Source organism: Rhizobium etli 8C-3 (genome assembly GCF_001908375.1).
Taxonomy (GTDB): Bacteria; Pseudomonadota; Alphaproteobacteria; order Rhizobiales; family Rhizobiaceae; genus Rhizobium; species Rhizobium etli_B.
Genome location: NZ_CP017241.1, coordinates 3252501 through 3364672 on the forward strand (window position 1 = coordinate 3252501; position 112172 = coordinate 3364672).

General features: G+C 60.6%; 117 protein-coding genes, 1 tRNA gene, 3 pseudogenes and 1 riboswitch (2 of these 122 cut by a window edge). Of the genes and pseudogenes, 79 read left to right on the forward strand and 42 right to left on the reverse strand.

The genetic code is table 11. From position 1 onward, the window contains the following. The 14 genes from AM571_RS16190 to AM571_RS16255 form a co-directional block, all read left to right on the forward strand. Positions 1–423, forward strand: partial view of a phosphoribosyltransferase gene (locus AM571_RS16190; protein ID WP_074063294.1) — the 3' portion only. 264 nt of this gene lie to the left of the window's left edge; only the last 423 of its 687 coding nucleotides appear in the window; its start codon lies off the left edge, out of view; the stop codon is at positions 421–423. Between the two features lie 101 nt (positions 424–524). After that, positions 525–2270: an SLC13 family permease gene (locus tag AM571_RS16195; RefSeq protein WP_074062282.1), complete on the forward strand. Its 1746-nt coding sequence runs from the start codon at positions 525–527 to the stop codon at positions 2268–2270. Between the two features lie 74 nt (positions 2271–2344). After that, complete coding sequence (locus AM571_RS16200; RefSeq protein WP_074062283.1) at positions 2345–3289, forward strand: phosphoribosylaminoimidazolesuccinocarboxamide synthase; 945 nt, start codon at positions 2345–2347, stop codon at positions 3287–3289. 86 nt (positions 3290–3375) lie between these two features. Next, entirely contained in the window at positions 3376–3978 is a 603-nt protein-coding gene (locus AM571_RS16205) for a TetR family transcriptional regulator (protein WP_074062284.1), read from the forward strand. Between the two features lie 157 nt (positions 3979–4135). Continuing rightward, positions 4136–5356 (forward strand): efflux RND transporter periplasmic adaptor subunit, encoded by a 1221-nt coding sequence (locus AM571_RS16210; protein WP_074063295.1) that lies wholly within the window; start codon positions 4136–4138, stop codon positions 5354–5356. 47 nt (positions 5357–5403) lie between these two features. Next, on the forward strand, positions 5404–8508 hold the full coding sequence (locus AM571_RS16215; protein ID WP_074062285.1) for an efflux RND transporter permease subunit: 3105 nt from the start codon (positions 5404–5406) through the stop codon (positions 8506–8508). Positions 8509–8666: 158 nt separating this feature from the next. Then, on the forward strand, positions 8667–10109 hold the full coding sequence (locus AM571_RS16220) for an efflux transporter outer membrane subunit (RefSeq protein WP_074062286.1): 1443 nt from the start codon (positions 8667–8669) through the stop codon (positions 10107–10109). Positions 10110–10272: 163 nt separating this feature from the next. Then, a complete protein-coding gene (locus tag AM571_RS16225; RefSeq protein ID WP_074062287.1) occupies positions 10273–11316 on the forward strand; it encodes a LacI family DNA-binding transcriptional regulator in 1044 nt (347 codons plus the stop codon). 1 nt (position 11317) lies between these two features. Further along, a complete protein-coding gene (locus AM571_RS16230) occupies positions 11318–12340 on the forward strand; it encodes a polyamine ABC transporter substrate-binding protein (protein WP_074062288.1) in 1023 nt (340 codons plus the stop codon). Between the two features lie 68 nt (positions 12341–12408). Then, positions 12409–13236, forward strand: a complete 828-nt coding sequence (locus AM571_RS16235) for an ABC transporter permease (protein ID WP_074062289.1) — start codon at positions 12409–12411, stop codon at positions 13234–13236. After that, positions 13233–14012, forward strand: a complete 780-nt coding sequence (locus tag AM571_RS16240) for an ABC transporter permease (RefSeq protein WP_074062290.1) — start codon at positions 13233–13235, stop codon at positions 14010–14012. The genes AM571_RS16235 and AM571_RS16240 overlap by 4 nt, the downstream gene beginning before the upstream one ends. Next, on the forward strand, positions 14005–15027 hold the full coding sequence (locus AM571_RS16245; protein WP_074062291.1) for an ABC transporter ATP-binding protein: 1023 nt from the start codon (positions 14005–14007) through the stop codon (positions 15025–15027). Before AM571_RS16240 ends, AM571_RS16245 begins: the two co-directional genes overlap by 8 nt. A 4-nt stretch (positions 15028–15031) precedes the next feature. Then, positions 15032–15952 (forward strand): nucleoside hydrolase, encoded by a 921-nt coding sequence (locus AM571_RS16250; protein ID WP_074062292.1) that lies wholly within the window; start codon positions 15032–15034, stop codon positions 15950–15952. After that, positions 15949–17736 (forward strand): adenine deaminase, encoded by a 1788-nt coding sequence (locus AM571_RS16255; RefSeq protein ID WP_074062293.1) that lies wholly within the window; start codon positions 15949–15951, stop codon positions 17734–17736. The genes AM571_RS16250 and AM571_RS16255 overlap by 4 nt, the downstream gene beginning before the upstream one ends. A 133-nt stretch (positions 17737–17869) precedes the next feature. On the opposite strand, the gene AM571_RS16260 is transcribed toward AM571_RS16255, so the two are convergent. The 6 genes from AM571_RS16260 to AM571_RS16285 all read right to left on the reverse strand — a co-directional run bounded on the left by AM571_RS16260 (position 17870) and on the right by AM571_RS16285 (position 25543). After that, positions 17870–19045, reverse strand: coding sequence for a M20 aminoacylase family protein (locus AM571_RS16260; protein ID WP_074062294.1), 1176 nt, complete (start codon positions 19043–19045; stop codon positions 17870–17872). Positions 19046–19130: 85 nt separating this feature from the next. Further along, entirely contained in the window at positions 19131–20636 is a 1506-nt protein-coding gene (locus tag AM571_RS16265; RefSeq protein WP_074062295.1) for a tripartite tricarboxylate transporter permease, read from the reverse strand. A 9-nt stretch (positions 20637–20645) separates the two neighbouring features. Next, positions 20646–21107, reverse strand: coding sequence for a tripartite tricarboxylate transporter TctB family protein (locus tag AM571_RS16270; protein ID WP_074062296.1), 462 nt, complete (start codon positions 21105–21107; stop codon positions 20646–20648). A 149-nt stretch (positions 21108–21256) separates the two neighbouring features. Further along, positions 21257–22240 carry a tripartite tricarboxylate transporter substrate-binding protein gene (locus AM571_RS16275; RefSeq protein ID WP_074062297.1) on the reverse strand — a complete coding sequence of 328 codons (984 nt, stop codon included), beginning with the start codon at positions 22238–22240 and terminating at the stop codon, positions 21257–21259. A gap of 199 nt (positions 22241–22439) precedes the next feature. Next, a complete protein-coding gene (locus AM571_RS16280; protein ID WP_074062298.1) occupies positions 22440–23768 on the reverse strand; it encodes a sigma-54-dependent transcriptional regulator in 1329 nt (442 codons plus the stop codon). Beyond that, on the reverse strand, positions 23765–25543 hold the full coding sequence (locus AM571_RS16285) for a sensor histidine kinase (RefSeq protein WP_420493356.1): 1779 nt from the start codon (positions 25541–25543) through the stop codon (positions 23765–23767). Before AM571_RS16285 ends, AM571_RS16280 begins: the two co-directional genes overlap by 4 nt. Positions 25544–25748: 205 nt before the next feature. Here AM571_RS16285 and AM571_RS16290 point away from each other — a divergent pair, with 205 nt between their 5' ends. After that, entirely contained in the window at positions 25749–26411 is a 663-nt protein-coding gene (locus AM571_RS16290) for a sulfite oxidase-like oxidoreductase (protein WP_074062299.1), read from the forward strand. Here the strand turns inward: AM571_RS16290 and AM571_RS16295 are convergent. The 3 genes from AM571_RS16295 to AM571_RS16305 form a co-directional block, all read right to left on the reverse strand. Then, entirely contained in the window at positions 26396–27034 is a 639-nt protein-coding gene (locus AM571_RS16295) for a hypothetical protein (protein WP_132554487.1), read from the reverse strand. The two genes, AM571_RS16290 and AM571_RS16295, sit on opposite strands and share 16 nt — an antisense overlap. A gap of 87 nt (positions 27035–27121) precedes the next feature. Next, complete coding sequence (locus tag AM571_RS16300; RefSeq protein WP_074062300.1) at positions 27122–27838, reverse strand: CbtA family protein; 717 nt, start codon at positions 27836–27838, stop codon at positions 27122–27124. 12 nt (positions 27839–27850) lie between these two features. Continuing rightward, positions 27851–28060 (reverse strand): CbtB domain-containing protein, encoded by a 210-nt coding sequence (locus AM571_RS16305; protein ID WP_074062301.1) that lies wholly within the window; start codon positions 28058–28060, stop codon positions 27851–27853. Positions 28061–28109: 49 nt separating this feature from the next. Next, positions 28110–28179, reverse strand: a riboswitch (cobalamin riboswitch). A 92-nt stretch (positions 28180–28271) separates the two neighbouring features. Between AM571_RS16305 and AM571_RS16310 the strand changes: the two genes are divergently transcribed. After that, a complete protein-coding gene (locus AM571_RS16310; RefSeq protein ID WP_074062302.1) occupies positions 28272–28829 on the forward strand; it encodes a histidine phosphatase family protein in 558 nt (185 codons plus the stop codon). A 355-nt stretch (positions 28830–29184) separates the two neighbouring features. On the opposite strand, the gene AM571_RS16315 is transcribed toward AM571_RS16310, so the two are convergent. After that, positions 29185–29520, reverse strand: coding sequence for a hypothetical protein (locus AM571_RS16315; protein WP_074062303.1), 336 nt, complete (start codon positions 29518–29520; stop codon positions 29185–29187). Positions 29521–30361: 841 nt separating this feature from the next. Here AM571_RS16315 and ligD point away from each other — a divergent pair. The 4 genes from ligD (at position 30362) to AM571_RS16350 (ending at position 36706) form a co-directional block, all read left to right on the forward strand. After that, positions 30362–31405: a non-homologous end-joining DNA ligase gene (gene ligD, locus AM571_RS16325; RefSeq protein WP_074062305.1), complete on the forward strand. Its 1044-nt coding sequence runs from the start codon at positions 30362–30364 to the stop codon at positions 31403–31405. A gap of 2133 nt (positions 31406–33538) precedes the next feature. After that, positions 33539–34279: an NYN domain-containing protein gene (locus AM571_RS16335; protein ID WP_074062307.1), complete on the forward strand. Its 741-nt coding sequence runs from the start codon at positions 33539–33541 to the stop codon at positions 34277–34279. Between the two features lie 556 nt (positions 34280–34835). Next, positions 34836–35828, forward strand: coding sequence for a magnesium transporter CorA family protein (locus tag AM571_RS16340; protein WP_081377107.1), 993 nt, complete (start codon positions 34836–34838; stop codon positions 35826–35828). 566 nt (positions 35829–36394) lie between these two features. Next, positions 36395–36706, forward strand: coding sequence for a hypothetical protein (locus AM571_RS16350; RefSeq protein WP_074062309.1), 312 nt, complete (start codon positions 36395–36397; stop codon positions 36704–36706). 17 nt (positions 36707–36723) lie between these two features. Here the strand turns inward: AM571_RS16350 and AM571_RS16355 are convergent, their stop codons facing one another. The 4 genes from AM571_RS16355 to istA form a co-directional block, all read right to left on the reverse strand. Then, the gene (locus AM571_RS16355) at positions 36724–36879 is read right to left on the reverse strand and encodes a hypothetical protein (protein ID WP_155774465.1); all 156 of its coding nucleotides are present in this window, start codon (positions 36877–36879) and stop codon (positions 36724–36726) included. Positions 36880–37171: 292 nt separating this feature from the next. Beyond that, positions 37172–37474, reverse strand: a complete 303-nt coding sequence (locus AM571_RS16360; RefSeq protein WP_074062311.1) for a hypothetical protein — start codon at positions 37472–37474, stop codon at positions 37172–37174. Between the two features lie 66 nt (positions 37475–37540). Further along, the gene (gene istB / locus AM571_RS16365; RefSeq protein WP_074061218.1) at positions 37541–38461 is read right to left on the reverse strand and encodes an IS21-like element helper ATPase IstB; all 921 of its coding nucleotides are present in this window, start codon (positions 38459–38461) and stop codon (positions 37541–37543) included. Beyond that, positions 38458–39972 carry an IS21 family transposase gene (istA, locus tag AM571_RS16370; protein ID WP_074061219.1) on the reverse strand — a complete coding sequence of 505 codons (1515 nt, stop codon included), beginning with the start codon at positions 39970–39972 and terminating at the stop codon, positions 38458–38460. Before istA ends, istB begins: the two co-directional genes overlap by 4 nt. Before the next feature lie 266 nt (positions 39973–40238). Here istA and AM571_RS16375 point away from each other — a divergent pair, with 266 nt between their 5' ends. Together AM571_RS16375 and AM571_RS16380 are read left to right on the forward strand one after the other, a co-directional pair. Next, positions 40239–40454, forward strand: coding sequence for a hypothetical protein (locus AM571_RS16375; protein WP_074062312.1), 216 nt, complete (start codon positions 40239–40241; stop codon positions 40452–40454). 195 nt (positions 40455–40649) lie between these two features. Next, positions 40650–41672 (forward strand): annotated as a pseudogene (locus AM571_RS16380) (IS481 family transposase); the annotation flags it as partial. A gap of 811 nt (positions 41673–42483) precedes the next feature. Here the strand turns inward: AM571_RS16380 and AM571_RS16385 are convergent. Further along, the gene (locus AM571_RS16385) at positions 42484–42981 is read right to left on the reverse strand and encodes a helix-turn-helix domain-containing protein (protein WP_074062313.1); all 498 of its coding nucleotides are present in this window, start codon (positions 42979–42981) and stop codon (positions 42484–42486) included. A gap of 159 nt (positions 42982–43140) precedes the next feature. Between AM571_RS16385 and AM571_RS16390 the strand changes: the two genes are divergently transcribed. From AM571_RS16390 to AM571_RS16435, 11 genes are all read left to right on the forward strand, one after another. Further along, entirely contained in the window at positions 43141–43446 is a 306-nt protein-coding gene (locus AM571_RS16390) for a helix-turn-helix domain-containing protein (RefSeq protein ID WP_074062314.1), read from the forward strand. Positions 43447–43589: 143 nt separating this feature from the next. After that, a complete protein-coding gene (locus AM571_RS36960) occupies positions 43590–43748 on the forward strand; it encodes a hypothetical protein (protein WP_196776288.1) in 159 nt (52 codons plus the stop codon). Further along, a complete protein-coding gene (locus tag AM571_RS16395; protein ID WP_074062315.1) occupies positions 43748–44104 on the forward strand; it encodes a hypothetical protein in 357 nt (118 codons plus the stop codon). The genes AM571_RS36960 and AM571_RS16395 overlap by 1 nt, the downstream gene beginning before the upstream one ends. Further along, on the forward strand, positions 44104–44970 hold the full coding sequence (locus AM571_RS16400) for a ParB N-terminal domain-containing protein (RefSeq protein WP_074062316.1): 867 nt from the start codon (positions 44104–44106) through the stop codon (positions 44968–44970). Before AM571_RS16395 ends, AM571_RS16400 begins: the two co-directional genes overlap by 1 nt. Then, the gene (locus tag AM571_RS16405; RefSeq protein WP_074062317.1) at positions 44960–45421 is read left to right on the forward strand and encodes a hypothetical protein; all 462 of its coding nucleotides are present in this window, start codon (positions 44960–44962) and stop codon (positions 45419–45421) included. The genes AM571_RS16400 and AM571_RS16405 overlap by 11 nt, the downstream gene beginning before the upstream one ends. Continuing rightward, positions 45418–47496 carry a transposase domain-containing protein gene (locus AM571_RS16410; RefSeq protein ID WP_074062318.1) on the forward strand — a complete coding sequence of 693 codons (2079 nt, stop codon included), beginning with the start codon at positions 45418–45420 and terminating at the stop codon, positions 47494–47496. Before AM571_RS16405 ends, AM571_RS16410 begins: the two co-directional genes overlap by 4 nt. A gap of 24 nt (positions 47497–47520) precedes the next feature. Beyond that, on the forward strand, positions 47521–48546 hold the full coding sequence (locus tag AM571_RS16415) for an AAA family ATPase (RefSeq protein ID WP_074062319.1): 1026 nt from the start codon (positions 47521–47523) through the stop codon (positions 48544–48546). Further along, positions 48546–48827, forward strand: a complete 282-nt coding sequence (locus tag AM571_RS16420; protein ID WP_196776289.1) for a hypothetical protein — start codon at positions 48546–48548, stop codon at positions 48825–48827. Before AM571_RS16415 ends, AM571_RS16420 begins: the two co-directional genes overlap by 1 nt. After that, positions 48824–49123: a hypothetical protein gene (locus tag AM571_RS16425; protein ID WP_074062321.1), complete on the forward strand. Its 300-nt coding sequence runs from the start codon at positions 48824–48826 to the stop codon at positions 49121–49123. The genes AM571_RS16420 and AM571_RS16425 overlap by 4 nt, the downstream gene beginning before the upstream one ends. Further along, entirely contained in the window at positions 49120–49410 is a 291-nt protein-coding gene (locus AM571_RS16430) for a hypothetical protein (RefSeq protein WP_074062322.1), read from the forward strand. The genes AM571_RS16425 and AM571_RS16430 overlap by 4 nt, the downstream gene beginning before the upstream one ends. 7 nt (positions 49411–49417) lie before the next feature. Then, entirely contained in the window at positions 49418–50071 is a 654-nt protein-coding gene (locus AM571_RS16435; protein ID WP_074062323.1) for a DUF3164 family protein, read from the forward strand. A gap of 46 nt (positions 50072–50117) precedes the next feature. Here the strand turns inward: AM571_RS16435 and AM571_RS16440 are convergent, their stop codons facing one another. Further along, positions 50118–50882 carry a hypothetical protein gene (locus AM571_RS16440; RefSeq protein WP_155774466.1) on the reverse strand — a complete coding sequence of 255 codons (765 nt, stop codon included), beginning with the start codon at positions 50880–50882 and terminating at the stop codon, positions 50118–50120. A gap of 21 nt (positions 50883–50903) precedes the next feature. On the opposite strand from AM571_RS16440, the gene AM571_RS16445 reads away from it, so the two are divergent. From AM571_RS16445 to AM571_RS16515, 15 genes are all read left to right on the forward strand, one after another. Beyond that, a complete protein-coding gene (locus AM571_RS16445) occupies positions 50904–51554 on the forward strand; it encodes a gp16 family protein (protein ID WP_074062325.1) in 651 nt (216 codons plus the stop codon). Next, the gene (locus AM571_RS16450) at positions 51551–51787 is read left to right on the forward strand and encodes a hypothetical protein (RefSeq protein WP_074062326.1); all 237 of its coding nucleotides are present in this window, start codon (positions 51551–51553) and stop codon (positions 51785–51787) included. The genes AM571_RS16445 and AM571_RS16450 overlap by 4 nt, the downstream gene beginning before the upstream one ends. Continuing rightward, positions 51780–51974, forward strand: coding sequence for a hypothetical protein (locus tag AM571_RS16455; RefSeq protein ID WP_074062327.1), 195 nt, complete (start codon positions 51780–51782; stop codon positions 51972–51974). The genes AM571_RS16450 and AM571_RS16455 overlap by 8 nt, the downstream gene beginning before the upstream one ends. After that, positions 51971–52369 (forward strand): hypothetical protein, encoded by a 399-nt coding sequence (locus AM571_RS16460; RefSeq protein WP_074062328.1) that lies wholly within the window; start codon positions 51971–51973, stop codon positions 52367–52369. The genes AM571_RS16455 and AM571_RS16460 overlap by 4 nt, the downstream gene beginning before the upstream one ends. A 105-nt stretch (positions 52370–52474) precedes the next feature. After that, the gene (locus AM571_RS16465; protein WP_074062329.1) at positions 52475–53191 is read left to right on the forward strand and encodes a TIGR02594 family protein; all 717 of its coding nucleotides are present in this window, start codon (positions 52475–52477) and stop codon (positions 53189–53191) included. Then, positions 53181–53453, forward strand: coding sequence for a hypothetical protein (locus AM571_RS16470; RefSeq protein ID WP_074062330.1), 273 nt, complete (start codon positions 53181–53183; stop codon positions 53451–53453). Before AM571_RS16465 ends, AM571_RS16470 begins: the two co-directional genes overlap by 11 nt. Then, positions 53453–53812: a hypothetical protein gene (locus tag AM571_RS16475; protein WP_074062331.1), complete on the forward strand. Its 360-nt coding sequence runs from the start codon at positions 53453–53455 to the stop codon at positions 53810–53812. Before AM571_RS16470 ends, AM571_RS16475 begins: the two co-directional genes overlap by 1 nt. A gap of 13 nt (positions 53813–53825) precedes the next feature. After that, positions 53826–54026 (forward strand): hypothetical protein, encoded by a 201-nt coding sequence (locus tag AM571_RS16480; protein ID WP_081377109.1) that lies wholly within the window; start codon positions 53826–53828, stop codon positions 54024–54026. Next, positions 54023–54244, forward strand: coding sequence for a TraR/DksA C4-type zinc finger protein (locus AM571_RS16485; protein ID WP_074062332.1), 222 nt, complete (start codon positions 54023–54025; stop codon positions 54242–54244). Before AM571_RS16480 ends, AM571_RS16485 begins: the two co-directional genes overlap by 4 nt. Beyond that, positions 54244–54606, forward strand: coding sequence for a DUF2730 family protein (locus AM571_RS16490; protein ID WP_074062333.1), 363 nt, complete (start codon positions 54244–54246; stop codon positions 54604–54606). The genes AM571_RS16485 and AM571_RS16490 overlap by 1 nt, the downstream gene beginning before the upstream one ends. Next, positions 54603–54902: a hypothetical protein gene (locus tag AM571_RS16495; RefSeq protein WP_074062334.1), complete on the forward strand. Its 300-nt coding sequence runs from the start codon at positions 54603–54605 to the stop codon at positions 54900–54902. Before AM571_RS16490 ends, AM571_RS16495 begins: the two co-directional genes overlap by 4 nt. Position 54903: 1 nt before the next feature. Next, positions 54904–55494 (forward strand): DUF3486 family protein, encoded by a 591-nt coding sequence (locus AM571_RS16500; RefSeq protein ID WP_074062335.1) that lies wholly within the window; start codon positions 54904–54906, stop codon positions 55492–55494. Beyond that, the gene (locus tag AM571_RS16505) at positions 55491–57104 is read left to right on the forward strand and encodes a hypothetical protein (protein ID WP_074062336.1); all 1614 of its coding nucleotides are present in this window, start codon (positions 55491–55493) and stop codon (positions 57102–57104) included. The genes AM571_RS16500 and AM571_RS16505 overlap by 4 nt, the downstream gene beginning before the upstream one ends. Next, positions 57098–58732: a DUF935 domain-containing protein gene (locus AM571_RS16510; RefSeq protein WP_081377110.1), complete on the forward strand. Its 1635-nt coding sequence runs from the start codon at positions 57098–57100 to the stop codon at positions 58730–58732. Before AM571_RS16505 ends, AM571_RS16510 begins: the two co-directional genes overlap by 7 nt. Positions 58733–58735: 3 nt before the next feature. Beyond that, entirely contained in the window at positions 58736–59959 is a 1224-nt protein-coding gene (locus AM571_RS16515; protein WP_074062337.1) for a phage minor head protein, read from the forward strand. A gap of 188 nt (positions 59960–60147) precedes the next feature. Here AM571_RS16515 and AM571_RS16520 read toward each other — a convergent pair whose 3' ends face one another. The 3 genes from AM571_RS16520 to AM571_RS16530 are packed head-to-tail and all read right to left on the reverse strand — an operon-like array spanning position 60148 to position 62308. Continuing rightward, positions 60148–60774, reverse strand: a complete 627-nt coding sequence (locus AM571_RS16520) for a hypothetical protein (protein WP_074062338.1) — start codon at positions 60772–60774, stop codon at positions 60148–60150. Between the two features lie 4 nt (positions 60775–60778). After that, on the reverse strand, positions 60779–61825 hold the full coding sequence (locus tag AM571_RS16525; protein ID WP_074062339.1) for a GmrSD restriction endonuclease domain-containing protein: 1047 nt from the start codon (positions 61823–61825) through the stop codon (positions 60779–60781). 51 nt (positions 61826–61876) lie between these two features. After that, a complete protein-coding gene (locus tag AM571_RS16530; protein ID WP_074062340.1) occupies positions 61877–62308 on the reverse strand; it encodes a hypothetical protein in 432 nt (143 codons plus the stop codon). A gap of 323 nt (positions 62309–62631) precedes the next feature. Between AM571_RS16530 and AM571_RS16535 the strand changes: the two genes are divergently transcribed. From AM571_RS16535 to AM571_RS16645, 23 genes are all read left to right on the forward strand, one after another. Then, complete coding sequence (locus AM571_RS16535; RefSeq protein ID WP_196776290.1) at positions 62632–63573, forward strand: phage protease; 942 nt, start codon at positions 62632–62634, stop codon at positions 63571–63573. A 27-nt stretch (positions 63574–63600) separates the two neighbouring features. Beyond that, positions 63601–64002 carry a hypothetical protein gene (locus tag AM571_RS16540; RefSeq protein WP_074062342.1) on the forward strand — a complete coding sequence of 134 codons (402 nt, stop codon included), beginning with the start codon at positions 63601–63603 and terminating at the stop codon, positions 64000–64002. A gap of 27 nt (positions 64003–64029) precedes the next feature. Beyond that, entirely contained in the window at positions 64030–64926 is an 897-nt protein-coding gene (locus AM571_RS16545) for a Mu-like prophage major head subunit gpT family protein (protein WP_074062343.1), read from the forward strand. A 110-nt stretch (positions 64927–65036) separates the two neighbouring features. Continuing rightward, complete coding sequence (locus tag AM571_RS16550; protein ID WP_074062344.1) at positions 65037–65288, forward strand: hypothetical protein; 252 nt, start codon at positions 65037–65039, stop codon at positions 65286–65288. Positions 65289–65352: 64 nt separating this feature from the next. Then, entirely contained in the window at positions 65353–65811 is a 459-nt protein-coding gene (locus AM571_RS16555; RefSeq protein WP_074062345.1) for a gp436 family protein, read from the forward strand. Next, positions 65808–66287: a phage virion morphogenesis protein gene (locus tag AM571_RS16560; protein WP_074062346.1), complete on the forward strand. Its 480-nt coding sequence runs from the start codon at positions 65808–65810 to the stop codon at positions 66285–66287. Before AM571_RS16555 ends, AM571_RS16560 begins: the two co-directional genes overlap by 4 nt. After that, positions 66284–66913, forward strand: a complete 630-nt coding sequence (locus AM571_RS16565) for a hypothetical protein (protein ID WP_074062347.1) — start codon at positions 66284–66286, stop codon at positions 66911–66913. Before AM571_RS16560 ends, AM571_RS16565 begins: the two co-directional genes overlap by 4 nt. Further along, the gene (locus tag AM571_RS16570; protein ID WP_074062348.1) at positions 66906–67445 is read left to right on the forward strand and encodes a phage baseplate assembly protein V; all 540 of its coding nucleotides are present in this window, start codon (positions 66906–66908) and stop codon (positions 67443–67445) included. The genes AM571_RS16565 and AM571_RS16570 overlap by 8 nt, the downstream gene beginning before the upstream one ends. Before the next feature lie 9 nt (positions 67446–67454). After that, positions 67455–67664 carry a hypothetical protein gene (locus tag AM571_RS16575; protein WP_074062349.1) on the forward strand — a complete coding sequence of 70 codons (210 nt, stop codon included), beginning with the start codon at positions 67455–67457 and terminating at the stop codon, positions 67662–67664. Positions 67665–67683: 19 nt separating this feature from the next. Continuing rightward, positions 67684–68079, forward strand: a complete 396-nt coding sequence (locus tag AM571_RS16580; protein ID WP_074062350.1) for a GPW/gp25 family protein — start codon at positions 67684–67686, stop codon at positions 68077–68079. Beyond that, positions 68076–68951 carry a baseplate J/gp47 family protein gene (locus AM571_RS16585; protein ID WP_081377111.1) on the forward strand — a complete coding sequence of 292 codons (876 nt, stop codon included), beginning with the start codon at positions 68076–68078 and terminating at the stop codon, positions 68949–68951. The genes AM571_RS16580 and AM571_RS16585 overlap by 4 nt, the downstream gene beginning before the upstream one ends. Then, positions 68951–70075, forward strand: coding sequence for a phage tail protein (locus AM571_RS16590; protein WP_074062351.1), 1125 nt, complete (start codon positions 68951–68953; stop codon positions 70073–70075). The genes AM571_RS16585 and AM571_RS16590 overlap by 1 nt, the downstream gene beginning before the upstream one ends. Further along, the gene (locus tag AM571_RS16595; protein WP_074062352.1) at positions 70075–73290 is read left to right on the forward strand and encodes a DUF4815 domain-containing protein; all 3216 of its coding nucleotides are present in this window, start codon (positions 70075–70077) and stop codon (positions 73288–73290) included. The genes AM571_RS16590 and AM571_RS16595 overlap by 1 nt, the downstream gene beginning before the upstream one ends. A 9-nt stretch (positions 73291–73299) precedes the next feature. Next, positions 73300–74235 carry a hypothetical protein gene (locus tag AM571_RS36355; protein WP_074062353.1) on the forward strand — a complete coding sequence of 312 codons (936 nt, stop codon included), beginning with the start codon at positions 73300–73302 and terminating at the stop codon, positions 74233–74235. Next, a complete protein-coding gene (locus AM571_RS16605; RefSeq protein WP_074062354.1) occupies positions 74235–74798 on the forward strand; it encodes a DUF4376 domain-containing protein in 564 nt (187 codons plus the stop codon). Before AM571_RS36355 ends, AM571_RS16605 begins: the two co-directional genes overlap by 1 nt. A gap of 148 nt (positions 74799–74946) precedes the next feature. Next, a complete protein-coding gene (locus AM571_RS16610) occupies positions 74947–76203 on the forward strand; it encodes a phage tail protein (protein WP_074062355.1) in 1257 nt (418 codons plus the stop codon). Between the two features lie 10 nt (positions 76204–76213). Beyond that, on the forward strand, positions 76214–76759 hold the full coding sequence (locus tag AM571_RS16615) for a phage major tail tube protein (protein ID WP_074062356.1): 546 nt from the start codon (positions 76214–76216) through the stop codon (positions 76757–76759). A gap of 94 nt (positions 76760–76853) precedes the next feature. Further along, entirely contained in the window at positions 76854–77345 is a 492-nt protein-coding gene (locus AM571_RS16620) for a phage tail assembly protein (RefSeq protein ID WP_074062357.1), read from the forward strand. Between the two features lie 159 nt (positions 77346–77504). Then, positions 77505–79628 carry a phage tail tape measure protein gene (locus AM571_RS16625; protein WP_074062358.1) on the forward strand — a complete coding sequence of 708 codons (2124 nt, stop codon included), beginning with the start codon at positions 77505–77507 and terminating at the stop codon, positions 79626–79628. Next, positions 79625–80089, forward strand: coding sequence for a phage tail protein (locus AM571_RS16630; RefSeq protein ID WP_074062359.1), 465 nt, complete (start codon positions 79625–79627; stop codon positions 80087–80089). Before AM571_RS16625 ends, AM571_RS16630 begins: the two co-directional genes overlap by 4 nt. Next, positions 80086–80304, forward strand: coding sequence for a tail protein X (locus tag AM571_RS16635; protein WP_074062360.1), 219 nt, complete (start codon positions 80086–80088; stop codon positions 80302–80304). The genes AM571_RS16630 and AM571_RS16635 overlap by 4 nt, the downstream gene beginning before the upstream one ends. Before the next feature lie 2 nt (positions 80305–80306). Next, complete coding sequence (locus AM571_RS16640; protein WP_081377114.1) at positions 80307–81323, forward strand: phage late control D family protein; 1017 nt, start codon at positions 80307–80309, stop codon at positions 81321–81323. Positions 81324–81472: 149 nt separating this feature from the next. After that, a complete protein-coding gene (locus tag AM571_RS16645) occupies positions 81473–82285 on the forward strand; it encodes a DNA adenine methylase (protein ID WP_074062362.1) in 813 nt (270 codons plus the stop codon). Between the two features lie 29 nt (positions 82286–82314). Here AM571_RS16645 and AM571_RS16650 read toward each other — a convergent pair whose 3' ends face one another. Next, positions 82315–82506, reverse strand: a complete 192-nt coding sequence (locus AM571_RS16650; protein WP_074062363.1) for a hypothetical protein — start codon at positions 82504–82506, stop codon at positions 82315–82317. A gap of 139 nt (positions 82507–82645) precedes the next feature. Beyond that, entirely contained in the window at positions 82646–82891 is a 246-nt protein-coding gene (locus AM571_RS16655) for a hypothetical protein (RefSeq protein ID WP_074062364.1), read from the reverse strand. Positions 82892–83442: 551 nt separating this feature from the next. On the opposite strand from AM571_RS16655, the gene AM571_RS16660 reads away from it, so the two are divergent. Both AM571_RS16660 and AM571_RS37425 read left to right on the forward strand, forming a co-directional pair. Next, on the forward strand, positions 83443–83673 hold the full coding sequence (locus AM571_RS16660; RefSeq protein ID WP_074062365.1) for a hypothetical protein: 231 nt from the start codon (positions 83443–83445) through the stop codon (positions 83671–83673). A gap of 48 nt (positions 83674–83721) precedes the next feature. Continuing rightward, positions 83722–83925 (forward strand): annotated as a pseudogene (locus AM571_RS37425) (ATP-dependent DNA ligase); the annotation flags it as partial. 29 nt (positions 83926–83954) lie between these two features. On the opposite strand, the gene AM571_RS16665 reads toward AM571_RS37425, so the two are convergent. Continuing rightward, positions 83955–84461: a ferritin-like domain-containing protein gene (locus AM571_RS16665; protein ID WP_074062366.1), complete on the reverse strand. Its 507-nt coding sequence runs from the start codon at positions 84459–84461 to the stop codon at positions 83955–83957. Positions 84462–84789: 328 nt separating this feature from the next. Between AM571_RS16665 and AM571_RS16670 the strand changes: the two genes are divergently transcribed. Further along, complete coding sequence (locus AM571_RS16670) at positions 84790–85590, forward strand: Crp/Fnr family transcriptional regulator (protein ID WP_074062367.1); 801 nt, start codon at positions 84790–84792, stop codon at positions 85588–85590. 69 nt (positions 85591–85659) lie between these two features. Next, positions 85660–85833 (forward strand): annotated as a pseudogene (locus tag AM571_RS38385) (IS481 family transposase); the annotation flags it as partial. A 43-nt stretch (positions 85834–85876) separates the two neighbouring features. On the opposite strand, the gene AM571_RS16680 reads toward AM571_RS38385, so the two are convergent. The 4 genes from AM571_RS16680 to AM571_RS16695 all read right to left on the reverse strand — a co-directional run bounded on the left by AM571_RS16680 (position 85877) and on the right by AM571_RS16695 (position 88959). Beyond that, positions 85877–85953, reverse strand: a tRNA-Met gene (locus AM571_RS16680). Between the two features lie 132 nt (positions 85954–86085). Next, positions 86086–87285 (reverse strand): tRNA 2-thiouridine(34) synthase MnmA, encoded by a 1200-nt coding sequence (gene mnmA, locus AM571_RS16685; protein WP_074062369.1) that lies wholly within the window; start codon positions 87283–87285, stop codon positions 86086–86088. Between the two features lie 161 nt (positions 87286–87446). Then, the gene (locus AM571_RS16690) at positions 87447–88547 is read right to left on the reverse strand and encodes a mechanosensitive ion channel family protein (RefSeq protein WP_074063302.1); all 1101 of its coding nucleotides are present in this window, start codon (positions 88545–88547) and stop codon (positions 87447–87449) included. Between the two features lie 226 nt (positions 88548–88773). Then, complete coding sequence (locus tag AM571_RS16695; RefSeq protein ID WP_155774467.1) at positions 88774–88959, reverse strand: hypothetical protein; 186 nt, start codon at positions 88957–88959, stop codon at positions 88774–88776. 190 nt (positions 88960–89149) lie between these two features. Between AM571_RS16695 and AM571_RS16700 the strand changes: the two genes are divergently transcribed. Both AM571_RS16700 and AM571_RS16705 read left to right on the forward strand, forming a co-directional pair. Then, positions 89150–90481: an erythromycin esterase family protein gene (locus AM571_RS16700; RefSeq protein WP_074062371.1), complete on the forward strand. Its 1332-nt coding sequence runs from the start codon at positions 89150–89152 to the stop codon at positions 90479–90481. A gap of 2 nt (positions 90482–90483) precedes the next feature. Then, complete coding sequence (locus tag AM571_RS16705; protein WP_074062372.1) at positions 90484–91152, forward strand: phosphoribosyltransferase; 669 nt, start codon at positions 90484–90486, stop codon at positions 91150–91152. Positions 91153–91227: 75 nt separating this feature from the next. On the opposite strand, the gene AM571_RS16710 is transcribed toward AM571_RS16705, so the two are convergent. Further along, the gene (locus AM571_RS16710; protein WP_074062373.1) at positions 91228–91650 is read right to left on the reverse strand and encodes a MerR family transcriptional regulator; all 423 of its coding nucleotides are present in this window, start codon (positions 91648–91650) and stop codon (positions 91228–91230) included. Between the two features lie 71 nt (positions 91651–91721). Here AM571_RS16710 and AM571_RS16715 point away from each other — a divergent pair, with 71 nt between their 5' ends. Together AM571_RS16715 and AM571_RS16720 are read left to right on the forward strand one after the other, a co-directional pair. Then, positions 91722–93932, forward strand: coding sequence for a heavy metal translocating P-type ATPase (locus tag AM571_RS16715; RefSeq protein WP_074062374.1), 2211 nt, complete (start codon positions 91722–91724; stop codon positions 93930–93932). A 143-nt stretch (positions 93933–94075) separates the two neighbouring features. Continuing rightward, complete coding sequence (locus AM571_RS16720; protein WP_074063303.1) at positions 94076–94591, forward strand: YidB family protein; 516 nt, start codon at positions 94076–94078, stop codon at positions 94589–94591. Positions 94592–94655: 64 nt separating this feature from the next. Here AM571_RS16720 and serA read toward each other — a convergent pair whose 3' ends face one another. From serA to tolB, 15 genes are all read right to left on the reverse strand, one after another. Continuing rightward, complete coding sequence (serA, locus tag AM571_RS16725) at positions 94656–96251, reverse strand: phosphoglycerate dehydrogenase (protein WP_074062375.1); 1596 nt, start codon at positions 96249–96251, stop codon at positions 94656–94658. Positions 96252–96335: 84 nt separating this feature from the next. Continuing rightward, the gene (locus AM571_RS16730; RefSeq protein ID WP_074062376.1) at positions 96336–97514 is read right to left on the reverse strand and encodes a phosphoserine transaminase; all 1179 of its coding nucleotides are present in this window, start codon (positions 97512–97514) and stop codon (positions 96336–96338) included. 337 nt (positions 97515–97851) lie between these two features. After that, positions 97852–98685 (reverse strand): outer membrane protein, encoded by an 834-nt coding sequence (locus AM571_RS16735; protein WP_074062377.1) that lies wholly within the window; start codon positions 98683–98685, stop codon positions 97852–97854. A gap of 220 nt (positions 98686–98905) precedes the next feature. Further along, the gene (locus AM571_RS16740; RefSeq protein WP_074062378.1) at positions 98906–99238 is read right to left on the reverse strand and encodes a cytochrome C oxidase subunit IV family protein; all 333 of its coding nucleotides are present in this window, start codon (positions 99236–99238) and stop codon (positions 98906–98908) included. An 8-nt stretch (positions 99239–99246) separates the two neighbouring features. Further along, a complete protein-coding gene (locus AM571_RS16745; RefSeq protein ID WP_074062379.1) occupies positions 99247–99969 on the reverse strand; it encodes a heme-copper oxidase subunit III family protein in 723 nt (240 codons plus the stop codon). Positions 99970–99978: 9 nt separating this feature from the next. Further along, entirely contained in the window at positions 99979–100686 is a 708-nt protein-coding gene (locus tag AM571_RS16750) for a cytochrome c oxidase subunit 3 (protein WP_074062380.1), read from the reverse strand. Continuing rightward, positions 100683–102461, reverse strand: a complete 1779-nt coding sequence (gene ctaD, locus AM571_RS16755; protein ID WP_074062381.1) for a cytochrome c oxidase subunit I — start codon at positions 102459–102461, stop codon at positions 100683–100685. The genes AM571_RS16750 and ctaD overlap by 4 nt, the downstream gene beginning before the upstream one ends. A 32-nt stretch (positions 102462–102493) precedes the next feature. Then, positions 102494–103318 (reverse strand): cytochrome c oxidase subunit II, encoded by an 825-nt coding sequence (locus AM571_RS16760; RefSeq protein ID WP_074062382.1) that lies wholly within the window; start codon positions 103316–103318, stop codon positions 102494–102496. Between the two features lie 144 nt (positions 103319–103462). After that, complete coding sequence (locus tag AM571_RS16765) at positions 103463–103849, reverse strand: c-type cytochrome (RefSeq protein ID WP_074062383.1); 387 nt, start codon at positions 103847–103849, stop codon at positions 103463–103465. Between the two features lie 236 nt (positions 103850–104085). Next, positions 104086–105438 carry a phosphoglucosamine mutase gene (gene glmM, locus AM571_RS16770; protein WP_074062384.1) on the reverse strand — a complete coding sequence of 451 codons (1353 nt, stop codon included), beginning with the start codon at positions 105436–105438 and terminating at the stop codon, positions 104086–104088. A gap of 220 nt (positions 105439–105658) precedes the next feature. Further along, positions 105659–107590 carry an ATP-dependent zinc metalloprotease FtsH gene (gene ftsH, locus AM571_RS16775; RefSeq protein WP_022715750.1) on the reverse strand — a complete coding sequence of 644 codons (1932 nt, stop codon included), beginning with the start codon at positions 107588–107590 and terminating at the stop codon, positions 105659–105661. 98 nt (positions 107591–107688) lie between these two features. Next, on the reverse strand, positions 107689–109146 hold the full coding sequence (tilS, locus tag AM571_RS16780) for a tRNA lysidine(34) synthetase TilS (protein ID WP_237358505.1): 1458 nt from the start codon (positions 109144–109146) through the stop codon (positions 107689–107691). A gap of 11 nt (positions 109147–109157) precedes the next feature. Beyond that, positions 109158–110174 carry a tol-pal system protein YbgF gene (ybgF, locus tag AM571_RS16785; RefSeq protein WP_074062385.1) on the reverse strand — a complete coding sequence of 339 codons (1017 nt, stop codon included), beginning with the start codon at positions 110172–110174 and terminating at the stop codon, positions 109158–109160. Between the two features lie 162 nt (positions 110175–110336). Continuing rightward, complete coding sequence (gene pal / locus AM571_RS16790) at positions 110337–110864, reverse strand: peptidoglycan-associated lipoprotein Pal (protein WP_074062386.1); 528 nt, start codon at positions 110862–110864, stop codon at positions 110337–110339. 155 nt (positions 110865–111019) lie between these two features. Then, on the reverse strand, positions 111020–112172 hold the 3' portion of the coding sequence (tolB, locus tag AM571_RS16795) for a Tol-Pal system beta propeller repeat protein TolB (protein ID WP_074063305.1). The gene runs 158 nt beyond the window's last position; 1153 of the gene's 1311 nt are visible here — the last part of the coding sequence; the start codon falls outside the window, past its right edge; the stop codon is at positions 111020–111022.

A 112172-nucleotide genomic window follows, 5' to 3' on the forward strand; every position in this document is an offset into this window, starting at 1 on the left:
GGGTTGACGCTTGCTGCGGCGGTCGCCCAGAAGCTCGGACACACGCGCTACGTGCCCTTGGGCACCTCCCGGAAATTCTGGTACCGCAACGACCTTTCCGTGGCCCTGTCGTCGATTACCACGCCGGAACCGCACAAGCGTCTATATATAGACCCGCGCATGCTGCCGTTGCTTCGGGGACGCCGTGTCGCGCTGATCGACGATGTCATCTCGAGCGGCAGTTCCATCGTCGCGGGCCTGCAATTGATGACCGCCTGCGACATCGAACCTGTCGTCATCGCAGCGGCGATGCTGCAATCAGAACGCTGGAGGGAAAAGCTCGCAGCTGAAGGCGCCCGGTGGCCCGACCGCACCGTCGGGGTTTTCGTGACGCCGATACTCGAAAGAACGGCACAAGGCCGCTGGCGCGCGCCCACTGCCTGACCTCGCACAACATGAGGATTGATCGATCTTACCGCGCACTCTCCCTATACAGTCCTGTCGGATGGCTACATTTTGCTGACGGTTGAAACGCGAGCCCGCCCATGACGTTCGAGCAAGCATCCCTGCTGATCCTTCTCTCGGCGATGCTCGTTCTGTTCTGCCTGAACCGTATCCGCATCGAGGTTGTAGCCATCGGCGGCCTGCTTGCCGGGTATGTGCTCCGACTTTATCCGGCCGATCAGGTCTTTGCCGGTTTCGCCAGTCCGGTCGTCATCACGGTGGTCGAAATTCTACTGATCGTCCAGGTGCTCGCGCGCGCAAAGCTCTTTGACAGCCTCGCCGAACGTTTTGCAGCCGCCGGACTGTCCGGCTTCACGGTCATCGCCAGTCTTTCGGCCGTCACCGGGCTCATCTCGATCTTCATGAACAATATCGGCGCCTTCGCGATCATGCTGCCTGCAACGCTGCGCATCAGCAGCGTCATGAATATCCCGCGGCGCCAGCTCGTCATGCCGATTTCCTTCGCGGCGCTTCTCGGCGGCCTCGTCTCGCTGATCGGAACGCCGGCCAATCTGCTTGTCAGCGATGCATTGGCCAAGGCAACAGGTTCCGGCTTCCGTTTTTTCGATTTCGCCTATGTCGGCCTTCCTGTCGCCATCACCGGAATTCTGCTGATGGCCGCTCTCGTGCCGCAACTTTTTCCGGAAACCGACGACCAACCTGCCACAGCCGCGCCGGCCCGACGGCGCATCGTGGCGGAACGGCGCGTTCCTGAGGGTTCGCCGCTCGCCGGCCGTCGCCTTCTCGATTGCTCCAGCCTCTTTGACATCCAGCCGCACGCATTGATCCGCAACGGCCAGTTCGTCTTTGGTCCGTTCGATCAGTCGACCATCAAGGCAGGCGATATCTTGCTTGCAGAAGGCGCCGATGCGGTGTTTGCCGGCCTCGCCGCCTCGGCTGCGCTCGTTCCGGAAGCCCATCCGAATGGCATGCAGGCGGATTTCACCCACATTGAAGCCGTCGTCATGCCCGAGAGCACGCTGGTCGGCTCGCGAATCCGCTCGTTGGAGGTCTTTAAAAGCCGCAGCGTTCGGGTTGGCGCTCTCTCCATGCGGTCGCCGCGGATCGAAGGCCGCTTTGAGGATCTGCAGCTCTCGATCGGCGATATCCTTCTGCTCGAGGGCCCGCGCCAGGCAGTCGCCGAAGCGCTTGAGGAATGCGAATGCCTGCCGCTCGCCTCCCAACCTGCAGACGAGGCGACCTCGAATGCGTGGCAGCCCTTCCTGGTCTTTGCTGCTGGAGTGACGCTTTCGGCTGTCGGGCCGGCCCGCGCGGAAATCGCATTTGCGGCTGTCGTCTTCGCTCTTGCGCTGATGGGTTATCTCAACATCCGCCAGGCCATGGCGGACATCAACTGGCCGATCATCATCATGCTGGCCGCGATGATCCCGATCGGCTCGGCTGTTGCCGCAACAGGCACGGCCCAGTTGGTGGCCGACTGGCTGAGCCTGCTCGTGCCGATATCCATGCCGCTTGCCGGCATCGCACTCCTGCTCTTCATCGCCATGGCGCTCACGCCTTTCGTCAACAACGCCACGGTGGCCATTGTGCTCAGTCCTGTTGCGCTGGAATTCGCAGAGGCAGCGCACCAGCCTCCGGCCGCCTACCTGATTGCCGTTGCCGCGGGCGCATCGCTCGATTTCCTGACGCCGTTCGGCCACCACAACAACACGCTGGCGATGAGCATCGGCAGCTATCGCGTCTCAGACTTCATGCGCGCCGGCAGTCCGCTGGCGTTTGCTTGCTATTTTCTGACCGTTCTTCTGGTTGCCCTGCTCTGGCTTTGAACGCCATTTGCTTGACTTCCCCTGCAATGGAACTAGAGCAGGGTGAAACCGAGCGACAAAGGACTATCGAGCCCGTGCGAATTCTCTCCGAAGCCCATTTCCCCGAACTGCCGAACTATTACCGCGGCAAGGTGCGCGAGAATTATGACCTTCCGGATGGCAGCCGCATCATCATCAGCACCGACCGCCTCAGCGCTTTCGACCGCATTCTCACCTGCATCCCATATAAGGGCCAGGTGCTGACGCAAACGGCGCGCTACTGGTTCGAAGAGACCAAGGACATCTGCCCGAACCATGTCATTGACTATCCGGACCCGAACGTGGTCATCGGCAAGCGGCTCGACATTCTGCCCGTCGAGGTCGTCGTCCGCGGCTATCTCGCCGGCACCACGGGCACGTCCATCCTCACTCTTTATAAGAAGGGCGAGCGCGACATGTACGGCATGCACCTGCCGGACGGCATGCGTGACAACCAGCGACTGCCCGAGCCGGTGATCACCCCGACCAGCAAGGAATTCGACGGCGGCCATGACGAGCCGCTGACGCCTGACGAGATCGTCGGCCGCGGTCTGCTGACCGCGGAACAGTGGGCAACGCTTTCGAGATACGCGCTCGCGCTTTTCGCGCGCGGCCAGGAAATGGCCGCGAAACGCGGCCTCATCCTCGTCGACACCAAATACGAATTCGGAACCGACAAGGACGGCAATATTATTCTCGCCGACGAAATCCACACGCCCGACAGCAGCCGTTACTGGATCGCGGACAGCTATCAGCAGGCCTTTGAAGACGGCACGCGCCCCGCAAGCTTCGACAAGGACTTCGTCCGGGCCTGGGTGGCCGAGCGTTGCGATCCCTACAAGGACGAGATCCCCGAGATCCCGGTCGAACTGGTCGAGGAGACATCGAAGGTCTACATCAAGGCCTATGAGGCGATTACCGCCCAGTCTTTCGTTGCCGATGACAGCGGCGAAACCCCGGCTGCCCGTGTGCGAAGCAACCTTGCGCGCTATTTCCCTTAAAAACCCGGAACGAACCGCCCGAAGGCCGCCTCGGCGCTTGCGGGTTTTCGTCGGGAGGCATTAGCATGTGCAGGGCGGGGGAACGAATGGCACGAAGGCCGCGGCGCAAAGCCGAGGAGACGCGGGAAGACATTCTGTCGACGGCCGAGTTGCTGTTTCGCCAGCGTGGTTTCGTCGCCGTATCGATCGCCGACATCGCCTCGTCCCTCGGCATGTCGCCGGCCAATGTCTTCAAGCATTTTCATTCGAAAGTGGCGCTTGTCGATGCCATCGCCGAACGGCATCTCGGCAACGCCACCGAGCGCTTTGGCTCTTTCGACGGAAGCCTGCCGCCCAAAGAACAACTGCTGCGTTTCGTGCTTCGGCTTCTCGATAGCCACCTCAAGGACATTCAAGACAATCCCTACATCTTCGAAATGGTGCTGACGACAGTTCAGGCGAAGCTCGAAGCAGGTATTCGCTACCGCGAGCGAATCGAGCAGAATCTCGAGGAAATCATCCGCGAGGGGGTGAGCGCAGATCATTATAAATGTTCCGATCCGCGCCGCGCCGCCCATACCGTTGCCGATGTTCTTGCATCGGTGCTCCATCCCGTGCTGATCGCTCGTGACGATAAGGATACGCTTGTGCGCAGGGCCGAGGAGATCGTCTGTTTTGTCGATACCGCATTGCAAAATAGCGCTTGCTAAGTGACGATCATTGAATTACGTCACTTCGTGAATCTTTTCGCAAGTTCGGATCGAAGGGTATTTGAATCCCGCTAATCACGCTCCTTATTGGAATGCAGCGCTCCGTCGCCGGAGCCGGTGATCCGATCCGCAAATGCCAATCGCAAGGGAATTCAGCATGAAACGGCGTGGCTTCATCATTTCTTCAGCTTTGGTGCTGAGCGGATTGCTCTGTGCCTGCAGCGACAGCGGCAACAACCAGGCCGGCGGCGCCGGTGTGCCCGCAGCAGCGGCTCAGCAGGCAGCCCCGGTCGGTGTCGTGACGCTGAAGAAGGACACCTTCCCGGTCACGACGATCCTTCCGGGCCGGGCCGAGGCCTTTCAGACGGCCGACATCCGTCCGCAAGTCAGCGGCATCATCCGCGAAATCGCCTTCAGAGAAGGCAGCGAGGTGAAAAAGGGCGACCTCCTTTATCAGATCGAAGATGCGCCTTATGTCGCAACCGTCGAACAGGCCAAGGCGGCAATCGCCAAGGCCGAAGCCAGTGTGCCGAGCGCGCAGAGTAATTTCGACCGCTACCAGCGCCTTGTCGGCAGCGGCGCGACACAGATCGAATTCGAAACGGCAAAGACCACCCTTCTCCAGGCTCACGCTGAGGTCGAATCGGCCAAGGCCACCCTTGCCTCCGCGCAAATCGATCTCGACCACACGAAGATCGTCGCGCCATTCGACGGCGTCATCGACGAGACGGCCTACAACGTGGGCAACGTGGTTGCCGCCAATCAGACAGCGGCGCTGACGACGATCCGCCAGCTTGACCCGATTTATGTTTCGCTCACCGAATCGAGCACCAATCTGCTCAGGCTGCGTGATGCTTTGGCATCTGGCACGGTTCGAGGGGAAGGCGCCGATGTCGCCTTCCGGCTCATCCTGGAAGATGGCAAGGAGTACGCCCAGAAGGGCAAGCTGGATATGTCGAAGCAGATCGTCAGCGAGACAACCGGCACCTTCATCATCCGCGTGCTCTTTCCGAATCCGGATCTCGTCATCTTGCCGGGCATGTATGTTCGCGCGACCGTCGAGCTTGGCGCCGAGGTCGGCTATGCGCTGCCGCAACTCGCCACCAGCCGCGACGCGACCGGCCGTCTGACGGCGCAGTTCATCTCCGCTGATGGCAAAGTCGAGACACGTGTGTTCGAAAACGCCTCGCCCTCCAACAATTCCTGGCTCGTGACCGACGGCGTGAAGGATGGCGATCAGCTGATCGTCAGCGGCCTGCAGTCGATCGCGCCCGGCATGCCGGTTACGCCCGTCCCCATGAAGATCAATGAAAGCGGTGTGGTCGTGGCTGGCGAGCAGGCAGCAGCCGGTAACGCCCAGAAGCCGGCCGCGCAGTAGGACGCGCCAGGCTCCAACGTCGATCAAAGCCGCACAGGAATCATTTGATGGCCAAGTTTTTCATCCGACGCCCGATTTTTGCCTGGGTCATTGCGATTACCATCATGCTCGCAGGCTTGCTCGGCATTTTCACGCTGTCGATCTCGCAGTATCCCGACATTGCGCCCACCACGGTGCGCATCAACGCCACCTATCGCGGCGCGAGCGCTGAAACCGTCGAGAAATCGGTGACGACGATCATCGAAGACGGCATGACCGGTCTTGATGACCTCACCTACATGACTTCGACCTCGTCTACCGGTTCGGCCAGCATCTCGCTGACGTTTGGAACAAGCGTCGATCCGGACATCGCGCAGGTGCAGGTCCAGAACAAGCTGCAGCTCGTCCAATCGCAGCTTCCCGATGACGTCATCGATGCCGGCATCAGCGTCACGCGATCGACCTCCAGTATCCTGCTGGTCGGATCGCTGGTTTCGACCGATGGCAAGCGGAATTCCGTCGACCTCGGCAACATCCTGTCAAACCAGATCGAAGACCAGATACAGCGTCTCGAAGGCGTCGGCAGCATCAATATCTTCGGTTCGGGTTATGCAATGCGCGTCTGGCTCGATCCCTTCAAACTGCAGAAGTATCAGCTGACGCCAAGCGACGTGACCTCGGCCATCGAGGCCCAGAACACGCAGGTTTCCGTTGGCTCCCTCGGCGCACAGCCACTCGTCAAGGGCCAGCAGCTGAACGTCACGATCACCGCGCAGAGCCAGCTGACGACGGTCGCGGACTTCGAGCGGATCATTCTGAAAGTGGAAAAGGACGGATCGACGGTCCGCCTCAGCGACGTCTCGCGTATCGAAATTGGCCAGGAAAGCTACGGCGGCTCGTCGCGCTACAATGGCCAGCCATCGAGCGGCTTTGCCGTCAACCTTGCGATCGGCGCCAATGCCATCGACACCGCGGAGCGCGTTCGCTCAGCGCTCGACACAATCGGCCACGGCCTGCCGGAAGGCGTGGAGATTACCTATCCTTACGACACAACGCCCTTCGTCGAGCTGTCGATCGAAAAGGTCGTCCACACCCTCATCGAAGCGATCGTTCTCGTCTTCGTGGTTCTGCTCGTCTTCCTGCAGAACCTGCGCGCGACGCTGATCCCGACCATCGCCGTGCCGGTGGTCCTGCTTGGAACCTTCGGCATTTTGGCGGCAACGGGATATTCGATCAATACGCTGACGATGTTTGCCATGGTTCTCGCGATCGGCCTGCTCGTCGACGATGCTATCGTCGTTGTCGAGAACGTCGAGCGCATCATGTCGGAGGAAAAGCTGTCGCCGCTTGAGGCGACGGAGAAGTCGATGGGCGAAATCACCGGCGCCATCGTCGGCATCGCACTGGTTCTGACGGCCGTCTTCATTCCGATGGCCTTTTTCGGCGGTTCGACCGGCATCATCTACCGTCAGTTCTCGATCACCATCGTTTCGGCCATGCTGCTTTCGGCCCTCGTCGCCATCGTGCTGACGCCGGCACTTTGCGCCAGCATGCTCAAGCCGGTCTCCGAACACAGGAAGCACCGCGTCGGCGACTGGTTCAACCGCAACTTCACGCGCTCGACCAACGGCTACGTCCGCACCATCGGCTACCTGTTGAAGCGTCCGATCAGGGTGATGCTGGTGTTCCTGCTCGTCGGGGCAGGTTGCGCCTATCTGTTCACGCGCCTGCCGAGCTCGTTCCTGCCGCAAGAAGATCAGGGCGTTCTGCTGACGATCGTCACCACGCCGCCCGGATCGACGACGCAACAGACCCAGGCAGTCGTCGAGAAGGTCGAAAAGTATTATCGCGAAAACGAAAAGGATTCCGTCGATTCGGTCTTCGGCGCCCTTGGCTTCAGCTTCAACGGCTCCGGCCAAAACAGCGCGATCGTCTTTACAAAGCTCAAGGATTTTTCGCTGCGTACCGAGGCCAGTCAGCACGCGCAGGCGATCGTGACGCGGGCGCTCAAGACCTTCTTCACCTTCCGCGAAGCGCAGGTCTTCGCATTGCTGCCGCCGGCGATCCAGGGTCTCGGCGTGTCCAGCGGCTTTTCGATGTACCTCGTCGATACCGGCGGACACGGCACGGCTGCGCTCGACACCGCCTCCAAGCGGCTGATCCAGATGGCCAATGCCAGCGGCAAGGTGGTCGCCCTTCGCAACAACAACAAGGAAGTCGAGCCGCAGATGCGGATCGTCATCGACCAGGAGAAGATCGGCGCCATGGGCGTGGATATTTCCGCGGTCAATGCGATGCTCTCTGTCATCTTCACCGGCCGCGACGTCAATGACTTCACGCTGAACGGCGAGATCAAGCCAGTCTACGTGCAGGGCGATGCGCCCTTCCGGATGCAGCCGACCGATCTCGACCACTGGTATGCCCGCAACTCCTCCGGCGAAATGGTTCCCTTCTCCGCCTTCACCAGGACGGAATGGGTCAAGGGTGCCCCGACGCTTGCCCGCTTCAACGCCGTCAGCGCGATCCCGCTCGACGGGGCTTCGGCACCGGGCGTCAGCTCCGGCGATGCCATGAACGAGATGGAGGCCCTTACTGCACAGATCGGCGGCGGTTATACGGTGGCCTGGCAGGGCATATCCTATCAGGAGCGGCTCTCGGGTTCGCAGGCGCCGATGCTTTATGCAATTTCGGTGCTCGTCGTCTTCCTTTGCCTGGCGGCGCTCTACGAAAGCTGGTCGATCCCGTTCTCGGTGATCATGGCGGTGCCCGTCGGCGTGCTCGGCGCGCTTGTGGCTGCGACCCTCTTCGGACAGGCGAACGACGTCTACTTCAAGGTCGGTCTTCTGACGACGATAGGTCTCGCAGCGAAGAACGCGATTCTGATCGTCGAATTCGCCAAGGACCGGTTGGAGACCGGGATGGGTCTCTTTGAGGCGACTTTGGAAGCGGCAAGGCTTCGTTTGCGCCCGATCATCATGACATCGCTTGCCTTCATTTTGGGCGTCGTGCCTCTTGCCGTGGCCACCGGCGCGGGCTCCGCAGCCCAGAACGCCATCGGCATCGGTGTCCTCGGCGGCATGCTCGCGGCCACGGCGCTCGGGATTTTCTTTGTGCCGTCCTTCTTCGTGGTCATCCGCCGCGTCTTCTCCCGGCGCAAGAAAATTGTGGCGTGAGTGTGATAAAAATGCACTGCCAGAATGAATGACTCATTGATACATTGCCCGCGGATTGCTTCGACATGGTGTATCTCGTTGGGACGAAGCGCGGCCGACGGCAAAGCATGATGCTTTTGGCAAGAAATTAGACTTGGTCGAGTTACAGGAAGAAATGAATGATATCTCTTCGTTTTGCTACACCGGCACTATTGCTTTTGCTGGCGGGCTGCGTGAGCGGACCGGACCACACGCCTCCGGAGATGCCGCTGCCGGCGAAGTTCGGTGAAGGCAGCAACAAGAATATCGGTGATGTAGCGACGGTGGCCTGGTGGTCGGCGTTTCGCGACAGGCAGCTTGACAGCCTGGTTGCGCGCGGCATCGACCAGAACCTCGACGTTCTGCAGGCGATGGAGCGCATCAATGCGGCGTCCTCCAATGTGACGGTCGCCGGGGCTGGCTCGCTGCCGAGCCTTGTCGTCGGCGCCTCGCACACGGTGTCGGGCCAGATGGGCTCGGAGCGCACCCGGGTGGGTGCGACCAACACCACTGGCGGCGAGGCCAATGTCTCCTGGCTGCTCGATCTCTTCGGCCAATACCGGCGCTCCAAGGAAAGCGCGCTTGCCTCGCTCGATTCGGCCTATGCCAGCGCCGACGTGGCCCGGCTTGCCTTCCTGCAGGATCTCGTCTCGACCTATATCGACGCCCGCTTCTACCAGGAGCGCATTGCGCTGTCGAAGGCCAACCTGCAATCGCGCCGGGAGACCTACGATCTTACCAAGTTCCAGCTGGAAGCCGGTGCCGCCTCCAGGCTCGACGTCGTCCAGGCCGAGGGCCTGGTGCAGTCGACGCAGGCTGAAATCCCCGGCCTGGAAACCAATTTCCGCGTCTCGGCGCATCACATCGCCACGCTGCTCGGCCTGCCGGCCTCCTCGCTGATGGCCGAGTTGCAGAAGGGAGCCGCCCAGCCGGTCTACCGTGCCGGCATCATCTCCGGCATCCCGGCCGACCTGATCCGCAACCGTCCCGACATCCGCGTGGCCGAGCGCAATCTGGCAGCGGCGACCGCCAATATCGGCGTCGCCGAATCGCAGCTTTATCCGTCGATCTCGCTGTCCGGCTCGATCTCGCCCACCTGGGTCAATGCGGCCGGTGGCAGCGGCGGCGGCCTGACCACCTGGTCCTTCGGCCCGACGCTCAGCCTGCCGATCTTCGACGGCGGCCGCCTGCGCGCCAATGTCGACATCGCCAAGTCGGACGCCAAGACCGCCTATCTCGCCTGGAAGGCAGCGGTGCTCAACGCCGTCGAGGAGGTGGAGAACGCGCTGTCGGCCGTGCGCCGCGACGCCCAGACGGTGGAAGCGCTGCGCGCCCAGGTCAAGACGACGCAGGAATCGCTGGAACTGTCGACGGCAAGCTACAAGGACGGCGCCTCCTCGCTGCTCGACGTGCTCGACGCCCAGCGCCAGGTGTCGCTGGCCCAGGCAAGCCTGGCGGCGTCCGTGCAGCAGATGGCCAGGGACTACGTCTCCCTCAACGTCGCAATCGGCGGCGGCTATGCCCCCGGCGGCAAGGTCAACGCTGTCTCCGCCACCGTGGCAAAAGGCCCCTCAAAGAGCTGAAAGAGCCATTTCTAGGAATGACAAAAGCCCCGGCAACGGGGCTTTTTTGTTGCTTTCGAAAAAATCGTGTGAGGAAGAGGCCTCATCCCGCAAAATGGATTCGACAAGCCGCTGTGCTTCAGGTACGCGTGATTAAACGATTAATCACACGCATCATGAAACTATGGCTCAGTTGCGCCCGGGACCGAACCTCAGCAGGATTGCGACGTCGCTTGGCGTGTCGGTCGCAACAGTCTCGAACGCGCTTTCGGGCAAGGGGCGCGTCTCGGAGCAGCTCGTCGGAAAGATCAGGGAACATGCCGCCGAGCTCGGATATGTTCCAAGCCAGGCGGGTCGGGCGCTTCGCACCGGCCGAAGCGGCGTGCTCGGACTTGTTCTTCCCGACATCGCAAATCCCCTCTTTCCCAAGATTGCGCAGGCGATCGAATTCGCCGCCGCCTCTGCCGGCTACGGCGTGCTGATCGCCGATTCGCGCGGCAATGTCTCGGCTCAGACCGAAGCAATCAACCGGCTTGTCGAACGCGGTGTCGATGGCCTGGTGATCGTGCCCCGCCGCGCAACGCGCATATCCGCAGCAAGCTGCCCAGTCGCCGTCATCGACACTGCATCGACGCCGGGCAACACGGTTGCAGCCGACCACTGGCAGGGCGGCCAACTGATTGCCGCTCACCTCGCCGATCTCGGCCATAAGCGGATCCTCATCATCGGCAACAATCCAGAATCGAACGTGCAGAACGATCGTGCGGGCGGCATCCGTTCGGGTCTTTGTCCGGGCATGAGCGCCGAAACGCTCTGGATCGAAAAACTTGAACATCAGGCCGGCAGCGGCTGCCCGCTCGGCCTTGCAAGAAAGGTCGGCGAGGGTTTCACCGCCTTTGCCGCCTTGTCCGACCTTCAGGCGCTGCGGGTGCTCACGGAGCTGCAGCGCGATGGCATCCACGTGCCTGCCCAAGCCAGCGTCACCGGTTTTGACGACCTGATCTGGTCTGCGGTCGTGACACCTGCGCTTACCACGGTGAAGATGGACATGGACGCAATTGCCGAGATCGCCGTATCGGCCTTGGTCAAGAACATAAAAACAAGCAGCACCCGGGAGGGCGCACTCGTGACTGCGGAGAAAGATCGCGTGCCCATGCAACTGATCATCCGCCAATCGTCCGCCCCGGCGAACCCGGTTCAAGAACACCTGCAGATGGAGAACTCCTGACATGAAGACATCCCTCATCGCATCGGCAGCGCTGCTCGCGCTAATCCCGCTCGGCGCCATGGCGCAGGATCGGACTCTGACCATTTCCGTCTATGCCTTTGCGCAGGACGACTTCAAGACGCTGGTCTATGATCCCTTCGAAAAGCAATGTGGCTGCAAGCTCGTCGTGGAGACGGGCAACAGCGTCGAGCGCCTCGCCAAGATGGAGGCGAACAAGGCAAACCCGGCCGTCGATATGGCTGTCGTCTCGATGGCGGATGCGCTGTCGGCTTCCCGCAAGGGACTGGTGGAGAGGATCGATCCGTCCAAGCTTACCAACTTCGAAAAGCTCTACGATCTCGCCAAGGATCCGAACGGCGACGGCATGAGCGTCGGCTACACGTTTTATGCCACGTCTATCGCCTACCGCTCGGACAAGATGAAGATCGAGTCCTGGGCCGATCTCCTGAAGCCGGAATATGTCGGCCACGTCGCCTTTCCGAACGTGACCACCAACCAGGGGCCGCCGGCGCTCTACATGCTCGGCCTTGCGCTCGGTACGGATACGTCCGACCTCAAGGGTCCGATCGAAGCCGTCGGGGAGAAGAAGGATGACATCGTCACCTTCTACGAGAAATCCTCGCAGCTGGTACAGCTCATGCAGCAGGAGGAAATCTGGGCCGCTCCCATCGGGCGTTTCTCCTGGGCGGGCTTCACCAAGCTCGACCTTCCGATCGCCTGGGCGACCCCGAAGGAAGGCCAGACCGGCGGTATGAATGTCATGGTCGTCACCAAGGGCTCGAAGAACCAGGATCTGGCGCTGCAGTTCATGGATTTCTGGCTCTCGACCGACATCCAGACGAAACTCGCCGAAAAGCTGATCGATAGCCCTGCAAACAAGGAAGTGAAGGTATCCGAGGCCGCCGCCAACAACCTGACTTACGGCGAGGAGACAGCCAAAACCCTCAAGCTCATTCCCTCCGCCGCAGCGCTCGACAATCGCGACGCATGGCTCAAGGAATGGAACGACAAGGTCGGCCAGTAAGGCTGCGATAACACCCGGTTCCGGCTAGCCGGGACCGCCCCTTCCGCGGTCGTCCCGAAAGGCGCATCATGTTTCAGAACCGAGCAGAAGCCCTGGCGCTCGCCCTGCCCGCAGCAGTCTTTGCCGCCGTCGTTTTTCTGCTGCCCGTCTCCATCCTGCTTTCAGAAAGCTTTCGCCTTCAAGGCGCCTGGACGCTTTCGGCCTATGGTGACTTCTTCTCCGGCACGCTGAACCGCACCGTCTTCATCCGCACCTTCAAGCTTGGTCTTGAGGTGACGGCCGTTTCAGCGATCATCGGCTACGCCGCAGCTTTCGCCATCGTCAACCTGCCGCCCAAGGGCAAGGGCCGGATGATCGGCCTCGTTACCCTGCCGCTGATGATCTCGCCCGTTGCCCGTACTTATGCCTGGATCGTCATCCTCGGCCGCACAGGCATCGTCAACCAGGCGGTGACCGGAATGGGCCTCAGCGATGGACCACTACGCCTTCTCTTTACTGAAACGGCCGTGTTCATCGGCCTGCTGCAGCTCTTCTTGCCTTTGATGATCCTTTCCCTGATCAGCGCGCTCGAGAATATGCCGAAGGATGCGATCCCGGCGGCCCGCGTACTCGGCGCCAACTGGTTCCAGGTTTTCTGGAAGGTCATCCTGCCGCTGACCCGCGAGGGCCTCGTCGTCGGCGGCACGCTCGTCTTCACCGGCTCGCTGACAGCCTATATCACGCCCGCCGTGCTCGGCGGCTCAAAGGTGCTGATGCTCGAAACGCTGCTCTACCAGCAGGTCTCGGTCGCCAATAACTTCGTTTCCGCAAGCGTCATCGCCTTCATGCTGATCGTCATGAGCTTCGCCGCGAACATTCTGCTGAAGCGCCTGGCAACTGCAAGGAACAAGCGATGACCTCCCGCCTGTTCGCACCAATCGTGCTTTTCCTCGTGCTGACATTCCTCATCGGGCCATTTCTGATCATTATCGCCGCATCGCTTTCGGCCGGGGATACGCTCGCCTTTCCGCCGCAGGGCCTTTCGCTTCGCTGGGTGATCAAGGTCTTCACCATCGAGAGCTTCCGCGACAGCTTTTCGATGTCGATGTTCCTCGCAGTCTTCGGAACGCTCGCCGCTCTCGTGCTCGGCATTCCGGCCGCCTACGCTCTGTCGCGCTATTGGCTGCCCTTCGGTGAAACCGTGCGAACCGTCGTTTCGCTGCCGATCATCGTCCCGGGCATCATCGTCGGCCTCGCATTGCTGCGTTACCTGGTCGTGCCCTTCGGCTTCAACATCACGCTGGCGCTCTTCTTCGCCCACACGGCGCTCGTCCTGCCCTATGCAGTGCGCGTCGTTTCCGCAAGCCTCAATAATTTGCGTTCGGACATCGAGGAAGCCGCCGTGCTGCTCGGCTCGACGCGCCTGGGCGCCTTCTTCCGTGTTGTGATGCCGAATATCCGTGGCGGCATTCTTGCCGCCTTCATCCTCGGCTTCGTCACCAGCTTCAACCAGGTGCCGGTCTCGCTCTTCCTGTCCGGCCCCGGCGTGCGCACGCTGCCAATCGACATGCTGGGCTACATGGAGACCACCTACGACCCCTCGATCGCCGCACTCTCCTCGCTGCTCGCCTTCCTTTCCATCGGCATCGTCTTCCTCGCCGAACGTTTCCTGGGACTGTCTCGTTATGTCTGATGCCTATCTTCAACTCGACAAGCTGACGCTGGCCTATGGCGATACGATCGCCGTGAAGGATCTTGACCTGTCGATCGCCAAGGGCGAACTGGTTGCCCTGCTCGGCCCTTCGGGCTGCGGCAAGACGACGACAATGCGCTCCATTGCGGGTCTGCTGGCGCCCGCCTCCGGCCGCATCAATCTCGATGGCGCCGACATCACGCGCGTTTCGCCCAACAAACGCGCCGTCGGCCTCGTCTTCCAGTCCTACGCGCTCTTCCCGCACCTGACGGTCTATGAGAACGTTGCCTTCGGCCTCCGCCTCAAGGGTCTCAACGGCCAGGATCTCGATACCCGCGTCAACGCCGGGATCAAGTCGGTCGGCCTCTCCAGTTTCGCCTCGCGCAAGCCCGCGGAACTTTCCGGCGGCCAGCAGCAGCGTGTGGCGCTCGCCCGTTCCATGGTCATGGAGCCGAAGGTGCTGCTTCTTGACGAGCCGCTCTCCAACCTCGACGCGCGGCTGCGCCTTGAAATGCGGGCAGAACTGCAGCGCGTGCAGAAGGAAACCGGCGTTACCATGATCTTCGTCACGCACGATCAGGCCGAGGCCTTGGCCCTTGCCGACCGTATCGTGGTCATGCTGAACGGCGCCATAGAGCAGATCGGCACGCCGGAAGAAATCTACAACAAGCCGGTCTCCGCCTTCGTTGCCGATTTCGTCGGCTTCGAGAACGTCTTCAAGCTGGAGAACGGCAAGCTCGTCACGGCGAACGGCGCCATTGAGCTTCCCCATCTTACTCCGCAGGCAGCAGGACTGGCCTGGCGGCCGAGCGCGGTCGCACTTGGTTCCGGTCCATTCCAGGGGGCCGTGCGCGGCACCTCCTTTGCCGGAAACACCCGCGAATATCTGCTCGATACACCGCTCGGACAGATCAAGGCCGAGGTGGATGCAAGCCTGCCGGCGCACGACATCGGCGCTGCACTTTCCTTCGACCTACCGCTTGCGGCCGCGGCAACTCTCAAGAGGTTCGGGTAATATCATGGGCGTTTGGATCGATACCGATATGGGTTTTGACGACATCGCCGCCATTTTGGTGGTTGATCAGTCCGAACTCGAGATAGACGGCGTCTCGCTCGTCTTCGGCAACACGCCGCTCACCCAGGTGCAGGCAAACGCTGCCGGTGCCATGCAAACCTTCGGATGGACATTCCCCATTCATTGCGGCCGCGCCCAACCAGTCCTTGGCAAGCTCGAGACTGCCCAGGCGATCCTCGGCGAAACCGGCATCCCGACGATCGAAAGAGCCCTGCCGCAAGCAGCAGCGCTTGCAGCAAGCGACGCCTTCACTGCTCTTTGCCGCTGGCTGGAGGCTGACGGTCCGCGCCGCATCCTGGCGCTTGGCCCGCTGACGAATGTCGCCGCGGTGGCGCTGGCGCGTCCGGATCTTGCCGCCCGCATCAGCGAACTCACCTGGATGGGTGGTGGCGTTACTGCCGGCAATCATACCGCCTCGGCGGAATTCAACGCCTTTGCCGATCCCGAAGCGCTGGCGATCGTCATCGCCCATGGCATGCCGCTGCGCATGGTCGATCTCGACCTGTGCCGCAAGGTGCTCGCCAGACCGGAAGACGCTGAAGTCGTGCGCGGCGCCGGCGGCACGAGGGCCGAACTTCTGGCCGACATGTTTGCCGGTTACATCCGCATCGGCACCGGCCGCGGCCGCCCCGCCATGGCGATCTACGATCCGTGCGCCGCCGTGGCCTTCGTGGCGCCGGATGCTGTGAAGTTCCACCCCGCCCGCATCGATGTCGAGCTGGCAGGCGAATTGACCCGCGGCCGCACGGTGGTCGAGACGCGCGACACTCATGCCACGTTCAACGCCCATTTTGCCGCCGATATCGATGCCGAGACGGCGCGGACCATTATCCTTGCAGCACTGGTCAACGAGGCCCGCAAATGAGCGTAAAGCGTAGGCGAGAACCCTCAGACATCAATGATCCGTCGCTGCGTGCCCGCGCCGTTGCCGCAGCAAGGGGTGCTGCACCATTCGATGCGCTTATCACAAGCGGCAAGCTGCTCGACGTAGTCACCGGCCGCTTCCGTGATGCAGATATCGGCCTCGTCGGCGGGCTGATCGCCAGCGTGCATGCGCCGGGCACCCGCACCGAGGCGACCGAATTCATCGATGCCGGCGGGACGTTCGTCACGCCCGGCCTGATCGATACGCACATGCATATCGAAAGCTCGATGGTGACGCCTGCCGAATATACCGCAGCCGTCCTGCCGCGCGGCGTGACGACGATCCTCTGGGATCCGCACGAATTCGCTAATGTGCATGGCCTTGACGGCGTGCGCTGGGCGATCGAAGCTTCCCGCGCTCTGCCTTTGCACATGATCCTGCTCGCTCCGTCTTGCGTTCCTTCGGCACCGGGCCTGGAAGTAGCAGGCGCCGACTTTGACGCTTCGGCAATGGCCGGAATGCTGCAACTTCCTGCGCTCGGCGGCGTTGCCGAAGTCATGAACATGCGCGGGGTCATCGACGGCGATCCGCGCATGACCGCCATCGTTCAAGCTGGGCTCGCCTCGGGCAAGCTCGTCTGCGGCCACGCTCGCGGGCTGGAGGGCGTCGATCTCAACGCCTTCATGGCGGCCGGCATCACCTCCGATCACGAGCTGACTTCCGGCGCCGACCTTCTCTCCAAGCTTACCGCCGGAATGACGATCGAGCTCCGCGGCTCGCATGATCACCTCCTTGAGGAATTCGTCGAGACGCTGAACAGTATTGGCCATATGCCGCCAACTGTGACGCTTTGCACCGACGACGTCTTTCCGGATGAACTCGAAAGGGATGGTGGCCTTGACGACGTCATCCGCCGGCTGGTGCGCTACGGCATGAAGCCGGAATGGGCGCTTCGCGCTGCGACGTACAACGCCGCCGAACGCCTGAAGCGCAGCGACCTCGGCCTGATCGCCGCCGGACGGCGCGCAGATATCGTCCTGTTCGAGGACCTGCAGGACTTCAAAGCCCGCACTGTCATCGCCAATGGCCGCGTGGCAGCGCAGAACGGCAGGCTTACCTCGCCGGTCCATTCGCTCGACCCCGCGCCGCTTACCAATTCCGTCAAGCTATCGCCGCTTGCCGAAGACGATTTCAAGGTGCCCTCGAAAGGCAATCGCGTCCGCATCGCCACGATCGACCAGCCGCGTTTTACGCAATGGGGCACAGCCGATGCCGAGGTAAAGGACGGTTTCGTCGTACCGCCGCCGGACTGCGCCATGATTGCCGTCGCCCATCGCCACGGCAGGGCGGATGGCCGCCCGCGCACCGGCTTCTTGAAGGGCTGGGGAAAGTGGCGCGGCGCTTTCTGCACGACTGTATCGCATGACAGCCATAACCTCACAGTCTTCGGCGGCAATGCAGGCGACATGGCGCTCGCCGCAAACGCCGTCATCGCGGCCGGCGGTGGCATGGCCGTTGCCAGGGATGGCCAGATTGCAGCATTGCTCCCACTGCCGCTTTCCGGCCTCGTCGCCGAGACTTCGCTTAAGGACACCGCCTCCGGCTTCCGCGATATTCGCAAGGCAATGGAAAAGATCGTCGACTGGCAACCGCCCTATCTTGTCTTCAAGGCCTGCTTCGGCGCGACACTTGCCTGCAACACCGGCCCGCATCAGACCGACCGCGGGATTGCCGATGTCTTGACGGGAAAGGTGCTGGAAAGCCCGGTGCTGGAGATTTTGTAGCCGGCGCGGGAGTTTGCCTGCCCTCCCATCCGACACTTCGGGCCAGCTTCCCCTGAGCGGAGGGTCCGCCCCTATTTTTCTTCTTCGCTCAAAACGAAGGTTTCCACGGGCATATGAGGGGAGGCCGCGACGCCTATGCTGGAGACGTCAGCTGCCCTTCCACCAGCTTCACCCAATAAGCCACGCCATAGCCGATCGCCGCATCGTTGAAGTCATAGGCGCTATTATGGTGGAGGGCGCCGTAGACGGCAGGGCCATTGCCGAGCCACACGTAGCAGCCCGGCGCATTCTGTGCGAAGAAGGCAAAGTCATCGCCAGCCGTCGAAGGCGGAAAGCTGGTACGCACCTTGTCCCCCAGCACGGCCCGTGCAGCAGCCAGGGCCTGTTGCGTCGCATTGGCATCGTTGACGACCGGTGGAATGCGCCGTTCGAATTGATAATCCACGTCAATGCCGTACATCGCCGCCGTGCCTTGCGCGAGGCGGCCGATCTCCACTTCGAGCTGATCGCGCACGTTAGCCGAATAGGCCCGCGCCGTCCCGCCGATCTCGACCGTGTCCGGGATGACGTTGAGCGCCTTCGGATCACCGGCCTGCAGCGAACAGGCACTAACGACGGCAGGCTGCAGCGGATCGACGACGCGCCCGACGATCGTCTGCAACGAGGCAAGGAAGGTGCCCGCAGCGGTGATCGGGTCGCGCCCGAGATGCGGTTTTGCGCCATGCGTGCCCGTGCCGCGAAAGGTTATCCTCCAGCTGTCCGAAGAGGCAAGCTGCGGGCCTTCGACCACTGCGATCTCGTCGACGGCAAGGCCCGGCATATTGTGCAGGCCGTAGACGGCATCGCAGGGAAAGAGCTCGAAGAGCCCCTCTTCCACCATCCGCTTGGCGCCGCCTCGCCCTTCCTCCGCCGGCTGGAAGATGAAATGCACGGTACCCGAAAAACCCTTGACCGCGGCTAGATGGCGTGCAGCGCCGAGCAGCATGGCGGTATGACCGTCATGCCCGCAGGCATGCATCTTGCCGGCCACCGTCGATTTGTACGACCGTTCGGCGATCTCCGGCATCGCCAGCGCATCCATATCCGCGCGAAGCCCGATCGCTCGCGTGCCGCTGCCGGCCTTCAGCGTGCCGACGACGCCCGTACCGCCTAGTCCGCGATGCACCTTGATGCCCGCCTCCTCAAGCAGCTGCGCCACGATGCTGCTCGTGCGCTCCTCCTCGAAGCCGAGCTCGGGATGGGCGTGCAGGTCACGGCGCAGCGATGCGAGAAAAGCCAGATCGTCCTTGATCTGCACGGGGATGTTCATGGGCCCGGATGTCCTGTCATACGAAACGGGCGCCAAAACAGCGCCCGCGTCAGGTTATCCTTTTTTCAACAATGCGCGGCGAACTTCAACCCTCTTCCACGAAGACCTCTTCGCGCTTCTTCTTCACACTCGGCAGGAAGACGACGATGAGGACCGCCGCGGCGATCGCAAGAAGTATCGCGCTGATCGGCCGCGTGACGAAGGTCGTCGGATCGCCGCGCGAAAGGATCATCGCCCGCCGCAGGTTTTCTTCGAGCAGCGGACCCAGCACGAAACCGAGCAGCAGCGGGGCGGGCTCGCATCTGAGCTTGGCAAGCACATAGCCGATAAAGCCGAAGAAGGCGACGGCATAGAGATCGTAGACGTTGGAGTTGACGCTGTAGACCCCGATCGAGCAGAAGGCCATGATAATCGGGAATAGCACGTAATACGGCACCGTCAACAGCTTCACCCAGAGCCCGATCAGCGGCAGGTTCAAGACGACGAGCATCAGATTCCCGATCCACATCGAGGCGATGATGCCCCAAAAGAGCGCCGGCTGCTCGGTTGCAACGTTCGGCCCTGGAACGATCCCCTGAATGATCATGGCGCCAATCATCAGCGCCATTACCGGATTGGCCGGAATGCCGAGGGTGAGAAGCGGAATGAACGAGGTCTGCGCACCAGCATTGTTCGCCGATTCCGGGCCTGCGACGCCGGCAACGGCACCTTGTCCGAATTCCGCGGGCTTGTCAGAGATACGCTTTTCAACCGTGTAGGAGGCAAAGGAGGCGAGGATCGCACCTCCGCCCGGCAGGATGCCGAGAGCCGAGCCGATCGCCGTGCCGCGAAGCACCGGCGCGATCATCTCCTTGAACTCTTCGCGTGACGGCAGCAGGCCTGAGACCTTTGCCACCAGCACCGTCCGGGTCTTCTCCCCTTCCAGGTTGCGCAGAATTTCGGCGATACCGAAGACCCCGACGGCAAGTGCCACAAAATTCAAGCCATCCGCATATTCGCGGATGCCGAGGGTGAAGCGTGGGGTGCCGGTATAGATATCGGTTCCGACGAGGCCAAGCAGCAACCCGAGCACGACCATGGCCAATGCCTTGACGACGGAACCATGGGCGAGCGCGATCGACGACACCAGGCCGACGACCATCAGCGAGAAATATTCCGCAGCGCCGAAGCGCAGGGCGATATCTGTGAGGGGCGGCGCGAAGATCGCGACAAGGAAGGTCGAGACCGTGCCGGCGAAGAAGGAACCGAGTGCGGCGATCGCAAGCGCTGGCCCTGCCCTGCCGCGCCGCGCCATCTGGTAACCATCGATGGCCGTCACCGCCGAAGAGGATTCGCCCGGCATGTTGATCAGGATCGCCGTCGTCGAACCGCCGTACTGGGCGCCGTAGTAGATGCCGGCGAGCATGATGAGCGAAGACACCGGCTCAAGCTGGAATGTGATCGGCAAAAGCATGGCGATGGTCGCCGTGGCGCCAATGCCGGGCAGAACGCCGATCAGCGTACCGAGCAGAACGCCGATCAGACAGAAGAAGAGGTTGGCAGGAGTAGCTGCCGTGGCAAAACCGAGTGCAAGATTGCTGAAAAGTTCCATCGCGGCCTCCTAGAACCGGACCCAGGGGCCAAATCGCTCGAACGGCAATCCAAGGCCGTAGCTGAACACGCCGACGGAAAAGGCCGTCAGCAAAACCGAGAGCAAAATCGCGTGGAGTACCGTCATCCGATGCGAGGCGAAGCAGGCAATGAAAGCGGTCAGGAAGATCGAAGGCACGAATCCCAGCCCCCGGACCGTCAGCCCAAAAAAGATCGGCGCAGGCAGGATGAACAGCATGCCCCGCCAGGCAAACGGCCCCATCGGCTCGCCGTGCACGCGGATTGCTTGAACGAAGACGACGGCGCCGAGAATGATCAGCACCGCTGAAAGCAGCAGCGGGAAGTAGCCTGGGCCCATGCGAAGCGTCGTGCCCAAGTCGAGGCTGTAGGATTGGATGGCGAAAAATGCGCCGGTCGCGACAAGCAGCGCGCCGCAGATCACATTGGTGGTATCGAAACTAACCGGTTTCATGGTGTCTCCGTGGGTTGGAGATGGTTCCCTCAGCGCAAGTGGTTCCCCCTCACCGGCTTGCGCCAACTCTGCCTGAAGGCGAGAGGCTGCCACGATACCCTCTCCCCGGCGGGGAGAGGGTTAGGGTGAGGGGCCAAAGGTACTACGCCTCAATCCGCATATTCGCCGGCAGCGTCGATCACCGGCTTCCAGCGGGCGATTTCGCTTTCAAGCTTCGCCTTCAGGGCAGCAGGCGTGGCGTCGGCTTCCGGCGATGGCGTGGTGCCCAGTTCTGCAAAGCGAGCCGCCACGTTCTGGTCCTTCAAAGCGACTTGCAGCGACTTCGACAGACGCTCGTTGATCTCGGCGGGAGTGCCCTTTGGCGTGTAGACGCCGTGCCAGATGCCGACTTCAAAACCGGGCAGGCCGGCTTCGACCGCCGTCGGGATATCCTTCATGATGTCGAGGCGCTTGGGCGAGGTCACGGCGTAAGCCTTGATGGTGCCGCCCTTGATCTGCTTCGTCGTGTTGGTCGTCTGGTCGCACATGACGTCGACCTGGCCACCGAGAAGATCGGTCATCGCCGGGCCGGTGCCCTTGTAGGGAACAGTGGTCAACGGTGTCTGGATCGCGCTCATGAGCATCATGCCGCAAAGATGCGAGGCTGCGCCGATGCCGGCGTTCGCAACCGTCACGCTGTCCTTGTTGGCCTTCACATATTCAATCAGGCTCTTGAGGTCAGTCGGTTCGAAATCCTTGCGGGCGACGATCGTCATCGGAACTTCGGTGACGAGGCCGACATATTCGAAGGAGCCGAGCGTGTCATAGGCGAGCTTGCGGTAAAGCGTAGCGCTGGTGGCCATGCCTATATGGTGCAGCAGGATGGTGTAGCCATCCGGGTTGGCTGCAGCCACCCGTCCCGCGCCGAGCGTACCGCCTGCACCGCCGACATTTTCGACGACGATCTGCTGACCGAGGTCCTTCGACATGGATTCGGCCACGAGGCGGGCAACGGTATCGGTCGGGCCGCCGGCCGAGAAAGGTACGACCATCGTGATGGTGCGCTCTGGATAGGTCTGCGCGGATGCGCCGGTTGCGAGAAGCGAAACGGCAACAGCCGCCGTCATGCCAAGCATGGCCTTCAGGATTTTCATCTTTTTCCTCCCTGATGAAAATAAAATACCACCGACGCTTCCCACGCGCCAATGAAGATAGGGCCATTAGCACGCCCGCAGCCGCCTACGGCAATCTGCCCGGCTCCGCCCTTTGCCAAAATTCGGCATTGGTGCGGCGCAGCATGGGTCGATTCGGACACAAACGGGTTTGGCGATGTGTGGAAATCCACCCATTTAACTAGTCGGAAACAAGCAGCTTCTTGTCCAGCCCGTATTTCTGCATCTTTTCGTACAATGTCTTGCGGGAAATCTGCAGCGACTCATAGACCGGCTTGAGGCTGCCACCATGCGCAACAAGGGCGCTGGCGATCACGCTGCGCTCGAAATCGGCAACCCGGTCGGCAAGGCCGCTGACTTCGCCCAGCTGCCGCTCGCCGTCCAGGCCGAGCACGAAGCGGTCGGCTGCATTGCGCAATTCGCGCACATTGCCTGGCCAATCCCGCTGGGCGATGTCGGAAATCACCTCGGGCGGCACCGCCATCTCGTCGCGGCCGTAGCGTGCGGCTGCCTCGCGGACGAGCTGGAGGAACAGCAGCGGGATATCGGGCCGCCGCTGCGCCAACGCCGGAACGTGCAGCGTTACGACATTCAGCCTGTAGAGGAGATCGGCGCGGAAACGTCCCGCAGCGACTTCGGCCTCGAGATCGACCTTGCTGGTCGCAATGAAGCGCACGTCGAGCGGCACGACCTCGTTCGATCCGAGGCGGGAAATGACCCGCTCCTGCAGCACCCGAAGAAACTTTGCCTGAAGGTCAATCGGCATCGATCCGATTTCATCGAGCAGGATCGTGCCGCCGCGTCCGTGTTCGAACTTGCCGTAACGCGGCCGCACCGCACCGGGAAAAGCGCCGGCCTCATGGCCGAACAGCTCGCTCTCGATGAGGTTTGCAGGCAGCGCCGCGCAGTTGATCGCGATGAACGGCCGGCTCGCCCGGGCACTAATGTCATGCAGCGCCCGGGCAACGACCTCCTTGCCCGCGCCGGTCTCGCCAACGATCAGGGTGTCGGCGTCGCTCGCCCCGATTGCCCGGATGCGGTAGCGTAATTCCACCATCACCTGCGTGCGACCCGGCAAACGGGCCTCGATATCGTCACGCTTGCCGGCAACGGCCTTGAGCAGCCGGTTTTCCAGCACGAGGCTACGGCGTTCCATGGCCCGCCTTATCACACCGGCCAGCATCTGCGGGGTGAATGGCTTTTCGATGAAATCATATGCGCCTTCGCGCATCGCCTTCACTGCCAGCTGCACGTCGCCATGGCCCGTAACGAGGATGACAGGCACTTCCGCATCGATCTCGCGGATCTTCTGCATCAGGGTCATGCCGTCGGTGCCCGGCATGCGGATATCGCTGACGACGACCCCCGCGAAGCTATAGCCGATCAGCTCCAGCACATGGTCGGCATGGGAAAACGTCTCGACGTTGAAACCCGAAAGCTCCAGTGCCTGTGCCGTCGACCGGCGCAGCTCTTCCTCGTCGTCCACCAGCAGGATCTTCTGTTCGCTCACTCAGCCGCCTCCGGCATAATGCCCGTCGCCGATTGCAGATCGATGCGGAAAACGGCGCCTCCCTCCGGATGATTGGAGGCCGCCAGGCTGCCGCCGAAATCCTTGATGATGTTGTAGGATATCGAAAGCCCGAGGCCCAGGCCCTTGCCGACGCCCTTGGTCGTGAAGAAGGGATCGAAGATGCGCTCGGCGATTGCCGCCGGCACGCCCGGTCCGTGATCGCGGACCATCAGCACCACCTTGCCCTTTTCCTCGCAGGCCGTCACTTCAATCCGCCGGTCCTCGATCCCTTCGACGGCATCGGCGGCATTTGATATCACGTTGACCAAAACCTGCTGCAAGCGAACTGAGCCGGCACGGACGACGGGTGGGCGGATGCCAAGATCGACTCGCAGGTCGGCATCCGCCGCCTTCAGCCGCCAGGCGATGATCTCCAGCGTATCGCGGATCGCCTCGTCGAGCGGCACCGGGCCGAGCTTCTCGTTCGGCTTTCGCGCGAAGTTGCGCAGATGCCTGCTGATGGATGCCATGCGGTCGATAAGCCCGCCGATGCGCTGGATATTGTCCTGCGCTTCTGCAGTGCGTCCGCGGTCCAGGAGCACGGCCGCGCTGTCTGTATAGGTCTTTGCAGCGGCAAGCGGCTGGTTGAACTCGTGGGAGAGTGCCGCCGACATCTGGCCCAGACCGGCAAGCTTACCTGCCTGGATGAGGTCGGCCTGGGTCTGGCGAAGCTGTATTTCGGTCAGCCGCCGCTCGGCGATTTCCTCTTCGATGCGGCTGTTGACGCGGGCAAGGTCGGCCGTGCGCTCCTCGACACGCCGCTCCAGCTCGTTGCGCGCTTCCGCCTGCAGATGCATGCGCTCGTTGAGTCGCATCCGCCGCTGCCGCAGAATCGCAATCGCCAGGCCGGCGATGCAGAGAATGAGGAAGACGGCGCCAAGCGCGGTGCGTGCCTGCGTGCGAACGGAACCGGTGTCCATCAGCACGTTAACGGTCCAATCCTCGGCCGGCATATAGTGCGAGAGCACCAGATATTCCTTCTGCACGCCTTCTTCGACGAGAGACATCAATTCATGCTCTTCGAAATGGCTGCGCGTGATTGGTAGCGCGGTCAGCCTGGCATTCGCGTAGCGGCGGGACGCCCCCGTACGCGAGATGCGGTCTGCGGTCAGGGGCAGAATGCCGTTATAAAGCCAATCCGGCTTGCCCGACATGAAGATGATGCCTTCGGGATCCGATACGAAGATGCGGTATTCGCCACCGCTCCACGAAGCCTCGATCATGTCGATATCGACCTTGAAGACGATGACGCCGCGAATTTCCTCGCCAGCATAGATCGGCGAGGCAAAATAATATCCGCGTTTGAGCGAGGTGGTTCCGAGCGCGTAGAACCGGGACTGGCGCCCGGAAACGGCATCCTGGAAATAAGGGCGATAGCTGAAATTCTCGCCGACGAAGCTGCTCGGCAGATCGAAATTGCTTGATGCAATCGTCTCGCCATCCGGCCTGATCACATAGATATCGGAGGATTTCAGGAGTCCGTTGATCTCCTTGAGATAGAGATTGGCCGCCTCGCGCAGCGCCTGGTCCTGCGGGCGGCTGACCAGTTCCTTGATGTTGTCGTGATCGGCAATCAGCGCCGGCAGCGCCTCATAGCGGTTCAGGTGACCACTCAGCGCGGAAACCGCAAGCCGCATCGCGGTGCCCGCCTGCGATGACGCCTCGCCCATATAGGCACGGGTTGCCACCGCCCCACCATAATAGAAGAACGCCAAGACGACGAACGGCGCCGAAAACAGCGCGGCTATCAGCCTGTATCTGGACGACAGGTCCGCCTCCTCCCCTTCCTGCCTCTCTCCTGGGAGGCATAACCGACCTCCAAGTCTAATGACCGGATACGGGATTTCCAAGAGGGCGGCTTGCCTTGACTCACCCGGAGCCCCGATGTCCTATTGCCCCAACGCGATGAGGATTTCCCGCATGAGCGACGAGCAGACCCCCTCCGACAGCAAACTCACCACCTCGAAGCGCCGCTGGGCCGCCGAAGGCAAGTTCCTGACAGGTCGCATCAGCCGCCCGGAAACCGAGCGCCTGCCGCCCGGCCAGCATCTCGTCAAGAACTGGCCGGTCCTTGATCTCGGCCAGCAGCCGGTCATCTCGCTCAACACATGGCGTCTGGAAGTGCGCGGGCTCGTCGAGAGATCGCTCGACCTCACCTGGGCGGCCTTTCAGGCGATGGAGCAGAGCACCAAGGTCAGCGACATTCACTGCGTCACCACATGGTCGCGCTATGACAACAAATGGAAAGGCGTTGCGACACGAGATCTTCTCGATCTCGTAATGCCGAAGCCGCAAGCCAACTATGTCATGCTGACGAGCTATGACGGCTATACGACCAACCTGCCGCTTTCCGATTTCGCGGCCGAGGATGCGATCCTTGCAACATCATGGGAAGGCCTGCCGCTGACGCGCGATCACGGCGGCCCCATGCGCCTGGTCGTGCCGCATCTCTACTTCTGGAAAAGCGCCAAGTGGCTTCGCCGCGTCGACCTCATCCCTGCCGACCAGGCGGGCTTCTGGGAAAAGAATGGCTACCACATGTACGGCGACCCATGGCGCGAGCAGCGTTATACGGACGATTGACCTCGAAGCAGGCGCTTGGCCACCAAGAATGCAGCGAAGAGGACGCCCACGAGCCCCGATAGCGACGCCATGCTTGCGGCGTGCGTCGCGATTTCGCTCCAGCGCGGGCGTACGATATCCGCCGTGTTGAAGGCCTCGCCGCTGAAGCGGCAGGTGATCAGCGAGAGCCCGCGCTGCACCATCGCCGCATCGGCATCGGCAATGATCGCCGATGCGGCCGCCGCTTCCTGCGGCATGGCGCGCATGGCAATCAGCACGGCCTTGGTCGCAGCCAGATAGGCGTGGGCACATTCGTTGAACGGGCTCCGCTCATCGGTAACGCTGCCGGGCATCTGCCCCCAGAAGCAGTAGGAATACTGGATCTGCGCATAGTTCAGCACACGCCTGAACGGCTCGTTCGTATCGATCGCCTGCGAGGCGAGATCGATGATCCGGTCCCGATATTCTGCGATCACTGCCATTTCGCCATGCGAGATTTCGGAGATGGGTATGCCGGCACGGCTGCCAGCCGAACTGCTGCTGTGCGCTGAGGCGTTGCCGGCGGCGAAAGACAGAAGTGCTGCCAAACCCAGGCTTGCCAGCCCTCGCTTCGCGCAACCTGGACAATGAGATTGCCGCAACATTGCCAGGCACTCCCTCATCCCTGTGACACAAGGGAACGAGGAGCTTTCTTTTGACGAGCCACGACGAGGCAACGCTTTAGGCCCAAATTATCGCAAGGCCGGACGCAGTCGCTTTTCCGCCAGCACTCCGAAGACAATCCCAAGCGCGGCCCACAAGATGCCATGCATGCCGAGCGAGGCCGTGCGAAAACGCCAGAGCACCGTGGCCGAATAATTTTCCGGCACCTCGTTGATTGGCGGAAGGGCGTACTGAACCAGGCCGATGAAGACGAGATAGGCCGCACCTGCGAGGATCGCCGCATTCCAAATGCCGAAGCGCGCAGACAGATTGCGCGCCAGCGCCACTGCAGCAATCAGCGAGGCGACGGAAACGACGATCATGAGGAAGAACACTTCCGTGCGCACGCCGATCGTATCCGGATTGCCGACCGCAGGCGGGTTGGCGGGGTACTTGATGGCCGGAACGAGAACGATGGCAACAAAGGCGGCAAGCGCAATCACCGCGGCCGTGCCGCGAGCGCCGAGCGGGCTGAACCGCCCGTGAACGAAGGCGAAGGCAAGAGCAAAGAGGCCGCCAACGGCAACCGCATAGGTCATGACGCCGGTGAAGAGGCCGAGGCCGGCCTGTGTGGCGCGGCTCACGAGTTCCGGTTCAGCGGCTTCGCCTGCAGCCTGGGCAGCAGCTTCTTCGAAGGCAATCGCCTGATCGACCAACGGCTCACCGAATGCATAGGCAAAGGCAAAAACCAGGATGCCAGCAATCGCCCCCGCGAGCATGCCACGGAGCAAAAGATTTCCCACCATGTCCGTCGTCCTTTAGTGGCAGGGGAAGCCGAGAAGGTGACGGCCGTCATGTACGAATTCGTGGACGTAGCCGCCGGAAAACAGCGCCATGGCGCCCTCTTCGGTGCCGACGAAATAGATGGCGATGATCATCAGCAAGCCACCGAAGATCGCCCAGGGCAGGATTTCTCCTAGCGGGATCGGCGCCGGTGCTGCGATGGGCCGAAGAGCGGTGTCAGACATGTTTTCCTCCTGGAAGACGCGTTCAGTCGAAAGAGCGTTGTGCGGTAGGGTCTGACTTCCAGCCTGCTTTCGCATCCTGGTCACAGTGGCGCGACCGCGCCGGATTTTCACCGGCTTCCAAACCCGCAACATGACCGTTATATCTGGGCGCGGAGAACTGTCAACGAGACTTCATCTGGCTCCCCATCGCATTTCCGGAGATCGAAGGAACGTGCACACCCGGCTCACATGGATCTGCCATGGCCTGACAAGCGCTGGTCGCAACGGTCGCTTTCCACTCGACGAACCGCTTGAGGAAAGCGCCGTCACGCAGACGCGGGCGATTTCCGGTTGGCTGCAGCGCGCCGACCGGGTCGTGACGAGTCCGGCGCTGCGCGCACGCCAGACTGCAGAAGCACTCTCGCTCGTCTCTCTTCCCGATCCGTTGCTTGCCGATTGCGATTACGGCCGGTGGGGCGGGATGGCGATCGCCGATCTGCAGATGCAGGAGCCCGAAAATATGCTCGCCTGGATGAGCGATCCGGAATCGGCCCCGCACGGCGGCGAAAATATCAGGCAACTCACAGGACGGGCAGCCTTGTCGATGGAAACGCAATCGGTGCTCGGCGGCCACGTTATCGCCGTCAGTCACGCCGCGGTCATCCGCGCTGCGATCCTGAACGTGCTTCAGGCGCCGCTTTCGTCTTTCTGGCTCGCGGATATCGAACCGTTATCCGTCATCCGCATGACCCATAATGGCCGCCGTTGGGCGCTTCGCTTCGGCGGCTGAAGCCGCTTTATCGCTAATTTTTCAAGGAATAAATTAGATCAGCCTTACGCAAGCAAGTTGCGTCACATCTATTGAACCCGGTTCACCGGGCGCTAAGTCCTTGCCCCGAGGAGACAGGCCATGACCTATGACTGGAGTGGGGAGCGTACACGGCGCATGCGTCTTTTGCGGATTGCGACCGCCGTTATTCTCGTCGGCCTTGTTGTCAGCATTCCGTTGCTGATGACATAGGCGCAAAGGGCGAGCAGCCCTCAAACTGCTCGCCTTTTCCTTCTATCCTCGAACGGGAACCCGAACGGACTCTGCGATCAAGCACGCCCAAAATTTCGCAACCGCCGGGACATTGGTGCTTGCCCTAATGCTTGATAGTCGTACCGGTCACCGACACTGGATCGCTGGCCGGAAACGTATCCTCGAGCCCCTCGTCAAGCTGCTCCTCGAGGGTCGATCGGTCATGGGAGGCGCGCGCGCTCAGCCTGACGTTCATCGTTTCGCCCTCGGGGTTCTTGGAGGACGCGATTTGGCTCAACAGCTCCTTCGCCTTTTCTATGGCATTCTGCCGATTGAGCGAGCGCTCGGCGTCGTTCTTCAACTGCACGGAAACGACCTCTCCGCCGTCGCCGACGAATTCGACCACAAAGCCAGCCTTCCCGCCACCAACGGGCATAACCTGTGTTCCAACGACCTGCATGGGGAATTTCCTCTCTATGAGCGCCAAAAGGAAAACGAAGATGTCACCCGCTTGGTTCCAGGCCGGAGGATCAGCGCGGCTGCGGCATGAGGCCTCCACCTGGATGGAGAAGTATTGTGCCTGGGATGGGCGAACTCCCGGATTTTTTGCGGGTGATGTCGATCAGCACCGGATCTGTCGCATGACCCCCACAAGGCGAAGCGATGAGCAACACCTGTCGCGGTCAGCTTCAGGTCGCTCTTGACGGTGCAGTCGTACCTTTCGCTCGGGTATTGTGGCAGCCACCGATGCTAAAGCGTATCGTTCCGATCCTTCAAGCCGTCAAAGCTTCGATGCCCGGAAGGGGCTGGAAGAATTATTTCCCGGTGCCATTTACTGAATTCTAATAAAGGCAGTGGAGTTTAGGAGCATGGCTCGGTGAGGTCCGAGGTTTTATCAGCCCGATTGACGTCGAAATCGAAGGCAACGGCGATATCGACAGGCTGGTACGGCCGAAGACCTCGCCGGTCATGCTTCTAAGCAGCAAATGGCCGGGAGTGTCCCTTATGACTTCGCTGGCGTGCGGCCAGCCACGCTCAGTGTCCTGCCAGGCGATCGCTTTGATGAAGCACCGGGAAAAGAAGCCCCGCAAAGGGACGGGGCTCAAGATATGATGAGCAGCGCCCTAGAGCGGGCGACGACGGAAAGTACCCTTCATAGCTCGCATCTTCAAGATCCACGAATCCAAGGCTGAAAACTACGCACGGTTCAAGGCGCCTTGACGACAGTTCGAGCGGCAAAGCAGGTGGTCATTGTCTCAAATATCGTTTTCTTTTTGAGTATTCCCTGATGTAATCATCCGATGGCAAAGCCACCACCTTCAAAGCCCCTGCTGGCCACCGACAAGCCGCTTCGGTCCCGAGCCCGCAAGCGGCGAGATCCGGCACAGTCGAGCCTTCCCCTCGATCCCATGCCTGAACGCATCGAGCCGTGCCTGGCGCTTCTCAAGCCGAAGCCGCCGAAGGGCGAGCAGTGGATTTATGAAATCAAATGGGACGGATATCGCCTGGCGGTGCATATCGAGCCGCATGGCGTGCGCATTGTCACGCGCGGCGGCCATGACTGGACGCATCGTTTCCCGGCGATCGCACAGGCCGCCAAGCAGATCGGCGTGACGACGGCGGTTCTCGACGGCGAGGCAATCGTGGTCGATGAGCGTGGCCGATCCGACTTCGGGCTGCTGCAGCAATCGCTCGGCGGCCGGGGCGGCAAGCAGATCTCCGGCGAAGCGCTCTTCATGGCGTTCGACTTGCTCTATTTCGACGGGCATGATCTGCGGCAACTGGATCTTTCTTCGCGCCGCCATCTGCTCGAAGGTATGGTCACCGATCGAGAAGGCGTCATTCGGCTGTCGGAGGAGTTCGAGGCGGACGGAGACCGGCTGCTGGAGCTTGCCTGCGAGCATGGGCTCGAAGGCATCATCGCGAAGGATCGCCACAGCGAGTACCGCTCCGGCCGTCTCGGCGACTGGGTGAAGATCAAGTGCCTGCAGAGCGACAGCTTCGTGATCGTTGGCTATGAACTTTCCACGGTCGCGCGCGCCGGGATCGGTTCCCTGCTGCTGGCGGCGCGCAAGGGCGATGGCCTGGTTTATGTCGGCAATGTCGGGACCGGCTTCAACGAACGCACGGCGCAGGAGCTGCGCGGCATGCTCGATCGTCTGAAGGTGACGAAACCTGCGGTCGGCTATGAGGGCAGGCGCAAGGGGCTCGTCTGGGTGCGGCCAAAGCTGATTGCCGAGATCGAGTATCGTGCCTGGACGCACGACGGGAAGCTGAGGCATGCCTCCTACAAAGGTCTGCGCGATGAAGAGGACGAGGTCACGATCCATGTCCTGGAGAAATAGGCTCTTGGAACGCCCCTTGGAGGTACGTCAAACTTCGAACCGAACAGGCACGAAATACCGGATCGAAGTGAAAAGTGCCGGAATAACTGGCGACGCCCCTGCATCTTCTGAACAAGGTCTCAGCCAGCGCCCGGACAGTAAGCCAGTCTTAAGCGCGGCGGCGAAGATCTTCGCTATCCTCGGCAAAGAAGAGCATCAATAACCGCGTTGGTAAGACCTCCTCGGTAACGAGATCCGCAGTGCTCGGCATCGTTCATCAAGAGATCGCAGCTTTGATCTGAGGCGCCGCCATTGGGCCGCGCGCTCGAATGGGCCGTGCTTTTCGAACGCCTCCGCTGACTGGTCTCAGGCAAGCCGCAAGATCGCGGTGGCGTTTATGCCGGCGCAAGGCGTTCGATGGGTAGCTGGACGAAAGATCTGCCTGGTCAATCCGTAGAGCGCGAACGACGCGCCCTACGGCGAATTGGCCTGTTAGCACTCAGTCGTCTTCTTCATTTGGCCGGGAGCGGCAGTGTTGGCATCCGTATCCTGCTGCCCTGGTGCCGCTTGCTTGGCGCTTCCAAGCTGTTGGCCAGGTGCACAGTCCTTAGCTGAGTTCTCATTCGTGGTGCTGCCGGTGGTAGTCGTATCGCTTCCCTGATCGGTAGTGGTCGGTTTGGTCGTCGTAGTCGTCGTCGTGGTGGTGCTACCGCCCGTAGTAGTGCTCGTCTGAGCGATGGAAAGGCCTGTCGACAGGGCCAGCACGGCCGACGCCAAAAGGATCCGGTTCATCGTGGTACTCCATTGTTTTGCACGGTAAGCCTGACAACTTAATCGAAAAGAGGAAAAACAGTTCCGCAGCGGTGTTCAATTTTGTAACCACGGCTAAAGGGTCGAAACCGATTGCGAGCGGCCGCGCGCTTTTTGAACTTTTACCTGCCGCGGGTGAATAAGCTCTCCGGTACTGGCACAGACAATCATCCGCGCTCGCCTATCGCGCCCTTTCGGCGCGACGCGACTCCTTTACTTTCCGGCCTATGAACGCCAACACATGCGAAAGGACCGCAGTATGTCCCACTTGGAAAAGCTGAAGGGAAGCGGCCTCGTTCCGATTCAGGTCGACATGGCCGAGCGCGGCTGATGTTGTCGGCAACCTCAGCAGCATTTATTTGCGAGGACGTTAAGGTGCTCGACCAGAAAATTCCTGACCCGGGAGTATGAAGCGGACGACCGGGAACATTTCAATCGCCTGGGATGTTCGGCAGAATGGACCGTGCGGCCAAGATCTCCTGTAACCCGTGCTTTAGCCCCTTGCACGCGGTCGTGCGGTCCGCCTCGTTACCTCGCGCATTGGTATCATAGCGTACGGAAACCATGACCCATATCAGGCGTTCTTGTTTTGAACGTCTCCCGACGTTCCTCTTCGTCATCACCAGCCTGGCCCCGATTCGTCGGGGCCATTTTTTGTGTGCCGGCGGAACGCTCCGTTGAAAATGAACGGATTGCGTGGCCCATCCACAAACGCGTATCAGCTGGCGACCTGGCCCTGCGGTGAACACCCCGTCGCTCAGGGCCGATTTTTTGTCCACATCCGTACTAATCCCTATGGGCTAGTTCCCGGTACTGTGTTGGTTTGTCATTCTAGCATCAGAGCATGCCGCAGGAACCGGTATGTTCCATACCGTGGCCGCAGGTTTGAGTGGTTTCCCTACGGCAACAGGTGCACGAGGGCTTGCGTCACATGATCGGCGTGAGCCCTCGTCGTAAAAGCGTTAGCGCCCGGAAATGATTGCGCAGAGGTCGAAATGACGGTCGGAAATGGCCGCGGCAACCACGCCAAGCCCGACGTGGAAGATAGTCGGTCCATTGTCGATGCCGCGCAAGATCGCTGTTATTGCCAAAGCTCTGCGACCGAAACGCCTTGATGAAGGCCACCGCTATGGAGCTTCTCGATGCCCTGAAAAGGCATTTGACCTGCGAATGCCCGCTCCTTCGGACTTAGAACGTCGTGTCGTCTGCCTCACCTTTTCGCGAGGAACGCGACCGAAGCGCTTGCAGCTATCCAATCATTCGGCCGTGACAAGGGAGCGGTTGCAAGAAATGATCTCCTCTGTGATGCTGGTGTTCGGGACTGAGAGACTGGAGCTCTGTTGCATGCCTGAAGCTCGCTCGCCGCGACTTGCTGTGCTCATCGACGCTGACAATGCCTCCGCAAAGATCGCTGACGGTTTATTCGAGGAGATAGCCAAGATCGGCGAGGCAAGTGTTCGGCGCATCTACGGCGACTTCGCTAGTGGTCGCTCAAAAGCTTGGATCGACGTCCTGGCAAGGCACGCGATCATCCCCCAGCAGCAATTCGCCTACACCACTGGCAAGAACGCTTCCGATATCACTCTCGTCATCGACGCCATGGATCTCCTGCACAGCGGCCGCTTCGACGGTTTTTGCCTTGTATCCTCAGACAGCGATTTTACTCGCCTCGCCTCGCGGATCCGTGAGCAAGGCATCGACGTTTTTGGTTTTGGTGAACAGAAGACACCTGAAAGTTTCCGCCAGGCATGCCGCAGATTCATTTATACCGAGAACCTGATTCCTGCGATCGCTTCAAATGGAACGGACGCCATACAGGCGACGCCCTCACTACAGCAGCCGAGCGCGGCGACGCCCATCATCAAGAAGATGATCGCTCAGATGGAGAGTGAGGATGGATGGGTGCCGCTCGGAGCGGTCGGAACGCAGCTAGCAAATCTGGCGTCTGACTTCGATCCACGGACATATGGCTTCAGGAAGCTCAGCGACCTCGTGAAAAAGACGAACTCCTTCGACATAGATCATGCGGAAGGCAGGCCCCTGCGCATCCGGGTCAAACAGCCATCTCCGAAGAAAAAGAGCTAACGACCGACATCGACATCCCAGCGAACAAGCATAGCCCTCGAGCGCAATTCGGTCCGGCTCACTTTGGCGGCTTTCGTTGCTGAGCAACCTGCCAATCTGCTGAGATCGAAGAGTGGGTCGAGGTTGATCCGACAGCTCATTGCCTCAGTTGCGGCCTCCATTCCATTGTCGGTGACGCATCAGGCTTGCCGGCGACGACTGTCGACTTCCTGGAGCGGACATCGTCAGGACGGTTTCTCGCAGCATTTGCGAAATTTCGACAAGCGCTCGCGCTGCAGGAGCAGCCTTGCTGGGTGACGAAGACGACATCAGCTGAATTTGCGAGAACATTGCGTCGGAGATGCGCGTGACCAACAAGCCGTGATGCGCCTTAACCCCGCTTGACTTCATGCCCAGCCGGGCGCATTCGGAGGTAGCGATGGCATTCGTAAAACTGTCATTGATTCAAAGGAAAACGACATGAACCCCGACGTTCGAAGTTCGACGTCATCACGGCCGCGACCCCGGTGACCTTCCCTTGAGCTCCGGATAGACCGACGGTCTTTCAGGAGAGCCCATGCTATGCACCTACTGGCACCATGCCGATCGATTGGCAGCTGTCCCGTCCGATGTGACTCCGGAAACGGCCCCTGCTCCGGTTTGGCACGACCTGCTCAATCCGATGCCCGAGGAAAACAGATCAGTCGAGCATCAACTGGGGATTTCCATCCCGACGCGCGAGGAGATGGAGGACATCGAGCTTTCCGCCCGCCTCTATCAGGAAAGCGGTGCCGAGTTTATGACGATGACCGCACTGACGGGCCTGGATGGTGACGAGCCCGTAAAGACGCCGGTGACTTTCATTCTGAAGGGCTCGAGCCTCGTGACCGTGCGATATGCCGAGCCGAAGCCCTTCGACGTATTCCTGTTACGGGCGCAGCGTGGCATTGGTGGCGGCGTGCCTTGCGCGAACGGCGAAATGTTGATGACCGGCCTTATCGAAGCGCTGATCGATCGCATGGCCGACGCCCTCGAGCGGCTGGGAAACGAGATCGACGGCGTTTCTCGCGAGGTCTTCCGCAGCAAGGTCTCGAACGTGACGAAAAAGACGCGCGACTTGCAGTCACTGATCGAACAGCTCGGCCAGAAGGCCGATTTCCTCACGGCTATACGCGAAAGCCTGGTCAGCATTTCCCGGCTCGTAGCCTATCACTCCGCCCTCGAAAGCCCACAACGCCGGCCGACTAAAGAGCTTCGGCAGCGCGTCAAGCTGCTGCAACGGGACGCCGCGTCCCTCGGCGATCACGCAACCTTTCTGTCGGGAAAGATCAACTTTCTGCTCGATGCGACGCTCGGGCTCATAAATCTCGAACAGAATCAGATCATCAAGATCTTCTCGGTGGCGGCGGTGGTGTTCCTGCCTCCGACACTGGTCGCCTCGATCTACGGAATGAATTTCGATTTCATGCCGGAGTTAAAATGGCATTTCGGCTACCCTCTCGCCATCGTCCTTATGATGCTCTCGGCCGTCATGCCCTATCTCTATTTCAAGAGACGCGGCTGGCTTTGAGCAATGATCGGTTGCTTCAGGCCGTTGAGAGACCGATCTCGATAATTCGCAACCATGCGAGAGGCCGCTCTGCGAGCAAGATCTGATGGGGCTTGAGCTGACGTCGCATCATGAACCGCGTGCATAAAGGCTTGATGGGAAGGTGAGGCAAGAAGTCTTGCCAGGCTTGCGAGACAAACGATCTATGAGATTGAGTAAGGGTAAATCCCCGTTTTGGCACGAGAAGCGGCCGTTGGAAGATCACGTGCTGCATCCGTCAGGTGTCTTCACCTCGAAGTGGACCGGCCAGCGCAGCTGCCGGCACTGAAAGGACCCGTTGGAAGTCAGAAGCGACATGTCCGGGAAATGTGCGGAATGTTTCTTCTAAGCCACAGACGTTGCTATGGAATTTATGGTGGCGGAGGACCGTATTGGTCACAACAGCCGACATCATGAACGGTCTCTCAATCTGTGAATAAATCGAATAACCGGTAAACCGCGTGCAAAGCCGTTCCTGTTGTTGAACTGCACTTGCGACTCATGGGTGTTCATTATCAACTTCTCATGCAACCAGCAAAGGAACGGCTATGGCACGCTACATTGCAGTTTACGATATCGCCGACACCTATCGGGGTCTGCACGCCGCGTTTATCGCTCAAGCGGAGAAACTTGGATGGTCGACTTGGGTATGGGCGCTTACCGCAAAGAAATGGTATAAGCTACCCAACACCACTCTGATCGGCGACTTCCAGGATTGCGACGCGGCACAAGCAGCATTCAACGCCGCAGCAAAGGCCGCCAGAGCTGAGAAGGGTGAGCTTGTGGTAGAGAAGTATTTTATCGCCGACTGGGGCTCAGCCACATTTGACTCTGATGTTAAAGCTGACCCTGCGAAATGATCGCTTGTTCGGTGCGCTTAGACACAAGTGACTTTCGGCACCACCCCGGAAGCCGTGCGTTGTAAGGCCTCCCCGGTGATTCCTTCACCGCTCGCACCGGCCTTTTCAAAGGTCAGCCGATAGACACCGCCGATCTCGAACTGCTCGATGGCAACCGGATTTGTAACGGTCATGGAAAGCTCGCCGTGCGGCTTATAGTTCGACCAGTCGCCGTTGCTTTCCGGCGGGCCCTGCAACGGTCTCGCCGCTCGACTTCGCGCGTCTGGCTGAAGAAATGCTGAAGGCTGATCGCGAGACAGCCCTGAAAGCCTTTGGCCAGGCGATACTCGCTACCTCCTCTTCAGAATAGAAACATTGCCGAAAATGCAAAAACCCGCGACCGGTGGAGGTGACGGGCTGTGGTGGCCAGGCGGTCCAGGTTCGACGCGTCGCCTTCGGTTGAGTTCTTCACTGGGCTTCGTAGGGCTAGTCCAAGGACCAGTTATAGGGCGATTCCGGATCATAAACACAAGCATAATCGAGGGTGCACATCTGACCGTTGGCATCCCGCAAGCTGACAATGGTGCGCTTGTCACCCAGCCTACAGCGCGCCGGCGGATAGCGGAAGCTGCGGCCGCCGATGCCGGTGCGTACAAAAGCCGCTTTGGATTGGCGTATAATTTGCGTAATCTGGCTACACGTGTGAGCCCGGGCATTGACTTCCACGGCCTGGGCGGCAAGGCCTGACGACGGGAGCAAAAGCGCAGCTGCTAAAATCACGTTCTTCATGGGAACTCCTCCTATGGAGGCGAGTTAAACAGCGCTGCCAGCTATAGAGCGGCAATCTGGATGAGATCAGCGCGACAATCTGGATGAGACTCTGGTGTCGCGGTTGTCGGGGAGCGTATCATCTTGATTGTCGCTGGCAACGGTTTCGTCGGGCTCTGATTGTCGCGCAGCGTCAATCTCAGCGGTATTCCTGATTGTCGCGTAGGAGGCTGGTCTACCTCGCTGTCGTTTTGCCTCCATCGCAGCTCGGCGGCGATAGCTCTCGACATTCATCTCAAAGATGGTTGCATGGTGAACGAGACGATCGACGGCTGCGAGGGTCATGGCGGGATCTGGGAAGACCCTGTTCCATTCTCCGAAGGGTTGATTGGCGGTGATCAAAATAGATCGTCGCTCGTAACGAGCAGAGATGAGCTCGAAGAGCACGCTAGTTTCGGCCTGGTCCTTGGTGACATAAGCGAGATCGTCGAGGATGAGCAAATCGAACTTGTCTAGCTTGGCGATGGCGGACTCAAGCTGGAGTTCGCGACGAGCCACTTGCAGTTTCTGAACGAGCTCCGTGGTGCGCGAGAACAGCACACGCCAACCATTCTCGATGAGTGCCAGGCCGATTGCTGCGGCGAGATGGCTCTTTCCGCCACCCGGTGGGCCAAACAATAAGATGTTGGCACCCTTTGCGAGCCAACTATCGCCAGCGGTAATGGCCATTACCTGAGCCTTCGAGACCATTGGCACGGCGTCGAAGTCAAAGTTGTCCAGCGTTTTACCTGGTGGCAGTCGTGCGTCAGCAAGATGACGTTCCATGCGGCGGCGATCGCGTTCGGACAGTTCGTGCTCGGCAATAGCGGATAAGAACCTCGCCGCCGGCCAGCCTTCCTTGTCGGCCTGTTCGGCAAAATCCGGCCAGAGTAGCTTTATTGCCGGCAACCTGAGGTCGGTTAGCATGATGGCGAGCCTGGCCGCATCGATAGCGTGAGCGTTCTTCATGCGGCGTCCCCAACCTGGTGAGCATCGATCAAGGCTTCGTAGCCATTGAGGGAGGCGAGATGGACGTTCACGGTCGGCAACCGTGCAGGGTCGGGAGCAAATAAGGTTCGCAACTCGGCAATGTCTGGCAGATCGCCCGCGTCGAGTATTTTGCGCAGTCGTTCGGCTAGCTCACGTTCACAGCCCCGATCGTGGGCCAAGGCCAAGAGTTCGACTGTGATCTTGCACGCCTGCTTGTCGGAAAGTCGGTCGAGCAGGATCTCGAAGGCTCTACGATATTCCTGCCGAGGAAAGAGCTTGTCGCGATAAACAAGCTGGAGAAGCGCCATTGGCTTTTTGCGAAGGGAATGGATGACATGCCGGTAGTCGACGACCTGATCATGTTTACCACTGGCATGACCGCGACCTCTGCGAAGCGACATGAGATGCGTGCCGCCGATAAAGACATCGAGGCGATCATCAAACATACGCACGCGTAACCGATGCCCGATCAGGCGCGAGGGTACCGTGTAAAAGACCTTGCGCAATGTGAAGCCACCGCTGCTGGAAACACGAACGACAACTTCTTCAAAGTCGCTCGTCCGTCTTCCTGGCAATGGCTGAAGTTGGGCACGCTCGGCATCGATGCGCTTGCCATATCGGGCATTGCGTCGACTGACGATCTCGTCGATGAAGCCTCGATAGGCATCGAGATCGTCGAAGTCACTGGCGCCACGCATTAACAGCGCGTCGCGGATCGCATTCTTGAGATGACCATGCGGGCTTTCAATGGAGCCATTCTCGTGAGCAATCCCTTTGTTGTTGCGCGTCGGCGTCATCTGGTAATGAGCGCAAAGATCCGCGTATCGCCGGGTTAGGTCCTCCTTTGCATCAGCATCGAGATTGCGGAATGCCGCCGACAGGCTATCGCTACGATGATAAAGCGGCGTGCCTCCAAGGAACCAGAGAGCATTCTGCAGTCCTTCTGCCAATGCCACAAAACTTTCGCCACCAAGGACGACGTGCGCGTGCTCGAAGCCGGAGTATGCAAGGCGGAAGTGATAAAGCAGATGATCGAGCGGCTGGCCTGCAATCGTGATTCCAATCTCATTCATATTGGTGAAGTCGGACAGTCCTAATCGACCTGGCTCGTGAATTTGCCGGAAGATCACTTCCTGTTCCCCGCCGTGAATAGCGCGCCATGAACGAATACGGCGCTCCATTGTGCGGCGTACGCCTTCGCTCAGCTCTGGATGGCGGCGAAGCATCTCCTCAAAGACAGCAACGGCGCGAATTCCTGGCGCTGCCTTTAAAAGCGGAACCACCTCTGCATCAAAGATGTGTGCAAGCGGATCGGGGCGACGGCGTTCCCGCGGCTTGGTCTTTTGAGATGGGAGTTGCGGATCCTGCTTAATGCGGAATGCCGTAGCTCTGCTGATCGAAGCCTTTGCGGCGGCGATCTCAGTCGTGTGCTCCTGTCGTAACTTCATGAAAAGCCTCATCTGATGATCGGTTACGTGACGACCTGGCACAGAGTGGTTCCTCGTTCTTCGAAGAACCCAAAGTACCGGCCAACCGTGATCACCAGACAAAAAACGCACTCGGCCGTGGCAGTGAAACTCCGTTCGGGCTACGCCCTCACTACGCTCCACTGCCACGGCCGAGTCTCATCTTGATTGACGCTCCGTCTCACCTTGATTGCCGCGCTGCAGCCAGCGGCATTCAAAACAAATTCTGTATTGTTAAGGCATTGGCTCGTTAAACGCATAACTGGCCCCGGAAAGTTTAGGAGGGTGTCGTGGACTTAGAAAGTATGCGATCTGAGTACGAACAGAAGATCAAGGAACATGAGGATCATCTCAAGGCGATGGATGAAAACGACATCCAACACTTCCAGAAGGAGGGCAATGGCCCACTTTCAAACGTTACCGAGCGTATAAAGGCGGAGTATCGCCGTAATATCGAAACATATACGGCGCTGATCGCTCAGATCGACGCGATACTAGGGGCTTAGGCCGAGCCTGCCAATAAGGCAGAGCACGATTAGACGGGAAATTCCGCGGCACAAAGATGGCACAAAGGCCCCCGGAATTACCGGAGCCGCTTTTTCCTAAACGGCTGTATTTCTTAGGATGCCCGACCCGAGAGATAGGTGACGTTTCGTACCGGACACATGGGTAACACTTTTCGCTTTTTGCGGGAGGTGTTGATGCCGTGGAAAGAGACTTCGGTGATGGAGGAACGTCTGCGATTTGTCGCCCGGCTGCTTGAGGGCGAAGGCATGAGCGAGGTGTGCCGAGCGTTCGGCATCTCGCGCAAGACTGGCTATAAGATCTTCAACCGCCACAAGGATGACGGCCTGGAGGCGCTGACGGATCGGTCTCGACGGCCGGTGCGTTATGCCAACCAGTTGCCGGATCCGGTTGAGGCAATGATTGTTCACCTCAAGAAGGAGAAGCCTCACTGGGGTGCCAGGAAGATCAGGGAGTTGCTCGTTAAACGGCTCGCTGGCGATGTGCGCATTCCAGCAAAGAGCACGGTGCACGCTGTGCTCGATCGACACGGCCTTGTGAGCCAGGCCCGCAAGAGGAACCGGGCTAACAAGGCCGTTGGCACGCAGCTTTCGGAAGCCCTCGAGCCCAATGATCTGTGGTGCGCCGACTTCAAAGGCGAATTCAAGCTTGGCAACGGCCGCTACTGTTACCCCTTGACGATCACAGACCAGGCCTCACGCTATCTTCTTTGCTGCGAAGCCTTCGAATCGACGCGCGAACAGGGCGTCTTTGAAGCGTTCCGCAGGATCTTTACCGAACACGGCCTGCCTGCAGCCATTCGTTCCGACAATGGCCTTCCTTTCGCAAGCCCGAATGGCCTCTATAATCTATCGAAGCTGTCCGTTTGGTGGCTGCGATTGGGGATCGGCCTCGAACGCATTAGGCCTGGCCATCCGCAACAGAACGGACGCCATGAGCGCATGCATCTGACGCTGAAGAAGGAGGCGACGAGGCCACCTGGCAGGAACACTCTGCAGCAGCAGGCCCGCTTTGATGCATTCGTCAGCGAATTCAATGAGGAGCGGCCGCACGAGGCGTTGGACATGAAGGTGCCGGCAGATCTCTTTGTCGCATCGTCACGCCCCTATCGGGGCCTGCCGGAGATCGACTATCCCTTCCACGATAGGGAGGCGCTCGTCACCAATTGCGGCCGCCTCTGCATCTATCGCAAGAAGATTGTTGTTTGACACTACTAACCGGAATACCCGGGAATATGTGGGATTTGCCGGGAACCATCGGGAAGAGCCTGAAAATTAAGGCGTTTGGCAGCGGCCGGCGGGAATGACGGCTGCCTAAGGTTTGACAGGCTGCGAAGCAAAAAGAGCCGGCGACGGCGGCGGCCAGGCTTAATGCGAGAGTTTTGCGGGCGACCTTTCGAAAAGCTTTTGAAAGGTGGTCCAGCCGTCTTCAAATCATTGAAATCCTTAGAGGCCGCTGCGACGCTGGCGGAACGCCCGCCGCCTTACAAACCTGGTGCGAGCGGCCCAACGTCCAATTTGAGGTTTGCCCAGTCGGGAAAACCTCGGGAAAACCTCGCTGAACGCCCAGAACATAAGCGTTGTCGTGTCTCCAAAGCAGCGGCCAAGGTTTGCCCGGAGTGCGAGTGCGGAAGGTTTCGCGGACACGCGAAAAAGAGCTGCAAGTACGCGAACGCTCGGCCGAAAGGCATCCTAATTTTTGACGATACTGCAGCGAAGAGCGCTGCGGTAACTCTATTTATAAACTACTTACGCGCGTGGAGCGCTCGCCGCTTGCGAGCATGAACCGGGATCATTAGCATTAAACTCGCAATTTATAATCTAGGGACTGATTTCTGATCACATGCTGAAATTGTAATTTAATCTCTGCCGTACAGCGGCCTCCCGTCCTTGCGGTTCCGAGTGCTGCGGACGGTCACCCCCTCACATCGTCGATGTTGCGAGCCTTGCCTTCGGGTGGGAGCGACCGGCTATCGCTGCAATTCCTGATGATCCAGGCTTGGCTTGACGATCATGAAGCCGAGCGTTTGCCGGTGCCAGGCTCGGCTTTTGCCAATCGTTCCTTAAATCGCGATCGAACCACTGGGATCAATGCCTCGACGACCGCTTCATCTCGGACATCGGTAACCAAGGAAAGAAGCTCGTTATAGAAGTTGGCTGTCTCCGCCAATAGAGCCCTCTGCGGAGGCCTTTGCTTGCACTCAATAAAGACGGTTTGGACCGTGTCCCCCACTCTCTGGAACAGCACAACATCGACGCCCTGAGGCACTTGGATCGCCGGCTCTTCGTACATAAGCTTCGGGCCAAGACCCGCGAGCACCCAGCCTGGATTTATCCCAAGCTTCTCGAAGAGCAGCAGGGTTTCGCCGCTTGGGGTCCCTTCGTCGCGCTCCATTTTTTGCCATGCACGCAGCGACATCCCGAGCCGATCCGCGATGTCCTGTTGGGACATCCCAAGGTCAATTCGGATAGCCTTCACACGATCGCCGATCGTCTGACCTTCAGCCAAAAGACACGCCTCACCTCAAAGAGCACTTTTATGCTTGTAAACAAGCACAAATATGCTTATCCATATCGTTAGCAGCCTGCTTCGGCGGGCTGCGATTGCTCACAATAGTTTCAATAAAAGGTGGATGCTGCAAACACCCGCCTGTTGCAGGAGGTTCTAATGGCGAAGCCGAAACGCTGGGATCGTCATCTCATCCTCGCCGAGCTGCGCCGCAGGGGCATGACCCTGACGCGGCTCGCCGAAATGAACAATAAGGCACCCGGCGGCTTCCGGACGATCTGGACCCGGCCAAACGAGGGCAACGAGGCGATTATTTCCGCGTTCCTCGGTGTGCCCGCCGCCGAGCTTTTCCCTGACCGCTACCCCAAAAAAACCACGACAATTCTTTCGCACGAGTACCGTGCAGAGTCCACAGACAGCCAGAGGGCTGCCGGATGGCGTGGCGCGGGCGGCTGGCTGTTCTAGCCCTTCTCGTCCGGTACCAGCCTTTTGAGCTGGCCGGCAGGGCTTCAGTCGCTTCCCGCACGGCAGGTAGCAAACCCCGGCTGTCCAGTCCCGCTACCGCCCGCGCCACACCCCGACATTTCCCTTTTTCGGTGGATGCCACAATGACGAAAACGCACAAGAAATTTGTCGCCAGAAACCCCTTCATTCCCTCCCTCGCGCCGGTCTGCCAACTGGCTGACTGGCTGCTGATTTGCAGCGTCACTCTCTCAGGTATCGTCGCCGGCCTCGCGACAATCCTCCGTCAGATGGGAGGGTTTTGATGAACCCATATTCCGAACACGAGCGTCTGACCACGATGCTCGCATGTTGCTACGAAGCCTCGCAATCGCACTTCTCCCACCTGCCGATCCGGCACGTCATCTCCCCGCCCAACCACATGCTCGATGCCGCTCTCGCGCGGCAGATCGCGCTTTATGCCTTCCATTTGGAATTCGGCGTGCCGCGCCGCCGCATCGTGGCCATGCTCGGCATCGCCCGCTCGACCGTTTTGATGGCCGTCCGCGTCATCGACGAACGCCGCACCGAACCCGTCTTTGAGCGCGTCTACCGCCGCATCGCGGCCCGCGCTTCCGATCTCTTCATGCGCGCAATGCTCCAGGCCGAGGAGGCTGCCTAATGGCTGAATTCAAGCTTATCCCAATTTCAGAAATCGTTGTTCCCGAGCGTCTGCGTGCCGTCGAAGAAGAGCATGCGCTTGCGATTGCGCAGAGCATCATCGAGCACGGCCTCATTAACCCGATCACCGTCCGGCACACGCCCGCCGCGAAGAAGGGCAACTGGACGCTGGTCGCCGGTGCGCACCGACTGCGAGCCTTCGAGTTGAACGGCGAGCCTGAGATCGAAGCCATGGTCGTCGAAGGCGACAAGGCCGAGGCGCAGTTGATCGAGATCACCGAAAACCTCTTCCGCAACGAGCTGTCGGTGATGGACCGGGCCGTTTTCGTCCAATCCTACCGCGACGTTTGGGAAAGCAAGCACGGGAAGGTCGAGGCCGGACGGCCGGGAAATAGGGCCAACTTGGCCCAATTAATTCAGGACGAGACAGAAAGCGGCAGCTTCAACCAGCATGTTGCGGATCGCATGGGCCTATCCACTCGGGCCATTAAGCGCTTGTCGCAGATTTCGCAGCACCTTCACCCTGCCCTTCGCTCCAAACTTCGCGGCACGCCAGCAGCGGACAACCAATCACTGCTGCTGAAGATTGCCAAGGAAGGCCCGACGGTACAGGCGGGCTTTGCGGCGGCGCTCGACCATGAGCCCGACATCGTCAAGGTCATGACGCTCGCCAAGCCCGCGCCGAAACCCGCGTCCGACGAGGACCGGAAGCTTGCGGCGAAAGCCGATCTGCAGGCAGCTTGGAAGAAGGCTGATCCCGATACCAGGAAATGGTTCATCTTTGACGCGCTGATCGAGCTTGGCCTTGATCACAAGTTGACCGACAAGGTCGCGGCAGCAGTGAGAGGGCTGAAAGATGAAGCCTGATCCGTCTCAGCTCGACTTCTGGCATCAGGAAATGTTCCCGGTGCGCGTACCCGCCCAGCACATCGATATCGATCGATACCGGGCGAAGATCAAGCGGGCTATGGCCCGCGCGATCAAGGAGTGCGCCTTCGACCGGGCGACGATCGTGGCGCGTATGGCGCAGTATCTCGGCCTGGCGAATATCAGCAAGGCGGCACTCGACGCCTATACGGCCGAGAGCAAGACCGGTCATGACGTCACGCTCATCCGCTTTGCCGCCTTCGTGCACGCCACTGGCGCACTATGGCTTTGGGATGAGGTCGCGTCCGTCCAGGGCGTGACGGTGCTGATCGGCGACGAAGCGCGCCTGGCTGAAATCGCGCGGCTTCGCCAGGAGCGCCAGCGCATCGAAGCTGAAATCCGCCGCCAGACAGCGCGGCCGGTCACGCTGACATCGCGGGGGCGCGCATGAAGGACTTTATGTCATTCGGCGATTTGCTTGCCCTGTCCCTTCCCGGACTTCCCTCTTCTCTCAGCGGCTTTGCCAAGCGGGCGAATGCGGAGGGATGGCGCGCGAACTCGGCACTCTTCCGCAAGGCATCCGGCCGCGATGGCGGCGGCGGTTTCGAATATCACATCTCCCTGTTGCCGAAGGTGGCACAAGCGCGCCTTGCGATGATCCGCGCGGGGGCGAGCGAGGAGGCAACTCGCGAGGCCAAGGCAAAAAAAGAGGCGCTTTGGTCGCGCTGGAACCGGCTTTCGAAGGACCATAAAGCCATCTGTGAAACGCGTTTGAAGGTGCTTCAGCGCGTCGAGGAATTGGTGCGCGACCGCGAGATCCGCCGCGAGGCTGCCGTCGCCATCGCAACCTATGACGCTGGTGTCCAGAAGTCGGCTTACTACGAGTGGCGCAAGCTGACCGAAGGTCTCGACCCGGAAGACCATCTCGCCGCGCTTGCTCCTGCGTTCGCTGCCACAGACGGCACGCTGATCGATCTTGCCGAATGCCATCCGGACGCATGGGCATTCCTCGCCTCCGACTATCTGCGCCCGGAAAAGCCGTCGTTCTCGGCCTGCTATCGTCGCCTCCAGAAAGTCTCGAAGAAGCAGAAATGGGCACCCATTCCTTCCGAGCGCACGTTGCGGCGGCGGATGGAGAGCGAAGTCGGCAAGGCCGCAATTCTTCTCAAGCGGGACGGAAAGGACAAGGCGCGCACCCTCATCCCCGCACAGCGTCGCAGCCGGGCACATTTCCATGCCATGCAGGCCACCAACATGGACGGCCACAAGATCGACGTCTTCGTATCCGTGCCGTGGGCCAAAAAGCCTGTCCGCTTCTACCTGATCGGCATTCAAGACCTCTATTCCGGCATGATCCTCTCGCACCGACTAGCCGAGGCGGAAACATGGGAGGCTGTACGCCTCGTCATCGGTGACATGGTGGAGCGCTACGGCATTCCCGAGACCATGTATCTCGACAACGGCAAGGCCTTTGCCTCCAAGTGGATCACCGGCGATGCCGTTAAGCGCTTCCGCTTCAAGGTGAAGGAGGAGGATCCGCGCGGCTTGCTCTCGACGCTCAAGATCGAGACGCATTTCACGCGGCCCTATGCCGGTCAGTCGAAGCCGATCGAGCGCGCCTGGCGCGACCTTGCCGAGGTGATCTCCAAGCACCCGTTCTGCAGCGGAGCCTATACGGGCAACAAGCCGGACGCGAAGCCCGAAAACTATATGACTCGGGCGATCCCCTTTGAAGATTTCCGCCAGCATGTTGCGGCGCAGATCGAAGAGCACAACGCCCAGGAGGGACGCCGCGCCGAGAACTGCCGGGGCCGCAGCTTCACGCAGACGTTCGAAGCCAGCATGAACACACCATCGACCATTGTCCGCGTTCCCACCGCTGCGCAGGCCTCGCTCTGGCTGCTCGCATCCGACGCGATCAAGACGAAAAAGGGCAGCGGCGAAATTCACTTTCAAGGCAACCGTTACTGGGATGTTGCGCTCAACCAGCATGCCGGCAGCAAGGTGGTCATCCGCTTCGATCCGGATGCCCTGCACGAACCGGTAAAAGTCTATGACCTGAAGAACCGGCTGATCTGCGATGCCAAGTGCATCGACAACACGGGCTTCGACAACGTCGACGATGCCCGCATGCACGCCCGCGCCGTCAAGAACCACATCAAAGCCGTCCAGCAGGTTGCCGACGCTCACGCCACGATGTCGGCGCAGCAGCTCGGCGAAATCTACTACAGGGGTGAGAAGGCCAAGCCGCCCGAGCCGGAAAAGGTGCGGCCCACTGTTACGCGGCTGGTCACCAATGGCAGCCTGGCACTCTCGCCAGCGCCGGCCGACGCCATCAGCGAAGAGCGTTTTGAAAGCCTGTTTTCCCGCGCCCTCGGCATCGTCCAGGGCGGCGCGGTCATCGAATTCCCCAACGGGAATACGCCGGTAGGTATTGCGTCCGGCGTCCATTCAGAGCCGAAAAGTAGTGAGTACGGTTCCGGAAAAAAGAAGGGCGGGAAAACCCGCCCACCAAGCAGCCCATAAGGGCAATTGTCGGAGCCACTGTAAATGAACACGCATATCAGCACAAGCCAGCTTAAAGCATGGGAGCGCCCTACCCGCGCTCCTGAAGTCGGCGGCAACAAGACACAGGCCGATGTCGATCTGTGGCGCAAGCTTGTCGACCGCATCATGACGGCCGGCAAAACCTATGGCTGGAACAAGGCCGAAGTCGCACGCCGGATCGGCATGCCGGATGCCACCTTCAGTCAGTATTTTTCCGGCAAGTATGACGGCCGACTGGATACGATGAACGAGAAGGTCAGCCAATGGCTCGACGCGCTCGAAGAGACGGTCAGCCTCGCTGCCACCATCCCGCAGTCGCCGCAGTATATGGCGCTGCGCGGATCGCAGGAAGTGATCGAGACCCTCACCTGGGCGCAGCTTTGCCCGGACCTGGTGATGATTACCCTCGGTGCCGGCCTCGGCAAGACCGAGACGTGCCGTCAGTTCTGCCGCACGCGTCCGCACGCCTATCACGCCACCGTCTCGGAAAACACAAAGACGGTTCACGGCATGCTCGTCGAGCTGGCCGACGAGCTGGATGTCAAGGAGCACAATCCGGCGCGGCTTGCCCGCGCGATCGGCAACAAGATCAAGCGCACCGGAAGCGGTACGCTGCTGATCGTCGATGAAGGACAGCACCTCAATGACGAGGCGCTCAACCAGCTTCGCCATTTTGTCGACGTGTATCAGTGCGGCGTCGCCGTCGTCGGCAATTCCGAGGTTTATAGCCGCTTCACAAAGCACCGCAGCGACCGCTCCTACGCCCAGGTCAAGAGCCGTATCGGCAAGCGGCTCCATCGTGCCGCACCCTACGAGGAAGATTTGGCGACATACATCGCGGCCTGGGGCGTCATCGAGCCCGCTTGCGTCAAGTTCTTGACCGGCATCGGCATGAAAGGCGGCGCGTTTCGCCAGATCGACAAGACCATGCGCATGGCAACGATGGTCGCGATTGGCGAGGGCTCTACCGTCGAACTGAAGCACATCCAGTCGGCCTGGAAGATGCGCGATGTGGAGGACATGGCATGATGTCCGTTGCGCGAGAATTGTTCGCTGTCGCTGATGATCTTCGGCTGAAATCAAATGCTGGCGTCCAATACGACGCGAGCCAACTATCCGACCTTTCCGACTTCCTCGGCTCCATCGCGCGGCTTGCCCGCAATGAAGAAGAGGAGCTGGCCGTCTTCCGCCTCGCGGAAGCCGGTCAACTCGGCCGCGCTGCAGTCAACGAGCTGGCGACTGAAGCGATGGGCAACTTGATGCTCGACCACGGCAAGGTTGTCCGTCCGGATTTCGGGAGGAAGTCGTGATCTGCGACCCGTTCAAACCTTCCACGGCGATCATCGACTTTCGCAAGCGGTTCACCAGGCTGTTTCAGCCTGGCCGGCAGGTGACTGCCTCGGCCTTTGCGGATGCGATCGCCGGCCTCAACACCTGCGTGGAAATGGCGCGCGAGTATGAGGACGAAATGATGGTGCTCGAAAGCATGCTCCTCCTGAACCAGCCCCGCGTCGTTTACGGCGCGGACTTCGTCAGCGAGGCGGTGTCACCAACGCCGCCTCCAGCTCTTCGCCTGGTCGTTTCGAACCGAGGCGAGCGGGCATGAGCAACAAGCCATCCAGGCTGTATTTCTCGGCGAAGGATTTTGCGCGCGAAGTTGCGCCGGAAATTGCCCGGATGCTGAACGACCGCAATTACCGGCCGCCCGCGACCCGCCCCGAAAAGGTGGCCACCGTGCGGCCGGAGGTTCCCAATCTCTCCAGCGCCATCAACGAGGTTCTCAAGGCGACCGATCGACTTGAGGCCGACCAGTACACACGCGGCGAGCACGCCGCCATCCAGCAACTCATTGAGGCTGCCAAGCGCCTGCGGACTGCAGCCCGGCGAAAGTAGGTCAATTATGCAAAGCGTTATAATCGAAGAGCTGCCCGTTCCAGGCATCACCCTCATCAATGGCAAAAGCTACATGGCCGATGCGCGCGGCGGGCTGATGCCGCTCGAAATGGTGAGTGCAGCACACAAGCTGGAAGATGAAACCGTGCGGAAGATCATGGGCTATGCCACGTCTCTCTCCGCACAGATCGCCCGCTTCCGTGGCCACACGATGACCGACCTCGGCGAGTTCGACGCCCTTTTAGCGCAGGAATACCAGACGACGAAGGGGGGCAAGAAGGGCAACCGGACCTATCAGACGTTCGACGGCCTGATGATGGTGAGGGTCCAGGTATCGGATTTCATCGCGTTCGGGCCGCAGCTGCAAATCGGCAAAAAGATCCTCGACGAGCTGATGACCGACTGGTCGGCCGACAGCCGCCCGGAGATCCGCGCGATCATCACCCGCGCCTTCAACACGGACCAGGAAGGCAAGGTGTCGCGTGCGGACATCTACACGCTGTTGCGCCTCCCGATTGAGGACGAGCGCTGGCTTGAAGCGATGCGAGCGATCCGCGATGCCATGCGGGTCGTCGGCAGTAAGGAATATGTCCGCTTCTACCAGCGCGCCAAGGTGACCGACGAATGGCAGGCGGTCACCATCGACTTGGCCAAGGCCTAAGGCGGGGCAAATGAGCGAATTTGCTAAGGCGCGGCATGTCTGCGCGTCAGACGGCCGATACCCTCCGATATTCGCGCTCCAGCCGACGCAAGCCGGCCAGGTAGATTGCGAGATGCTCTTCAATGGTTTGAACTATTGTGAACAAGCCCTCAACGCGATGCGCAATCTGGTCGACTATAAATTCCTGGCTCTTCCGGGCTTGGACCATTGCAAAGATGTCGTCGAAGAGAGTTCTCATCACCATGTCATGGGTGGCCGCTGCGTCAAGCAGACGTTCGAGGCTGTGAGCCGAGTTTCCGTCGAGCAGATCATCTGCCTGATGGAGCTGGGGGCTTCCAAGCAGCGCCAGAAGGCCTCCGGCCTGACGACCAAAGTAGCCATATTCGCGGTACAGATCGACGGCGGCCTCGCCGTCGGCCTTCGCGAGAATTCTTACCAGACTGCCTATGTGCTCTTCGTGTTCGGAAAGAAGATCAACAAACGGATTGATAGCACGGTCGACTTTCAGCCGATCGCTGCGCAGGGACAATTCCATCAAGTCTCGATGCCGTTTGTCAGCTTTCTTGTCTGTCTTCTGCATCGCGCGAACGGTTGCATATGCTGCTCCGACGGCGGCAAAACCCGTAATCAGGGTTTGAAAATCATAGATGGCGTTTCGCCAAGGATTGCCACCTTTCCGGTCGTCCACCGTTGGAGACTCCCCAAAGAGCACCGGCAGGGCCAGTCCAAGACCAACGATAATTGCCAGAGCCCCATACACTCTGCGACGGTTTTTGCTTGTCATCCTCGGTTTTCCCCAAACGCGCTGCAACTCTAGCTATGGAGCGATCTCGTGACTTCTTCAATCGCCGCCATCCACGTCGCCAAGAAGCAGCTCGGCCTAGACGACGATACCTACCGAGCCAAGCTTGCCCGGATCACGGGCAAGCAATCCGCCAAAGAAATGACCGAGGACGAGCGCCAGAAGGTGCTCACGGTTTTCCGCAATGACGGCTTCATGCCCGCGCCGACCGCGCGTCGCGGCGACGGCCGGCAAAAATTGACCGGCAAGTACGCCAAGAAATTGCAGGCGCTCTGGATCGCGGCCTGGAACCTCGGCATCGTTCGCGATCGCGGCGACAGTGCGCTCGTCTCGTTCGTGAAGCGGCAGACGGGCGTCGATCACACGCGGTTCCTGGTCTATGCCGACGATGCCAACCGGGCGATCGAGGCACTCAAGGGCTGGATGCGGCGCGAAGCCGGCGTCTCTTACGGGCACACCAACGGATACGACTGGCTGTCAGCCGATGGCGCGAAGGTCGCCTGGGCGCAGTGGAAAGTCCTGACGCCCGGCGCGAGCCTGATGGTGCGCAAGGGCTTCGATGGGGAAGTCGCCAAGCTGACGGGCAAGGCGATGCTTCAGGAGGTGACGGCGGCCGGATGGCAGAGCGTCATGAACGATTTCGGCGAACGCGTCCGGAAAGACAAGGCGGCCCGGAAATGACCGAGCCGCTCCGCGTATCAGATCATGCAGTGCTGCGTTACCTTGAGCGGGCGCACGGCCTCGATGTCGAAGCCGTCCGCCGTCATATCGGTTCCCGCTGTGCGACTGGCGCGGAGCTGCGGGCGCTCTCGGTTATCGTGGAAAAGGTCAAATTCGTTCTCCAGGAGGGCGTCGTCGTCACCGTGCTGAAGAGCCGGGCGCTGGCCTTCCCGAAAGGCGGCCGCGATGAATGAAGCCCTTCCTCTGTTCGAAACCTCCGAATTGAAGCAGCTTCGAAGCGAGTGTGAAGACCTCGTGAAGAAGCTGCAGCGTGGCGGCCGCGACGCCCGCTCGCGGATCCGCATGGAGCAGAAGCTTGCGCTCGCCAGGGCAAAACAGATCAAGCTTGAGCTGCAGCTCGGCCTCGGGAGGCGCAGTTGACTAGTTCGCTTCCCGGCATCCTCGGCGAGATCGCCGATATCACCGACGCCGAGACGGCGCTGCTCGTGGCACAGAGCCACGGCGGCGTTCGAGTTTCCATCCCGCCCCGCGCGGAAGATGGGCACTGGCTGACGGACCTGCTCGGTTTCGAGATCGCCGATCGTATCTGCAGAGGGCTTGCCGTCGTCGACGCAGACGGCAGGCTGAAGGGCATCCAGCGCGAAGTTCTGCCCCTCGGCCCGGCCTCGGTTTTGAAGTCGGCCCGGCGTCGAGCGGCACATGCGCTCCAGGCCGGCGCCAATCCGAGAGAAGCGGCCCGCATTGCGGGCTTGCATGAGCGGACAATCTATCGCATGAAAGCAGACAGCGACGGCGGGCAAGGCGAGCTGTTCTGATCTTCGCCACGGCTGACACCTGTCAGCCCCTTTCCAGCACCCTCCCATCGCATAGTCCTCCCCATTGAGCGGCCGTTCCGGCTGCTTTTCTGATTGGGGCAATCCATGACTTTCGACCAGTGGCTGAACGCCCGCCTTCGTGTCCACGGCGCCTATGACGGCGTCGTTGACAGCGTCTTCGGGCGCGCGACGATCGCCGCTCTCAAGCGGTTCCAGACGGCAGACGGATTGCAGCCTACCGGCGTTGCCGACGAGGCGACCGTGGACGCGCTGCGCCTCGATCCACAGGGTCGCGTCGTCAAGGTGATACCGGCGCCGAAGATGCCCGATGAACCCGTGTGGATGCGCGAAGCCCGACGGCTCCTGGGCATCAAGGAAATTCCCGGCGCCGCTTCGAACGCGACGATCATCGGCTGGGCAAAGCGGATGAGCGGCTGGATCGCCAGCTTCTTCACCAATGACGATATTGCCTGGTGCGGCCTCTTCGTCGGCAACTGTGTCGCTGTGACACTGCCGGAAGAGAAGCTGCCGGCCAATCCGCTTGGCGCCCTGGAGTGGAACAAGTTCGGTAGCCCGATGGCGGCTCCGGCTCTCGGTGCGATCCTTGTCTTCAAGCGCACCGGCGGCGGCCATGTCGGCTTTTACGCCGGCGAGGACGGCGACTTCTATTGCGTGCTGGGCGGCAACCAGGGCAACAGCGTCAAGCTCTCGATGATCGAAAAGAAGCGCTGTGTCGGCATCCGCTGGCCGCGCACGGCACCGCCGCCGACCGGCGGGCCTGTCCGCGCGAACGCAGGTGGGGTATCCCGCAATGAAGCCTAGCGCTCGGACCAGCTTCAAGCCGGGCTACCGCATGACCAGGCGCTGGAACTGGATCAGCTTCGTGCTCTCCTGGGCGATCCTGCTCACGATCGTCATTGCCGCCATCCGCGGATCACAGGAGGCCGTTGCTTTGGCGCCGGTCTTCGTTCCCAGCCTTTGTGTGATGATCGCCGCCTTGATCGGTATCCACCGCTACACCGGTGCGATGGACTATCAATCGGCGATGTCCACGGCAACGGCGGCCGAAAGCGAGGAGCGCTGATGGAGCCGCTTTCCAAGCCTCTCGCGATCGCCCTTGCCACCGGCGCCCTGCTGCTTGCAGTCGCCAGCCTCGGCTACCTGACCGTCCGCGAAATCCACGCCATGACAGACGAGGCGGCCACCGCGGCCAAGCAACTATCGGATGCCACCTGGACGGCCAGGATCGAGAAGGCCAATGCCGAAGCAAACCAGAAGATCGCTGACCAGGCAAAGGCGGTCATTCAGATCCAGGCGGAGGCGGCCGATCGTGTCAACGCCGCCTCCCAGCAGCTTGAAGAAGTGAGGAAACGAAATGCGGCTTTGCCACATGGCGACGATATTGGTCTTAGCGCTGATCGCGTCCGCCTGCTCCCAGACTGATCCGGCGCCTCCGGTGGTGATCACCAAAACTGTGGCCGTCCAGCTCCCGCCCGAAGCGCGCAAGCCGACCCCGCCGCTTTCGCCGAAGCCTGACCGCGACATGCAGCAGCAGGAGGTTTTGGACAATTGGTCCGCTGACCGCACCGCGCGCAATACCGGCGAATGGCGTCGGGCTGCCTGCGTCGCGGCCGTCGATGCGGTGGGCAGCCGATGAACGGGAACGCCCTCTTTGACCTTGCGGAGATCCGCGCCGAGGAAGAGCGCGAGGCGCAGATCAAACGCGCCACCGCAGCCTTGAAGCAGGCCGGCAGCATCGAATGTGAAGATTGCGGCGGCGAGATCGCCGAGACCCGCCGGCGGGCCATGCCCTCGGCCACACGTTGTCTTGATTGCCAGCAGCGTTTCGAGCGGCGCCTGCAGAGGAGCCGCTGATGGAACTCGAAACCCTGAAATCTTGGTTCGGCTTCTTCGCGCTACTGATCTCTGTCACCACGTCAGCCTGGCACATCATCTCGTCCGGCTCGAAGAAGACCGCCAGCGATCTGAGCGAATTCAAGAAGCAGGACAAGGAGGAGAAGAGCGCTATCCTCTCCGTGCTGCATGCGCTGGAGAAGCGCACTCAGTCGCTTGAGAGCGACATGAAGCACCTGCCGGACGCCAAGGCCGTCATGGAGCTTCAGATCAAGATCGAGCAGCTCTCCGGTCAACTCGGCCGGATGGAGGAAAACCAGAAGGGAATGTCTCGGACCGTCCTGCAGGTGCAGGACTTTCTGATGAAGGGTGCAGCAGCATGAGCGACTTCAACCAATTTCTCACTCTCGACGCTCGGCTGGTGATCCTGCGGGCGCTGAACGAGCAGTCCGATGGGCGGCTGAATGACAGCCTGCTCGCCGACGTCCTCGACACCTACGGCCATCACCGCTCCCGTGATTGGATCAGGCAGCAGCTCCGCCTCCTCGCCGATCTTGGCGCTGTAAAGAATACCGATATCGGGCCGGTCATGGTGGCCGCGATCACCCGCCTTGGTGTCGACCACGTCGAGCGCCGCACGCAGCTCGAAGGCGTCAAGCGCCCGTCGATCGGAGCCTGAGATGCGCAGCCGCCTTTCGGGAATTGAGCTGCTGCCGGAAGAGTGCTCTGAGATCGTCGCCTGGGCAGCGCAGGAGTTGCAGGACCGCGACCGCACCCAGACTGACATTTACGAGGAGTTCCATCAGAAGATGGAGGCTCTGCAGAAGGAATTTCGCGGCGAGCTGGATTTTCGGATACCAAGCTTTTCCGCATTCAATCGCTACAGCATCAAGCTCGCGACACTTTCCAGCCGGCTTAACCAGACGCGCGAAATCGCGGCCACGATTGCCGAGAAGTTCGATGCCAAAGCCTCCGACAATCTCACGCTGATTGCGGCCGAGACGATCAAGACCCTCGTGTTTGAAATGCTGACGGCAGCCGGTGAAGCTGGCGGCAAGCGTATTGACCCGAAGGGCGCCATGTCGCTGGCCAATGCGCTGCGCGCTGCCACCCAGGCGCAGGGCGTATCCTATGCCACCAGGCAGAAGGTCGAAAAGGAATTTGCCGATAACGCGAAGGAAGCTGTTGCGCAGGTTGCCAAGGCTAAGGGCCTGACCGAGGAGACCACGCAGGAAATCCTTTCGAAGATCCTTGGGGTGAAGGGCGAATGACCGCACCGATCACTCAGGAGCAATGGGCCGAGGCCAGGCGCACGGCAACGGCTGTCCTTCCGGGCATCGTCAAGGAACTGGGCCTGCCGAAGGCCCTTCTTTCATATCAGGCCCGCGCGATCGCGATGCTGGAAAGCACCGCATGCCGCGTGCTCTTCATCGAGAAGTCCCGCCGTATAGGCCTGACCTTTGGCTTTGCCGCCTATGCTGCGCTACGTGCCGGCCGCGAAAAGAAGGCCGGCGGCATGGACGTGATGTATATCTCCTATTCGCAGGAGATGACCCGCGAATTCATCGACGCCTGTGCCATGTGGGCGCGGGCTTACTCCGACGCTGCGTTAGCGGTGGATGAGTTCCTGTTCGACGACAGCGACAAGGATGGCGCCCGATCGATCCAGGCGTTCCGCATCCGCTTCGCTTCCGGTTTCGAGATCCTCGCACTCTCCTCCGCGCCGCGCACGCTTCGCGGCAAGCAGGGCGTCGTCATGATCGACGAGGCTGCCTTCGTCGATAGCCTGCCGGAGCTGCTGAAGGCGGCGCTTGCCTTCTTGATGTGGGGCGGCCAGGTCGTTGTTTGCTCGACGCATGACGGCACTGAAAATGAGTTCAATAAGCAAATCCAGGCGATCCTTGCCGGCCGCTCGAAATACAGCCACCTGCGGATCGACTTCAACCAGGCGCTGGAGGAAGGGCTCTACGAGCGCATCTGCCTGGTCAACGGGATCGAGTGGACACCTGAAGGCGAAGCAGCCTGGCGGCAGGAGATCATCGACTTCTACGGTGACGGCGCCGACGAAGAACTGTTCTGTATTCCCACGGCCGGCAGCGGCGCATGGCTTCCGGCGCCACTAATCGAAGCCCGCATGTCGGTGCAGTCTCCGATCATCCGTCTGGAATTGCCGCGTGACTACTTGCATCTGTCCCGGCTTGAACGGGCCATTCATATGGCTTCGGCAATCAGTGATCTCGGAAATGCCCTTAAGCAGCTCGACCGTACCCGCCGCCATGCCTTCGGTTTCGACTTTGCGCGTGTCGCCGACTTGTCGGTGGGCACGCTGCTGTCGATTGACCGGCTGCTGAAGCGCGAAGAGGCCCTGACGCTGGAAATGCGTAACGTTCCCGGAGATGAGCAGAAGCTGCTCACCCGGATGATCCTCGAAAACGCTCCGCGCCTGGTTGGCGCTGCTTTCGATGCGACCGGCATGGGCTGGACCGTCGCCGAAGACGTGGGCCGCATCTTCGGCTTCAGGACGCCCGAATATCCAGGCGGCCTGATCGAGGCGATCAAGTTCTCGACGGACTGGTATCGCTTCCAGATGCCGCCGCTGAAGACAGCGTTCGAAGACGATGCGATTGCCCTCACGAAAGACGATGAGCACCTCACTGATCTGCGCACCGTCAAGGTGATTGCCGGTGTTCCGCGCGTGCCCGAAGCTCGAACAGGCGAAGGTGCAAAAAAGCGGCACGGCGACTTCGCGGTTGCCCTCGCCCTGGCGCACTACGCTAGCCGCCAGCAATGGACGGAATACGATTATCAGTCCGTCTCAAGCCTCGCCGGAAAAAGCGACGATGACGACGCAGATCACGAATATGGGAGGCGGCATTGGTAAGCTCGCGCACTTCGTCCATCCTTGGTCCGGACGGACGGGCCATCATCATTCAGACGCTGTCCGAAGAGGTCGCCACGCCGACCGTCGCCGGCGTGCGCCGCACCCACGAAGAGCGGGTGGCATCCGGGCTGACACCGGAGCGGCTGGGCGCCATGTTGCGTGAGGCGGCCGAGGGTAACGCTCGAAACTACCTCACACTCGCTGAGGAGATGGAAGAGCGCTACCTGCATTATGCGTCTCAGCTGCAGACCCGTCGCCTGGCGCTGGAAGGCATCGATGTGACCATCGAGGCGAATGGCGCTGCGGCCAAGATCGTCGATGCCGTTACCGAGCTCGTGATGGACGACGGTTTTGATGACGCGCTCGGCAATCTGACGGATGGCATCTCGAAAGGCTACGCCGTCGTCGAGATGATGTGGGAATACGAGCGCAAGGCCTTGCGTCCAGTCACCTACATCGAACGCGATCCGCGTTTCTTCCAACTCGATCGTTTGGCGCTACGCGAGCTGCGCCTGGCGGTCGATGGTTCGATTGATGGCGAGGAACTGCCGCAAGCGAAGTTCCTCCGGCACATGCCGCGCACCAAGATGGGCCTGCCCCTTCGCCGTGGCATGGCGCGGCCGGCAGCATGGGCGTATCTGATCCAGCAATTTACCCTGCAGGATTGGGCGGCCTTCTCCGAGGTCTATGGAATGCCGCTGCGCGTCGGCAAGTACAATGCCAACGCCAGCTCGGCCGACAAGCGCACGCTGCTGAAGGCGGTTGCCTCGATCGCCAATGACGCGGCCGCGATCATCCCGCAGGGTATGGACATCGAATTCCACGAAGTCAGCGGCAACAATGGCGCAGCCGTGTTCGGCGGCCTGCTTGAATATATCGATAAGCAGATCTCGAAGCTTGTCGTCGGCCAGACGATGACGTCCGACGACGGCTCTTCGCTCGGCCAGGCGAAGATCCACAATGAGGTACGGTTGGATATTCTGAGGGCCGATGGAAAGCAGCTTGCGCGGACGGCTAACCGCGACCTAATGCGCCCCTTCGTCGATTTGAACTTTGGGCCGCAGGAGCATTACCCGGCAGTGCAACTGCTCGTTCCCGATCCCGAAGACGTCGTGGCGCTCACGGATGCCGTCGCCAAGATGATGCCGTTCGGTCTTCGCGTGAAGCAGGCTGAAATCCGCGAGAAAATCGGCCTGTCCGATCCCGGCGACAATGATGAGCTGCTTGTCGCGACCAACCAGGCAGCGCCAGCGGAAACGAAGAAGCACGATCCGAAATCTGCTCCCGCCGAGGAAGTTCGCAAATCGAAGACCGCAGCACTCTCCGCGATCGTGCTAGATCACAAGCGCGCCTGCCGTTGCGGCGCCTGCACTGCATTGCTTGCCGCCGAGGCCGGCCAACCTGATGCGCTCGACCAGGTGGATGCCCTGTTCGCCTCGGCCGCAACCGATTGGGAGGCGATGGCTCGGCCGATCGTGCAGCCGATCATCGATATCTTGGCCTCTGCAGGCAACTTCGAAGAGGCTTTGAAGCTGATTGAAACCGCTGGGCCAGACGCGTCGAAGATGGCGGAGCGGCTTTCGCGGCTGACCGCGATCGCGCGCGGCATCGGCGACATCGCGGATTGATGCATGGCAGAGTTCCGCAGAGGCTTCACGGCGCCAAAAGAGGTCACCGGATATTTCGACGGAAAGACGCTTAAGCCGGCCTTCTCCTGGCTCGATGTCTGGGGCGAGGAACACGCCTACGCCTTCACCGTTGCCAAGGCCACGGAAGCCGAGGTGCTTTCCGCCTTTCACCGGACAATCGGCGAAGCGATCCGCAGCGGCAAGGGCTTCGAGCGCTGGAAGGAAGATGTCCGGGCCGAGCTTCGCAAACTCGGTTGGTGGGGACCGCGCATGGTCGGCGACCCGACTGGCGAGCAGCCGGATCGCATGGTGGACTTCTCCCGCTCTCGGCGGCTGAAGACGATCTTCTGGTCGAACATCAACTCGGCGCGCGCGGCTGGGCAGTGGGAAAGGGCGCAGCGCACCAAGAAGATTCTGCCCTACATCCTCTATGTCCGGACCACCTCGGCCGATCCCCGGTCGGAGCACCTTGCATTTGTCGGGATCATCCTGCCCGTCGATGATCCGTTCTGGCGGACGCACTGGCCACCGAATGGCTGGGGCTGCAAATGCCAAGTGCGGCAGATATCGGCAAGGGAGGCTGAAAACCTGCTCGGCCGCGCGCCGAAAGACGGCGGGATCATCTATCGCAGCTCGCCGCCCGATCTCGGTCCGGACCTGCAGCATCGGAATCGCCGGACCGGCGAGCTGACGATGGTGCCGCCCGGCATCGATCCCGGTTGGCAGACGAATGCCGGTCTTGCGCGGGCGACGACGCTGATCGAGAACCTTGAAGAGCGCTTAGCCACGACGCCGACCGCCACTGCCACCGCGATCCTGACGGACCTTTGGAGCGATCCTTATCTGCAGCTTGCACCGCGCCTAGAGCCGAAGGTTTGGCTTCCCGCCGGCGTCTCTGATCGGCTTGCCGAAGATCTCGGCGCCAAATCACCCGTCGTGTCGATCACCGGCGCGGCGATAGCCGATCGCATCGAGCGCCACAGAATGTCGATCGAGGACTTTTCATTCCTGCCCGAGATCCTCGATCAGGCTCTTGTTATGCCCGATCGGAAGGGCAGTGACCGTGGCCGCACGCTTTACCGGATGATCGGGAAGGCCTTTTGGCGGGCCTTCGTCAACGTCTCGGAAAACGGCTATCTGCGCGTCAACTCTCTGCACCAGAAGAACCGCAAAGAGGTGAAGGCCGAGTTCGATCGGCTTGGAAAAGATTGGCCGTTTGGAGAGTGAAGCGCGGCAGGGAGGGACCGCTTCCCGGCCTGTCCGGGCTCCCTCCAATGGGCATCTAGGCCACCGGGCTTCGCTGCCGCGTAGGACGTTAGATACACGTAATCGGTTGCAACGGCAATTGTCCGAAGCTTCCGTCACGAAGCGGCAGGGGCTGGGCGGCTTAAGGACCGCCGCTGCGGTCGCGAGGTCTATCCGTTTGCTATGGCCGCAGCGGTCGCTACTAGCGTATTTTTGTGGGTTTGGAAGATCGTCTCGCCGGTTTGCGATCTTGTATCTGGTGAAGTCAACAATGTGTAAAGGGTGATACCCTGAGAGGGTCGGCCAAGAAGTCTCAGCGCCAGCGTTTCTAACGCCGTTTGCGTAGATGACGAGATATGAGCGGAGTAGTTTCTCATGGTCCTGAGATCGTCCAACAACGAGTAGACGCTGTCGAGATGTGGCCTGAACGGAGCTCCATTCTGAAAGAAAATGTCTACGATCTTCATCATGTTCTGATGATTACCGTAGTCAAAGTAGCGATTGATGCCAATTATCATCCGCTTAGCGGCTGGTGCATCCGGCGGAGAAGCGTATTTACTTAGGGCATTCCCGTTCAGTGGGGGCACGCCACTTAGAAAAGCCGCGAGCGCATCCTCCAAGAAGGTCTCCCACGCGATGTACATATTCAGGAACGCCGCGACCGTGATCTGCTGCCGGTCGATTTCAGGCAGCAGAGGTTGTCCGTTCCCTGGAAGGGTTTGATGCGCGTTCGCGATCAGACTTTCGCACTGAGCAACCGCGTTGTTGAAGTGATTTAGTGCAGTCTGAACAGGCATAGCTTCAGGCCATTAGCGACAGCAGAAACCTTGCTCTGCCCTCACGCACCGACTGATCGGTGGTCGCACGGCGGCTGTTTTGCAAGAACTCACGCTCTTCTATCGCTAACTCCCCTGTATCCTCCACGGCAAACAATTCCTCGACTCGCTCGAGCCCGTTGCGTGCGATCTCAATGGCCGATTCCGTCTCTATGTTAATTCGCGGCTGGGCGAAGCCAGGCAAACCAAAAAGACAATGTGCTACGGCGTTAAACAGAGAATAGAAGAGGAACGGCCGACTAAACTCGGATCCTGAGAGTCCCTCGGGAAAAATCTTGCTTATTGTTGCTACAACGCGATCAAACCTCGCTTCGAGATCGGTCACGTCAACCGTAAAGGTGCGTTCGTACTGCTTGTAGTAGCCACGCACCCTCTTCTTTCCGCGGATGCCTTCCAGGAGCGATATAAGCAAATCCGCTACAAGGTTGACCTCCGCCATTCGCAGGATCTGGCGAGGAGTGAGAACGGTATTCTTCACCCAGTAGTCATTGTATTTGCGACCAATGTTATCGGCTAGGATTTTAAATGGGCCGAAATGCTCGGCGTTCAGTTTTTCCTGCTCATTCAAGATGACGGCATATGAATTCAGTCGACTAAAAATATCCAGCACTTCCGAATCCGGCAAGTTAATGAGCAGGTCGACCGAGATTTCATAAGAAAGCACCTGGGCTTGAACATCCTCCGGTAACTGACTGAACCGGGTACCGCCAAACTCGGGATTTTGCGCGCGGCTAATAACAAAGCCATCTTTCACAAATGACAGGATACTGCGTAGCCGCTGCTGCCCGTCCACAACCTCGCGAATCGAGGTTCTAGTCGTGACGTTGAGTTTTTGCCGAATGAAGAATTTAGGGATGGGCTTACCTCGGATGATGGTGTCCATCAGAAAGCTCTTCGCCTTATCGCTCCAAACTGGACGGCGCTGAAACGTTGGATTTAACTCAAGCTGCCCCTGCTTTTCCCAATCGACAAAATCGTTGATGCTGTATGTGCGCGAGTCAAAGCTCTTCATTTTTTTTCCATGTGAGTGGCCGACGCACTATAGCGCCGAAATTGTTGACATCTATTGAACAGTCCCAAGCATCCTGAGCAGTGTTTTTGACTGAGCTTGTGCTGCCTCCCGACCTGCATCGTCGAGCATGTCCGGTCCGCAAAAATGCTTCAAATTTGTTGCGTCCGTCTGATCAAGCTCAAGGTGACCCGACGCGATGATCACATGGCGCCAAGCACACCCGAGGACGCGATTTTCTACGATCGCCGCACTGCACCCGGTGCTCAGACAGAACGACACGTTTCGTTGACCCTGGTAATTGCCCTCAATGGCATTCGCATACTGCTGACCCCAAACGGTCCGGGTGTATTCGCAGTTGCCTACGTCATCACTCACGCTACAGCTCGCCACCGGATTGAGATAGTCCTCGGCAGGCGGCCATTCGACGGCTTCGGCCAGGCTGACGCATCCGCAGGCGAACAGAGCTGCCAGAACAAACTTCATCGTACCCCTCCGATGTGGCTTTCAGCGCGACCATAGAAACGGCCACAGACGCGCGCAAGTGGGCTCGGACGGCCGGTTGTCCGTCTCCGACTCGAAAAACGCGCGTACGGGCTTTGAAAGGCCTTTGATTTTGACGCGTGCGCTGTATGTTGGGCGACGATGCGGTCGAATTAGCCCGAGGGGCTAATTGTTGGCTGACAACTGTCAGCCCTGAGGCCGCTGATTGATCTGGCAAATATTGCCTTATGATCAATCGCACCGCAACCACCCTCCTGATTTCTTGTTTGGCCGCCTCGGCGACTGTTGAGGCCGAAGCTCTCGCCATGACCTCAGTCACGGCGATCGACGTCTTTGCCGCCGATGCAAATGCGGCTGCCGCCAAGACCGGTCCGGAGTGGATTAAGCTCACACCGCGAGGTGCCTTCAACAGTCGTGACGGCCGCTCCTTTATCGTCGAGCCTGAATTGCTCGTCGAGCGCTTCAATGCCGACAAGGTTGCCGTCCCTCTCGATCTCGACCACTCCACCGTTAAGAAGGCGATGTTTGGCGAGACCGCTCCGGCGGTTGCCTGGATCGAGGAGCTGCAGGCACGGCCGGAAGGTCTTTTTGGCCGCGTCAACTGGCTTCAACCGGGCCTCGACGTGCTCACCGCTCGTTCTCACCGCTACATCTCACCGTCCTTGAAGACCGACGAAACCGGCAAGGCCGTCTGGCTGCACTCGGCAGCCCTGGTCGCCGCGCCTGGAATTTCCATGCCGGCCGTCGCGTCGGCCGATCTCAACGTCAAGAAGGAAACCACCATGCTGAAGGCAATCGCCCAAGCTCTCAATCTCACGCCGGAAGCCAGCGAGGCAGCCTGCCTATCGGCGATCGGCGATCTCGCCAAGCGCATCGACCCGAAGGTTCACGAGCAGACGCTCGCCACGCTTTCCGCCACGACCAACGAACTGAACACGCTCAAAGCGGCACAGCGCAAGGAGAAGGTCGATACCCTGCTTGAGGGCGCATTAACGGCCAAGAAGATTTCGCCCGCCCAGCGTGAAAGCTACGAGGCGCTCTGCGCTTCCGATGACGGCCTGGCACAGGTGACGAAGCTGATCGAAACGCTCGGCGCCGGTCTTCAGGCTTCCGGCCTGGACAACAAGACGCCTCCGGACACGAAGATCTACACGCTGTCGGCCGAGGACCGGGACATCATGAAGCAGCTCGGCCTCACCGAAGAGGAGTTCCGCAAGGCCAACGGCCTTCCGGCCGCCGCCACCTAATCCACCAACCAACCGCCGGAGACGTCAATGACGGCAATGTCGCAGGCCCGCCCGATCGTCGAGATCGAGGGCAAATTCACGAGCGCCCCGATGAAGGGCGCAACCACCATTCTCCAGGGCGCGCTCGTCGTCACCGAGAATAGCCTCGCAGTGCCAGGCAAGACGGCCGTAGGCCTGACGGTACTCGGTATTGCCGAAGAGACCATCGTCAATTCCGGCACCGACGGCGCAAAGAAGGTGAACGCCCGTCGCGGCACCTTCAAGTTCTTCAATCTCGCAGCGGACGCGATCGTCGCCGGCGACGTCGGCAAGGATTGCTATCTGGTCGACGATCAGACGGTGGCGAAGACCAACGGAACCAACACTCGCTCCATGGCGGGCAAGATCATCAACGTCGAGAGCGACGGCGTCTTCGTCAAAGTCGGCTGACGTTTTCCAACATTAAGGGCAACCAATATGACGCGTGTCATTACTCCTGATCTTCTCGCGGCCGCACAGCGCGGTTTCAAGACCTCGTTCCAGAAGGGCTTTGCCGGCATAACCGCGATGTACGCCAGCGTCGCCACCATAGTTCCTTCCAACTCTTCCGAGGAAACCTACGGCTGGCTGGGCGATATCCCCAAGCTGCGCGAATGGATCGGCGATCGTCACGTCAAGGCGCTATCCTCGAAGGGCTACTCGATCAAGAACCGCAAATTCGAAGGCACGATCTCTGTTTCCCGTGACGACATCGAGGACGACAAGCTCGGCCTCTACGGCACGCGCTTCGAAATGCTCGGCAATTCGGCAGCCACACATCCTGACGAGATCACTTTCGAGCTGATCAATGCCGGCTTCACGACGCTCTGCTACGACGGCCAGAATTTCTTCGACACCGATCACCCGGTCGGCAAGCCCGGCGCCGAGGCCTCGGTTTCGAACATGCAGACTGGTGCGGGTGCGACGTGGATCCTCGTCGACCTTTCCCGCCCACTGAAGCCCTTCATCTTCCAGAAGCGCCGCGACTACAGTTTCGTCGCCAAGGAAGACGGCAAGACCTCGGACCATGTCTTCATGAAGGACGAATACCTCTACGGCACGGATGCGCGTGTCGCGGCTGGTTTCGGCTTCTGGCAGATGGCCTTCGGCTCCAAGGCTGCGCTGACTGCGGAAAACCTGAAGGCGGCTTATGAGGCCATGACCAGCTTCAAGGATGATGAAGGCCGGCCCCTCGGCATCAAACCGACGCATATCATCGTTGGCTCGACCAACGTCTTCGAAGCGCGCGAACTGCTCATTGCCGAACAGATCGCTGGAACGACGAACACGTTGCGCAACCTCGTGCAAATTATCGAAGCGCCGCTTCTCCAGTAATCCGCTGCGACCCTTTGACAACGCCGGCGGCACTCCTCCTCCCAGCCGCCGGCGGTTCTTCGACAAGCAGCATTACCCCTGCTTTTCCGAGAACCGCCAAGGAGACGAACATGGCTAAGGCACCTACGAGTTCCACCGAAAAGACCAGACGCGTCCCGAAGATCGTCGTCAGCGCTCCTGGCGGACCGCGCCGCCGCGCCGGCTACGGCTTTGGCCCGGCTGAGACGAGTTTCACCGAAGAGCAGCTCGGTGAAGCCGGCGAGACGCTGATCGAGGCCTGGCGTGCCGATCCATTGCTGAAGGTCGACGTGCGTATCGACGAAGAGTCCGAGCAGGAAACCGGCAACAACGACAGCCAATAACCCCCAGCGCAAAGCAACCGGCGGGGCGGCGATCTGGCCGCCCCGCACTGCACCTGGAGAGATCATGCCCGCCTTTGCCACGATCGCCGATATCGAAGCCCGTTTTCCCAGCGAGCTGCTGCTTGTTGCCGCCAACGAAGAGACGGGCCTTCGCGATGACGTGCGCATCGGCCACGGGCTGGACGATGCCTCGACCGAGATCCGCGCCATCCTCGCCGCTCGTTATTCTGCGGCCGATCTCGCCGCACTCGATGAGACCTCGCTGGCCGTCCTGAAGGTCTACTGCATCGACATCGCCTTCTACCGGATCGCGCTCTCCTTCAGCCGCTCGACCGACAACATCAAGGAACGCTACGACCAGGCGATCAAGCGGCTTGAAGCGATCGCTTCCGGCAAGGGCGCGCTCACCACCACCAATAGCGGCGCCGGTCCGGTCGAGGACGGTGGCGACGTCGGACAGAACGAAGTGATCCTCGAAGCGCCGGAGCGCGTCTTCACCAGGGCGAGGCTTGGGCGGATATGAACGGGATTTCGATCACCGTCGACGCAACCGATCTCGACGGCATCTTGAAGAAGCTTCGGCCGCTCTTCGATTTCGACGGCAACGAGCTGATGAGCGCAATCGGCGCACTCGGTGAGAGCCAGACGCGCCGGCGCCTGACCGACGAAAAGACAGCACCAGATGGCACGCCATGGGCTCCGAACATCGAAGGTACCTCGATCCTCACGAAAACCGGCGAGCACCTGCTTGGCTCGATCGCCTGGACGGCGTCGGCCGACGAAGCTGAATGGGGTGCAGCCTGGGAATACGCTCATGTCCACCAGGACGGCATGACCATCGTCCCGAAGAACGGCGAGCTGCTCGTGTTCACGATCGCCGGCCAGACGGTGAAGGCCAAGAAGGTCGAGATCCCGGCCCGCCCGTTCATCGGCATGTCCTCCAGCAACGCTGAAGAGATGATGGACGTCATCACCGACGCATTCGGGTTCCTGCAATGATCCAGCCGACACCGCTCGCCCAGCTCTTGGCATCGAATCCCGTGGCGGAAACCCATGAGGCTATCGTCGAAACGCTGAAAACCCTTCTGCCGGGCGTCAATGTCATTCGCCATCCCGGCAAGGTTGATATCGCCGAGCTGGTCCAGAAGACGATTGTCAATGCGCCCGGCATCGGCGTCGGCTGGAGCCGCGTCCGCCCGGCCATGCTGGCTGACGGTTCCTATTCCGTCGCCGTCGACTGGACGGTCTATATCGTCGCCGAGGCCAAACCGATCGCGAACCGGCGCGTCGAGAAGGAAGCCGTCGCCATGGCGATCGGCGGCCAGGTCCTGAAGATCCTCGCCGACTTCCGCACCTCGACCTGGGGGCGCACCGGCGTGGTGCCAATCACCTCGGAAAGCCCGGTACCGGAGCTGAAGCCGCTCTTTACCGTCAAGAACGAAAGCCAGGGCACCGTCTATTACACGGTGAGCTGGACACAGCTGATCGTCGATATCGGTGCCAGCATCTTCCCGCAGCCGGCCGGTACCGTCGATTTCGAAAGCGGCGCGATCAACTGGCCGGCCCAGCAGGACATCGCCGATATGGCGCCATGGATCCCTGGCATGGAGGTCGACGATGCGTGATGCCGTCGCTACCGAATTCCGCCGCCTGCGCATCCAGCTCGACCGAGCCGAGCGCCGCATCGCAACCGGCCGTCTTTCTGGCAAGGTCGCCCAGGTCGATCCGCAGAAGCGCCTTCTGCGTCTGAAGATCGGCACGAGCAGTTCCGGCGAGGACATCCTGTCTCCATGGGTACGGTGGCAGGAAGCTGCTGCCGGCGGCCTTCGCATTCATTCCGAGCCCGCGATCGGTGAGCAAATGGACCTCGTCAGCCGATCGGGAACAGTCGGCGACCTCTCGATCGCGGTGCCTGCCACCTACGATAAAGACAACCAGGCACCGTCGGCCTCCTCCGACACGGCCGTCTTCGAGCGCGGCGCCGGTCGCCTGGAGATCGGCGCCGATGGCATTCTCCTGAAGGGACCGGTCAAGGTCGAAGGGCCGGTCGAGATCGAGGGCGATCGCCTTCGCCACAACAGCCGCAATGTCGGCAGCACCCACGTTCACGGCGGCGTCGAAAGAGGCGGCGCCAACACAGACGTCCCATCCAACTGAGGAAGAGCCATGGCCAAAACGCCCAAGACATCTACCGCAATGGTCGACCCCGTCACCACCACCGACCGCGTCACCTATGACATCACCGAAACGGCGCCACCGTTCATCGCGGGTCAGCGCGTCGGCGATCGCAAAGAGATCGAATTGACCGAGGACCAGGCACGCAACGAGCTACTCTCCGGTCATATCCGCCCAAAGAGCACTGCGAAGAACGCTTGAAACGGATTTGAGGGGTATTATGGCCGGGGCAGTCCGCTACAGGAATGGTTTTAATGCGCAGACAGGCGAGCGGTTGCACGGCGCGGCGCACCTGGCGCAGTCGCTCTGGAGCACCCGGATCAACGAGCGCGTCATGCTGCTCGCCTTCGGGTCCGACCTTCGCAGCCTGCTTTCGGAAGACCTGACGCCGTCGATCGCGCTCTTGATCTACAACGAGCTGGTCGTTTCGGCCGCCAAATGGGAGCCGGAATATGTGCTGACCCAGCTGCAGCTCGTCTCGATGACGGAGGGTGGCGCGCTCGGGCTCCGACATGCCGGCCTCTATTTCCCCGAAGGCCGCTTCGGCAACTTTGATATCGCCGCCGCTTTGACCCTGCCGGCTATCCCGCTTGCCTGGAAGGGAGCTGCCGCGTGACGATCGATCTTATGACGCTACCGCCGCCGGCGATCATCGAGGAGCTGGATTATTCGGCTATCGCGGCGACGTACAAGGTCCGCTTTGTTCAGACTTGGGAGGCGGTCAGAGTTGCCCACTCGGAGCTGAACCTTCCGGCCTACGACGTCGAGATGCTGGAAACCGATCTCGCGGTCATCATCAGCGAGGCCGAGAGCTACCGCGATACGGTGATGCGCGCTCGCATCAATGATGCGATCAAGGCGAACCTTCTCGCCTTCGCGCGCGGTGCCGATCTCGACCATCTCGCCGCCTTCTATGACGTGATCCGTCTTCCCGGCGAACAGGACGATCGTCTCGCCGCTCGTGTCATCCTCGCCATCCAGGGCCGGTCCACAGGCGGAACGGAGCCGCGCTATAAGTTCGTCGCGATGTCGGTTTCGATCGAAGTGAAGGACGCGATTGTCTATACGATCGGCCGCAGCCCGATCATATACATAGCGATTTTCTCGACCGCTCCCGATGGCGTCGCAACGCCGGCGCTTCTTGCGGCCGTCGATGCCGCCGTCCAGGCAAAGACGGTGCGCATGGTCAACGACACGATAGTCGTCGCTTCTGCGGTGCGGACAGTGGTCAATCTTTCCGCGAATGTCTGGCTTCTTCCGGACGCCGATATCGAGACGCTTGCGCGCGCCGAAGCCAACCTGCGATCAGCATGGGCGATGGCTCAGACGCTCGGCCGCGACCTCGTGCAGGCGTGGTGGGTGTCGAAGCTGATGATCGAGGGCATTCACAAGATTGAGCCGCTCTCGACCGGTGACACTGTCGTGCAGCCGTCGCATGCAGTCTCTATCGGCACGGTGACGCTTATCTTGGCCGGGCGGGACTACTGATGAACGCGAGCCTGCTACCCAACAGCTCTAGCCTATTCGAAAAAGCGATGGAAAGCGCGCTTGCGCCGCGCTGGGATGCTTTCGGCGACGCGGTGGCCACGATCCGAACGGCGAAGCTAGTTTCGCCGCCCCCATCCTTCCTGCCATATCTCGTTCACGAATACGGCCTCGGCGAACTGACGCCTTACGTCCCGAACCTCTACACACTGATCGTCGGCCGCGAAGGTATCAATTGGCAGCGCGTGCGCGGGACGCCGGCAGCGGTCGAAAAGGGCCTTGGCTGGCTCGGCTATGCCGCAGAGATGGAAGACGCCTGGGCAGGCCGCACTTACTGGAATTCGACACAGCTCCATTTCTCCACGCTGCCGGTCGCTGATCATCCCGACCTGGAGCGCATCGAAGGTGTCGTCATGTTGTCGCTGCCAAAGCGCTCGCAGCTGCGGCGCGGCGTCTATCAGTATGACGTCCGCGCGCTCGTGTCAGATCGGTCGCGAGCGGACGGTAGCTTGTTTGATTGGTCGAGCGGTATCGACGTCACCCAGCAAGGCACGCTCTGGTCTTTTGGCCGTACGACCGAGGTCGAGCACGTCCTGACCGAGGCCGAGGGAATGGCAATCGGCAACTGGATCGCAATACCTGAGGTCGAAGGTCTCCAGTGGTCGACGATGCAATACCCGTGGGTGACCGCGACCTTTTCCTGGGCCGCCAATGCCGCAACTCAGCGCCGTGCCTTGATGGCGGCCTGGTTCGAAGGGCGGGCGCTCTACGCCACGTTACGCAGAAGCGACGGCGAGATCATCGGCCATCGCCGCTGCCGTGCGGTATGGCCGAGCATGCAGCAGTTTAACGGCTGCTACAGCTTCGCCGGAGTGTCCTATCAGCCGATGACGGGTGCCACGCGCGTCTACATCGAGGCGATGACGGATTTCGGCGATGCCGCGGATGTCACGGCCGAGAGCATCGAGCTGACGATCGGCGCAGCGCGTGGCGCCGGCGTTCCTGCAGGCCGCCTTTGGCTCCAGCCGGGCGAATTGACCGGCGGTCATGCGATCGCATCCATCCCTGTTTCCCTGCCGCTGCGCGCGACGGTTCGCGAGCAGCTTAAATTCCTCATGAGGTTTTGATGGCCTACGAACACGAAAGCGGCCTGCCTTTCGCTTATGACCGCGCGACCGGCAAGCCGGAGCAGCAGAGCGTTGTCTTCTATGGCGAGCGTCCCTACGTCCAGGGCGCCGAGTTCAACGATCTGCAGCGGATCATTCGCGGGCGTCACGACCGTCTCGGCCGGCTGGTCGCCAATGACGGCAACCGCATCGAGCGCGCCGAGGCGATCGTCGACGCCGAGGCCGGGACCGTCAGTCTGACGGATGGCAGGATCTATGTCGCCGGCGATGTCTTCCCGGTCTCCGCCGCTGTGCTCGCCGAAATCCCTATGATCGGGCGGACCGAAATCGGCGTGCGGCTGACGAAGACCTGGCTGACGCACGAAGATGATCCTTCGCTCCTCGGCCTCGTTCCCGGTTCTGACGCCGAGGGCGAGCCGGGCGCAGCCCGCGAGATCGCAGCCATCGCCTGGGCCCACATCGATGACGCCGGCGCTGGCACGTTCTATTCGGTCTACACGCTCCAGGACGGCACGATCCTCGATCAGACAGGCCCGTCGATCCTTGAACCGGCAATGCAGGCGCTCGCGGCCTACGACCGGCCGAACGGCAACTATATCGTCTCTGGTTGCCGCGTGACGGCGCTTGGCGCAAATGCCGGCGCCCAGGCGTTCTCGATCGAGCAGGGCGAGGCGAACATCAACGGTTTCAAGCGCACCCGCCTGGCAGCTCTGCGGCACAACGAGCCGGAAGCCTGGGAGGAATTGGCTATCCCCGGCGAGACGCACATCTATCCGGGCGGCGCGAGCTTCACGTTCGACGTCTCCTTCGCGCCGATCGGCGTCATCAACTCGATCCTCCTGACGAAGGAAAAGATCGTCACGCTTACCCGCGGCGCGATCGCCCATGGCGCGGATGCGCTCCCGGACGATAGCGTCGTGTCCGTCTCGCTGGTGAAACAGGGGGTGACGACTTACACGTCTCCGGCGAGCTACAACCTCGTTGGCAACAACATCGATTGGGCACCGGCTGGCGCTGAACCTGCGGCGGGATCGACCTATGACGTCACATACCGCTACCGCGCGCTTGTCGTGCCGACCGCGTCGACTGCCACGAGCATTGCGGTTTCCGGAGGCGTCGCAGGCGGCGAAATCATCGTCGCCTATACGCAGAAGCTGCCGCGCATCGATCGCCTCTGCCTGCAGCAGGACGGCTCGCCGCTCTACATCAAGGGCCTTCCGGCCCGCTATAATCCATTGCCGCCAGGCGCACCGCAGGATGCTCTGAAGCTCTGCCAGATCTACTACGACTGGATCAATCTGCCGGTGATTTCCGCCGATGGCGTAAACGATGGCGTCCGTTTCGTCTCCGCCGCCGAGCAGGCCCGCTATAACCGCCAGCTCCTCGACCTGGTTCGCCTCGTCCAACTGGAGCGGCTGAAGAGCGGGATCGACAGCCGAGAGCCGGTTGCCAAGAAGGGTATGTTTGTCGATCCGTTTATCGACGATACCTACCGCGACGCCGGCACGGTACAGACCGGCGCGATTAGCGACGGCATGCTGCAGCTCGCGATCACGCCGACCTTCTACCAGGCTGATCTCGACGGTCCGGTGACCCTTGACCTGGTCGAGGAGGTGATCGTCGCGCAGGAGCTGAAAACCTTCTGCGAGAAGATCAATCCCTACGGCAACTTCACGCCGCTACCAGCCGCCCTGAAGCTGACGCCTGCCGCCGACTTCTGGACCGAAAGCCGGGAGGATTGGCTCTCAGCTCAAACGCAGGAATTCAACCGCGGCGTCCGCACCGATGGCGGTCCGCTGCAGACGTCCACGTCCGTGACGCAGCTTGTCGATGAGCGCGTCGAGCAGATTGAGTTCCTTCGGCCGATCGTCATCGCCTTTGAGGTCTCCGGCTTCGGCGCCGGCGAAATACTTAACACGTTGACCTTCGACGGCATCAACGTGAAACCGGCCGGCGTCCAGACGGCGGATGCAAACGGCAAGTTCAGCGGCACCTTCAATATTCCGGCGAACGTCACGGCCGGAAGCAAAGTTGTCGAGGCGATCGGCCAGGGCGGGACGGGTGCGATCGCGCTTTTCACCGGACAGGGCACGATTGAGATCGATGTGATGCGCCGCGTCACGACGATAAGCCGCTGGACGCGCCCGCAACTCACACGAAGCATCCGCCGCGACAATGGCAGCGGCAGCGACAACCGCAGCACCGATCCCCAGGCGCAGTTGTTTGCGGTGCCCGAACTTCGGCAGATTGTCGGCGTCGACTTCCATCTCTGCAAAATCGGTAACACAACCAATCACCTGCTAGTCGACCAAGTCTCGATCGACACCGGCTATCCTACCAACGATATTGCGGCAGAGGCCGTCGTTTCGATGGTAGGCGCTGCGATCGGCTGGAAGTCGGTGCGTTACAATCTGCCGCTCACGACCTCGGCCGACACCAAACACGCCTTCGTCATCAAGACCGACGATGCCAATCACTCGATTTCGATCGCCAAGCTCGGCGGCTTCGACGTTGACCAGCAGAAACGGGTGACGGCGCATCCTTATGTGACCGGCCCGCGTTTCTCCTCGGTGAATGCCGAGACCTGGTCAGCGCACCAGGACGAGGCCTTGGCCTTCCGGATCGTCGCGGCGAAGTATCCGGTCACGACGAAGACTGTTGCCCTCGGCAGCTTTAACCTGGTGAACTGCTCCGACCTTCAGGTGCGCGCGGCCGTCGAGCTTCCGACGGCGGGCTGCAGTATCGTCTTCGAAATCGAACGACCGAACGGAACGATCTACAAATTGCTGCCGTTCCAGGTGTTGCAGCTCACGGAATTCATCACCGAAACGGTCGAGCTTCGCGCCGTGCTGACTGGCACGCAAAAGCTCTCGCCGATCCTCTACGCACCGGTCGAACTGGTGGCGGGAAGTATCGCCACAACGCTCAGCTATGTGACGCGAGCATTCACGCTTGGCGAGGCGGTGCGCGTCACTTCTTACTTGAAGACGTTCCTGCCGGGCGGGGCGACGATCAGCATGGCCTTCGCAAAGGACGGCGGCGCATTCGCCAATCTGCCCCTGGTCGACACGGATGCACTGGCATTCCCGCTTTGGACTGAAAAGAGATATGAGGCCACCGGGCAGACTGGCACGCTAGTGCGGCTCAAGATTTCGGCGACCGGCGGTCCCGCTGCTCGTCTTATCATCGGCGACTTCGGCGCTGGCATTTTCTGAGGGTGATTGATGGCTAACACACCGAACTTCGCAATTCCGCTGCCTGATCCCGCCGCCGATGTCGACGAGGAATTCTACCGGCTGCAGCAGGCCTGGGCGATTGTCGACGCCGCTCTGTGGAACCTGAGCGTGGCACTCTCCGGGAAGGCTCCCTCGCTCCACGAGCATCCGATGGAGCAAATCACCGGTCTGCTGTCAGCACTTGCCGGCAAGATGGACGCCTCGACGACGTTCGATCTCGATGATCTCACGGACGTTTCCGGCACGGCGGCGGCCGCAATTGGCTACGTTCTCGTCAAAGCAGCCGGCGGATGGCAGCCGAGCTCACCAAGTGCAGCACTCGGCGCACATCAGCACGCCACGGGCGATATCGTCGGTCTGACCGCTGCCATCAATTCGGCCGTTGCTGCCGTGATAGCCTCCGCGCCCACCACCCTGGACACTCTGAATGAGCTTGCCGCTGCACTGGGCGACGATCCGAACTTTTCCGCGACGATCACCGCGCTTATCGGAACGAAGGCGGCACGCGCGATCACTGTTTCCGCCGGCACCGGCTTGACCGGCGGCGGCGATCTATCAGCCAACCGCACGCTTTCGCATGCTGATACATCTTCGGCGGGCTCGGCCAACAATACGGGCGTCAATTTCATTCAAGGCATCACACTTGACGGATTTGGACATGTGACGGCGCTTGATTCGACAAGCCTTCTTACTGCATTGGCAGCAGGAACTGGTGCTGGCGGTGTGGGATCATATGCGATGCTCTATCGCACAACAGGAGGAGAGGCGCTCCCCGGAACGACCGCATCCGGTTCGAACCTCGAATATTCTAACGCAAACGGCAACACCAGCGGCACGAGTCCCGGCGGTACATGGCGTTGCATGGGTTACCACAATACATCGCCAGAAGGCCGCAAGGTGACCCTTTGGCTGAGGATAAGCTAATGGAATATCGCAACCCCGTTTTTAGCCGCGCCGACGAAGGCGCCATTGATATGGAAATTGAGCATCCGGTCCATGGCTGGATACCATTCACTGCTTTACCTAATGACGTTGAAGAACATGGTAGGGAATTGTTCGCCGCCGCCGTCGCCACTGGCAACGTCGCCCCTTACGCTCCACCAGTACTGCCTCCGCCGACCAGCGAAGGCGTTGACGCCGAACGCGACCGCCGGATCACGGCAGGCTTCATATTCAACGGTTTCGCGTTTCAGTCACGTCCGGAAGATCGTGAAAATATCATGGGTGCTTCAACCGCAGCGCTCGCCGCAATGGTCAATGGCGCTCAACCGGGCGACTATCGTTGGCACGGCGAAGACAGCGATTTTCGATGGATCGACGCTAATAATGTGATGCATCCGATGGACGCGCAGACGGTGTTTGCGTTCGGTAAAGCGGCGATGTCGCATAAGCAAGCGCATATCTTCGCTGCACGGGCGCTAAAGGATATGTCACCGATTCCTGCTGACTATGCCGACGATCAGCATTGGCTTTCGCAAGTGGCATAGACAACTGAACAAAACTCAGCCATTTATTGGCCATTCAAAGATGCTTTGAAGAAGGGCTGACAGCTGTCAGCCCTTTTGCCTGAAGGGGCGCATGTAGGGTCGCGAAGAACTTATCGCTTGATCCCTTCTCTTCAGGAGACACCATGTAATGGCTGGCACCACCGATTTCGTCGGCGTCCGCGTCTTCTCCGATCTCCGTTCGACCGTCGCCAAGATCGACACGCGCGACAGCACCGTGCTTGGCATGGTGCTTCCCGCGCCGCTCGCCGACAACACGGCGTTCCCTGTCGGAGAACTCGTTCGCCTTTCCACCGATGACCCGGTCCAGGTTGCCAAGCTCGGCGCCGGCATCGCGCTCGACACCGTCAATCAGATCGCCTCCGAAGGCATCGTCACCGACATTGCCTTTACCCGCGTGGCCCATTCCGCCGAGGCCGATCCCGCCGCCAAGCTTGAGGCGGAGATCAATAACATCGTCGGCTCGGCCGGCGCCAAGACCGGCATTTGGACGATGCTGGAGGCCAAGGCGCATCTCGGCCTGGAGCCGGGCGCCATCATCGCCCCCGGCTACACCTCGCAGCGCATCGGCGGCGCGGCCAATGCCGTCGCAACCGCCATGTCCACGGTCGCCGGCAAGATCATCGACTGCATGGCGATCGTCGACACGCCGGTCACCGACCGCGAGGCGGCCGCTGCCTATGCCGAGGACTTTGCCACGGCGTTGAACGTGATTGCCTGCTATCCGCAGGTGATCGTCAATCTCGGTGCCGGCAACGTCACGCGCTCGATGTCGCCGCATGTCGCCGCCGCCATGATCCGCCGCGACAAGGAAACCGGCGGTCCCCACAAGGCCTTCTGGAACCGGCCGCTGCAGGGCATTCTTGGCCCGTCCATACCGGTTGGCTACATCGACGGCGAGATCACCTCGGACGCAAACTTTCTCAATCAGGTCGGCATCGGCACGATCATCGAGGGCAAGCTGCTCTGGGCGCCGTTCACCACTGCGAGCGATCCGACCGTGCAGAAATGGCGCTCGATCAAGCGTATCCGCACCCGCCGTGCGGTCGAAAAGGCCGTGCTCCGGCCGTTGCGCCAGTATCTCTCCGAGGACATCACTCCGCACATGGTGTCGCTGATTTACCGTTCGCTCGATCAGTTCCTCGGCGACCTTCAGACGCTCGGCGCCATCATAGATTATGAGCTGCTCTGGTCCGCCTCCATGAACCCGGCAACAATCCTGGAAGCCGGTGCGCTGCGCGTGAAGATGCGCTTCGCCGAGACGCCCGATCTGGTCGACCTGCAGATCTACAGCGAGCCGCAGCCGGAAGCCTTCGATGTGCTCCAGGCGGCGATCGCCGCCTCGCTCTCGCAGCTCGGCCTCAACAACGTCCGCGTAACGGCTTAAGGAGACACCGATGGACCGCATCATTCACGGCTCCAACTGGTACTGCAACGAGATCAATCAGCGTCTGCGCATCGATGAGACGACGCTGCCGGAGCTTTCCCGCGAGATGACGAGCTACGTCATGGGCGGCGGTTACTTCGCGCTGGATCTGCCTGCCGAAATTCAGGCGCTAACTGCCGAAATGACGGTCAATGGCGCGCACGAGGATCTCCGCAGCCGCTTCGGCCGCGAGCCGGGCGACTGGACAACGGTCGCCTATTACGAGAGCCTCCTCGACGTCTTTCCGGCCGGTTCCGACGGCAGCGTCCAGACGAGCGGCTCGCCGAAACTCAACGGACGCGTCGTTTTCCTGAAGGGACTGCTGAACAGCTACACGCCGGGCGGCGTCAAAGGCCTGAAGGCCACCGGCGCAACGCGTCTGCGTTGGTCATCGATCGTGCTCTACCACGATCTCTTTAACGGCAAGACGGTCCACAAGTTCGATCTGCAGAACAACGTGCTGATCATCGACGGTGTGAACTACACCGCCGACCATAACCGGCTGATCAGCGCCTAAGGGAATACCAGGGAGCGCACCGCTATAGGCGCGCTCGGCGAAGGCCGGCCGGCCGGAAAGGGCGGCCGGCCACTTCCATGACTGAGGAACAAACATGCTGACTTCCGGTGCAATCAAGGTTCCCGTGACCACGCCGAACTCGAAAGACGATCCGGCAGACGTCAAGACTGAGCACATTACCCTGCCCCCGTCGGAGATGTGGGCCGCGCTCGACAACCGCAGCGCCCCGATGCAGCCGGAGCCGAAGCCCGCCGATGCCGGTCCCGACAAAGCGCAAATCATCCACGCTTTCATAAACCCCTCTGCTCGATCGAGAACGATCCCGCTGGTTTACCCCTTCACGCTTAATGGCGAAGACGTCCGCGAAGTCACCGTTCGCCGTCTGACGCTTGGCGAAGTGCAGGACCTGCTGGCGCGGACCTCGGGAGCGGCGCTGACGGCCATGGACATCTATGCCGAGATGACCGGGCTCACGGCCGAAATCCTTCGCGGCCTGGACGATGAGGACGGCACGGCGGTGACGGACGCGGCCTATGATTTTTTTCCCCCACGGCTGCGTCCGGACAGCGCATCGTCGGAGAACTGAGACACTGGCGCAGCTACGCTGCACGCGTGGCCGCCTATCTGCACCTTCAGCCGGAACGAAGCATGTTTTGGGACGAACTGATGCTCTGGTTTGATGAAGCGCGGCAGATCCATGCCGAGAGCTTCGGGCTGTTGAACATAATGCTCGGAGGCGCCAAGAATGGCTGATTTCGACGTCTCGATCCGCGCCAGGCTTAAGAACGATGTCAAGCGCGAGGGCAAGGAACTTGAGCGCGACCTGAAGGGCATCAACCAGGCGATCAAACAGCTCGATCGTTCCGGCACTTCGAATAACCTTGGCGCCAGCGTCGAGAAGGCCGGTCGCGCTGCAAACCGTTCGACGCAGGCGGTTCGCACCCTCGATCGCGAGGCCCGCAAGCTCAACGGCATCAATACCAACGCGGCGGAGCGGGAGATCGATGCGCTTGGCAAAGCCAGCCAGCGCGCAAAACGGGATGTCGAGAGCCTGCATCGAAGCTCTCGCAATCTGAACCAGATCAGCGCTTCGAAGCTCGATGGCATCCAGCGCTCCACCGGGATCTTGAATGGGACGATGGGCCGGCTCGCCGGAAGCGCTGGCAGCGCCTTCGGCGCATTGCTCGCCTTCGCGTCCGTCGACAACATCGTCCGGGGCATGGAGCGGCTGGGCGAGCAGGCCCGCAAGCTCGATCGCGAAGTGGCGTCGGTGGCTGTAACGGCCGAAATGCGCACGCCGGAGGCGATCGCGCGCATTGGCAAGTCGAATGAGGGATTGTCGATCCGCTACGGCATCGACCAGTCCCAGGTGAATGACGCGCGCAAGGCTTACGCGGCCGCCGGCTTTGGCGTCGACCAGCAGGAAGCGATCCTCGATCCGAGCCTGAAGGCGGCAAAAGCTGGAGACAGCACTGGCGAGACGATCGCGGCGGCCATCATCGCAGCTCAACAGGCGCTTGGCGTAAAGAACGCCGAGGTGCCTGCGGCGCTCGACATGATGGCGAAGGGTTCAAAGCTCGGAAGCTTCGAAGTCGATGCCATGGCCAAGAACTTTCCGGCGCTGGCCACCATGTACGGCGGGACCGGTCGTCAAGGCCTGCAGGGTTGGGCCGAGTTAATCGCCGCCGCCCAGGTCGTGAGAATGGGCGCGGGCGACCAGACCACAGCCGCCACCAACCTCCAGAACGTCATCAGCAAACTTTCATCGCCCGATACGGTGAAGAACTTCGATGAAAAGGGCGTGAGCCTCGAAAAGCTCAAGGCTAGGTCCATCAAGAATGGAACGCCCTATTTGATGGACTTGGTCGATGAAGTCATGCGCCTCTCTGGCGGCGATGAGTTCGTCATCGGCGAGTTGTTCGGCGACATGCAGGCCAAGGCGGCGCTCGCGCCGCTGATCAACAATCGCGAGAAATATAACGAGTTCCTGAAGCAGATCATCGGGCAGAGCCAGGGCACCGTCGACACGGACTACGATTTCCTCCGGAACAGGCCGCAGGAGAAGGCTGACCGGCGCGGCGCTGCTTTGACGGCCACCGGCGACAAGATCGGATCGGCGTACAACAGCGTCACCGATCCGCTGCGCGATGCAGCCGTCCGGGCCGTCAATCCCGACTATGCAGTGCAGGAAGACGACTACAGGAGATCCCAGCTTCGAAAGCTTGGACCTCTTGAACTGAGCAGACAGATCGGCGCGGCGAAAGGTCAGCTTTCCGCCCTGCCCTCGGAAATGTTCGACGCCGTCGTGCCGTCACTGGCGCTGACGCGCGGCGCGACCAAGCGTCGGCTGAAAGAGTTGCAGGACGCAATGTCTGCGCTCGACGGCGGCTCCTCGCTGGAGGCGCGAGACGAGAGAGCGGCCGCCGGTCCCAGCTCCTTGCAGCGGTTCCTGTTCGGCCGCGCGGCCGAGCCGGGCTTTAACGTGAAAGACCATCTCGGCATCGATCTAAAGCCCCAAGCCGAAAGCTCGATGCAAGGCTATAACGAAGCCTTGAGCGCCGAGGGCGACAAGGCGATCGCGATCGCCCGCGACAAGGCGGCCGCGATCCGTGACAGCTTCAATTTCACGGCGACGCCGACGATCGCACCGACCTTCCTGCCACCTGCCGGCGCACCGGCCGCGACATCGGCGCCAAAGGACAAGCAGTCTTCATTGGTGCCCACTTCCGGCGGCACCGTGAAGGTGGCGCAATACTTCCCCGGCGGCAATGCCAGGCTCGCGAGCCTCAGGGCGCAGCGCGAGCAGAACCGGTCCGTGCGCATGGCGGCCGCTCGCTCGCTCTCCGACACAGGGTCGAAAACCGCATGAGTGTTTTCAATCCGACCGGTGCCTTGATTTCGATCGGCGGCGCCATTCTTTACACGGTGGGCGGCCTCAATCCGCAGCGGCTCGCCTTTTCCAGCGAAGCACGGTTTCCGGCGCATCCGATCCCGGCCGGCATCGCCTATCAGGCGACCGGCCTCGGCGAGCAGAGCCTCTCGATCGAGGCGCGGACCTTTCCGCATGTGATGGGCGGCCTGGATGCGTACGCGGTGCTCGAAGCGCATCACAAGAGCCAAAGCACCGTGCCGGTCATTCGGCTGAAGGGAAACTTCATGGGGCTGGTTTCCGGCCTCTATGTCATCCAGTCGCTGGAGACGGACGAGGAGAAGCTTCACCCGTTCGACGGCGTCGGCCGCATCGTCGACGTCAATATCGGCCTTCTGAAAATGCCCGATAGCTTCGGCAGCTCCGGCGGCATCATTTCCGGCTTTGGAGCGCTGCTATGACGACGTACACCGTGGCCTATGGCGGCGAGCGGCTGGACCGGATCGCTGCGAAGACGTTGCAGACCGAGCAGCTAGGGGCCGTCGAAGCGCTGCTCGACGCCAATCGCGAATTGGGCGACTTTGCCGCCGGCATCATCCCGGCCGGAACGGTCATCGTCATTCCGGAAAGCTTCAGCGGCAAGGCCGGCGTGAAGCGCGTTCTGGCGTGGGAGTGACGATGCCTAAGAAACCAATCGTCCAGGTGATCGGTCAAAGCGGCATGGACCTCGTTGCGGGCTGGGGAGCCGCCCTCGTCGCCGTCCAGTTCACGGACAACGACGGCGCGGAGGCCGACGAGCTAAACATCACTTTCTCGTTGTCGCCGCCGTTTCCGGATAGCCCGGCCGAGGGCACGCGCTACCGGCTTCTCTATGGTTGGGATCGTGGCGCGTTGCGCGACGGCGGCCTCTTCACCTACCAGTCCGACAGCCTGGGCGGCGATCCCGAGAGCGGTTACACAATGACGATCACGGCGCGGGCCAGCGATTTCATCGACGCGGACAAGAAGGCAGATAGCGAGCACTTCGAAGACACGACGGCCGGTGAAATCTTCAAGACGATCGCCGCCCGATCCGGAAAGACGGCCGCTGTCCACCCCGATATCGCGAAGATCAAAATCCCATATCGGCTACGCTACAATCAGTCGGCGACCGGCTTTGCGAACGAGCTGGCGGAAGAGCTGGGCGGAACGCTGAAATTCGCCGGCGGGAAGATGCTGGTGCCGACGCGGAACTCCGGCCAGACGGCGAACGGCGCCGCGATGCCGACGATCGTCGTTTCCTATGCGTCCTCGCACAGCTTCGAGCTTTCGACGGAGGGCCGCAGCAAGTATGCCGAGGTCGGCAGCGGCTATTTCGATCCTTTGGAGGGCGTTCAAAAGCTCTTCGAAGCCGCCTCGATCGGCAGCGCCTCGCGCTTCCTTTCGCTCCATCCGGCGCGGAGCAAGGAGGAGGCAGAATATGCCGGCAAGGCACAGGCGGCCGAGCAGGCGCGCGACAGCGTCACTGGCAGCGTCGAGTGCGAGGGTGACGTCGATGCTATGGCGGGCGCGCCAGTAAACCTGATGGGCTTCGGAACGAGCCGCGATGCGGCCGATCTAGTGGCGGCCTCCATCCAGCACAGCTTCACCTTCGATGAAGGCGGCGGCTGGATCATGTCGATCGAGCTGGCGAACAGACAGATGAGCAAGGATTAGGTTGCCCAGCCGGGCGGCCGGAGCGCGGAAACGCTCCAACGACGGGCCTTAGTTTGGCGACCAGACCCGTCCGACAGCAAGTTTACAAAACCGTCACACCCGTACCCTGCAGGGCCGGGAATGCGTGACTGAGTCGTGAGATATTTGAAATGGTGAATATCGAAGAGTGGCGGGATGTCCCCAACACGCAACCGCCGGCCGCCTGGATCGGCGGCAAACGCTGTCTTGCCCCGCGCCTGGTCAAGATGATCGCTGCGGTGCCCCATGTCGTTTACGCCGAGCCGTTCGTGGGCATGGGCGGCGTGTTTTTTAGACGAACCAAAGTGCCGCGCGGCGAGGTGATCAATGATCGCAATGGCGAAGTGGTCAATCTCTTCCGGATCCTGCAGCGACACTATCCGCAGTTCATGGATACGCTGAAATTCCAAATCACCAGCCGCCGAGAATTCGAGCGCCTCAAAAGCTGCGATCCCGCCACTCTGACCGACCTCGAACGCGCTGCTCGCTTCATCTATCTGCAAAAGCTTGCATTTGGAGGAAAAGTTGCGGGGCAGAATTTTGGCGTCGATAGCAGCCGTGCCGCTCGCTTCAATTTGAACCGCCTGGCACCACTCCTGGAAGACGTTCATGAACGCCTCGGAGGTGTCGTGATTGAGAACTTGGATTGGCTCGCGTTCATCGACCGCTACGACCGACCGGACACCCTCTTTTATCTCGATCCGCCATATTTCGGCAGCGAAGGCGACTACGGGAGAACGCTGTTTGGCCGGGAGCAGTTCGAAGTCATGGCGGAGCGCCTCGGTCGCACCAAAGGCAACTTCATCTTGTCCATCAACGACGTTCCGCAGATTCGCGATGTGTTCAGCCGGTTTACTTTCGCAGAAGCGGAATTGACCTATTCGATTTCTGGCGGAGAAGGTACGCCGGCACGAGAGCTGATCATCATGAAAAGGGCGACTTGAGTTGCTGTGGCCGTAGCCGTGCTAAGGGGCTAGTGTTCTTCTGAGTGCCCGCCATGCGCTTCATCGTAACGGTGGAGCGCATTTAGATAACCTGAAACCGCTTCCGCTAACTGACGCGACAAGCCAGTCTGGAGTTGGCCCTTCAACTTGGCTATCTCATCGGTGTCACTGTCGACAACACGGTATTTGGCGTTGCCCTCTGCCTCAATGCGATACTTCATGATTTCATGTCACAGTCATCCAGCTGGTGTTGATGCGGAACTAGAAATCGCCAGAACGGTTTCAAGCGCCCTTGGCGAAACAAGCGGCGCAGGGGTTCCTTGGCCGGGGTTACGTGGAAATAGCCCCGGCCTCAATGCCTTAGCTTCCGTCATCGCCGATATAGCTTCCAAACAGCAGCTTGCCGGATTTCGCCCCGCAAGCCGAGCATTTCAGCCGCTCTTCGATCTCAGTGATGAGCGCATGCCGCATTGCCATGGATAGCTTGTCTCGCTGAAATTCCCGTGTCACTCCGCAGGCCGTGCATTCGACCACGATGTCGATGTGGTAGGGGCAGGTGTTGATATATCCGGGTGTCCAATCCCGTATCGGCTGAAATCGGCGCATGCTTAATCCTCGCAAGGATCGACCGCCGCATGTCGAAATGATTATGGAAAGCTCCCGCCCGAGCGACATATGAAATGGCGCTAGTTCAGCGTAAGGTCAAGCCGTTCCAGGTCCAGGCCGCCAAAATCAAAGGCTCTCCTCAGCGATTGCAACGTGCCGGTTCGATCTCCGACAGCAAGCCGCGCGCATCTCAAGCCGAGGCCGAAGGGGCGGGCGGGTAGCAAATCAAATGGAACGGGTGAATTGCCTGGCGGTGCAGAGACGACTGGGCTCGCCGTTAAGGTCGCAACGCGCAACTCCTTTTGTACGTTAGCGCACTGGAACGTTTTGATGCACTGACCGTTCATCTGTCATCGCGCGATGAGGTAGCCCGTTAATCACATTACTGGGATGGCGTCCGCCCCTCGTTCGCCCGCCGAGTCGCGCGAGCCCAGCGCTGTAGTTGGATCAGCTACGGCGTAGGATGCGACGGGCTCGTCTCAAACTCGTGTATGCTGTTTTACCGGCCCCGAATTAACGGCTAAGACCGGTTAAGCACGGAGGAGCACAAGATGTCCCTTCTAGATTTACTTCCCCTCGATGAAAGCCAGATCGACATGGTCACCACGGTGGTTCACCAGTGGTGCAAAGGTCATCATGTTCCGATAGAGAGCGGCCGTGGCCGTGTGGCGATGACGACCGCCGTTAGTCTCGCAATAGGGGGCGAGCATTCATCTCAAGCGCTCGCCGAGGCCCTCGGCCGCTCGATGCGGATTGAGCAGTTCAAGCGGCCGATAGAATAGTATCCCCGCTGAATTCGCGGTGTGCGCATTGCGTGATTTAATTGTCGGATGGCAAAGCCCCCGCGTTCCAGGCCTCTTCAGGCCGTTGACAACCCATTGCGAACGCGACCGCGAAAGCCTCGCGATCCCGCGCAGCCGAACCTCCCCCTCGATCCCATTCCGGATCGCATTGAGCCGTGTCGCACTTCTCAAGCCGAAGCCGCCGAGGGGCGAGCAGTGGGTTACGAAATCAAATGGGACGGATATCGCCTAGACTGCCGTCGCCAACGCCAGCGAGCTACTTACCGCTTTGCCGTGATGTCGGCCTCGGCACGCGTAAGAAAAGCCTCGGTTACACCAGCAAGATTGTCCTCCAGCCACTTTGCCATGGCGATTTCTTCTTTGAGGATTCCTTCGCAGACCGCCTTCGTTTGCTGATCGCCTGCGAACTCTGCGGCCGCGATAAGAATCCTGTAGCTGGCAATCTCGAGGTGTTCGAATGTGTAGCTCGCCAGTGAGCCTTTGACGATTTCGTCGCTTACAAACAAGCCGCTGAGGCCCTGGCCGAAAGCGGTTATCTTTCCGGCCATGTCCTTGATGGTCGAGGAGCCTCCACCTATGCGGTCCAGGCACATTTCCAGTGATTTTGCCTGCTGCCTGGTTTCTTCGAGATGCTGGCCGATGCGCGCCTTCAGATCCGGATAGTTTTTGATGCGCTCGTATTGTGCCTTCAGCATCGTTTCGGCCTGCTCTTCCATCGCGTGAGCGTCACGGAGCCAAGCGACGAGATTGTCTTGTGCAGTAGACATGAGGTCCTCCATTGTTACGGCGCTAACGGACCGTCTCATGAAATGTTCCGCAGATCCTCGCAGGATCTTCATTGACACGCTACTGAAGCGATTGCCTGCAACTGGAATTGCGCCATGAAAAGCCTCATCATGAGATGGCGGGCGCATGCTGTCTTGTCAGCCTCGAATTAACGGCTGAGGTTGAGAGTTCAGTAGCTTGCGCAGCGTGCAAATCTGCGCGGCGTTTGCTATAGTCCGTTCAGTGGCGTATCATCCGCCATCGGCCTCACGATCAAGGGCGCAGGCTGCTGGGGAGACATTCTGCTCTTGCCCATAAGGGAGGAGCAAGATGCCCGACCGAAACGCAACGCCCAACACCCTCATCGCAGCGATGGATGAACAAACGGCCTGGGCCGTTCTGGATGCATCGGAGCGTATCGAACTCGACATCCGTTACCAGCTGCAGGCTCCCAACACTCCAAACGACTACGTTTATTTTCCGGAATCAGGCGTCACCTCAATGGTGGCCCATGCGCCGGGCGGCTTGAAGATCGAAACAGGCATTATCGGAAAGGAGGGAATGGTCGGAACGAATGTGCTCTCGGGAGTCAATCAATCCCCCCATGAGATATTCGTCCAGATGGCCACCACGGTTCGACGCATGCCCGTAGACCAGATGCAGTCCTTGATCGCGGGCAACCCGGCGCTTCAGAACCTCCTCGTCCGGTATTTGCACACCGTACATGTGCAGGTTGCGTGCACGGCGCTCGCAAACGGTAGGACGACAATTGTTCAGCGGCTGGCTCGCTGGCTGCTGATGTGTCACGATCGGGTCGGCAGTCCGAAACTGTCACTGACCCACGAGTTCCTGTCCCTGATGCTGGGCACCCGCAGGGCCGGTGTAACGACCGCATTGCACATTCTTGAAGGTGAGCACCTGATACGATCCGAGCGTGCCATTTGCACCATCACCGACCGGGCCGGCCTTAAAGCACGAGCCGGTGGAATTTACGGTATACCCGAGGCGGAATACCGTCGGCTAATTGGCGTAAGCGCACAAGATCAGGATGCGACCATCAACGCGACGGCGGCCTCGGGTAATTATCGTCATGGCAACAGCCGAGATGAGGCAGCTTCGAAGCAGCCTTAGGGCGTTTCGAACAATCTCAGAAATTCCGGAACCTAGTGTCAAAATTCCGGAATTTCGCGGCCGGCTACAAAGATCAACATCTCCACCGTACTGGCCGGACAGAAGCTTGGAATCAAGGAAGTCGACGACGGCATTTGGCTCGTCAGCTTCATGCACTATGATCTGGGATATATCGACCTGGAACAGAGGACTTTGCAAACCATCGACAACCCGTTCGGCACGAGGTTGTCACCCATGTGTTAGGTACGTTCTGTTACCTATGTCTTCGGTATGGACACGAATTTGATGGTAGCGGAGGAGGGATTTGAACCCCCGACACAAGGATTATGATTCCTCTGCTCTGACCTACTGAGCTACTCCGCCACTGGTCAACGATGCCGTTCGCGAAGCGGCGGCTCGTGGGATGAGCGGCTTATAAGGTGCGGTCCGGCTTGGTGTCAAGCAGGTGACATCAAGAAAACGGCGCGTTTTGTTGCAGGCCGTTTCGCGCCCGGTTCAGGCGGCGGCGGCTCTGGAAAGCAGGGCTTTCAGCGAGGCTTCGGCCGTCGGCTCGCGCTCTGAACGCTCGACGAAGCCGCCGCCAAACACGCGGGCGTCATCGCCAGGCGCCGAATAAAGCGCGCATGCCTGGCCCGGCGCCACGCCGGCTTCGCCGACGGTCAGGTCGACATAGATACCGCGCGCATCGGCACGGACAACCGCCGGCGCCGGTGCCCGGGTAGAGCGAACCTTCGCGTAGCAGGCAAAACCTTCGCCGGAGGACGCTTCGGCAAGCGGCTGGTCGCCGAGCCAGTTGACATCGCGAAGATAGACGCGGTGTGTCTCCAACGCTTCCTTGGGGCCGACAATGACACGGCGCGAGCGCGCATCGAGAAAGACGACATAGAGAGGCTCGCCGGTCGCAACGCCGATGCCGCGGCGCTGACCGATCGTGTAGTGCAGGATACCGTCGTGGCTGCCGAGCACGCGGCCGTCGAGATGTACGATCTCGCCCGCCAGCGCCGAGTTCGGCTTCAGCTTGGTGATGATATCGGAATACTTGCCTTGCGGCACGAAACAGATGTCCTGGCTGTCGGCCTTCTTGGCAACGACCAGGCCCATCTCTTCGGCAAGTCTGCGGGTCTCGGCCTTCGGCAGGCCGCCGAGCGGGAAGCGCAGATAGTCGATCTGTTCCTGGGTTGTTGCAAACAGGAAATAACTCTGGTCGCGCTCGGCGTCGGCTGGACGGTAAAGCGCGCGGCGGCTTGGGTTGCCGGATGTCGGGTTCGGGCGCGAACGGATGTAATGGCCGGTCGCCAGCGCATCGGCGCCGAGTTCCTTGGCGGTCGCCAGAAGATCGGCGAACTTGACGGTCTGATTGCACGACACGCAAGGGATCGGCGTTTCGCCGGCCACATAGCTTTCCATGAAAGGATTGATGACGGTGTCGCGGAAGCGCTTCTCGTAGTCGAGCACGTAATGCGGAATGCCGAGCGTTTCGCAGACCCGGCGCGCGTCGTCGATGTCCTGCCCGGCACAGCAGGAACCGGCACGGTGAACGGCCGCTCCGTGGTCGTAAAGCTGCAGCGTGATACCAAGCACATCGTAGCCCTGACGCTTCAACAGGCCGGCAACGACGGAACTGTCGACGCCGCCGGACATGGCAACGACAATGCGCGTATCTTCCGGTTTCTTGTCAAAATCCAGTGTGTTCACGAGTGCTGCCAGTTCAGTGCTTGTTTCGCCCCGCCGTCTGCCCTTGAAATGCGGCGAATTTCCTGTTCTTCCGGCAGGCTGGTCCGCCGGGCTTTCGTGGCCGTGGATATAGAAAGGATCGCGGCTTCGCGCAAGAGGCGGGGATTTGCTGCGACAATGCGCTATTCGGCTGCCGCCTTTCGCCCTTTCTCCTCCCGACCCTCCAGCATCGCTCTGACCTGCGGCAAGGCCTGCGGATATTCGCGCTGGATGAAATCGATCAGCTTTTCGCGGATTTCGCAGCGCAGGTCGAAGGTTCGTCCGGAATTCGAAGCTGAGGCGAGGATGCGGATTTCCATGACGCTTTCCCTGAAATCGGTGACGGCGACGTTGGCCACTCTCCGGTCCCAGAGCTTGGAGCCGGCCAGTATCTCCTCCGCCTTGGCGCGGATCGCGGAAACTGGCACGCTGTAGTCGAGATAGATCATGACCGTTCCGATCAGCGATGCGCTTTCGCGCGTCCAGTTCTGGAACGGGTTCTCGATAAAATAGCTGAGCGGCAGGACGAGGCGGCGCCAGTCCCATATTTTCACGACGACGTAAGTCGAGGTAATTTCCTCGACATTGCCCCATTCGCCCTCGACCAGAAGCGCATCGTCGATGCGGATCGGCTGCGTGATTGCAAGCTGAATACCGGCAAAGAGGTTTTTGAGGACGGGCTGCAAAGCCAGACCGACGACGATGCCGGCAACGCCAGCGGATGCGAGCAGGCTCACGCCATATTGCTTGACCGCGTCAAAAGTCATCATGCAGGCGGAAATCGTCACGACGACGATGATCATGTCTGCGATCCGCTCGATGATCCGCGACTGCGTGACATGCTTGCGCGCGAGCAGATTGTCCTCGGCGTCCAGCTTGAAGCGCCGCAGATAGACGGTCATCCAGATATGCTTGGCGGTCTTCGCCATCCAGGCAACGAGGATGATGAAGGCGATCAGCAGCACGTGGCGCAGCGTCGAGGCCTGATACTCCGTGAGTGGCGAAATCGTGGCGGCAAAGCCCAGCGCCGCAGTCAGGATTGCAAGCCGCGCCATGCCCTCGAGCCGGGAGACAAGCGACCTCCAGATGATATCGCGCGAGGCGACAAGGCGTGCCAGAAGCCGGAAAGCCACGCGATGGAAGAAAAGCGCGAGCGCCACAACGACAGCGAAGATGCCAATACTTGCCACCCAATCAGGCAGCCAGATGCCTTGGGCGCGAATATCGTTTACAAGGTCGGACATGAGCCGGCACTTAGGGTGCCCTGCAATATGGAAAAGGGCAAAAGTTCGTGCGACCGCTTGGGAGCCCGGCAAGGCCGCGAACATTTCCCCGATGAGAGATCTCAGCCGTTGACGGCGATCCACCGCTTTGGGGGCATGCCGATCTCAATTCTTCGGCTTGCGCCCGTGTCACGGATTTTTCGAGCAGTTAGCCCTGAAACCCTGCTGCTTGAGGCTCTTGAGCTGCTCACTTTTCGAAACCTTCGGCACGGGCCGTCGCATCGACGCCCGAGCCGATGCCGACGAGCGAGCGGATGATCGCAACAACGCCGGCATCCTCACCGGCCATGAAATTGCGATCAAACTTGATCCTGTCGGAGGCGAAGGCGCGCAGATAGCTGAAAAAATCCGGCTGGTGAGAAAATAGAAACAAATCACAAACATAGTTCGCCTGAGCTTTCGGCGGAAGAATGTAGCTCAGGCAATCGAAAACCGTTTGATGCCGCAGAAACAATTCTTGCGGCAATGTGTTTCTAGTGAGACGATACGGAGCCAACGAAGGCGCCGAGCCGCCCTCGCAAACGACGGACAAATAACCCGATCACATTCGAAAGGAGGCTCATATGACTCTCCTGGAGCTTAAACCGAACCAGGCGGACGGCATCGCGCATGCAATTCGCCATGCCTGCGAACCGCTGCCTGATCCCGCCCATATGATCGAATTCGGCGTCTTCTTCGATCCTTATATCGACAGCTCGAAGGTCGTCCTTTTGGGCGAGGCGACGCACGGTACGGCCGAGTTCTACCAGGCGCGCGCGGCCATCACCCGCAACCTCATCGAAAATCACGGCTTCAACATCATCGCAATCGAAGCCGATTGGCCCGACGCCGAACGGATCGACCGCCATGTGCGTCACCGGCGCGTGCGAACCTACGACGCAGAATCCTTTATACGCTTTCCCGATTGGATGTGGCGGAACGCCGAGTTCGAGCAGTTCGTCTCGTGGCTGCGCAGCTACAATGAAAGTCTCGCGCCGGCCCGGCGGGTCGAGTTGCGCGGCCTGGATATCTACTCGCTGAATAGCTCGCTCAAGGCGGTGCTCGATTACCTCCAGCGTATCGACCCCGAGGAGGCGAAAGCAGCTCGCCGCCGTTATGCCTGCCTGACGCCATGGCAGGAGCGGCCGGCAGGCTATGCCCATGCCATCCTTTCCGGCGTTCAGGAGGAATGCGAGCCGGCCGTCGTCGCCCAATTGCAGGAACTGCTCGCCCGCGAGCTCGATTATGCCGCCGCAGATGGCGAGGACTTTCTCGATGCAGCTCAAAACGCGCGTATCGTGGCAACTGCCGAACATTATTATCGGGCGATGTACCGGAGCGGCAATGATTCCTGGAATCTGCGCGACAAGCATATGTTCGAAACGCTCCAGAAGCTCATGGAGTATCGGCCAGATGCAAAAGCTGTCGTTTGGGCCCACAATTCGCACATCGGCAATGCGGCTGCCACCGCCATGGGCTGGGACGGCCAGTTCAACATCGGCGAGCTTGCCCGGATTGCTTATGGCGAGGAGGCCCTTCTCGTGGGCTTCGGGACGGACCGCGGTACGGTGGCGGCCGCTGACGACTGGGACCAACCGGTAAAGATCAAGACCGTCAATCCGTCGCGTCCGGACTCTTACGAGCGTGTTTTCCGGCAGACCGCGATACCCAGATCGCTGACCGACCTGCGCGGAACCCGCGATCGGGCAGTGCGCGAGATATTGTCGGAACGTCGACTTGAACGCGCCATCGGTGTCGTCTACCGGCCGGAAAGCGAATTCTACAGCCACTATTTCGAGGCAGTGCTTCCCGAACAGTTCGACTGCTACCTTTGGTTCGAAGAAACGAAAGCCGTGAATCCGCTTGCTGCCGTGCGCCCGCAGGGTGTGCCCGAAACCTATCCGTTCGGACTGTGACGATGCAGAATCCTCTCCGCTTTCACGATCGTGCCGACGCGGGCAGAAAGCTCGCCGAGGCGATTGGCGCACGAAGCGATGACCCTGTCGTGCTCGGTCTGCCGCGTGGCGGCGTGCCTGTGGCATTCGAACTCGCGTGCTGCCTGCACGCGCCGCTCGATATCCTGCTCGTCCGCAAGATCGGGGCGCCTGGCTATCCGGAATATGCCATCGGCGCCGTCGTCGACGGCAAGAATCCACAACGTGTTATGAACGAGGACGTCCTCGCCTATTGCGGTGCGTCCCTCGATTATTTCGAGAAAGAGGCAGCCCGCCAGCTCGAAGAGATAGAGAGGCGCCGAAAGGTTTATCTCGGTGATCGCCCACCCACGGATCTGTCAAACCGGAGCGTCATTCTCGTCGACGACGGCATTGCCACCGGCGCTTCGGTCAAGGCTGGATTGAAGGCGCTTCGTCAGGCGGGTGCGGCTCATATCACTCTTGCGGTCCCGGTTGCGCCACGGATGGTAATCGAGGATCTGAGGGCGCAAGTCGACGAAGTCTTCTGCCTATCCGCGCCCGAGGACTTCCAGGCGGTCAGCCTTCACTATGACGATTTCAATCAGACCAGCGATGGCGAGGTCACCGAGTTGCTTGCAAGGGCGGATTTCGGCGCCCCCTCGAAGGGCTGAGGCGGTCTACGGTTTCAGCGCCATTTCTCCACCCTCGTGCCAGTCACCAGTGAGGGTGACCTGCGCCTTTCGGGTTCAGTGGTGCGGATGCATGCATTGGCCGTGGTCGGCAAGGACTTCGATGACCCGGCACTGATCCACACGGCCGTGGCCGCAGCCTTCGACCATGATCTCCAGCTCGGCTTTCAGTGCCATGAGACTGCGGATACGCTGCTCGACCTCGATGAGCCGCGCTTTGGCGATAGCATCGGCCGAGGCGCAGGATTGATCGGGATCGTCCTGCAGCGCCAGCAAGGTTCGGATGGAACCGACCTCGAAGCCGAGCTCGCGGGCATGGCGGATGAAGGCAAGGCGGCGGATATCGGCGGGTTCATAGGAGCGCTGGTTGCCCTCGCTGCGGCTGGGCGCCGTCAGCAAACCGATGCTCTCATAGTAGCGGATCGTCGGAACCTTCACTCCGCTCTGGCGAGCTGCTTCGCCGATCGTGATCTTTTTCATGATTTTTCTCTTGCACCTCTAGTCGCTAGAGCATGTAGGAAGAATGCTGCTGAAGAACAAGGAACTCCGAAATGGCTGAAGCGGCTCGAGCGAAATACAAAGTTGGCGGAATGGACTGCGCATCCTGCGCGGCGAAGATAGACACTGCAGTGCGCCGCATTGCCGGCGTCGAGGACGTTTCCGTTTCCGTGACCGCGGGCACGATGACCATCAGCCATAACGGCACGAGTGACCTGAAAGCGATCGAGAAGAAGGTGACGGGTCTCGGCTATTCGGTCTTGCCGATGCCGGCGAAGGCGCCGGATCACGATCAAGCTGCGCAAGGCCATAACCATGATCAGGCCGATCATGATCACCATGGGCACATTCATCCCGAAAAGGACATCACAGATCTGCACGGCCACGACCATGGACAGATCGGCGGCTTCTGGTGGCAAAGCAGAAAAGGGCGGCTGACGATCGCAGCCGGTGCGGCTCTTGCCGCGGCTTACGCTGCCGGGCATCTCATGCCGGCGATCGCCCCCTACGCCTTTGTTGCCGCTGTGCTGATCGGTCTTGTACCGATCGCCCGCCGCGCGATATCGGCGGCACTGTCCGGGACCCCGTTTTCGATCGAGACGCTGATGACGGTCGCGGCCGTCGGCGCCGTCATCATCGACGCCGGAGAGGAGGCGGCAGCCGTCGTCTTCCTCTTTCTGGTCGGCGAATTGCTGGAAGGCGTTGCCGCCGGACGTGCTCGGGCGAGCATTCAGTCGCTGACGGCGCTCGTGCCGAAGAACGCCTTGCTGGAGGAAAACGGCCAAACGCGGGAAGTGCCGGCAGGGACCCTCACCGTAGGCTCCACCATCCTCGTTCGCCCGGGCGACCGTATTTCGGCTGACGGCGTCATCGTCTCTGGCGAAAGTGCGATCGACGAGGCGCCTGTGACCGGCGAAAGCGTTCCGGTGCGCAAAGGTAGAGATGACACGGTCTTTGCCGGAACGGTGAACGGTGACGGCGCACTCCGTATCAAGGTAACCGCAGCAAGCGCCGACAACACGATCGCCCGCGTCATCAAGCTCGTCGAGGAAGCACAGGAATCGAAGGCGCCCACCGAGCGTTTCATAGACCGCTTCTCGCGTTACTATACGCCAGGCGTCGTCGCGGCCGCGGCATTGGTGGCGATTGTCCCGCCGCTCCTTGGCGCTGGCACCTGGGAGGAATGGATCTACAAGGGGCTCGCGATCCTGCTGATCGGCTGCCCTTGCGCTCTGGTGATCTCGACGCCAGCTGCGATCGCTGCTTCGCTCTCGGCAGGCGCGCGGCGCGGATTGCTGATGAAGGGTGGTGCCGTGCTGGAAACGCTCGGCAAGGTCACCGCCGTCGCGCTCGACAAGACCGGCACGCTGACTGAAGGCAAGCCGAGAGTGACCGACATCGTGCCTTTCGAATTGAAGGAGGCTCAAGTGCTCTCGCGCGCGGCCGTGCTGGAAAGAAATTCCAACCACCCTCTGGCACTGGCGATCCTCGATCGCGCAAAGAGCGACAAGGTGCCCGTACCGCCTGCCTTTGAGGTAGAAGCCGTTCCCGGCAAGGGCATGACCGGCCGCGTCGGCGGTGAAAGGCTGGATCTTCTCTCTCCGTCTGCCGCCCGCGCGACTGGCGCCCTGACGGTTGAACAGGGTGAGCGCATCGCTGCGTTGAACGTACAGGGCAAGAGCGTATCGGTTCTTCTCGTCGACGGCAAAACCGCCGGTTTCATCGCCATGCGCGACGAGCCGCGCGGGGACGCAAAAGCCGGCCTCAAGATGCTGACCGACGCCGGGGTCCGGATCGTCATGCTGACCGGCGACAACGAGCGCACCGCAAGGGCGATCGGTGAACAGCTTGGCATCGATGTCAGAGCCGAGCTCATGCCCGGAGACAAGCAGCGTATTGTTGGCGAGCTGAAGCGCGAAGGCTTCATCGTCGCCAAGGTCGGCGACGGCATCAACGACGCCCCTGCCCTGGCAGCTGCAGATGTCGGCATCGCCATGGCAGGCGGCACGGACGTAGCGCTGGAGACCGCGGATGCGGCGGTCTTGCACGGCCGCGTTGGCGATGTGGCGGCGATGATCGAGCTTTCCAAGCGGACGATGCGCAACATCTTCGAAAACATTGCCATCGCGCTTGGCCTGAAGGCGGTCTTCCTCGTCACGACCGTCATTGGCCTCACCGGGCTCTGGCCCGCAATCCTCGCCGATACGGGCGCAACAGTGCTCGTGACCCTCAATGCGCTGCGGCTGCTGCGCCCGGTTCGATAGTGTTTATCTTCAGGGAGTGAGCCAACCACAGCTTGTGGTGAATTTTCGATGACACGGGAACCATGTCGTCGGCCGCGCATTCCCGCATTCGGGCTGTATTGATCGAATGCGGCGCCCGGGCAAATCTCGATGGGGAGGACATCATGGATCGCAGAAATCTTACGGCATTGCTCGGCATACTTGCCGTCGCCGGATACCAGAACCGCGACAAAATCGCCGCGGCGCTCCGCGAACTCACGCAAGGCGGCGCACAGCCCCAAACTGGCGGCACGGAGCCCGGCGGAATGCGCTCCAAGCCTTCTGAGGGAGGTTTGGGCGGAATTCTCGGCGGCCTTGCAGGCGGCGGTCTCGGCGACCTCGTCAAGGGTGGCTCTGCCGGTGGTATCTTAAGTGGCGGCCTTGGTGGCCTACTCGATCAGTTCACCAAGAACGGCTACGGCGATACAGCGGATTCATGGGTATCGCGCGGCCAGAACAAGCCGATCGACGATCGGCAGCTCTCGCAAGCGCTCGGCCCGGACGTTCTCGAAGAGCTTTCTTCAAAGACGGGCTTGAGTGAGGATGAAATCCTCAAACGCCTTTCAAAAGACCTACCGAAGGCCGTAGACGACCTGACACCACAGGGTCAAATTCCGAACAGCGCCAACTTTTCGATCTGATTGAAAGGCTTGCCCGGCGCGGTCCCCCGCGCCGGGCATCCTCATTCTTCCTTGGGAGGAAATCTCAATCGACCGCAAAGACCAAGGGCTTGGCCTGGCGGATTGCCGGATGCGCCGTCAGCTTCGCCAGAACGTCGTCGCCAATAGGGCCGTCGACATAAAGGAGCGCGATCGCATCACCACCCTGCTTGTCTCGGCCGAGCTGGAAATTGGCGATGTTCACACCGGCTTCCCCGAGCGTCGTGCCGATGAAGCCGATCATGCCGGGAACGTCGGTGTTGGCAATGTAGACCATGTGGCTGCCGACATCGGCATCGAGATTGATGCCCTTGATCTGGATGAAGCGCGGCTTGCCGTCGGAGAAGACGGTACCGGCGATCGAGCGCGTCATGCTCTCGGTAGTCACCGTGAGCTTGATGTAGCCGTCGAAGACGCCGGTCTTGTCGCGCTTGACCTCGGAGAGCACGATGCCCTTTTCCTTGATCATGATCGGGGCCGAAACCATGTTGACGTCGGCAACCTGCGTGCGGATCAGGCCGGCAAGCAGGGCGCTCGTCAGCGCACGGGTATTCATGTTCGCCGTGGCGCCGTCGTAAAGGATCTCGATTTCCTTGATCGGCTCCTCGGTGACCTGGCCGACGAAGGCGCCCAGAACGTCGGCGAGCCTGATGAAGGGCTTCAGGATTGGCGCTTCTTCAGCCGTAATCGACGGCATGTTGATAGCGTTGGAAACGGCACCCTTGACCAGGTAGTCCGCCATCTGCTCGGCAACCTGAAGCGCGACGTTTTCCTGCGCTTCGGTGGTCGACGCACCGAGATGCGGCGTGCAGACGACGTTCGGCAGACCGAAGAGCGGGCTTTCCTTGGCGGGCTCGACCTCGAAGACATCGAAGGCAGCACCGGCGACATGGCCGGACTTGATCGCGTCTGCAAGCGCAGCCTCATCGACGAGACCGCCGCGGGCGCAGTTGATGATGCGCACACCTGGCTTGGTCTTCGCCAGTGCTTCCTTGTTGAGGATGCCGCGCGTCTTGTCCGTCATCGGCACATGCAGCGTGATGAAATCAGCCTTGGCAAGCAGTTCGTCGAGCTCGACCTTGACAACGCCCATTTCCTCGGCGCGCTCCTTGGAGAGGAACGGGTCGTAGGCGAGGACGTGCATCTTCAGGCCAATGGCGCGAGCACAGACGATCGAGCCGATGTTGCCGGCACCGATGACGCCGAGCGTCTTGCCGGTGATTTCGACGCCCATGAACTTCGACTTCTCCCACTTGCCGGCCTGCGTCGAGGCATCAGCCTGCGGCAGCTGGCGGGCAACGGCGAACATCAGCGCGATTGCGTGTTCGGCGGTCGTGATGGAGTTGCCGAAGGGCGTGTTCATGACGATGATGCCGCGACGCGAGGCAGCCGGGATATCGACGTTGTCGACACCGATGCCAGCGCGCCCGATGACCTTGAGGTTGGTGGCGGCTGCAATCAGCTTTTCGGTCGCCTTGGTGGCGGACCGGATGGCAAGACCGTCATAGTTGCCGATGATTTCGGCGAGCTTGTCCTTGTCCTTGCCGAGTTGCGGCTGGAAATCGACTTCGACGCCGCGGTCGCGGAAGATCTGGACGGCGGTTTCCGACAATTCGTCGGATACGAGAACGCGAGGTGCCATTGGGGGCTTCCTTCAAAAGTGTTCAGCGATGATAAAAGAGAATGCAAGAGCCCCGCTCAGTGAGCGGAGCCGGATGCGATCACGTCAGGCAGCAGCCTGGGAGAGCGTCGCCTTCTGCGTCTCGAAGGCCCAGGAGAGCCAGGGCATCAGCTTCTGCATGTCGGCGGTTTCGATCGTGGCGCCTGCCCAGATGCGCAGGCCCGACGGCGCGTCGCGATAGTGGCCGATGTCGTAGGCGACACCTTCCTTCTCGAGCAGCGAGACGACGCCCTTGGCAAAATTCGCCTGGCCGTCGGCGTCGAGTGCCGCAACATCCTTGTCGACGATCTTCAGGCAGACCGACGTATTGGACGCGGTTTCCGGTTCCACCGCCAGGTTGGCGATCCAGTCGCTGGCCGCAACGAAATCGGCGATGACCTTGGCATTCGCATCGGCACGCGCCATCAGCGCCTTCAGACCGCCAAGCTGCTTTGCCCAGAGAAGCGCATCGAGATAGTCCTCGACGCAGAGCATCGAAGGGGTGTTGATCGTCTCGCCCTGAAAAATGCCTTCGGAGAGTTTGCCGCCGGAGGTCATGCGGAAGATCTTCGGCAGCGGCCAGGCGGGCGTATAGGTCAGCAGGCGCTCGACTGCGCGCGGCGAAAGGATGATAACACCATGCGCACCCTCGCCGCCGAGAACCTTCTGCCAGGAAAAGGTGACGACATCGAGCTTGGCGAAATCGAGGTTCTGCGCAAAAGCGGCAGACGTCGCATCGCAGATCGTCAGCCCCTTCCGGTCGGCCGGGATGAAATCACCGTTGGGAACGCGCACGCCCGAGGTGGTACCGTTCCAGGTGAAGACCACGTCGCGGTCGAAATCGACGAAGGAAAGGTCCGGAAGCTCGCCGTAATCGGCTTCCAGCTTGCGGACGTCCTTGAGCTTCAGCTGCTTGACGACATCGGTGACCCAGCCTGCGCCGAAGCTTTCCCAGGCGAGCATGTCGACGCCGCGCTCACCGAGCAGCGACCAGAGCGCCATTTCAACGGCGCCGGTATCGGAAGCCGGAACGATGCCGATGCGGTAATCCGCCGGCACTTCGAGGACTTCACGGGTAAGATCGATGGCTTGCTTCAGCTTTGCCTTGCCGACTTTGGCTCGGTGTGAACGGCCGAGAGCCGCGTCCGAAAGGGCATCAAGCGTCCAACCGGGGCGCTTCGAGCAGGGGCCAGAAGAGAAATGGGTATTTTGCGGACGTACGTCCGGCTTTGCGGTCTTTGCCATGTGCTATCCTTCCAGATAGATAGCTCCTCGTTGGGGAGGAGTGTCCCGCCGCCGTGGATACAGATGACGCGCATTATAGTCAACGTGGAAGTGTCGCATACGGAGGATTTTTTGACGCAGGCGCGATCAAGCCGCTTCATGCGTCGGGGCCGACCGCGCAGAACGGTCTGTAGATCGCTGTCTGCAGTATGTGCGACAAGATTTCGGCAGTCCCCGCTTTCAACCGCAAGACCGCGCATGCGCAGTTTGAGCAGACAATGGCACACCGGCGAAAGTAGACTTATCACGAAAAAGCCGCCCCAACGGGCGGCTTGCGATCAGTAGCTGAGACTCCGGATCACTTGTAGACCGACGGCTGCAGCGGAATTTCCGGCGGCGGTTCGTAGCTTGCCTGCTGGCAACCGCCGAAGAGGTAACGGGCGCCGACGCGAGCTTCATGAACATAGAAACCTCGGTCCCGGCCAGGACCACCGTTGCTGGCGTAGCCGAACATATTGCCACCGTCCACATGCAGGAAGCGATAGCCGACATCCGCCTTGACATTACACGTCACGTCGATCGAGGCGCCGGCCATGAGCGCGTAGGTGAAGCGCCAGTTGCCGCGGCCGCCATGGATCACGTCGTCATCGCAACCGCCGCCGTCATCCTGGCAGGAGGTGTTACGAAGGCTTTTCCATTTGACGTAGGAACCGCCGATACCGGCGCCGACATAAGGCGTGAAGGCGCCGTAAGTGCCGAGGTCGACATAGGCATTGGCCATCAGCGTCCAGGCCGTAAGCGACGAGACGTCGCGAGACGTGCAATCCTCGAGCGGAGCACCGCACTGGCCGGTTGTCGAACCGCGGAAATCAGCCTTGGTCAGGTAGTCGAGCGTGAGGTCGGTGCGCAGGTAATCGTTGATCTGGTAACCAACACCGCCGCCGACTGTCCATGAGTCGCGCAGTTCGGCGCTGTCGAAATCGACCTCATTGGCGTTGCTGCCCTGGAAGTAGCGGGCGCCACGCAGGTCGGTGAAGCCGTAGCCGACATCGCCCCGTAGATACCAGCCGGTCGATTCAGTTACCGTGACTTCCGGCGGCATTTCCGGCGCGGGCTCAGGAGCGAGATCGGCGGCGAAAGCATTTGATGTGACAAGCAATGCGGCAAAGATGCCGGACAAGCTTCTTTTCATGATCCACTCCAAAATCCAGTTGCATCGGCAGAGCGGACTCCCTGCCAAACTGATAGGCTTTGCATGGACAATGAATTGGAAATGTTAAAACCTGCTTAACCGTACAAATTAACTATGTTTTTTTGCAAAACACCGCGGCCGGGGCGACCCGTTGGATTTACCGCAAGCATGGCCGAGCCAACCAGTTCTTCGAACTTCTGATGTTCGACAAGTGATCGCTTCAAAGGCCCACACTGGAAAATGTCAGCCGGGTGAAGATCGTATAGTTCGATTCGGAGACCATCATAGCGACGAAGACCAGCACCAGAACCGGCGGCACCAGAATTGCATAGACAAGTGCCAGCCGCTCCCAGGCCATGTGCATGAAGACGGCGACAATCAGTCCTGCCTTCAGCACCATGAAGAACAGGATCAGGAACCACCGCGCATAGCCCTGGATGGCGAAATAGTCGACCAGGTACGAGAAGGTGCTGAGGACGAAGAGCAACCCCCAGACCAGGAGATAGAGCTTGACGGGGTGTTGTTGTCCGGAATGCGTTTGCGCTTGTGCCATGCCAGGCCTCACCACAAATAGAAGAATGCAAAGATGAATACCCACACGAGATCGACGAAGTGCCAGTAGAGACCCATGATCTCGACGATCTCGTAATCACCCTTGCGGCTGGTAAAAAAGCCGCGCCGCTGCGTGTCGAAATCACCGCGCCAGACCTTGCGAGCGACGATGAGAAGGAAGATCACGCCGAAAGTGACATGGGTGCCGTGGAACCCGGTGATCATGAAGAACGACGAGCCGAATTGCGCCGCACCCCAGGGATTCTCCCAGGGCCGTACGCCTTCGGAGATCAGTTTCGTCCATTCGAACGCCTGCATACCGACGAATGTCGCGCCGAGCACCGCTGTCAACAGCATCAGGGCGGCCGTCCGGCCACGTTCGCGACGATATCCAAAATTGACGGCCATCGCCATCGTGCCGGAACTGCTGATGAGAACGAAGGTCATGATGGCGATCAGGATCAGCGGCAATTCCTGGCCGCCGATATGAAGCGCGAAGACCTCGCTGGGATTGGGCCAGTCGACAGGCGTGGACATGCGCGCGGTCATGTAGGCAAGCAGAAAGCAGCCGAAGACGAAGGTGTCGCTGAGGAGGAAGATCCACATCATGGCCTTCCCCCACGAGACGTTCTTGAATGCCCGCTGGTCGGAAGAGAGATCGGCCGCGATCCCACGCAGGCCCTCGGGTCGCTGGAGTGTTCCGCCGGTTTCTGCTTGCGTATAGTCAGCCATCTTTATCCCTCACGAAATCAGCTGGCGGCAGAGATCGACGAAGTCATTCGCCCAGCCGGCCAAGAGTGCGAAGAGAACGATCCAGACGAAAAGCATGAAATGCCAGTAGACGGCACAGAGCTCGAGGCTGAGTTGCAGCTTGGCTGCAGAAAAACGACCGTCGAAGGCCCTGCCTGTCGTGCGGCCGAGCACTGCCAGACCACCTAGAATGTGCAGACCGTGCAGTCCGGTCATGATGTAGAAGAAGCTGTTGGCGGGATTGTCGGCAAGCACGTAACCGGCCGCCGCAAGCTCCCGCCACGCCATGACCTGCCCGGCGAGAAAGAGGAATGCCGTCGCCAATCCCGAAAGGAGCGCGACCCGCATGATGTCGTTACGACCGCTGCGTGCCTCGACCTTTGCCCATTCGAGCGCCGCGCTGCTGAGCGCAAGCGCGGCGGTGTTGACCCAAAGCAGCCGAGGAATGGGCGTCGCCCACCAGTCGGCCGCCGCCATGCGCATGAAGTAGGCGCTGATCAGAAGCGCAAAGAGCGCGCCGACGACGGCGAGGAAAATGCCGAGGCCAACCCTGGCGGGGGCCATCGGCAACCGCTTTTCGCCGGCCGGCTCGGTCACCAGTCCCACCTCCAGCCAAGGCTTGGAGGTCAGCCGGTGCTGGGTCATCCACCAGAAAGCGATGACTGCGATGACCGCCAGGAAAATAAGAATGACGCTCATGAGGCTGCTCCCGCCGCCGTCGGCGCGGTGCCTGGGTCATTCTGCGCAAGGAAGTCCTGGCTATTGCCCGGCACGCTGTAATCATAGGCCCAACGGTAGACCACCGGCAGTTCCTTGCCCCAGTTGCCATGCACCGGCGGGGTCTGCGGGGTCTGCCATTCCAGCGTCGTCGCACGCCACGGATTGCCGCCGGCTTCCCGGCCCCTGTAAAGGCTCCAGACCAGATTGAACAGGAAGACGATCTGCGCTGCCCCGACAATCAGGGCCGCAGCGGTGATGAAGACGTTCAGCGTATCGGCGGACGGCGGAACGAAAGCCGTCTCGCCCATCTCGTAGTAGCGGCGCGGCACGCCCACCAGGCCGAGATAGTGCATGGGAAAGAAGATCGCATAGGTGCCGATGAACGTGGTCCAGAAATGGATGTGCCCGAGCGTCTCGTCCAGCATGCGTCCGGTCACCTTCGGATACCAATGATAGATCGCACCGAAAATGACCAGGATCGGGGCCACCCCCATCACCATGTGGAAATGCGCCACGACGAACATCGTATCGGAAAGCGGCACGTCGACGACGACATTGCCGAGGAACAGTCCGGTCAGGCCGCCATTGACGAAAGTCAGGATGAAGGCGAGCGCAAAAAGCATTGGCAGTGTCAGGTGGATATCGCCGCGCCAGAGCGTCAGCACCCAGTTATAGACCTTGATTGCCGTCGGTACCGCAATGATGAGCGTCGTGACGGCAAAGAAGAAGCCGAAATTCGGGTTCATGCCGCTGACATACATGTGATGCGCCCAGACGATGAAGCTGAGCGCCCCTATGATCAGGATCGCCCAGACCATCATGCGGTAGCCAAAGATATTCTTTCGCGCATGCGTGCTGATGAGATCGGAGACGATCCCGAAGGCGGGAAGCGCCACGATGTAAACCTCCGGATGACCGAAGAACCAGAAGAGATGCTGGAAAAGGATCGGGCTGCCGCCGCCCTGCTGCAGCTGCGTGCCCATCTCCACGATGGCAGGCATGAAGAAGCTCGTCCCGAGCAGCCGGTCGAAAAGCATCATCACGGCGGCGACGAAAAGTGCGGGAAAGGCAAGCAGCGCCATGACCGTCGCGGTGAAAATTCCCCAGACCGTCAGCGGCATGCGCATCAGCGTCATGCCGCGCGCGCGTCCCTGCAGCACGGTCACGACATAATTCAGGCCGCCCATCGTGAAGCCGATGATGAACAGGATCAGGGACGACAGCATGAGAATGATGCCCCAGTCCTGTCCGCCCGGCGTGCCCGAAAGAATGGCTTGCGGCGGATAGAGCGTCCAGCCGGCGCCCGTCGGCCCGCCGGGCGCGAAAAATCCGGCCACGAGCACCAGCACGGCGAGCAGATAAATCCAGTAACTCAGCATGTTGGCATAGGGAAACACCATGTCCCTGGCGCCGAGCATCAGGGGAATGAGGTAGTTGCCGAAACCGCCGAGAAACAGTGCGGTGAGAAGATAGATCACCATGATCATGCCATGCATGGTGATGAACTGGTAATAGTGCTCCGCGTCGATGAAGGCGAAGTAGCCAGGAAAGGCAAGCTGCAGTCGCATCAGCCAGGAAAGGACCAGCGCCACGAAACCTATGGCCATCGCCGTCACTGAGTACTGGACGGCAATGATCTTGGCATCCTGGCTGAAGACATATTTCGTCCACCAGCTCTTCGGATGGTAAAGCTCCACATCTTCGACTTCTGCAGGTGGGATGAGCTCCCCGGCGCCCGATCGAATATCGACCATGATATGTCCGTCCTCCCTGTTCCTCCGATAGGCTACTGCGCCTGTTCTGCCGGCTGCGCTTCCCCCGATGCCAGCATTTGGGTGAATGTCGTCTGTTCCGCCAGCCAGGCCTGGTAGGCGACCTCCTCATCGACCATGACCGTTCCGCGCATCTGCGAGTGCCCGACGCCGCACAGCTCGGCGCAAAGGATTTCGAAGGTTCCCGTGCGCGTCGGCGTAAACCAGAAATAGGTCACCATGCCGGGGATCATATCCATCTTTGCGCGAAATTCAGGCACGTAGAAATCGTGAAGAACGTCGATCGAGCGAAGCAGGACCTTGACCGGTTTGCCGATTGGCAGGTGCAGTTCACCTCCCTCGACGATCACGTCGTCGAGCCCTGCGTTGTCGCTCTTGTTCAGGCCAAGGGGATTTTCCGGGTTGACCTCCCGGGTATCGGCCTTTCCCAGGCGCCCGTCCGCGCCCGGCATCCGGAAACTCCACTGCCACTGCTGAGCGACGACTTCGATCTGGTGCGCATCGGCGGGCACGGTGATGAACTGGTTCCACACGACGAGCCCGGGCGCGAGCATCGCGGCAACCCCTACGGAGGTTACCACCGCAAGCCATATCTCCAGCCGCCTGTTTTCCGGCTCATAGGCCGCCTGGTTTCCCGGTTTGTGCCGGAACCGGAACACGCAATAGGCCATAAAGGAACCCACTGCCACGAACACCAGACCGGTGATCGCGAAGGTGATCAGCAAGGTGTTGTCGATGTAGCTCCAGTTGGAGGCAATGGGCGTCCACCACCACGGGCTCAGCAAATGAAACACGACGGATCCGACGACCAGCAGAACCAGAACCAGCACGATAGCCATTGCCTGCTCCTTGAACCGTGACTTGCCACAGGGCGAAATTCGCAATCCGTCGGTGTATTTTTAGCATTATCTCACGAACAAGTCGTGTGGACAATGACAACGGCGAAAGCGGCGCCTGGGTGACTGTCCGGCATTCGCATTCTTCTATTGGGAAAACTGCTTGAGATAAGCGATGAGATTTTTGATCTCGGTGTCGTCCTTCAGCCCGGCAAACACCATCTTCGTTCCTTTTATCTTTCCCTTGGGATCGTGGAGATAGTCGCGCAGTGTTGCCTCGTCCCAAACGAGCCCGCCCTCGCCTGCCTTCTTCATTGCCGGAGAATAGCTGAAATTCGGATGTGTCGCCGCCTTCCTGCCAAGGATCCGGTTCAGCGACGGGCCGACCTTGTTCTTGTCCGTATCGGCAACATGACATATGGCGCATTTTTTGAAGACAGTAGCACCCGCCGTGGCATCGCCCTCCTGGGCATTCACGCCAAAGGCAGGAAGCATGGCAATCAATAAGCCGGCGAAAAGGACGCGATACCGCATGACAACCCAATCCTCCCAGGTTGCCTGAAACGATGGCCGGCGCCAGCTTCCTATCGCAATATGGCTTGCCGTGTTGTCGTCGCTGCAGGCGGGTGACACTTGTGCGATGAAGAAAAAGCTATGCCTCTGCGCCGATAAGTCAATTCATCCAATAAGATTGTGCCGAAGCGAATAAGGCGGGCAAAAAAAAAAGCCGGCGAAGCGGCGCCGGCTTTGATCGATCATCCAGGTCAGGATCAAGCGGCGGTGCGCACGCCCGAGATCGTGCCGATCAGCTCGTTGACAATGCGCTCGATCTGCGCCCGGTCGTCGCCTTCTGCCATGACGCGGATCAGCGGTTCGGTGCCGGAGGGGCGGATGACGAGGCGGCCGCTTTTGGCAAGCTCGGCTTCCGCATCGGCGATTGCTTGCTGCACCTGCAGGTCTTCCAGCGGCTTGCCTCCGGAAATGCGGACATTGCGCAGAAGCTGCGGCACCGGCTCGAAGCGGCGGCAGACTTCGCTGACGGTCTTGCCAGTGCGCTTGACGGCAGCAAGAATCTGCAGCGCGGCAACAAGGCCATCCCCGGTGGTGCCGTAGTCCGAGAGCACGATATGGCCGGACTGTTCGCCGCCGACGTTGAAATTGTGCTGGCGCATGTGCTCGACGACATAGCGGTCGCCGACCTTGGTGCGGGCAAGGCCCATCCCCTTGCCTTCGAGAAAGCGTTCCAGGCCGAGGTTCGACATCACGGTCGCAACGATGCCGTTGCCGCGAAGCTGCTGGTTTTCCGCCCAGGTTTCGGCGATCACTGCCATCAGCTGGTCGCCGTCGACCATCGTGCCGTTTTCATCCACGATGATGACCCGGTCGGCGTCGCCATCGAGGGCAATACCGATGTCGGCCCGCACTTCGTCGACCTTCTTCTGCAAGGCGACTGGACTGGTGGAACCGCAATTGAGATTGATGTTGATGCCGTTGGGTTCGTTGCCGATCGTAACGACGTCGGCGCCGAGTTCCCAAAGCACGGCCGGCGCCACTTTATAGGCGGCACCATTGGCGCAGTCGATCGCAACCCTCAGACCCTGCAGCGTGACGTCGCGCGGCAGCGTGCGCTTGGCATGCTCGATGTAGCGGTCGTGCACGCCATCGATGCGCTTGGCACGGCCGATGTCGTCGGACTTGGCAAGTTGCGTGTGGAGATCCTTCTCCATCAAGTCTTCGATCTGCATTTCGATATCGTCGGAAAGCTTGTAGCCGTCGGGACCGAAGAGCTTGATGCCGTTGTCCTCGTATGGATTGTGCGAGGCGGAAATCATGACGCCGATATCGCAACGCAGCGAACGTGTCAGCATGGCGACGGCGGGCGTCGGGATCGGGCCAAGAACGAATGCATCGACGCCTGCGGCCGTGAAGCCCGCGACCATGGCATTCTCCAGCATATAGCCGGACAGACGCGTGTCTTTGCCGATGACCACGCGATGGCGGTGATTGCCGCGGCGGAAGATCGTACCGACTGCAATGCCGACCCGCATCGCCAGATCCGGCGTCATCGGGAAGATATTCGACTGCCCGCGAATGCCGTCTGTGCCGAAGTAACGTCTTTTCATATGCTCCCCTATGCTTTCAGCGCGCCAAGCAATTCAAGCCGCAGAGACGATTCGTCCCAATACAAAGCCCCATTGCGGCCTCTTCATGATAGCGGCATGCCACAAATCCTAGGCGCCATCACGTAAATTACCAAGAAAATTGATTATATCCCGTTACCGACGGAAAAAGGCCGGATCTTCTGCTGGAAAATCCGGCCTTGTTCGTTCGAGTTGCTTTCAGTCAATGCGGCTGGGGCTCGAGCCCTGCTTCCGGCTCGTCGCCCTTGGAAGCCGGGCGTGCGCCGGCTTTCGGCACGGCCGAGCCGCGGCTCGGCGGCGAGTCGTCACCAAGGTCGCGCGCCGGCTTCTCACCGCGCAGCAGCGCCTTGATTTCCTCGCCGGTCAGCGTTTCGTACTCAAGCAATCCTTCGGCAAGCGCGACGAAGTCGTCGTGCTTTTCGGTAAGGATATCGCGCGCCTGCGTGTATGCCTCGTCAATAAGCCGACGCACTTCGTTGTCGATCTTTTGAGCCGTGGCCTCGGAAACGTTCTTTGATTGCGATACGGAATGGCCGAGGAAGACCTCCTGCTGGTTTTCGCCATAGGCAACCTGACCGAGCTGGTCGGAAAAGCCCCACTGCGTGACCATGGCGCGGGCAAGCTTGGTAGCCTGCTCGATATCCGAAGACGCACCGGAGGTGATGTTCTCCTTGCCGAAGGTAAGTTCTTCCGCAACGCGGCCGCCCATCATGATGCACAGGCGCGAGACCATCCACTTATAGCTCATCGAGTAGCGGTCGCCTTCAGGAAGCTGCATGACCATGCCGAGAGAACGGCCGCGCGGAATGATCGTTGCCTTGTGCAGCGGGTCGGCGACGGCGACGTTGAGCGCCGTGATGGCATGACCGGCTTCGTGATAGGCCGTGAGCTTCTTTTCCGCCTCGGTCATTGCCGAAGAGCGGCGCTCGGCGCCCATCATGATCTTGTCCTTGGCGTCTTCGAACTCCTGCATGGTGACGACACGCTTGTTGCGGCGTGCGGCCATCAGGGCGGCTTCGTTGACGAGGTTCATCAGGTCAGCACCGGAGAATCCGGGCGTGCCGCGGGCTAGAACCTTGAGGTCGACATTCGGCGCCAGCGGAACGTTGCGGGCATGCACCTTGAGGATGCGCTCGCGGCCGACGATATCCGGGTTCGGAACGACAACCTGGCGGTCGAAACGGCCCGGACGCAGCAATGCGGGGTCGAGAACGTCAGGACGGTTGGTCGCCGCGATCAGGATGATGCCTTCATTGGCCTCGAAGCCGTCCATCTCGACCAGCAACTGGTTGAGCGTCTGTTCGCGTTCGTCGTTGCCGCCGCCGAGACCGGCGCCACGATGGCGTCCGACAGCGTCGATTTCGTCGATGAAGATGATGCAGGGCGCATTCTTCTTCGCCTGCTCGAACATGTCGCGGACGCGACTTGCGCCGACGCCGACGAACATTTCGACGAAGTCGGAACCCGAGATGGTGAAGAACGGAACGTTGGCTTCGCCGGCAACGGAGCGGGCAAGCAGCGTCTTGCCGGTACCGGGAGGTCCGACCAGCAGCACACCGCGCGGGATCTTGCCGCCGAGACGCTGGAACTTCTGCGGATCGCGCAGGAATTCGACGATTTCCTCCAAGTCCTGCTTGGCTTCGTCGACGCCTGCGACGTCATCGAAGGTGACGCGGCCATGCGCCTCGGTGAGCAGCTTGGCCTTCGACTTGCCGAAGCCCATTGCGCCGCGCGAACCGCCTTGCATCTGCCGCATGAAGAACAGCCAGACGCCAAGAATGAGCAGCATCGGCAGCAGCGTGCCGAGGTAGCTCAGGAAGCCTGACGAACCATCGGTTTCAGGCCGGGCCGAAACCAGTACGTTCTTCGACTGCAGGCGCTCGAGCAGGTTGTCGTCAATGACAGGAGAATAGGTCTGGAAGGTGGTGCCGTTTTCAACATAGCTTCCCGAGACACGGTTGCCCGTGACGACGACTTCCTTGACGCGGCCCGCATCGACCTCACGCAGGAACTGCGAATAGGGTATGTCGCGCGAGCCGGTCTGTGCCGGCGTCGTCTGGAACATGCTGAAAAGGGCAATCAGCAGAAGCGCTATGATTGCCCACAAGGCGAAATTTCGTAAGTTAGGGTTCATTGAACTCCCCAGCACTGCAACAACCGCCTCATGGCAGCCGTCTTATTTGGCTTCTAACATAGGGTTGCGCGGTGCCGTTGCCAAGGCGATACACTCTGTCAGATGGCTTTTCCGTCAATAAGACCAAAAGGCGGGCTTGGATAGGGGCGCATTCCAAAAGCCGCCGCGAGGCTTTCAGCAAAGATGAGATCAAATCGTGTCAAAAAGCGGTCGAACAACGCAAAATACCGCGTGAGGCTGACATCGGGATGAGAAATCACGCACATGTTCGGGCAGGCGGCGACTAGAATGCATGGTTGGGCGGCCAATGCCCGCTTGAACGCAGCTTTGGGCAAGTCCGCCCCCCCTGCCTCTTCATCGGTACCGTGCCGGCCATAGGGCTGGAGCGTGCCCGGGGCCTTGAGCGTATCGGATGCAAAGGCATCGTTGACGGCGCCGACGCGCCGTTGCTGGATTTCGCTGACGGGCGCGGAAACGATGGAGGCGCTGGCAAAACGTGCGATAACCGTCACGTCCGACGACGAGCTGTTCTCGACAACAAACCGGCCATCCCAGATGGCGCGCTTCCCAGGCGCAACAACCAGTGGCAAGATGCCGCGGCTTTCGCGGGCAAGGTAAAGGCCGTCGCGTCTGAGATCGAAGACCACTCTGCTTGCGGTCATGCGTCCTGGCCTGCCGGCGGTCACAAAACCGAGAATGCGACCCATCTGCACGCGCCCTGGCGCAAATCGCTGTCCGCCGAAAACGGCCGCAAGACGGCCGAGCGCATAGCCGAGCACGTCCAGTGGCGCCTCAAGTCCCTTTGCCGCCACGCGGCCCAGCCCTTCGCCGGGACGTGTAAAGTGTTGGCCGAGCCACAAGGCCGCCTGCCGTGAAAGCTCCAGGCGGATATCGGCGCCGTAGGCTTCGCGCCCGGGGGCGCCCTCACCTGCCAATGCCACGCGCGTCCGCACGCGCTCATATTTTACATCCTCGTTGCTTGGATCATCGAGCCAAGGCATGGCGCGGGCCGAGAGAAATGCGCGGATATCGGCCCGCAGGCACGAAAGAAACGGCCGTGCGACCCAGACCCGGCGATCAAAGAGAACGGCATCGGCGATCCCGGTGGAGGGGCTGCGACTGCGCGCGCCGCGCATGGCTTGCGTCTCGCGCTGATCGTCGAGCGTGTGCGCCGTCACGATCAAATTGGCGCCAAGTTCCGCCGCGGCATCTGCGAGCAGCTCGTAACGTGCCTCGCGAGCGGCCACCATGACGCCGGTTTTTGGTTTGGGATCGCGCCAGACACGGATTACATGAGAAATGCCGAGGGACCTGCATAAGGCTGCGACATGACGCGCCTCATCTGCCGATTCTGCGCGCAGATCGTGATCGATCGTCGCGGCACACAGGGAAATGTCGGAATTGGGTTCGGCCTTCAGCGCTTCCAAAAGGGCAAGAAGCAGGCCGGTCGAATCGCTGCCGCCGGAGATCGCGATGAGAATACGTGTCGGGCTGGCAAGCAAACGGCAAAAGCGGCGGGCCGCTGTCTCGGGCGAAAGCACGGTTTGCGCAGACAAACCGGAAATCCTCAGCAGGAGAGGCGCTTCTGTTCGCTCGCGACCTTGTTTATGACAGCGCGCGAAGCCTTCGGGTAACGCTTGGTCACTTCCTTGAGCGTCGCGCAGGCGGTGTCGTTATTGTCGAGCGCGGCCAGCGACATGCCGAGCTTCAGCAGCATTTCGGGCGCTTTTTCGGAGGAGCCGTATTTCTTGTGGGCATTCAGGAAGGTCTTGGCGGCCTCGTTGAACTTGCCTTGGGAATATAGCGCCTCGCCCAGCCAGAAGTTGGCATCGGCAGCGCGAGCGCTTCCCGGATACTGCGCGATGTACTGGGTGAACTGCTCCTCAGCAATCGCATAGTCGCCGGAAAGGACGTGACCGTAAGCGGCCTTGTACTGGTCGGTCTCGCTGCCGAGAGATGCGGTCTGCTGCGGCGAAGTCGCGGCGTTTACGTCGGGAAGCGGCGCTGAACCGACCTCGGCGTTCTCATTCACGCTGCCACCGATCGGATTGCCGTTCTGATCGAACTGGATCGAGCCCAACTGCTGTGGCGGGCGGCCGAAACCGTCGGACGGAGCGTCGCTGGAGGGAGCCCTTTCGGCTCCCTGCGGGGTTTCGATGATCGTCGCGACATCGTCGTTCTGGCGCCGGGGGCGTGCGTCGGCCTGCCCGGAATCGGGAGGCTGCAGGTCGGCCTCGCTCTTCTTTGTGCTGCCCTTCGATCCGGCGGCACCGCCGCTCTTTTCCAGATCCTGGAAGCGGAATTCGTTGTCTTCCTGCGTCTTGCGCAGCGATTCCTGCATCTGCAGGATCTGAAAGCTCATTTCCTCAATGCGGCCGTTCAGCTGGCGCAGTTGCTCTTCGAGTTGCTGCACGCGCATCTCCGCGCTGCTGCTTTGCACGTTGACGGCCGGCGGCGTCTGCGTCTGGCTATGCGCAGGTTTGCCGCCAAAGTTCATGCCGAGGAACGAAGCGGAAAAAGCCGCTCGCTCGGTTCCGGTCACGGCCGCGAGGCAGAGCAAGCCTGCCACGACAAGTTTCTTCATAGGTTTCGTCCTGTCCCAGTGATTCTTCGCGCCTGGATGGCACGAACAGGAGATTTTTCCAATTACCTTCAAAAAGCAACGGAGTCTGGCCAAAGTGTGTTCAAAAAGAAAAGGCGGCCCGCCAAGGAGCCGCCTTTCCGCAACACGATATAATCGAGAGGATTACATGCCGGCGCCGCCGAGAACAGTGACTGCACGGCGGTTCTGCGACCAGCAGGAAATATCGTCGCAGACGGCGACGGGACGTTCCTTGCCGTAGGAGATCGTCTTCATGCGCTGAGCCGGAACGCCCCGCGACGAAAGATAATCCTTGGTTGCGGCAGCGCGGCGGGCACCGAGAGCGAGATTGTATTCGCGCGTGCCGCGCTCGTCGGCATGGCCTTCGACGGTGATCGCATAGTTCGGGTAGCGAGCCAGCCACTGTGCCTGGCGGTCCAGTGTCTGGGCAGCGTCGGCGCGGATCGAGGTCGAGTCAGTATCGAAGAAGATGCGGTCGCCGACGTTGACGGTGAAGTCCTGAGCCGAACCCGGCGTTGCGGCACCTGCACCGAGGCCGAGCTCGCCAGCGCTGTTGGGCGTCTTCTTGTTGGCGCAGCCAGCAAGCGCCAGACCGGCAACGAGTGCGATCATGACAGGGTTGCGGGCGAGGTTCTGCATGCGGCTCATTGCCGGGGTGTGAATTCGGCTCATGGCCGGATCTCCTTGCGATTTATCAGGGTTGCCGGACTGTAACCGTACTCGGTTAATCGGCGCTCAAGAAGTATGGTTAATAATGTGTTGATTGTCCCTGCATCGGCCAATTCCAGCACTTTGCGGCGACAAGAAGGCGAAATCCGGCTCGTCCACTACTCAAGCAGCGGCGACCAGGCGGGGTCGGATGCGTAGGTCGGCGTCTTGATGACCTGCTCGTTGTAACCCGTCAGATCGATCGAATAGAGCTGCGGGCCGCCGGCACCGGCCGGCTGACGGAAGAACATCAGCACACGCCCATTCGGCGCCCAGGTCGGGCCTTCGTTGTGGAAGCCGGTCGTCAGGATGCGCTCGCCCGAACCGTCCGGCTTCATCACGCCGATCGAGAATTTGCCGCCCGATTGCTTGGTGAAGGCGATCAGATCGCCGCGTGGCGACCAGACCGGCGTCGAATAGTTGCCGTCGCCGAATGAGATACGGGTCTGGCCGGAGCCGTCGGCATTCATCACGTAAATCTGCTGCTTGCCGCCGCGATCGCTTTCGAAAACGATCCGGCCGCCATCGGGCGAATATGATGGCGAGGTATCGATCGCTGCCGTCGAGGTCAGGCGCGTCGTCGTGCGCGACCGCAGGTCCATCGTGTAGATATTGGCGTTGCCCTCCTGTTGAAGGCTCATCACCACTTTTTGGCCATCAGGCGAGAAGCGCGGCGAAAAGGTCATGCCCGGGAAGTTGCCGACAACTTCACGCTGTCCGGTCTCGAGCTGCAGCAGGTAGACGCGCGGCTGCTGGTTGGCGAAGGACATGTAGGTCACTTCCTGCCGGTTCGGCGAGAAGCGCGGGGTCAAAACGAGGTCGCTGCCATCCGTCAGCGTGCGCACGTTGAAGCCGTCCTGGTCCATGATCGCGAGCTGACGTTTGCGCTGCTGCTTCGTGCCGGATTCGGAGACAAAGACGACGCGGGTATCGAAGTAGCCCTCCTCGCCGGTGATCTGTTTATAGATCGCGTCGGCAATGATATGGGCCACGCGGCGCCAGTTTTCCGGCTGCGTGTAGAATTGCTGGCCGGTCATCTGCTGACCGGCGAAGGTATCCCAGAGACGAAATTCGGCGCGAAGACGGCCATCGCCTTCCTGCGTGACGCGGCCGGTGACGAGCGCCTGGGCGTTGATGACCTTCCAGTCCTCGAAACGCGGAGCGGCATCGGGGTTGGAAATCTTCTCGATGAAGGCGTTCTTGTTGACCGGCGCAAAGAGCCCGGAGCGCTGCAGATCGGCTGCGATCACCTGAGAAACCTGCGCGCCCATG

What these genes read in the sequence shown, in the direction of transcription:
- AM571_RS16195 (WP_074062282.1), top strand. Translation starts at nt 525, where the DNA reads ATGACGTTCGAGCAAGCATCCCTGCTGATCCTTCTCTCGGCGATGCTC.
- AM571_RS16205 (WP_074062284.1), top strand. Translation starts at nt 3,376, where the DNA reads ATGGCACGAAGGCCGCGGCGCAAAGCCGAGGAGACGCGGGAAGACATT.
- AM571_RS16210 (WP_074063295.1), top strand. Translation starts at nt 4,136, where the DNA reads ATGAAACGGCGTGGCTTCATCATTTCTTCAGCTTTGGTGCTGAGCGGA.
- AM571_RS16215 (WP_074062285.1), top strand. Translation starts at nt 5,404, where the DNA reads ATGGCCAAGTTTTTCATCCGACGCCCGATTTTTGCCTGGGTCATTGCG.
- AM571_RS16220 (WP_074062286.1), top strand. Translation starts at nt 8,667, where the DNA reads ATGATATCTCTTCGTTTTGCTACACCGGCACTATTGCTTTTGCTGGCG.
- AM571_RS16225 (WP_074062287.1), top strand. Translation starts at nt 10,273, where the DNA reads ATGGCTCAGTTGCGCCCGGGACCGAACCTCAGCAGGATTGCGACGTCG.
- AM571_RS16230 (WP_074062288.1), top strand. Translation starts at nt 11,318, where the DNA reads ATGAAGACATCCCTCATCGCATCGGCAGCGCTGCTCGCGCTAATCCCG.
- AM571_RS16235 (WP_074062289.1), top strand. Translation starts at nt 12,409, where the DNA reads ATGTTTCAGAACCGAGCAGAAGCCCTGGCGCTCGCCCTGCCCGCAGCA.
- AM571_RS16240 (WP_074062290.1), top strand. Translation starts at nt 13,233, where the DNA reads ATGACCTCCCGCCTGTTCGCACCAATCGTGCTTTTCCTCGTGCTGACA.
- AM571_RS16245 (WP_074062291.1), top strand. Translation starts at nt 14,005, where the DNA reads ATGTCTGATGCCTATCTTCAACTCGACAAGCTGACGCTGGCCTATGGC.
- AM571_RS16250 (WP_074062292.1), top strand. Translation starts at nt 15,032, where the DNA reads ATGGGCGTTTGGATCGATACCGATATGGGTTTTGACGACATCGCCGCC.
- AM571_RS16255 (WP_074062293.1), top strand. Translation starts at nt 15,949, where the DNA reads ATGAGCGTAAAGCGTAGGCGAGAACCCTCAGACATCAATGATCCGTCG.
- AM571_RS16260 (WP_074062294.1), bottom strand. Translation starts at nt 19,045, where the DNA reads ATGAACATCCCCGTGCAGATCAAGGACGATCTGGCTTTTCTCGCATCG.
- AM571_RS16265 (WP_074062295.1), bottom strand. Translation starts at nt 20,636, where the DNA reads ATGGAACTTTTCAGCAATCTTGCACTCGGTTTTGCCACGGCAGCTACT.
- AM571_RS16270 (WP_074062296.1), bottom strand. Translation starts at nt 21,107, where the DNA reads ATGAAACCGGTTAGTTTCGATACCACCAATGTGATCTGCGGCGCGCTG.
- AM571_RS16275 (WP_074062297.1), bottom strand. Translation starts at nt 22,240, where the DNA reads ATGAAAATCCTGAAGGCCATGCTTGGCATGACGGCGGCTGTTGCCGTT.
- AM571_RS16290 (WP_074062299.1), top strand. Translation starts at nt 25,749, where the DNA reads ATGAGCGACGAGCAGACCCCCTCCGACAGCAAACTCACCACCTCGAAG.
- AM571_RS16295 (WP_132554487.1), bottom strand. Translation starts at nt 27,034, where the DNA reads ATGTTGCGGCAATCTCATTGTCCAGGTTGCGCGAAGCGAGGGCTGGCA.
- AM571_RS16300 (WP_074062300.1), bottom strand. Translation starts at nt 27,838, where the DNA reads ATGGTGGGAAATCTTTTGCTCCGTGGCATGCTCGCGGGGGCGATTGCT.
- AM571_RS16305 (WP_074062301.1), bottom strand. Translation starts at nt 28,060, where the DNA reads ATGTCTGACACCGCTCTTCGGCCCATCGCAGCACCGGCGCCGATCCCG.
- AM571_RS16315 (WP_074062303.1), bottom strand. Translation starts at nt 29,520, where the DNA reads ATGCAGGTCGTTGGAACACAGGTTATGCCCGTTGGTGGCGGGAAGGCT.
- ligD (WP_074062305.1), top strand. Translation starts at nt 30,362, where the DNA reads ATGGCAAAGCCACCACCTTCAAAGCCCCTGCTGGCCACCGACAAGCCG.
- AM571_RS16335 (WP_074062307.1), top strand. Translation starts at nt 33,539, where the DNA reads ATGCCTGAAGCTCGCTCGCCGCGACTTGCTGTGCTCATCGACGCTGAC.
- AM571_RS16340 (WP_081377107.1), top strand. Translation starts at nt 34,836, where the DNA reads ATGCTATGCACCTACTGGCACCATGCCGATCGATTGGCAGCTGTCCCG.
- AM571_RS16350 (WP_074062309.1), top strand. Translation starts at nt 36,395, where the DNA reads ATGGCACGCTACATTGCAGTTTACGATATCGCCGACACCTATCGGGGT.
- AM571_RS16355 (WP_155774465.1), bottom strand. Translation starts at nt 36,879, where the DNA reads ATGACCGTTACAAATCCGGTTGCCATCGAGCAGTTCGAGATCGGCGGT.
- AM571_RS16360 (WP_074062311.1), bottom strand. Translation starts at nt 37,474, where the DNA reads ATGAAGAACGTGATTTTAGCAGCTGCGCTTTTGCTCCCGTCGTCAGGC.
- istB (WP_074061218.1), bottom strand. Translation starts at nt 38,461, where the DNA reads ATGAAGAACGCTCACGCTATCGATGCGGCCAGGCTCGCCATCATGCTA.
- AM571_RS16390 (WP_074062314.1), top strand. Translation starts at nt 43,141, where the DNA reads ATGGCGAAGCCGAAACGCTGGGATCGTCATCTCATCCTCGCCGAGCTG.
- AM571_RS36960 (WP_196776288.1), top strand. Translation starts at nt 43,590, where the DNA reads ATGACGAAAACGCACAAGAAATTTGTCGCCAGAAACCCCTTCATTCCC.
- AM571_RS16395 (WP_074062315.1), top strand. Translation starts at nt 43,748, where the DNA reads ATGAACCCATATTCCGAACACGAGCGTCTGACCACGATGCTCGCATGT.
- AM571_RS16400 (WP_074062316.1), top strand. Translation starts at nt 44,104, where the DNA reads ATGGCTGAATTCAAGCTTATCCCAATTTCAGAAATCGTTGTTCCCGAG.
- AM571_RS16405 (WP_074062317.1), top strand. Translation starts at nt 44,960, where the DNA reads ATGAAGCCTGATCCGTCTCAGCTCGACTTCTGGCATCAGGAAATGTTC.
- AM571_RS16410 (WP_074062318.1), top strand. Translation starts at nt 45,418, where the DNA reads ATGAAGGACTTTATGTCATTCGGCGATTTGCTTGCCCTGTCCCTTCCC.
- AM571_RS16415 (WP_074062319.1), top strand. Translation starts at nt 47,521, where the DNA reads ATGAACACGCATATCAGCACAAGCCAGCTTAAAGCATGGGAGCGCCCT.
- AM571_RS16420 (WP_196776289.1), top strand. Translation starts at nt 48,546, where the DNA reads ATGTCCGTTGCGCGAGAATTGTTCGCTGTCGCTGATGATCTTCGGCTG.
- AM571_RS16430 (WP_074062322.1), top strand. Translation starts at nt 49,120, where the DNA reads ATGAGCAACAAGCCATCCAGGCTGTATTTCTCGGCGAAGGATTTTGCG.
- AM571_RS16435 (WP_074062323.1), top strand. Translation starts at nt 49,418, where the DNA reads ATGCAAAGCGTTATAATCGAAGAGCTGCCCGTTCCAGGCATCACCCTC.
- AM571_RS16450 (WP_074062326.1), top strand. Translation starts at nt 51,551, where the DNA reads ATGACCGAGCCGCTCCGCGTATCAGATCATGCAGTGCTGCGTTACCTT.
- AM571_RS16455 (WP_074062327.1), top strand. Translation starts at nt 51,780, where the DNA reads ATGAATGAAGCCCTTCCTCTGTTCGAAACCTCCGAATTGAAGCAGCTT.
- AM571_RS16465 (WP_074062329.1), top strand. Translation starts at nt 52,475, where the DNA reads ATGACTTTCGACCAGTGGCTGAACGCCCGCCTTCGTGTCCACGGCGCC.
- AM571_RS16470 (WP_074062330.1), top strand. Translation starts at nt 53,181, where the DNA reads ATGAAGCCTAGCGCTCGGACCAGCTTCAAGCCGGGCTACCGCATGACC.
- AM571_RS16475 (WP_074062331.1), top strand. Translation starts at nt 53,453, where the DNA reads ATGGAGCCGCTTTCCAAGCCTCTCGCGATCGCCCTTGCCACCGGCGCC.
- AM571_RS16485 (WP_074062332.1), top strand. Translation starts at nt 54,023, where the DNA reads ATGAACGGGAACGCCCTCTTTGACCTTGCGGAGATCCGCGCCGAGGAA.
- AM571_RS16490 (WP_074062333.1), top strand. Translation starts at nt 54,244, where the DNA reads ATGGAACTCGAAACCCTGAAATCTTGGTTCGGCTTCTTCGCGCTACTG.
- AM571_RS16495 (WP_074062334.1), top strand. Translation starts at nt 54,603, where the DNA reads ATGAGCGACTTCAACCAATTTCTCACTCTCGACGCTCGGCTGGTGATC.
- AM571_RS16500 (WP_074062335.1), top strand. Translation starts at nt 54,904, where the DNA reads ATGCGCAGCCGCCTTTCGGGAATTGAGCTGCTGCCGGAAGAGTGCTCT.
- AM571_RS16505 (WP_074062336.1), top strand. Translation starts at nt 55,491, where the DNA reads ATGACCGCACCGATCACTCAGGAGCAATGGGCCGAGGCCAGGCGCACG.
- AM571_RS16515 (WP_074062337.1), top strand. Translation starts at nt 58,736, where the DNA reads ATGGCAGAGTTCCGCAGAGGCTTCACGGCGCCAAAAGAGGTCACCGGA.
- AM571_RS16520 (WP_074062338.1), bottom strand. Translation starts at nt 60,774, where the DNA reads ATGCCTGTTCAGACTGCACTAAATCACTTCAACAACGCGGTTGCTCAG.
- AM571_RS16525 (WP_074062339.1), bottom strand. Translation starts at nt 61,825, where the DNA reads ATGAAGAGCTTTGACTCGCGCACATACAGCATCAACGATTTTGTCGAT.
- AM571_RS16530 (WP_074062340.1), bottom strand. Translation starts at nt 62,308, where the DNA reads ATGAAGTTTGTTCTGGCAGCTCTGTTCGCCTGCGGATGCGTCAGCCTG.
- AM571_RS16535 (WP_196776290.1), top strand. Translation starts at nt 62,632, where the DNA reads ATGACCTCAGTCACGGCGATCGACGTCTTTGCCGCCGATGCAAATGCG.
- AM571_RS16540 (WP_074062342.1), top strand. Translation starts at nt 63,601, where the DNA reads ATGACGGCAATGTCGCAGGCCCGCCCGATCGTCGAGATCGAGGGCAAA.
- AM571_RS16545 (WP_074062343.1), top strand. Translation starts at nt 64,030, where the DNA reads ATGACGCGTGTCATTACTCCTGATCTTCTCGCGGCCGCACAGCGCGGT.
- AM571_RS16550 (WP_074062344.1), top strand. Translation starts at nt 65,037, where the DNA reads ATGGCTAAGGCACCTACGAGTTCCACCGAAAAGACCAGACGCGTCCCG.
- AM571_RS16555 (WP_074062345.1), top strand. Translation starts at nt 65,353, where the DNA reads ATGCCCGCCTTTGCCACGATCGCCGATATCGAAGCCCGTTTTCCCAGC.
- AM571_RS16560 (WP_074062346.1), top strand. Translation starts at nt 65,808, where the DNA reads ATGAACGGGATTTCGATCACCGTCGACGCAACCGATCTCGACGGCATC.
- AM571_RS16565 (WP_074062347.1), top strand. Translation starts at nt 66,284, where the DNA reads ATGATCCAGCCGACACCGCTCGCCCAGCTCTTGGCATCGAATCCCGTG.
- AM571_RS16570 (WP_074062348.1), top strand. Translation starts at nt 66,906, where the DNA reads ATGCGTGATGCCGTCGCTACCGAATTCCGCCGCCTGCGCATCCAGCTC.
- AM571_RS16575 (WP_074062349.1), top strand. Translation starts at nt 67,455, where the DNA reads ATGGCCAAAACGCCCAAGACATCTACCGCAATGGTCGACCCCGTCACC.
- AM571_RS16580 (WP_074062350.1), top strand. Translation starts at nt 67,684, where the DNA reads ATGGCCGGGGCAGTCCGCTACAGGAATGGTTTTAATGCGCAGACAGGC.
- AM571_RS16590 (WP_074062351.1), top strand. Translation starts at nt 68,951, where the DNA reads ATGAACGCGAGCCTGCTACCCAACAGCTCTAGCCTATTCGAAAAAGCG.
- AM571_RS16595 (WP_074062352.1), top strand. Translation starts at nt 70,075, where the DNA reads ATGGCCTACGAACACGAAAGCGGCCTGCCTTTCGCTTATGACCGCGCG.
- AM571_RS36355 (WP_074062353.1), top strand. Translation starts at nt 73,300, where the DNA reads ATGGCTAACACACCGAACTTCGCAATTCCGCTGCCTGATCCCGCCGCC.
- AM571_RS16605 (WP_074062354.1), top strand. Translation starts at nt 74,235, where the DNA reads ATGGAATATCGCAACCCCGTTTTTAGCCGCGCCGACGAAGGCGCCATT.
- AM571_RS16610 (WP_074062355.1), top strand. Translation starts at nt 74,947, where the DNA reads ATGGCTGGCACCACCGATTTCGTCGGCGTCCGCGTCTTCTCCGATCTC.
- AM571_RS16615 (WP_074062356.1), top strand. Translation starts at nt 76,214, where the DNA reads ATGGACCGCATCATTCACGGCTCCAACTGGTACTGCAACGAGATCAAT.
- AM571_RS16620 (WP_074062357.1), top strand. Translation starts at nt 76,854, where the DNA reads ATGCTGACTTCCGGTGCAATCAAGGTTCCCGTGACCACGCCGAACTCG.
- AM571_RS16625 (WP_074062358.1), top strand. Translation starts at nt 77,505, where the DNA reads ATGGCTGATTTCGACGTCTCGATCCGCGCCAGGCTTAAGAACGATGTC.
- AM571_RS16630 (WP_074062359.1), top strand. Translation starts at nt 79,625, where the DNA reads ATGAGTGTTTTCAATCCGACCGGTGCCTTGATTTCGATCGGCGGCGCC.
- AM571_RS16635 (WP_074062360.1), top strand. Translation starts at nt 80,086, where the DNA reads ATGACGACGTACACCGTGGCCTATGGCGGCGAGCGGCTGGACCGGATC.
- AM571_RS16640 (WP_081377114.1), top strand. Translation starts at nt 80,307, where the DNA reads ATGCCTAAGAAACCAATCGTCCAGGTGATCGGTCAAAGCGGCATGGAC.
- AM571_RS16645 (WP_074062362.1), top strand. Translation starts at nt 81,473, where the DNA reads ATGGTGAATATCGAAGAGTGGCGGGATGTCCCCAACACGCAACCGCCG.
- AM571_RS16650 (WP_074062363.1), bottom strand. Translation starts at nt 82,506, where the DNA reads ATGAAGTATCGCATTGAGGCAGAGGGCAACGCCAAATACCGTGTTGTC.
- AM571_RS16655 (WP_074062364.1), bottom strand. Translation starts at nt 82,891, where the DNA reads ATGCGCCGATTTCAGCCGATACGGGATTGGACACCCGGATATATCAAC.
- AM571_RS16660 (WP_074062365.1), top strand. Translation starts at nt 83,443, where the DNA reads ATGTCCCTTCTAGATTTACTTCCCCTCGATGAAAGCCAGATCGACATG.
- AM571_RS16665 (WP_074062366.1), bottom strand. Translation starts at nt 84,461, where the DNA reads ATGTCTACTGCACAAGACAATCTCGTCGCTTGGCTCCGTGACGCTCAC.
- AM571_RS16670 (WP_074062367.1), top strand. Translation starts at nt 84,790, where the DNA reads ATGCCCGACCGAAACGCAACGCCCAACACCCTCATCGCAGCGATGGAT.
- AM571_RS16690 (WP_074063302.1), bottom strand. Translation starts at nt 88,547, where the DNA reads ATGTCCGACCTTGTAAACGATATTCGCGCCCAAGGCATCTGGCTGCCT.
- AM571_RS16700 (WP_074062371.1), top strand. Translation starts at nt 89,150, where the DNA reads ATGACTCTCCTGGAGCTTAAACCGAACCAGGCGGACGGCATCGCGCAT.
- AM571_RS16705 (WP_074062372.1), top strand. Translation starts at nt 90,484, where the DNA reads ATGCAGAATCCTCTCCGCTTTCACGATCGTGCCGACGCGGGCAGAAAG.
- AM571_RS16710 (WP_074062373.1), bottom strand. Translation starts at nt 91,650, where the DNA reads ATGAAAAAGATCACGATCGGCGAAGCAGCTCGCCAGAGCGGAGTGAAG.
- AM571_RS16715 (WP_074062374.1), top strand. Translation starts at nt 91,722, where the DNA reads ATGGCTGAAGCGGCTCGAGCGAAATACAAAGTTGGCGGAATGGACTGC.
- AM571_RS16720 (WP_074063303.1), top strand. Translation starts at nt 94,076, where the DNA reads ATGGATCGCAGAAATCTTACGGCATTGCTCGGCATACTTGCCGTCGCC.
- serA (WP_074062375.1), bottom strand. Translation starts at nt 96,251, where the DNA reads ATGGCACCTCGCGTTCTCGTATCCGACGAATTGTCGGAAACCGCCGTC.
- AM571_RS16730 (WP_074062376.1), bottom strand. Translation starts at nt 97,514, where the DNA reads ATGGCAAAGACCGCAAAGCCGGACGTACGTCCGCAAAATACCCATTTC.
- AM571_RS16735 (WP_074062377.1), bottom strand. Translation starts at nt 98,685, where the DNA reads ATGAAAAGAAGCTTGTCCGGCATCTTTGCCGCATTGCTTGTCACATCA.
- AM571_RS16740 (WP_074062378.1), bottom strand. Translation starts at nt 99,238, where the DNA reads ATGGCACAAGCGCAAACGCATTCCGGACAACAACACCCCGTCAAGCTC.
- AM571_RS16745 (WP_074062379.1), bottom strand. Translation starts at nt 99,969, where the DNA reads ATGGCTGACTATACGCAAGCAGAAACCGGCGGAACACTCCAGCGACCC.
- AM571_RS16750 (WP_074062380.1), bottom strand. Translation starts at nt 100,686, where the DNA reads ATGAGCGTCATTCTTATTTTCCTGGCGGTCATCGCAGTCATCGCTTTC.
- ctaD (WP_074062381.1), bottom strand. Translation starts at nt 102,461, where the DNA reads ATGGTCGATATTCGATCGGGCGCCGGGGAGCTCATCCCACCTGCAGAA.
- AM571_RS16760 (WP_074062382.1), bottom strand. Translation starts at nt 103,318, where the DNA reads ATGGCTATCGTGCTGGTTCTGGTTCTGCTGGTCGTCGGATCCGTCGTG.
- AM571_RS16765 (WP_074062383.1), bottom strand. Translation starts at nt 103,849, where the DNA reads ATGCGGTATCGCGTCCTTTTCGCCGGCTTATTGATTGCCATGCTTCCT.
- glmM (WP_074062384.1), bottom strand. Translation starts at nt 105,438, where the DNA reads ATGAAAAGACGTTACTTCGGCACAGACGGCATTCGCGGGCAGTCGAAT.
- ftsH (WP_022715750.1), bottom strand. Translation starts at nt 107,590, where the DNA reads ATGAACCCTAACTTACGAAATTTCGCCTTGTGGGCAATCATAGCGCTT.
- ybgF (WP_074062385.1), bottom strand. Translation starts at nt 110,174, where the DNA reads ATGAAGAAACTTGTCGTGGCAGGCTTGCTCTGCCTCGCGGCCGTGACC.
- pal (WP_074062386.1), bottom strand. Translation starts at nt 110,864, where the DNA reads ATGAGCCGAATTCACACCCCGGCAATGAGCCGCATGCAGAACCTCGCC.